Raw genomic sequence first — 103,747 nt, 5'->3', positions numbered from 1 at the left:
ACTGACCCAGTTCAAGGAGTTCGTGGCGAAATTCAGGACTGCCGACCAAAAGGGCGCGGTCAAGCATCTGAAGAGGTGGCGTGGTTACGAGCGGAAGGGCAAGTACACAGCGGGCAGCTCCTGCATCCGGTCTGACGCCGTCGAGAAGAACGGAGCGTGCCCACGACCCGGGTGGCGGGAAGCGGGGGGGGGTGTCTCAAGATCCCGGGTGGCCACCGGTGTGGCCACCGAGGCGACGAAAGAGGCCGATGACCCCGTTACTGCAGGTCATCGGCCTCTCTACAGAGGGTGAGTGACGGGACTCGAACCCGCGGCATCCTGGACCACAACCAGGTGCTCTACCAGCTGAGCTACACCCACCATGACCGGTGTTGTTCGAGTGGTTCCCCCACCGGCCGAGAAAAAGTGTACAGGGTCCGACGGGGTGCTCGCGCCAGCGTTTCTCCGGGGCCCGGTCGGGCCCCGTCGAGACGGCTACGGGGCGGGCACCACGTGCTTGGCCGCGATCGTACGTGCCGTGTCGGAGTCGGGGCCCGGCTGCGGCACGAAGATCGCCTCCCGGTAGTAGCGCAACTCGGCGATGGACTCGCGGATGTCGGCGAGCGCCCGGTGGTTGCCGTTCTTCTCGGGGCTGTTGAAGTAGGCCCGCGGATACCAGCGCCGGGCCAGCTCCTTGATCGAACTGACGTCCACGATCCGGTAGTGGAGATAGTCCTCCAGCGTCGGCATGTCGCGGGCCAGGAAGCCGCGGTCGGTGCCGACGGAGTTGCCGCACAGCGGGGCCTTGCCCGGTTCCTTGACGTACTCGCGGATGTAGGCGAGGACGTGCTCCTCGGCGTCGGCGAGCGTCGTGCCGGCCGCCAGCTCGTCGAGCAGCCCCGAGGTGGTGTGCATCTGACGCACCACCTCCGGCATCGTCTCCAGCGCCGCGTCCGGCGGCCGGATCACGATGTCCACCCCCTCGCCGAGCACGTTCAGCTCGGAGTCGGTGACCAGCGCGGCCACCTCGATGAGCGCGTCGTCGGACAGCGAGAGTCCGGTCATCTCGCAGTCGATCCACACCATGCGATCGTTCATGTGTCCCACCTTATGGCCCACCCGGCCCGGACGGACCGCCCGTGCACCGGGCAGGGCCCCCGGCACCCACGAGGAAGGCCGTCGGCACCCACGGGGAATGCCCGCCGGGCGCATGCGGGAATGCCGCCGGGCGCATGCGGGACGGGCCACCGGGCGCATGCCGGAGGGACCGCCGGGCGCGTGCGGGAGGGACCGTCGGGCGCATGCGGGAATGCCGCCGGGCGCATGTGGGACGGGCCACCGGGTGCATGCGGGAGGGCCTGCCGGGCGCGTGCGGGACGGGCCACCGGGCGCATGCGGGAGGGCCTGCCGGGCGCGTGTGGGACGGGCCACCGGGCGCATGCGGGAGGGCCTGCCGGGCGCGTGTGGGACGGGCCGGGGACGGGTGGTACGGGTGAGGGGCGGTGCGCGGGCGGAGTCCGGGAAGCGGCGAGGACGGGCGGGATCCGGCCGCGTAGGTGTGTGCGACCTCTTGGATCCCGCCCGTCCTCAGCGGCGTGGCGGTGCTATGGCGCGCTGCGCTGCCCGGGCAGGCTCGAGCGGCTCGCCGCGTACAGCTCCGGGACGTACCTGCCCGTGTCCGTGGACAGGGACGCCGCGGGGCCGAACGCGCTGGCGGCCGCCGTGCGGCGGCTCTGCATGGGGACCGAGGCGGTCTCCGGCGCGATGTGCGGGGCCGGTGGGCCACCGGGGCCGTCTCCGTCGCCCGTGCGCTCGCTCTGCGGGCGGCGCGCCCGGTACGCGGCCCGGTAGGCGGCCGGCGACGAGCCGAGCTGACGCCGGAAGTGCCCGCGCAGCGCGACCGGGGAGCGGAAGCCGCAGCGCCCGGCGACCTCGTCGACCGAGTAGTCGGAGGTCTCCAGGAGCCGCTGCGCCTGCAGCACCCGCTGGGTGATCAGCCACTGCAGCGGTGCGCTCCCCGTGAGCGAGCGGAAGCGTCGGTCGAACGTCCGTCGGCTCATGTAGGCGCGCGCGGCAAGCGTCTCCACGTCGAACTGCTCGTGGAGGTGCTCCAGCGCCCAGGCGACGACCTCCGCGAGCGGGTCGGCGCCGATCTCCTCCGGTAAAGACCGATCGAGGTAGCGCTCCTGCCCGCCGCTGCGGCGCGGCGGGACCACCAGACGACGGGCGAGCGCGCCCGCCGCCTCGTTGCCGTGGTCCGTGCGCACGATGTGGAGGCAGAGGTCGATGCCGGCCGCCGTGCCGGCGGACGTCAGGACGTCGCCGTCGTCCACGAACAGCTCGCGTGGATCGACGTGCACCGACGGATAGCGCTTGGCCAGCGTCGGCGCGTACATCCAGTGCGTGGTGGCCGGCCGTCCGTCCAGCAGTCCGGCGGCGGCCAGCACGAAGGCACCGGTGCACAGCCCGACGATGCGGGCACCCTCTTCGTGCGCCCGGCGCAGTGCGTCGAGCGCCTCCTCCGGCGGCGGCGAGGTGATCGACCGCCAGGCCGGCACCACGACGGTGCCCGCCCGTGAGATCGCCTCCAGGCCGTACGGCGCGGTGAGTTCCAGGCCCCCTGTGGTCCGCAGCGGGCCGTCCTCGCCGGCGGCCACCAGTAGTCGGTAGCGCGGCACTCCGGCGTCCTGGCGGTCAATCCCGAACACCGAAAGCGGTATGGAACTCTCGAAGATGGGGCCGCCGCTGAACAGCAGCACCGCGACGATCTCCTTGCGACGTCGCCCGGACAGCTTCCGGGCCGCGGCATCCGGCGCGGCAACGGAGTCGTGGCTCATCCTGCTAAGCCCCCCTCGGTGGTCGCGGCTCCTCGGTTGTGTCGCTCCTGCACGTTTCCCCTCGGTCCTGCACGAGTCCCCCGCCGTAAGACAGTCATGATCGAATCTACTGTGTGCCGTGGTGCCGACGTGACCAGTTCACCATCCGGCACATTGTCGACATGGCAACTTGGCGTGAAGCATTCGATCACGAAGGGTTGCACTCGTGGGCCGTGCAGGGAAGTGCGCCTCGTCCCAGTGGCCAATCCCCGTAGGGTGCGCGTGCCCCTCCGGACCCTTTAAGTGCAGGTCGAACGGGGGGTGGGGGGCCGTTCGGCCCCGGGATGCACGGGGCTGAGAAGTTGGCTGAAAAGATGCGGGCGCGTGCGCGGAAACCGGTCAGCCAACCGGAGTGTTTCCACCGACCTGGCGTCCGCCCCTCCGCGCCCCCGATCCGGTGCCGCCGTGGCGCCCGCGGTCGGAGGTGCGCTCCTCGGCCCGCAACTGTGCCGCACCCCGCTCGGACTGCCGCAGCAGCGCTCCGCACGCCCAGACGACGGCCGTCAGGCCCAGCGTGGCGCTGACCGCGCCGGCGAGCGAGATGCCGTACCGGACGAGGACCACGGGGACCAGGGCGCAGGCGAAGACGGTCCAGCGGGTCAGTGCGCCCGCGGTGACCGGTGCGGGGTGCTTCCGGGGGGCGGGGCGGGGTGCGGGCACGGCGTGCTCCCTACGGCGGTGGCACCGGAATCAACGCGTGCTCGACCGGTAAGTCACTGCCCGGTTCCCGGTGTGAGGTCCCGGGCCGTCGCCGTACGGTCCCGGACCCTCGCCACCGTACGGCCCCGGGCTGCCGTCACCGTACGGTCCCGGACCCTCGCCGCCGTACGGTCCCGGGCTGCCGTCACCGTACGGTCCCGGACCCTCGCCGCCGTACGGTCCCGCGCTCCCCGCCGTACGGGCCGGCCCGTACGCCCGGACCGAGGGTGCCTGATTCCTGGGTGAACCCTGTGCGAACCGCCTGTACGGGGCAGCAACCATTGCGTTACGGGCACCCCCTCGTGCATGCTCCCTGGAACCCGTGCGGCGTGCGCGGGATCTGGGCTAAGGAGGCGTGCCGCCGTACCCTTGGGGGTATGGGGTTGGGAAGATGATTCCCGGACACAGCTCCGCCGCACAGTGTCGTCCCACCCACGAGGATCACAACGCCGAGACACTCATGGCCGGTCACGAATTCTTCGATCCCGCGGACCGCAAGCGCCCCGTCGCCGATCCCACGGCGGCCGAGCCCTTGGCGGCGGAAGAGTCACGCCCGTCCTGCGACCCCGCCTTCAAACACGGTGTGGTGGTCGGCTTCGACGGTTCCACCTCCAGCGAGCGTGCCCTGGCGTACGCGATCGGTATGGCCCACCGTTCCCGCGCGGGCCTGATCATCGTCCATGTCGCCAACCGGCTGCCCACCACGGTGTGGGCGGGCTGCGAGCCCCCGGTCTTCGTCGATGTGCCCGACCACCGCACCGAGGTGCTCGGGCTCGAACTCGCCTGCGCGGAACATCTGGCCGAGGTGCCCTGGATCCTGGTCGAGCGCGGCGGGGACATCTGCCACGAACTGGAGGAAGTGGGCCGGGAGTACGAGGCGGACGCGATCGTCGTAGGCTCCACGCACGGCATCGTGGGCCGCATCTTCGGCTCGGTGGCCGGCCGCCTCGCCAAGCGCGCCCGGCGCCCCGTGATCGTCATCCCCTGAGAGCCCCGCTCGCTCCTCGCCGCTCCATCCCGTACGGTCACGGCCGGCGGGTCCTGTTGTGGCCGTCGGCCGTCCCGCGCCCGCCTGCCCGTCGCAACCCCGGCGTCGTCCTCTCGCAACTCGCCGTTGTTCCAGGTGGGATGCCCCGCGCCGAGCGCCAACTCGCTTTCCCCGAAGCGCGAACCTACTCGCGCGTAGAGGTGTTTGTGCCCTTGTGAAGGGCATATATCGGTCACCGCACATCCCGTACATGCAGTACAGAAGGGAGCCCGCCGTGGACAACGACGTCTCTGCGGGAGGCACCACCTCGATCGTCGGCCGACTCGCCCTGGGCATCACGCTGTTGGCCTTCGGTCTCGGAACCACCAAGGTGATCGACGGCGTGACGACCGCCGACTCCGTGTCACTGGCCCACTATGTCGGCGGCGTGGCCCTGTTCCTCGTCGGCCTGCTCGCCTTCCGCGACCGCGACACCGCCACCGGTACGGCCTTCTCGGCGCTCGGCGCCCTGTGGTTCACCTGGGCCGTCACGGCAGGCAGCCAGATGTCCGACAACGCCGCCGGACTCTTCCTCCTGCTGTTCGCCCTCGTCGCCCTGACGCTGACGCTCGGGGCCGCCGGAGGCGTCCTCGACCAGGGCACCTACGGCCTGCTCTTCGTGTCGATGGTGCTGCTCGCCATCGCCCGCTTCGCGGGCAGCGACGCCCTGGGCAAGGTCGGCGGCTGGTTCGCGGTCGCCGCGGGCGCCGTCGCCTGGTACGCGGCGACGGCGGTGCTGGCCAAATGGCCCACGACCCTCCCGCGACGCGCTGCCGGCCGGGGGGTGACGGCCGCCGGCTGAGGCAGCGCCGGGCCGGGGCAGGGCGGCCCCGGCCCGCCGAAGGAGCGACCCCCTGTGCTGGTGGCACACAGGGGGTCGTTCACACCGGGGCCCGGGAAGGGGAGTTGCTACTCCACCGTCACCGACTTGGCGAGGTTGCGCGGCTTGTCGATGTCCCGGCCCAGCGCCAGCGCCGTGTGGTAGGCGAGGAGCTGCAGCGGAATGCCCATCAGGATCGGGTCCAGCTCGTCCTCGTTCTTCGGGACGACGATCGTCTGGTCGGCCTTCTCCTGCTCCTGGTGGGCGACCGCGAGGATCCGGCCGCTGCGGGCCTTGATCTCCTCCATGGCCGCGCGGTTCTTCTCCAGCAGGTCGTCGTCCGGCACGATCGCGACCGTCGGCAGGGCGGGCTCGATCAGCGCCAGCGGACCGTGCTTCAGCTCGGAGGCGGGGTAGGCCTCGGCGTGGATGTACGAGACCTCCTTCAGCTTCAGCGAGGCCTCGCGCGCCACCGGATAGCCGCGCACGCGCCCGATGAAGAGCATCGAGCGGGCGTCCGCGAACTGCTCCGCCAGCTTCTTGATCTCCTCCTCCTGCTTGAGGATCTCGGAGATCTGCGCGGGCAGCTTCCGCAGGCCCTCGATGATCCGCTTGCCGTCGCGGACGGAGAGGTCGCGGGTGCGGCCCAGGTGCAGCGCGAGCAGCGCGAACGCCACGGTGGTGTTGGTGAAGCACTTGGTGGACACCACGCACACCTCGGGACCGGCGTGCACGTACATGCCGCCGTCCGCCTCGCGCGCGATCGCGGAACCGACGACGTTGACGATGCCGAGCACCCGCGCGCCCTTGCGCTTCAGCTCCTGGACGGCGGCCAGCACGTCGTAGGTCTCACCGGACTGCGAGACCGCCACGTACAGCGTGTCGGGGTCCACGACCGCGTTGCGGTACCGGAATTCCGACGCGGGCTCGGCGTCGGCCGGGATGCGGGCAAGCTCCTCGATCATCTGGGCGCCGATCATGCCCGCGTGGTAGGAGGTGCCGCAGCCGAGGATCTTCACCCGGCGCACGGCACGTGCCTCGCGGGCGTCCAGGTTCAGGCCGCCCAGGTGCACGGTGGAGAACCGGTCGTCGATGCGGCCGCGCAGCACGCGGTCCACGGCGTCGGCCTGCTCGTGGATCTCCTTGTGCATGTAGGTGTCGTGGCCGCCCATGTCGTACGACTCGGCCTCCCACTCCACGGTGGTCGGCTCGGCCGTGGTACGGGTGCCCTCGGTGGTGTACGTGCGGAAGTCGTCGGCCTTCAGCGTCGCCATCTCGCCGTCGTCCAGCGTCACTATCTGGCGCGTGTGGGCGACCAGCGCGGCGACGTCGGAGGCGACGAACATCTCCTTCTCGCCGATGCCGAGGACGACCGGGGAGCCGTTGCGGGCCACCACGATGCGGTCCGTGAAGTCGGCGTGCATCACGGCGATGCCGTAGGTGCCCTCGACGACCCGAAGCGCCTGGCGGACCTTCTCCTCCAGGGTCTCGGCCTGGGAGCGGGCGATGAGGTGGGTGAGGACCTCGGTGTCGGTCTCGGAGAGGAACTCGACGCCGTCGGCCTCCAGCTTCTTCCTGAGGTCCGAGGCGTTGTCGATGATGCCGTTGTGGACGACGGCGACCTTGTTGTCGGCGGACATGTGCGGGTGGGCGTTCACGTCGGAGGGGGCGCCGTGCGTGGCCCAGCGGGTGTGGGCGATACCGGTGGTGCCCTTGAAACGCGCGGGGACCTTGGCCTCCAGATCCCGGACCCGGCCCTTGGCCTTGACCATCTTCAGGCCGGCCGCCTTGGGGGTCGTGACGACGATCCCCGCCGAGTCGTAGCCGCGGTACTCCAGCCGCTGCAGACCCTCCAGCAGCAGCGGGGCCACATCGCGCTTACCGATGTATCCGACGATTCCGCACATATAGTTCCCTAATTCCCTTTTGTCCCCGTAGTGATGGAAGTGGCCTTCGGCGTCTCAGCCGTAGACGATGCGGCGCAGCTGCCGGAGCGTAAGCTCGGGCGGTGCCACCGTGCGGTACTTCAGGTCCGCCTCGATCCGTTCGAAGATCGTCGCGTTCACCAGGCCCTGGGCCTGCAGCTCGCGGTGGCGGCGACGGACGAACTCCTCGGTCGTCTCGTCGAAGTAGGCGAGCACGTCCTGGACCACGCGCAGCGCCTCGCCCCGGCTGAGGGGCGTGGACCGCGCCAGATGATCAACAAGTTCGTCGTGCACCCGGTAGATCCTGAGGTACGAGCGCCGGAATCGCAAGAATCGTGCCCGATTTCGGGCAGATGGCCGTTGAAGTTCTTATGGGGTCCTGTTTGACGGTTGTCCATCCTGTGTCTTGCGCCACGTTGCCTGTGTGGAGGAACTTCGGGCCACATGGACACACCTCGTATGGGAGTTCCGGAGAAGCTCGCGGCCCGCATGAGCATGGCGGAGCAGCACGAGTACCTGCGCGCGAGATTCTCCCGCCGCACGGTGATCAGAGGCGGAGCCGTCACGCTCGGCGCCGTCGCGGGTGGCGCGTTCGTACCGGGCGCCACCGCTCAGGCCGCCGTCCCGACCCAGAGCACGGCCCCCGCGGTCGAGTCGGTCGACGGCGCCCTCGTCGCCCCCTTCGGCCGTCACCTCGCGTACGGCGGCGACCCGCGCACCGAGATGACGGTCTCGTGGCAGGTCCCGGTCGCCGTCAAGAAGCCCTTCATCCGCATCGGCGCCCACCCCTGGGACCTCTCGCGCAAGATCGAGGCCGAGGTCCGCCCCCTCTACACCCCGGCCGGCGTCGGCGCCAGCGGCGACCGCACCCAGTACTACCTGCACGCCCGGCTCACCCATCTGCGCCCCGGCCGGACCTACTACTACGGCGTCGGCCACGAGGGCTTCGACCCGGCCGCCCCGCACCTGCTCGGCACCCTCGGCACGTTCACGACGGCTCCCAGGCACGCAGAGCCGTTCACCTTCACCGCCTTCGGCGACCAGGGCGTCAGCTACCACGGCCTTGCCAACGACAGCCTGATCCTCGCCCAGAACCCGGCCTTCCACCTGCACGCCGGCGACATCGCCTACGGCGACCCGGCCGGCCAGGGAAAGACCTCCGACACCGGCTTCGACTCGCGCGTGTGGGACCAGTTCCTCTACCAGACCGAGTCCGTCGCCAAGCAGGTGCCGTGGATGGTGTCGTACGGCAACCACGACATGGAGGCCTGGTACTCGCCCAACGGCTACGGCGGCGAGGAGGCCCGCTGGCAGCTGCCGGGGAACGGCCCCGACAAGAAGAACCTGCCGGGCGTCTACTCCTTCGTGCACGGCAACACGGCGATCATCTCGCTCGACGCCAACGACGTCTCCTTCGAGATCCCGGCCAACCTCGGCATCTCCGGCGGCACCCAGACGAAGTGGCTGGAGGCTCAGCTCAAGAAGTACCGGGCCGACGACGACATCGACTTCATCGTCGTCTTCTTCCACCACTGCTCGTACTGCACCTCGACCGCGCACGCCTCGGAGGGGGGCGTGCGCCAGGAGTGGGTGCCGCTGTTCGAGAAGTACACCGTCGACCTGGTGATCAACGGCCACAACCACGTCTACGAGCGCACCGACGTCATCAAGGGCAACGCGGTCGCCAAGAAGCTGCCGATCGGCGGCACCGCGTACCCGGAGACCGACGGCGTGGTGTACGTCACGGCGGGCGCGGCCGGCCGCAGCCTCTACGCGTTCAGCGCCGACCAGTCCTACGAGGGCCACGAGAAGGACCTCGAGTCCGTGAACTCGTACGTCTGCCAGAAGGACGGCGCCAAGCAGAACGAGACCGTCGCCTGGTCGCGGGTGCGCTACCTCGACTACTCGTTCCTGCGCGTCGACGTCACGCCCGCGGCCAAGGGCCGAACGGCCACCCTGAAGGTGCGCGGCATCGCCGAGACCGGCGCGCAGGTCGACCACTTCACGGTGGCGCGCCGGGCGAAGTAGGGCCACCCGCGCCCGGAAGGCGGGGCGCAGGGACGGCGGGCGGTCCTCACATGCGTTTGAGGACCGCCTGCTTGGCCAGGGTGAACTCCTCGTCCGTCAGGACGCCCGTCCGGTGCAGCTCGCCCAGCTCGCGCAGCCGGCGCAGCAGGGCGTCGTGGCCGTCCTCGGCGGGCGCCTGCTCCTGGACGGGCGTGCGTTCCAGTTGCCGTGGTACGGCCGCCACGGGCGCCGCCGGGTGCGGCAGCCGGGCCTGCACGGCCGCCGCGACGAGCGCCATCAGCGGATCCTTCTTGAAGCCCCAGAGCTCCACGGAGTTGGGGTCGTACTTCGGCGGCGCCTTGGTCTCCGCACCGCGCACGGTGAAGCGGAGGTAGCCGTTCTCCAGGCCGGCGGCCGGCTGCCACTCCACGGCGGTGATGTCGGCCACGGCCAGCGTCCGGGCGCCCGCGGCGGCCTTCGCGTCCTCCGTCTTCCAGTTCCACTCCAGGCGTACGTGCTCGCCGTCGAAGCTCGCCGTGCCATCCCCGGCGGCCACGGACAGCGGGACGGAAGGGCCGGGCAGCAGATAGCGGTCGACCGGTTCGGACGGAACCTGGTCCAGCACGAGCGCGCTGCGGACCTCGTCCGCCACGTACTCCGCGACGCCGTAGCGGTCGGACTCCACGGTCAGCTGGTACGGGTCGTCGGACTCGCCGAGCCGGCCGCCGGTCGCCTGCAGCAGCGGATCGGCGCCGTCGCGCAGCCGCAGCCTCAGGCGACCGGTCCTCCTGCCCTGCTCGAACGAGATGCCCGCCAACGCGCCAAGCGGCACGGTCAGTTCACCCAGCGTCCGGCGCAGCGGTCCGGTGCCCTTGTCGCGCCCCGGGGTCAGCCGCAACGCGTCGCCGTCGAAGGCCCACGTGCCGTCCTTCTGGATGATTTCCGCCATGAGGGGGATTGTTCCACCCGCGATGCGAGAGAGTGGTCTATACCCCTCGGGTACGGAACGGGCGAGCGTTGTCGTCCGGACCGGACGTGCCCGTGGAACCTCGAAACCCTGTGGAAGGGAGCGCATGTGAGACAGCACCACAGAACGCCCCGCCTCCTCGCTTCGCTGCTGATTATCGCGGCGGCCGGTCTCTCCGTCGGCGTCGAGGCGAAGCCCGCCGCGGCCGCCCCCGCCGCCACCCCCCTGGGCCGGGTCGTCCCGGCGCCCGCCTCGGTCGACGCGGGCGGAGCCCCGTACGAGATCACCCGCGCGACGCGCATCCGCGTGGACGACGCACGCGCCGCCCGCCGGGTCGGCGAATACCTCGCGGACGTCCTGCGGCCCTCCACCGGCTACGGCCTGCCGGTCACCACACAGGGCACCGGGGGCATCCGACTGCGCCTGGGCAGCGGCCCGTTCGGGGCCGAGGGGTACCGTCTCGACAGCGGCGCCGAGGGCGTCACGATCACCGCCGGCAAGCCCGCCGGGCTCTTCCACGGGGTGCAGACGCTGCGCCAGCTGCTGCCCGCGGCCGTCGAGAAGAAGACCGTGCAGCCCGGTCCCTGGGTGGTGGCGGGCGGCACCGTCAAGGACACGCCGCGCTACGCCTACCGCGGCGCGATGCTCGACGTGGCCCGCCACTTCTTCACCGTCGCCCAGGTGAAGCGCTACATCGACGAGTTGGCGCTGTACAAGATCAACACCTTGCATCTGCATCTCAGCGACGACCAGGGCTGGCGCATCGCCATCGACTCCTGGCCGCGCCTCGCGGCCCATGGCGGCTCCACCGAGGTCGGCGGCGGCAAGGGCGGCTTCTACACCAAGGCGCAGTACCAGGAGATCGTCCGCTACGCCGCCTCCCGCTATCTGGAAGTCGTCCCGGAGATCGACATGCCGGGCCACACCAACGCGGCCCTCGCCTCCTACGCCCAACTGAACTGCAACGGCGTCGCACCCCCGCTCTACACCGGAACCGACGTCGGTTTCAGCTCGCTGTGCGTGCCCAAGCAGGTGACGTACGACTTCGTCGACGACGTCATCCGCGAACTGGCCGCGCTCACACCCGGCCGCTACCTCCACATCGGCGGTGACGAGGCCCACTCCACGAGCCACGACGACTACGTTGCCTTCATGGACCGGGTGCAGCCCATCGTCGCCAAGTACGGCAAGACGGTGATCGGCTGGCACCAGCTGACCGGCGCCCACCCGGTGAAGGGCGCGCTGGCCCAGTACTGGGGGCTCGACACCACCAGCGCCGCCGAGAAGGCCCAGGTCGCCCAGGCCGCGCGCAGCGGCACCGGACTGATCCTGTCGCCGGCCGACCGGCTCTACCTCGACATGAAGTACACCAAGTCCACGCCACTGGGTCAGGACTGGGCGGGGCTGGTGGAGGTGCGGCGGTCCTACGACTGGAACCCCGGCGGGTACCTGCCGGGCGCGCCGGGTTCGGCGATCGCCGGGGTCGAGGCACCGCTGTGGTCCGAGACCATCGCCACGGGCGCCGACATCGACTACATGGTCTTCCCGCGGCTGCCCGGCGCCGCCGAGCTGGGCTGGTCGCCGGCCTCCACGCACGACTGGGACGCCTACCGGGAGCGGCTCGCGGCGCAGGGTCCGCGCTGGGACGCGCTGGGCATCGGGTACTACCGGTCGCCTCAGGTGCCCTGGTCGGCCCGATAGCACGAGCGGGAGCGTGCCGGCGGGCACCCCGGTGGACCGTACACCGGGGTGCCCGCCCGTCTCAGTGGGCCGCTACAGCCCCGCGATCGGATTCTTCAGGTTCCCGGCCAGCTGAAGCGCCCCCGACGGGTCCGCCAGATCCACCATCTGCCGGTTGTCGCGCAGCTGGAGCCGGTTCAGGCAGGACAGCGCGAACTCCGGGGCGAACAGGTCGTACTGCCGGAACCTCTCGGCGAGTTCGGGGTTCGCGTCCTGGTACTCGTGGACGATCTCGGCGACCGTCCGCCAGAAGTCCTCCTCCTCCAGGACGCCCTCGGAGGCGAGGTTCGCCGCCACGAAGCGGAAGAAGCAGTCGAAGACGTCCGTGAAGATCGACAGGAGCTTCTTGTCCTCCGGGACCTCGACCCGGATGCGCCGGACCTCCGGTGGCAGCACCGCCTCCGGGTCCATGACGGCGATCTCCTCGGCGATGTCCTTGAAGATCGCGCGCCGCACCGCACCGTCCTTCAGGACGAGGATGACGTTCTCGCCGTGCGGCATGAACACCAGGCTGTAGGCGTAGAAGCTGTGCAGCAACGGGGTGAGGTACGCCCGCAGATAGCGGCGCAGCCACTCCGTCGGCGCGAGCCCCGACCGCTCGATCAGCGCGCCCGCGAAGGACGCGCCGACGTGGTCGACATGGGCGAGCGAGGCCATGGTCGCCAGGGTCTCGCCCTCCTGGAGCGAGGTCACCGGGCTCTCGCGCCACAGGGCGGCGAGCATCTTGCGGTACGGGGAGTAGCGGTCGGTGGCGGCCTCGTACTCCAGGTGGCGGTAGCCGACCGCCGCGCGCTCGCGGATGACCGACAGGCCCGTCGACTTCAGCACCGGATCGTTCTCGACGAGCTGGGCCAGCCAGTCGTTGATCGCCGGGGTCGCCTCCATGTAGGCGGCCGAGAGCCCCCGCATGAACCCCATGTTGAGCACGGACAGGGCCGTCTTCACATAGTGCTTCTCGGGGTGGGACCGGTTGAAGAAGGTCCGGATGGACTGCTGGGCGAGGTACTCGTCGTCGCCCTCGCCCAGGCAGACCAGGTGCCCCCGGGCGACCTCGGCGGCGAAGGTGACCGCGAGCTTGTTCCACCACTGCCAGGGGTGGACGGGTATGAGGAGGTAGTCCGCGGGGTCCAGGCCCCGGTCGGTCAGCCGCGCGTGGAAGCGCTGGACGGTCCCGGCCCCCAGCTCCTGCCGTACGAAGGACTCGTACTCGATTCCGGCCCCCGCCGTGAACGCGGCCCGTGAGCGGTGCGCCGCCAGCCACACCAGCCGGACGGGGCTCGCGGTCTCGGGGGCGTACGACAGGTACTCGTGGACGCCGAAGCCGAGCCGCCCGTTGTTGGCGACGAAACAGGGGTGGCCCTCGGTCATGCCGGTCTCGATGTCCTGGAAGCCGCTCCTGGCGAGCTCGGCGGCGGTGACCTTCGGCTTGGTGAGCTTGTAGCAGGCGCTGGAGAGGGTGGAGGAGATCTCCTCCAGATAGACCGGGAGCACCTCGTCGCTCAGGCCGAGGGACTTCCGCAGCTCGATGAAGAAGTCGAGCGGGTCCAGGGGGAGTTCGGCACCGTCGCGGTGGCGGCTGATCGAGTCGGGGTCGACCTGCCAGTGGTCGAGGGCGCGGATCGTGGCGGTGAACCGGTAGTGGGTGAGCCCGTCGTCGCTGCGGACGACGTAGGTGTCGCTCCCGTCGGCCTCCGGCCGCGGAGTGATCAGCCGCTCATGGGCGAACTCCGCGAGGGCCTTGCGGAGGAGGAGCCGGCCCGCGCGCTGCCAGCGCTCGGGGGACAGATGGGAGACGGCGTCGGCGAGGGTCACGCGGCCACCGCCTTCTCGAACCGCTCGCGGGTGCACAGACTCAACAGGGCTGTCTTCTCCGGCTTGCGGATCTCGCGCTCGGGCACGAACCCCACCGCCTCGTTCAGGGTGTGCACGGCCGTGTTGCGTACGTCGGGCTCCACCACGACCCGTCGTGTGGCCGGGTCCTCGAAGAGGTGCGCCATCACGGCGGTGAGGACGGCCCGGGTGAAGCCGTGCACGGGTGTCTGGGCCGGCGCGACCAGGAAGTGCATGCCGACATCGCCGGGCCGTGCCTCGTACAGACCGACCAGTTCCCGGTGGGCCGGGTCGTACTTCTCCATCAGGAAGGCGGGCACGCCGTCGTGCAGACCGAGCAGGGCGTGGTGGTGCTCGTCGGCGGCGATGTCCCTGTAGGCGCGCTCGACGTCCTCCAACCCGGCGTCCTGCATCATCCAGAAGGCCGCCTTGGGGTGCGTGACCCAGCCGTGCAGGATCCCGGCATCCCGCAGGGGGTCGAGCGGGCGGAAGGTGAAGGTGCCGATGGCACCGGTGGTCGTGCTCATACGGAGAACTCCTGGAAGGCGATGGTCTTCTCGACGGGGTAGTACTCGGTGCCGAGCAGTTCGCGGATGATGTACGAGTTCCGGTACGCGCCCATGCCCAGGTCCGGGCTGGTGATGCTGTGCGTGTGGACGCCGGCGTTCTGCAGGAAGACACCCCGGCCCGTGATGTCGACGGCGTAGTTGCGGGCCACGTCGAAGTTGCCGTGCTCGTCGTAGCGCAGTCGGTCGCGGATGGGCTTCAGGAACTCCGGTTCGACGTACTTGTAGCCGGTGGCGAGGATCAGGCCCTGGGAGCGCAGCTCGTAGTCCCTCTCCTGCTCCTCCTGGCGGAAGCCGAGCCGGTAGGTGCCGTCCTCGTAACGCGCCTCGGTGAGCGCGGAGTTGGTGAGGAGCCGGGTGGGGACCGGGCCGTCGAGGTTCTTCTGGTACAGCAGGTCGAAGATCTCGTCGATCAGATCGCCGTCGATGCCCTTGAACAGGTTCTTCTGCTGCTCGGTGAGGCGGTAGCGGGTCCGCTCGGGCAGTGCGTGGAAGTAGTCGACGTACTCGGGAGAGGTCATCTCCAGCGTGAGCTTGGTGTACTCCAGCGGGAAGAAGCGCGCGGATCGGGTGACCCAGTTGAGCCGGTAGCCGTGGAGGTCGATCTCGCTGAGCAGGTCGTGGTAGATCTCGGCGGCGGACTGGCCGCTGCCGACCAGGGTGATCGACTCCTTGGTCTGGAGCTGGTGCTTGTGGTCCAGATAGCGCGAGTTGTGGATGACATCACCGCCCAGGCCCCGGCAGGCCTCCGGGATGTACGGCGGCGTGCCCGTGCCCAGGACCAGGCGGCGGGCCCGGTAGGTGTCGCCGTCCCGCGTCCGTACGACGTACACCTCGTCGTCGTCCTCGTAGGTCACCTCCGTGACCGGCGTGCCGAAGCGGACGCTGCTCAGTTTGGAGGCGGCCCAGCGGCAGTAGTCGTCGTACTCGACCCGGAGCGGGTAGAAGTTCTCGCGGATGTAGAACGAGTACAGCCGCCCCTGCTCCTTGAGGTAGTTGAGGAAGGAGTACGGGGATGCGGGGTCGGCCAGGGTGACCAGGTCCGACAGGAACGGGGTCTGGAGGTGGGCGCCCTCCAGGAACATCCCCGAGTGCCACTCGAAGGTCGGCTTCGACTCCAGGAAGACGCCGTCGAGTTCGGCGATCGGCTCGGTGAGGCAGGCCAGGCCGAGGTTGAAGGGGCCCAGCCCGATCCCCACGAAGTCGAATGTGGTGCCGGGGGTGTCAGGAAGCGCGGTCAAGGGACTCTCCCAGGTACTGCTCGGCGTGGCCGGCGATCAGGTCGAGTACGGCGGCGATGTCGTCGGCCGTCGTCTCGGGGTTGAGCAGGGTGAACTTCAGGTAGTGGCGGCCGGCCACCTTGGTGCCGGCGACCACCGCGTCGCCGGAGGCGAACAGGGCCTTGCGGGCGTACAGATTGGCGCGGTCGATCTCGGCCGGGTCGGTGACGGCCGCCGGGATGTGGCGGAAGACGAGGGTGGAGAGCTGCGGCTGGACGACCACGTCGAAGCGCGGGTCGGCGGCCAGCAGCTTCCAGCCCTCTTCGGCCAGGTCGCAGACCTCGTCGAAGAGCGCGCCGATGCCGTGGGCGCCCATCACGCGCAGCGTCATCCACAGCTTGAGGGCGTCGAAGCGGCGGGTGGTCTGCAGGGACTTGTCCACCTGGTTGGGGATGCGCTCCTGGACCATGCGGCGGGGGTTGAGGTACTCCGCGTGGTAGGTCGCATGGCGCAGTGTGGTGGCGTCCCGGACCAGCACGGCGGACGAACTCACCGGCTGGAAGAACGACTTGTGGTAGTCGACGGTGACCGAGTCGGCGCGCTCGATGCCGGCGAGCAGACCCCGGCGCTTGCCGGAGACGAGCAGTCCACAGCCGTAGGCCGCGTCCACGTGCATCCAGACGCCGAACCGGTCGCACAGCTCGGCGATCTCGGGCAGCGGGTCGATGGAGCCGAAGTCGGTGGTGCCGGCGGTGGCGACCACGGCCATCGGGACCAGGCCCTCCCGCGCGCAGCGCTCCAGCTCATGGGCGAGGGCGACGGTCCGCATGCGCTTGTCGTGGCCGACGGGGACGGAGACCACCGCCTCCGGGCCCAGCCCGAGCAGTTTCGCCGACTTCCGCACACTGAAGTGGCTGACGTCGGAAGTGAGGACGCGCAGCTCGGCGGGGGAGTCGCTCTTGGCCTCCTCGCGGGCCAGGAGCAGCGCCTGGAGGTTGGACTGGGTGCCGCCGCCGGTGAACACGCCGTCGGCGCCGGGGCCGAGGCCGATGCGCTCGGCGGTCCAGTCGATGAGCCTGCGCTCGATGAGGGTGGCGCCGGCCGACTGGTCCCAGGTGTCCAGGGAGGAGTTGACGGCGGACAGGACGGCCTCGCCGAGGACGGCCGGGATGACCACCGGGCAGTTGAGGTGGGCGAGGTAGCGGGGATGGTGGAAGTAGACCGCGTCGCGCAGGTAGACCTCCTCGAGCTCGTCCAGGGCGGCGGTGGTGTCGTGCAGCGGGCGGTCCAGGTCGATCCGCTCGATGCGGGAGGCGAGGGCATCGACCGTGACACCGGTGAACGGACGCTCGGCGGCGGCGAGTTGGGCGGCCACCCGCTCGACTCCTTCCGTCACGGAGCGGTGGTAGTGCTCCGCGGTCAGGCCATTGAGCAGGTGCGAACGCATGTGGGGGTCCTCCGGTGGGGAGAGTCCGTGCGGGACAGAAGAGGGGCGGAACCGCCCCGCTAACTTAGGTTAGCCTAACCTAAGTTACGCGGGGCTGATCCCGCCCCTTCCATGACCGCCGTCAATCCTGTTCGCGCAGCTGTTCCTCGCTCAGCCCGTGCCGCCAGTAGCCCACGAAGGTGACACGCCGACGGTCGATCCCGCGCTCACCGACGAAGTGCCGGCGCAACTCCTTCACCCGGCCGGACTCACCCGCGACCCAGACGTACGGGGCCCGTGCCGCGGGGAGTTCGGCATCCCGTGGTGCGGCGAGGGTCATGGGGGACCCCTCGCCGCGTACGAGCCAGGTGATCTCGGCGTCCGCCTCGGTCACCAGGTCCTGGATGTCACCCGCGTGTCCCACCTCCAGCCAGACGTGGGCACGTGTGCCCGCGGGCAGCCATTCGAGGATCGCGGAGGCGGCGGGCGCGGCGGTCTCGTCGGCCCAGATCACCACCAGGTCCGTGTCCTCGGGCGGACGGAAGCGGATCGCACGGTTGTCCTCGATCGCCGGGCCGAGCAGGACGACACGGTCACCGGCGGTGGCGCGGGAGGCCCAGCGCGAGGCCGGGCCCGCCGGGGTGGTCGCGCCCGGAGCCACGCCGTGCAGCACGAAGTCGATGTCGATCTCGTCGGGGTCCCGCCGCAGGGCCCGCAGCGTGTACGAGCGCATCACCGCCCGTACGTCGTCGGGGAGTTCGCGCCAGCCGTGCCACCAGTGGTCGCCCAGCTCGATCGGGACGGCGGGCTCGCTCTGGCCCGGGTGCGGCAGGAACAGGGAGAGGCTCTGGTCGCGTCCGTCGGAACGGAACGCGCGCAGGTCCTCGCCCGCGAAGGTGACCCGGACGATTGACGGGCCGAGCCGCCTCGTCCGTACGACCTGAAGGGAGAAGAAGCGGAACGGGGCGGCCACGGCCGTCGTCATAGGGGCTCCTGAATCGTCGTCAGGGGGCTGTGCGGGTGCCGGTGCGGGTGCGGGGCTGGTGGTGCGGTGTGAGCCGGACGGGTCAGCCGACCTTCTTCGCGCTCTCGATGGCCTTGGCGAGGTCTTCGAGCAGCGGGGCGCACTTGTCGTAGGAGAGGATGGGCTCGGGATTGCGGGCGATGACCTGGCCCGCCTTGACCGCCGGGAGCTTCTTCCAGGTCGCCTCGGTGATGTCGGCGGGCTGGATGGCCGAGGTGCGGTTGTCCATCATGATGACGTCGGCCCGGTACTTGTCGACGTTCTCCCAGCTCAGGTTCTCGAACCAGCCGCCGCTCGCCTTCAGTGCGGAGGCGGGGGGCTCGACGAAGTTCACGCCGAGCGCCTTGAAGTACTCCAGGTCTGTGGAGAGGTTCGAGCCGGAGACGTAGAAGACGTCCTGGCTCGCGGACCCCGCCAGCACCTTGATCCCCGGCTTGGCCCTGGTGGCCGCGCGCAACCGGGCGGCGGCGTCCTCGAACCGCTTCTTCGCCTGGGTGATCTTCGCGGAGGAGGTGTCCGCGCCGAGCGACTTCGCGAGCTCCAGCATGCGCTGCAGCGGCTCGGTCATCTGGCGGTCGTAGACGGAGATCCCCACGCTCGGGGCGCCGACGGCGAGGATCTTCTTCCTGGACTCCTCGGGGACGTACCACAGGGTCCCGGCGGCGTCGAAGATGGTGGTGACGAGCAGGTCGGGGGCGAGGGCCGCGTACTTCTCGATGTTGAACTGGCCCCACTGGTTGCCGAGGACCGTCACCTTGTCGACGTCGAGGTCGCCGGCCTGGACGTCGGCCTTGCCGTCCTTGGTCTTCGTCGGCCCGAAGACGCCCTTCACATCGACGCCGTAGTCGTGCAGCGCGGCGGCGACACCCACGAACGCGACGAGGCTCGACGGGGTCCTGTCCGCCTTCGCGCTCTGGCCGCGGTCGTCCTTGAAGGACCAGGGGCCGGACGCGCCCGCGGCCGTCCGCCCGCCCCCCGGACCATCGCTCTTCGCCTTGTCGTCACCGCAGGCCGCGAGCGCGGCACCGAGACCGAGGGCCCCGCCTGCGGCGAGGATGCCGCGGCGGGTGGGGCGGGGGGTACGGGCGTTGGGCATGGGTGTGGTCTGCTTTCGCGTACGGGGTCACGGAGGTCGGACTTAGGTTAGCCTAACCTTAGCTTGCCTACATGTGGGTGGCGGAAGCCCACGAGGCCGGGCCCCCGTTGGTCGTCGCGGCGCGAAAGGTGGCGTCAGTGGGGGATGGAGTCGATCAGCTCGCGTGCGCCTTGGCGCAGGAGGGTGACGGCGACCGAGGTGCCCAGTGTGGCGGGGTCGAGGGGGCCCGCCCATTCGTGGGCGTTGAGGATCGTCTTGCCGTCGGGCGTGAACACGGAGGCCCTCAGGGAGAGATCCCCGTTGAGCGCCGCCTTGGCGCAGCCCGCGATCGGGGAGTTGCAGTGGCCCTGGAGGACATGCAGGAGCATGCGCTCGGCGGTTGCCTCGCGGTGGGTGTCGGTGTCACCGAGGGCGCTGACCGTGTCGATCAGGCCGGTGTCGTCCTCGCGGCACTGCAGGGCGAGGATCCCGGCACCGATCGGCGGCATCATCACCTCGATCGGCAGGACTTCGCTGATCACGTCCCGGCGGTCGATGCGTTCCAGGCCGGAGACGGCCAGCAGCAGAGCGTCGGCCTCGCCCCCGGCGAGCTTCTGCAGGCGCCGGTTGACGTTGCCGCGCATCGGCACACAGGTGAGGTGGGGGTGAGAGGCGGCGAGTTGGGCGACGCGCCGCACCGAGGAGGTTCCGATGCGGGTGCCGTCGGGGAGCTCGTCGAGGGTGAGGCCGCCGGGGTGGACGAGGGCGTCGCGGACGTCGTCGCGCTTGAGGAACGCGGCGAAGACGGTCCCGGCCGGGAGCGGACGGTCGGCCGGAACGTCCTTGACGCAGTGCACGGCCAGGTCCGCCTCTCCGGCCAGGAGAGCGGCGTCGACCTCCTTGGTGAAGGCTCCCTTGCCCTCGACCTGGGAGAGGTCGCCCATCCACTTGTCACCGGTCGTCTTGACGGGCACGACCTCGGTACTGGTCCCGGGGTGACGTGCCGCCAGTTCGGCGCGTACGCGTTCCACCTGGGCCAGGGCCATGGGTGAGTCGCGGGACACGATGCGGATGAGCTCGTGGGCGGGCATGCCGCTCACGATAGCCCCTCACCGCTCTCACGTTCCGTGTCCGACGGGCAACCGGGTGTCGCTAGCCTGATGTTGAGTGGGCTGTGACGACGGCGTCATGGCCGGGAGGGAGGGGCGCCATGTCTCAGCCGAAGCATCTCGATCCCGCTTCCATGGCGGAGTTCTACGGTGCGGAGCTGCGTCGGAGGCGGGAGGACGCGGGGTTGACCCAGAGCCGGCTGGGCGAGCTGGTGTACTGCTCGGGGCCGTACATCGGGCAGATGGAGATCGCCATCCGCCGACCGCAGTTGGACCTCTCCGAGCGGCTCGACACCGTGCTGCGGACGGACGGCTTCTTCCGGCGGCTCTGCGAGGCGATCCTCAAGTCGTCGAAGTATGCGGACTACTTCGCGGCGGCGGCAGAGCTGGAGCGCCGCGCCAAGATGATCTGTCACTTCGCCACGATGGTGGTGCCCGGCCTGCTGCAGACCGAGGACTACACCCGTGCCCTCATCCGGTCCGCGCGGCCACTGGTCGCCCAGGAACTGATCGAGCGGCATGTGGGCGCGCGGCAGGAGAGGGCCTGTGCGTTGCTGAAGGATCCGGCCGATCCCGAGCTGTGGTTCGTCATCCACGAGGCCGCGCTGCGGGTGCCGGTCGGCGGGAACGAGGTGATGCGCGACCAGTTGGAGCACATCGCGGAGGTGTCCCGCAGCCATCAGGCGATCGTTCAGGTCATGCCGTTCTCGGGTGGACTGAATCCGCTCCTGTACGGCTCGATGACGCTGATGACCTTCGCCGAGGAGCCACCCGTGGTGTACACCGAGAGCGCCTATTCGGGACAGTTGATCGAGGACCCGGCCGTGGTCGCGAACAACGCAAGGTCCTACGATCTGGCCAGGGCCGCCGCCATGTCCCCGGAGGCGTCCCTCGCCTTCATCGGCCGACTCGCGGAGGACTACACACCATGAACAGCGCGCGCGATCTTCGTTCCGCCTGCTGGCGTAAGTCGTCGTACAGCAACGCGGACGGCGGCGAGTGCGTCGAGGTCGCCGACGGCTTCCCCGGTGTCGTCCCCGTCCGGGACAGCAAGAACCCCGACGGCCCGGTGATCACGGTGTCCGTCGGGGCATGGCGTGCCTTCGTCGGAGAGGTTGCCGGGTAGTCGACGGCCTGTCGGCTCGGATGCCGTGCCGGCCCGCGCACTCGTCAGTGCGCGGTCAGCGCCACGGCCACTGCCCGGGGGCGTCGTTCGACGATCTGGGCTCAGCCCGCCAGTCCCAGCTCCCTCGCGATCAGCATCCGCTGGACCTCGCTCGTGCCCTCGCCGATCTCCAGGATCTTGGAGTCGCGCCACATACGGGCCACCGGGTACTCGTTCATGAAGCCGTAGCCGCCGTGGATCTGGGTGGCGTCGCGGGCGTTGTCCACAGCGATCGTGGACGAGTAGAGCTTCGCCAGGGCCGCCTCCTTCTTGAAGGGTTCGCCGGAGACCAGGCGGGAGGCCGCGTCGCGCCAGGCCAGGCGGGCCGTGTGCGCCTTCATCTCCATGTCCGCGATCTTGAACTGGATCGCCTGGTACCCGCCGATGCTGCGGCCGAACGCCTGTCGTTCCTTCGCGTACTTCACCGACTCGTCCACACATCCCTGGGCCAGGCCCGTCGCCAGCGCCGAGATCGCGATACGGCCCTCGTCCAGGATGCGCAGGAACTGGGCGTAGCCGCGGCCCTCCTCACCGAGCAGGTTCGCGGCCGGCACGCGTACGTCCACGAAGGACAGTTCACGGGTGTCCGACGCGTTCCAGCCGACCTTCGAGTACGGGGCCGCCACCGTGAAGCCGGGCGTGCCGGACGGGACGATGATCGAGGAGATCCGCGGGCGGCCGTCCTCCGCACGGTCCGTGACCGCCGTGACCGTCACCAGGCCCGTGATGTCCGTGCCCGAGTTGGTGATGAAGCACTTCGTGCCGTTGATCACCCATTCGTTCGTGTTCGGGTCCAGACGGGCGGTCGTGCGGGTCGCGCCCGCGTCCGAGCCGCCGTCCGGTTCGGTGAGGCCGAAGGCGCCCAGGACCTCGCCGGAGCACAGGCGCGGAAGCCATTCCCGCTTCTGGGCCTCCGTGCCGAAGCGGTAGACCGGCATGGCGCCCAGCGAGACGCCCGCCTCCAGGGTGATGGCGATGGAGGAGTCGACCCGGGCGAGTTCCTCCAGCGCGATGCCCAGCGCCAGGTAGTCGCCGCCCATGCCGCCGTACTCCTCCGGGAACGGCAGCCCGAACAGGCCCATCCGGCCCATCTCGCGGACGATCTCGTACGGGAACTCATGGCGCTCGTAGAAGTCGCCGATCTTGGGCGCCACGGCGTCGTGTGCGAACTCCTCGACCGTGCGCCGGAGTTCCTCCAGCTCGGGGGAGAGGTGGTGGTCCATGGGGGTCACTCCTTGTGGGAGAGGGCTCGGACGGTGCGGGAGGGGCTGGGCCGGTCCAGGTGTGCGGCCATCCACACGCTCGTGGCGGTGAGCCGGCCGAGGTCGACTCCGGTGTCGATGCCGAGGCCCTGGAGCATCCACACGAGGTCTTCCGTGGCGAGGTTTCCGGTGGCGGACTTGGCGTACGGGCAGCCCCCGAGGCCGCCCGCGGAGGCGTCGACGGTCGTCACGCCGTGCTGGAGCGCGGCCAGGGTGTTGGCGAGTGCCTGGCCGTAGGTGTCGTGGAAGTGCACGCCGATCGCGCTGGTCGGCACGCCCTCCTCGTTGAGCTCGGACAGCAGGTCCTGGACGTGGCCCGGCGTCGCCACGCCGATCGTGTCGCCGAGGCTCAGCTCGTCGCAGCCCATGTCCAGGAGCGCCTTGCTGACGCGGACGACCTGGTGGATGGGGACCGGGCCCTCCCAGGGGTCGCCGAAGCACATGGACAGATAGCCGCGGACGTGCACCTTCCGGTCCTTCGCGCGCGCGACCACCGGCTCGAACATCGCCAGGGCCTCGTCCACCGTGCGGTTGAGGTTGGCCTTCGCGAAGGACTCGGTGGCGCTGGCGAAGACGGCGACGCGGCGGACGCCCAGCGCGAGGGCGCGGTCCAGTCCGCGCTCGTTCGGCACGAGCGCCGCAAGCGCCACCGGCAGTTCGCCGACGAGCGGGTACAGCTGTTCCGCGTCGGCGAGCTGGGGCACCCACGCGGGGTGGACGAAGCTCGTGGCCTCGATGGTGGTCAGGCCCGCGTCGGCGAGGCGGCGGATGAACTCCGCCTTCACCTCCGTCGGTACCGTGCGCTGTTCGTTCTGAAGGCCGTCGCGCGGGCCGACCTCGTGGATCCTGACCCGTGGGGGCAGGTCCTCGGACGGCACGACCATGGGCAGTCCCTGAACGGTCATTCCTCCGCCTCCGTGTCCTGCTCGTGCGGTGCGATCACGGCCAGCACCTGGTCCATGGCGACCGTCGTCCCGGGGGTGACGTCCAGCTCGGTGACGGTCCCCGCGTGCGGGGCGGACACGACGTGCTCCATCTTCATCGCCTCGACCACCAGCAGGCTCTGCCCGGCGGTCACCTCGTCCCCGACGGCCACCTTCACGACGGTCACCGTGCCCGGCATGGGCGCGGTCAGCGAGTCGGTGCCCGAACGGGCGGCACCGGCGAGCGACGCGGCCACCGGGTCGTGGTCCCGCACCTGCCAGGCGTCGCCGTCGCGGCCCAGCCAGTCGTCGGCGCGGTGGAAGGTGTGGCGCACGCCGTCCAGCACGACGCGGACGCGGTCCTCGGTGACCGTGTGGGTGCCCCGGGGGACGTACTCCACAGGGTCGACCACCCGCAGCGGGAAGGCCACCGGCCTGGGCTCGCTCCCGAGCCGCCAGCCGCTCGGCACGGAGAACGGGTCGGTCCACCCCTCGCCGCGCGGTCGCAGCGCGTCCAGCCGCACGGCCGCCGCGGCCTCGTACACCTCCTCCGGCACCTCCGCCGATACGAGGCCGTCCACCTCACGCTCCACCAGCCCGGTGTCCAGCTCGCCCGCCATGACCGCCGGGTGGGCCAGCAGACGGCGCAGGAATCCGGCGTTGGTCTGTACGCCCAGGGTGACCGTCTCGGCGAGGGCCGCCCGCAGCTTCCGCAGCGCGGTCGCGCGGTCGGGGCCGTGGGCGATGACCTTCGACAGCATCGGGTCGTAGAGGCTGCCGACCTCGGTGCCCTCGGACAGGCCCGAGTCGGTGCGCACTCCGTCCCCCTGCGGTTCGTGCAGTCGCAGCACCGTGCCGCCCGAGGGCAGGAACCCACGGGCCGGGTCCTCGGCGCAGACGCGGGCCTCGATCGCGTGCCCGGTGAGCGTGACGTCCTGCTGTCCGAAGGACAGCCGCTCGCCCGCCGCCACCCGCAGCTGCCACTCCACCAGGTCGAGCCCGGTGATCAGTTCGGTGACCGGATGCTCCACCTGGAGGCGGGTGTTCATCTCCATGAAGTAGTACGACGACGGGTCCTCGCCCGGCACGATGAACTCCACCGTGCCCGCGCCCCGGTACCCGCACGAGCGGGCCGCCTGGACCGCCGCTTCGCCCATCGCCGCCCGCGTGGCCTCGTCGAGGAGCACGCTCGGCGCCTCCTCGATGATCTTCTGGTGGCGGCGCTGGAGGGAGCACTCGCGCTCGCCCAGGTGCACCACGGTGCCGTGGGAGTCCGCCAGGACCTGGATCTCGATGTGCCGGGGGCGGTCGATCCAGCGCTCGACGAGGAGCGTGTCGTCGCCGAAGGAGGCGCGGGCCTCACGGCGGGCGGCGGCGATCTCGTCACCCAGCACCGCCGGGTCCCGGACCAGCCGCATGCCCTTGCCGCCGCCGCCCGCGCTGGGCTTCAGCAGCACCGGCATACCGATCTCGTGGGCCGCGTCGGCCAGTTGCGCGTCCGTCAGTCCGCTCCCGCTCGACCCCGGGACGACCGGGACCCCGGCGGTCCGCACCGTCTCCTTGGCGCGGATCTTGTCGCCCATGAGCGAGATCGCCTCCGCGGGAGGCCCGACGAACACCAGCCCCGCCTCGGCGCAGGCGCGCGCGAACGCGGCGTTCTCCGCGAGGAAGCCGTATCCCGGGTGCACCGCCTGGGCGCCGGTCCGCGCCGCCGCCGCGAGGATCCGCTCCACCGACAGATAGCTCTCGGCGGCCGGCGCAGGTCCGATCCGTACCGCCGTGTCGGCCTCCCGGACATGGCGGGCGTCCGCGTCGGCGTCGGAGAAGACCGCCACCGAGCGCACCCCCAACGACCGCAGCGTACGGATGACGCGTACGGCGATCTCGCCCCGGTTGGCGACAAGGACTGTCTCGAACATTCCCACCCCTCACATCCGGAAGACGCCGAACTGGGGCTCGCCCAGCGGGGCGTTGGCACACGCCGTCAGGGCCAGGCCCAGCACCTGCCGGGTCTCCAGCGGGTCGATCACACCGTCGTCCCACAGGCGCGCCGTCGCGTAGTAGGCGTTCCCCTGGCGCTCGTACTGTGCGCGGATGGGGGCCTTGAAGGCCTCCTCCTCCTCCGCGGGCCAGGACTCCCCGCGCGCCTCCAGCTGGTCGCGCTTGACGGTCGCGAGGACCGACGAGGCCTGCTCGCCGCCCATCACCGAGATCTTGGCGTTCGGCCACATCCACAGGAAGCGCGGTGAATACGCCCGGCCGCACATCGAGTAGTTGCCCGCGCCGAACGAGCCGCCGACGACGACCGTGAGCTTCGGTACGCGGGTGCAGGCGACGGCGGTGACCATCTTGGCGCCGTGCTTGGCGATGCCGCCCGCCTCGTAGTCGCGCCCCACCATGAAGCCGGAGATGTTCTGCAGGAACACCAGCGGAATGCCGCGCTGGTCGCACAGCTCGATGAAGTGGGCGCCCTTCTGGGCGGATTCGGAGAACAGGATGCCGTTGTTGGCGACGATCCCGACCGGGTGGCCGTGGATCCGGGCGAAGCCGGTGACGAGGGTCTGCCCGAACTCCGCCTTGAACTCGGCGAAGCGCGAACCGTCCACCACGCGCGCGATGACCTCGCGTACGTCATAGGGGGTGCGGGAGTCCACCGGCACCGCGCCGTACAGCCCGAAGGGATCGACCTTCGGCTCGACGGACGGGACGACCTCCCAGGGCAGCGGTCCGCGCGCGGGGAGCGTCGATACGATGGTCCGCACGATCCGCAGGGCGTGCGCGTCGTCCTCCGCGAGATGGTCCGTGACGCCCGACACCCGCGCGTGGACCTCTCCGCCGCCGAGTTCCTCGGCGGTCACCACCTCGCCGGTGGCCGCCTTCACCAGGGGCGGGCCGCCCAGGAAGATCGTGCCCTGGTTCCGCACGATCACGGCCTCGTCGCTCATCGCCGGGACGTACGCCCCGCCCGCCGTGCAGGAGCCGAGGACGGCCGCGATCTGCGGGATGCCGGCGCCCGACATCCGCGCCTGGTTGTAGAAGATCCGCCCGAAGTGCTCGCGGTCGGGGAACACCTCGTCCTGCATCGGCAGGAAGGCGCCCCCGGAGTCGACGAGGTAGACACAGGGGAGCCGGTTGTCCAGCGCCACCTCCTGCGCCCGCAGGTGCTTCTTCACGGTCATCGGGTAGTACGTGCCGCCCTTGACCGTGGCGTCGTTGGCGACGATCACGCACTCACGGCCGCTGACCCGCCCGATGCCGGCGATCACCCCGGCGGCCGGCGCCTGCCCGTCGTACATCCCGTCGGCTGCCAGGGGCGCCAGCTCCAGGAAGGGCGACCCCGGATCCAGCAGCGTGTCCACGCGGTCGCGCGGCAGCAGCTTGCCCCGTGCGGTGTGGCGCGCCCGGGCCTTCTCGCCGCCGCCCAGCCGGGCCGCGGCGAGCTTGCCGCGCAGTTCCTCGACCAGGGCGCGGTGCGCCGCCTCGTTGGCCCGCCAGGCCTCCGACGCGGGATCTTCCGCACTCGTCAGCTCCGGTGCCTCCTGCATCCTGCGGTCCCCTCACCGTGTTAATGAGCGTTAACGCATTTCCTTCAGGTTAACGAGCGCTAACCTCCCTGTCTAGAATTGATTTCATGACCACCAGAACCGACGCCCCCACCCGTCGCGAGCAGATCCTCAGGGAGGCCGCGCGGCTCTTCGCCGAGCGCGGCTTCCACGGCGTCGGGGTCGACGAGATAGGAGCCGCGGTCGGCATCAGCGGACCCGGTCTGTACCGGCACTTCGCGGGCAAGGACGCGATGCTCGCCGAGCTGCTCGTCGGGATCAGCGGGCAGCTGCTGACCGGGGCCAGGCGGCGGGTCGCCGAGACCGACGGGGGGCCCTCGGGGCGGGGCCCCGAGGCGGTCCTCGACTCGCTGATCGAGGGGCACATCGACTTCGCGCTGGACGACCGTCCCCTGATCACCCTGCACGACCGGGAGCTGGACCGCCTCCGGGACAGCGACCGCAAGCTCGTGCGACAGCTGCAGCGGCAGTACGTCGAGCTGTGGGTGGAGATCGTCCGTGAGGTCTACCCGGCCCTGACCGAACCGGCCGCGCGCTCGGCGGTGCACTCGGTGTTCGGGCTGCTCAACTCGACACCGCATCTGGGGCGGGCGGGTTCGCTGCCGGGCCGAGGGGCCACGGCGGCGCTGCTGCACCGTATGGCCAAGGGGGCGTTCGCGGCGGCCGGGACGGACTGAGCCGACTGCTCCGCAAGTGTGAGCAGCGTGACGAGCGTTACGGGCCGATCGGTCTGGACGGGTGTCCGTACCCGCCGGTACGGTGCTGTCTGAGCAAGCGCTTAGACATACCGAGGCGGAGGTGGCGGCGGTGCGCCGTACGGTGTTCAACGAGGATCACGAGGCGTTCCGGGAGACCCTGCGCGCCTTCATCGAGGCCGAGGTCGTGCCGGTCTACGACGAGTGGTTCGCCGCCGGCCAGGCGCCGCGCGAGTTCTACTACAAGCTCGCCGAGCTGGGCCTCTTCGGCATCAACGTGCCCGAGGAGTACGGCGGCGCCGGTCTGGAGACGCACAAGTTCGAGGCCATCCAGTACGAGGAGACCGCCCGCGCGGGCGTCACCTTCGGCGGCTCGGGCGTGCACGTGCTGCTCGCCCTGCCGTACATCAAGATGCTCGCCACCGACGAGCAGAAGAAGCGCTTCCTGCCGAAGTTCGTCTCGGCCGAGGAGATGTGGGCCATCGCGATGACCGAGCCGGGCACCGGCTCCGACCTCGCGGGCATGAAGACCACCGCCAAGCTCTCCGAGGACGGCACGCACTACGTCCTCAACGGCGCCAAGACCTTCATCACCGGCGGTGTGCACGCCGACAAGGTCATCGTCTGCGCCCGCACCGCGGCGCCGACGGCCGAGGACCGCCGCCACGGAATCTCCCTGTTCGCGGTGGACACCAAGTCCGAGGGCTACTCCGTCGGCCGCAAGCTGGACAAGCTCGGACTGAAGACCTCCGACACCGCCGAGCTGGCGTTCGTCGACGTGCAGGTCCCGGTCGAGGACCTGCTCGGCGAGGAGAACAAGGGCTTCTACTACCTCGGCGCCAACCTGCCCTCCGAGCGCTGGGGCATCGCCTTCGGCGCGTACGCGCAGGCCAAGGCCGCCGTCCGGTTCGCCAAGCAGTACGTGCAGGAGCGCACCGTCTTCGGCAAGCCGGTCGCCCACTTCCAGAACACCAAGTTCGAGCTGGCCGCCTGCCAGTCCGAGGTGGACGCCGCCGAGGCGGTCGCCGACCGCGCCCTGGAGGCCCTGGACGCCGGCGAGCTGACCCCCGCCGAGGCCGCCTCCGCCAAGCTGTTCTGCACCGAGGTCGCGCACCGCGTCATCGACCGCTGCCTCCAGCTGCACGGCGGCTACGGCTACATGAACGAGTACCCGATCGCCCGCCTGTACGCCGACAACCGCGTCAACCGGATCTACGGCGGCACCAGCGAGATCATGAAGTCGATCATCGCCAAGGACATGGGTCTGTAAGGTCGGCGGAGAGATTGGCCGATACAACTGACCCCATGAGTCAGGCACTTGAGTCCCTGCTCGATCTGCTCGACCTGGAGCGGATCGAGCGGGACATCTTCCGCGGCCAGTCCCGGTCCGCCGTCGTCCCGCGCGTCTTCGGCGGGCAGGTCGCGGCCCAGGCACTGGTCGCCGCGGGGCGCACGGTCCCCGAGGACCGGTTCGCGCACTCGCTGCACGCGTACTTCCTGGTCGCCGGGGATCCCGGGGCGCCCATCGTCTACAACGTCGACCGCATCCGCGACGGCCGCTCCTTCACCACCCGGCGGGTGGTCGCGGTCCAGCACGGACAGCCGATCTTCCACCTCTCCGCGTCCTTCCAGACCTACGAGGAGGGCATGGAGCACCAGGCGCCGATGCCGTCGGCGCCCGACCCGGAGACGCTGCCCACCGGCGAGGAACTGCTGCGGCGCTACGCGGAGTTCTTCCCCGAACCCCGCGTCCTGGAGCGGCTGCTGGAGGCACGCGCGGCCGTGGACCTGAGGTACGTCGACCCGCCGCCGTTCGCCACGGCCGGCACGGTCCGCGAACCGCGCTCGCAGGTCTGGTTCCGTACGAACGGCAAGCTGGCGGACGATCCGCTGCTGCACGTCTGCCTCGCCACGTACGTCTCCGACATGACGCTCCTGGACTCCATCCTGCTGGCCCACGGGCGCGGCGGCTGGACCACCGGTGACGTGGTCGGGGCGTCCCTGGACCACGCGATGTGGTTCCACCGGCCCTTCCGGGCCGACGAGTGGCTGCTGTACGACCAGGAGTCGCCGTCCGCCTCCGGCGGCCGTGGGCTCGGCCAGGCCCGCATCTACACCCAGGACGGCCGGCTGGCGATCTCGGTGATCCAGGAGGGCGTGGTCCGAGTGCCCCGCTGAGGGGCCCCGGGCCGGTTCCGACGGGGCTCAGCGGGCGGTCGTCAGCCCCGCCGCGTTCAGCAGGTACGCCGTCAGCGGGTCGTAGTGGCGTGGGCTCGTGACGTGGTCGTCGAGCGGGACCGTCACCTGGAGCGTGCCCTCGGTCTCGGCGAGGAAGAGGGCCGGGTCGTTGCAGTCGGCGTACCCGACCGAGTCGATGCCGAGCTGGCCCGCGCAGCCCGCCCAGCCGTGGTCGGCGACGACCAGGTCGGGCAGGGGGCGGCCCCCGGCCTCCAGACCCCCCAGGACCGCGCGCATCGGCTCGGGGGAGTGGGTGTGCCAGAGGGTGGCGCCGTGCTCCAGGACGGCCACGTCGGCGAACTGCATGACGTAACCCTCCTCCGTCCGCAGTTCGTCCGGGACGACGACGATCTCGCAGCCGGCGGCGCGCAGCGCGGCGGCGGTGGCGCGGTGGACGTCGAGGAGCCCGCCGGGGTGACCGGTGGCGAACAGGACACGCTGTTCGCCGTCGGCGGCCTTGCGCAGACGCGCCGCGAGGCGCTCAAGGGCGTCGACCGTCAGCTCCGGGTCGATGGTGTCCTGGCCGTAGCGGTACTCGGGGTCGTCGTTGACGCCGCAGCGCTCCGCCATGACCGCGAGGACGTCCTGCTCGTCGCTCCAGCGGTCGCCGAGTTCCAGTCCGAGCCAGTAGTTGCGGTCGCCGTTCGCGAGCTTGCGGTAGTGGGAGAGGTTGTTCTCGCGGGGCGTGGCGACGTCGCCCGCGATACGGGTCCGTACGAGGTGGTCGACGAGCTCGGCGCGGCTGGGGGTCCCGGGTATCGGCATGCCACCCATTCTGCCGGGGCGCTCCGCCGGGAGGGCCGATGTCCCGAACCGTGGGACGTGGGTCACTCGACGGGCCGGAGCCGTCAGCCCTCTCCCGTCTGCCTGAGCGCGAACCACAGCTCCATCCGGACGTCCGGGTCGTCCAGGTCCGCGTTCAGCAAGGTGGCGCAGCGGGCGATGCGTTGGCGGACGGTGTTGCGGTGGACGGAGAGCGCCACGGCCGTACGGTCCCAACTGCCGTGCAGGGACAGCCAGGTGCGCAGGGTCTCGGTGAGCGCGGGGGTGGCGCCGATCGGGGCGAGCAGCGTACGGGCGTGGGCCTCGGCCTCCTGGTGGGTGACCAGGTCGGCGAGGGCGGGACGGCCGCCGTGGCGGACCAGGGCGGTACGGGTGGCGCGGGCGCGGGCCAGCGCGCGGGCCGCCTGGGTGTCGGCGGCGGGCCAGTCGTCCGGGGCGACGGCGGCGCTGACACCCAGGGTCCAGCCCGGTTGCGGGTCGGGCTCGCGGTCGGCCGGGACGAGGACCCGTACGACCCCGTCCGCGAGGTCGACCAGCGCGGATCCGAGCGCGGCGCCGAGCGCGGAGGCGGCCACGGCGTCCTGTGGGTCCCCACCGCCCATGGGCGTCCGGGAGCTTATGGGCGTCCCCGCGTCCGGCCGCGCGTGCACGACGAGCCACCGCTCGGCCCCGAGCAGCGGCGCCACCGCCTCCGGCGCGGCGCCCAGCAGCAGCCGGACCAGCGCCGACGAGCGTGCCGCGCCCGCGCCGCTCTGGTGCTCTCCGGTGAGCAGGGAGAGCAGGACCGCCGCGACCGAGGCGATGGTGTGGTCCCCGGGGTCGCGCTGCGGTGACGCGACGCCGAGGACGAAGCCCTGGCCGGCGCCGAGGGCGTAGGCGGCGAGGTGGCTACCGGCGACCGTGTCGGTGGCGGAGGACGGGGCGGGGCGGCCGGTGGTCGCGGGCGGCGCGGCGGAGCCCCCGGTGGCCGGAGGCCGGCGGTCCTGGCCCGAGCCGGGCCGGTCGGCGGGCGCACGCCGCGCGGCCGGCTGCGGGCGGACCGGCGGGGCGGACCCGGCCGGCGGCACCGGTCCGCCGGGGTGCGGTGGCCGGGCCGCCGCACCGGCCGGGCGCACGACCCGCGCCAGGTCCGCCAGCGCCCCCCGCACCTCTGTCCCCGGCTCCCGCCCCGCCGCCGCGATCTCCGTCCCGTCCGGTCCGTACAGGACCGCCCGGCCCGCCACCCGCTGGGCCAGCTGGCGCAGTACCGCGGGGACCGGGGCCGGTCGGGACGCCGCCGCGGTCAGGCTCTGCTGGGCCTCGGCGACGCGGCGCAGCTCCGCCAGGCGAGCCTGTGCCATCAGCTGCCACACCGCCCGCGCCACGCCAGAGAACGTCGTCTGCGGCGGCACCTCCAGCAGCGGCAGTCCGTGGTGGTCGCACGCCGCCACCAGGGCCCGCGGCACGGTGTCGTGGACCGGCGCGAGGCCGAAACCGAGGGCCGCGCCGCCCGCCGCCACGATCCGGGAGACGTAGTCGTCGAAGTAGGTCTCCGAGCCCGCGGCCTCCGGGATGTGCACGCCCGCCGTCAGCAGCAGCTCGCCGCCCAGCAGATACGGATAGGGGTCCGCCATCTCCGAGGTGTGCGCCCAGTGGATGACGATGCCGGGGTCCGTCGGCCCGGCGATCTGCCGCAGGGCCAGGTCCTCGCGGGCGAGCAGGGCGGACAGCGGTACCGGTGGGGTGGGGGGTACCGCTGGTACGGACGGTGGTGAGGGGTCCGGCATGGTGGACGGTTCCTCCATCCCGCTCGATTCGGATGGATGAAACGTACACTTCAGAGTCGCTTTCCGGCCACCTACTGTCAGTCCAGACCGGCAGCCGCGGGTACGGGCGGATGTCCCCGCGAGCCGCTGCCGTCCACGCCGGTCGAGCGCCACAGCCGACCGCGTCCCCGAGATCCATCTGCACGACACGCCACCGGGAAGTACGCGAAGGAGGGCCCACATGGCCGTCGACTACACAGTGATCGTCGTCTATCTGGCCGGCATGCTGGCCATGGGCTGGTGGGGCATGCGCCGCGCCAGGTCCAAGAGCGAGTTCCTCGTCGCGGGCCGCCGCCTCGGGCCCGCCATGTACTCCGGCACCATGGCCGCGATCGTGCTCGGCGGCGCGTCCACCATCGGCGGCGTCGGCCTCGGCTACCAGTACGGGCTCTCCGGCGCCTGGATGGTGTTCACCATCGGCCTCGGCCTGCTCGCGCTGTCGATCCTCTTCTCCGCGCGCATCGCCCGCCTGAAGGTCTACACCGTCTCCGAGATGCTCGACCTGAGATACGGCGGCCGGGCCGGGTTGATATCCGGCGTGGTCATGTGGGCGTACACCCTCATGCTCGCGGTCACCTCGACCATCGCCTACGCCACCATCTTCGACGTCCTCTTCGACATGAACCGGACCGTCGCGATCATCCTGGGCGGCTCCATCGTCGTCGTGTACTCGACGCTCGGCGGCATGTGGTCCATCACGCTGACCGACATGGTGCAGTTCGTGGTGAAGACCATCGGCGTCCTGCTCCTGCTGCTGCCGATCGCGGTCGTCAAGGCCGGCGGCTTCAGCCAGATGAAGGCCAAGCTGCCGACCTCGTACTTCGACCCGCTGGGCATCGGCGGCCAGACGATCTTCACCTACGTCCTCATCTACACCTTCGGCATGCTGATCGGGCAGGACATCTGGCAGCGCGTCTTCACCGCGCGCAGCGACAGGACCGCCAAGTGGGGCGGCACGGTGGCCGGCACCTACTGTCTGGCCTATGCGCTCGCCGGAGCCGTCATCGGCACCGCCGCCAAGGTCCTGTACCCGAAGCTGGGCAGCCCCGACGACGCGTTCGCGACCATCGTCAAGCAGCAACTGCCCGTCGGCGTGCGCGGCTTGGTGCTGGCGGCCGCCCTCGCAGCCGTGATGTCGACGTCCTCCGGAGCGCTCATCGCGTGCGGGACGGTCGCCAACAACGACATCTGGTCACGGCTGCGTGGCGCCGTACGCCGTGACGAGGGGGAGCACGACGAGGTCAAGGGCAACCGCGCCTTCATCCTGATCATGGGTGTCGCCGTGATCGGCACGGCCATCGCGCTCAACAACGTGGTCGAGGCGCTGACCGTCGCGTACAACCTGCTCGTGGGCGGTCTGCTCGTCCCCATCCTGGGCGGACTGCTGTGGAAGCGCGGCACCGCGCACGGCGCTCTCGCCTCGGTGGCGGTCGGCGGTCTCGCCGTCATCGGTCTGATGGCGGCGTACGGCATCCTCGCGAACGAGCCCGTCTACTACGGCCTGCTGGCCTCGCTGGCCACGTACGTCGTGGTGTCCCTGGTGACCAAGCCGACCGAAGAGGCCGTCCTGGCCGCATGGCGCGAGCGGCTCGCGGGCCGCGGCGCGGCGACCACGGACGAACCCGCGGCGGTGGGCGCCTGACCCCGTTGCTTCGGCCCGGCGCCGCACGGCGCCGGGCCGGGCGGACCCCGCTCGCGGGTCCGTGACACTGGAGAGAACACGCATGACCTGGAGGAGTCCGACGATGAGCAGCACCCAGAACCCCGCAGCAGGCGCGAGCCGGCCCCGCGGCCCCGTCGACTCGTCCCGCATCCCGCGGTACGCGGGCCCGGCGACCTTCGCCCGGCTGCCCCGCCTCGACGAGGTGGGCACCGCGGACGTCGCCGTGGTCGGCGTGCCCTTCGACTCGGGCGTCTCCTACCGCCCGGGCGCCCGCTTCGGCGGCAACGCCATCCGTGAGGCGTCCCGCCTGCTGCGCCCGTACAACCCGGCGCAGGACGCCTCCCCCTTCGCCCTCGCCCAGGTCGCGGACGGCGGCGACATCGCGGTGAACCCCTTCAACATCAACGAGGCCGTGGAGACCATCGAGGCCGCCGCCGACGAGCTGCTCGGCACCGGCGCCCGCCTGATGACCCTGGGCGGCGACCACACCATCGCGCTCCCGCTGCTGCGTTCGGTGGCGAAGAAGCACGGCCCGGTGGCGCTGCTGCACTTCGACGCCCATCTCGACACGTGGGACACCTACTTCGGCGCCGAGTACACCCACGGCACCCCGTTCCGCCGCGCCGTCGAGGAGGGCATCCTCGACACCTCCGCGCTCTCCCACGTCGGCACCCGCGGCCCGCTCTACGGCAAGCAGGACCTCACCGACGACGAGAAGATGGGCTTCGGCATCGTCACCTCGGCGGACGTCTACCGCCGCGGCGCCGACGAGATCGCCGACCAGCTGCGCCAGCGCATCGGCGACCGCCCGCTGTACGTCTCCATCGACATCGACTGCCTCGACCCGGCGCACGCCCCCGGCACCGGCACGCCCGAGGCCGGCGGCATGACCTCCCGCGAGCTGCTGGAGATCCTGCGCGGCCTCGCGTCCTGCAACCTGGTCTCCGCGGACGTCGTCGAGGTGGCTCCCGCCTACGACCACGCCGAGATCACGTCAGTTGCCGCGTCCCACACGGCGTACGAACTGACGACCATCATGTCCCGCCAGATCGCGGCGGCCCGCACCTCCTGATCCACGAGGAGACCGAGACCAAGTGACCCACGACCACGACCTGGTGCTCCGTCCGACGGCGGCGCAGACCGAGGCCGCGCTGAACCCTCCCCCCGGCCGCAACGGCGGAGACCTGGTCGTGGAGACCCTCGCCGGTCTCGGTGCGACGACCGTCTTCGGGCTGCCCGGCCAGCACGCGCTCGGCATGTTCGACGCGCTGCGCCGCTCCGATCTGCGCTACATCGGTCTGCGGGTGGAGAACAACGCGGGCTTCGCGGCGGACGCGTACGGCCGGATCACCGGGCAGGCCGCGCCGCTCCTGCTCTCCACCGGACCCGGCGCGCTGACGTCCCTGGCCGCGCTGCAGGAGGCGGCCGCGGCCTCGGCCCCGGTCCTGGCGATCAGCAGCCAGATCCCGACCGCAGGTCTGGGCGGCGGCCGCCACGGCTACCTCCATGAACTCCCGGACCAGGCGGCCTCGTTCCGGGGCGTGGTCAAGTCGGTCCACACGGTCCGTTCGCAGTCGCAGATCCCGTCCGCGATCGCGGAGGCGTGGCGGTCGGCGCTGACGGTTCCGCACGGGCCGGTGTGGGTGGAGATCCCGCAGGACGTGCTGCTGGCTCGGACGAGCCTGCCGGTGGTGACGGCGGTCGACGCGACGCCGGAGGAGGTGCCCCCGCGGCCCGAACTGACCGCGGTCGCCGCCCACTTGCTCGCGCAGGCGTCCCGCCCCGCGATCATCGCGGGCGGGGGAGTGGTCCGGGCGGACGCCTCGGGCAAGCTCGTCCAGCTGGCCGAGAAGCTGAACGCCCCGGTGGTGACCACCTTCGGCGGCAAGGGCGCCTTCCCCTGGGAGCATCCCCTGTCCCTCCAGTCCTGGCTGGAGGACCGCCACACGACGGACTTCCTGGAGGACGCCGACGTCCTGCTGGTCGTCGGCTCGGGTCTGGGCGAACTGTCCTCGAACTACCACACGTTCAAGCCCCGCGGCCGGGTCGTCCAGATCGAGGCGGACCTCGGCAAGCTGGAGTCCAACCACCCGGCCCTGGGCATCCACGCGGACGCCCGCCTGGCGTTGCAGGCGCTGCTGGAGACGGTGTCCGTGCGGGAGGACGCGACGGCGCCGGAGCGCGTGCGAGCCCTGCTGTCCCGCGTCTCGGACCGTATCGCGTCCCAGGAACTCACCCTGGAACAGGATGTGCTGGCGTCGGTGCGCCGCGCCCTCCCGGCCGACTCCCCGTCCTTCTGGGACATGACGATCCTGGCCTACTGGGCGTGGTCGGCCTTCGATCCGCGGGGGCACAACACCATGCACTCGGCGCAGGGCGCGGGCGGCCTCGGCTACGGCTTCCCCGCCGCGCTGGGCGCGGCCGCCGCGGACCCCACACGCCCGGTGCTGGCGGTCTCGGGCGACGGCGGAGCCCTCTACTCCATCGCCGAGCTGGCGACGGCACGGCAGTACGACCTCAACGTCACCTGGCTGATCGTCGACGACGGCGGCTACGGCATCCTGCGCGAGTACATGACGGACGCGTTCGGCCAGGCGACCGCGACCGAACTGACGCGCCCGGACTACGTGGCCCTCGCCGAGTCGTTCGGCGTCCCCGGGGTGCGCACGACCCCGGAGACGCTGGAGACCGACCTGGCGAAGGCACTGGCCGAACCGGGTCCGTCGGTGGTCGTCCTCCCGGCGGTCCTGCGGATGTTCGCGCCGACGCATCTGGGCTGAGCCTGTGCCGTGCGCGGCGGCCCCCGACCGCAGTGGTCATGCCGCCGCCGCTCCGCCGAAGAGGGGATTGGTGGCAGACGTCACGAGGCGCATGCCGCACGGCGGGCTTGAGTGGCCACTGTGGCGTACCTGGCGCTCTCCTGTGAATTCTTCGAAGGCTCAATAACGGCGTCGTACAACCTTTCGTCGGTACTTGTGCGTCATGAGGGTCGGGCGTGCCCTGGGGCACGTCCTAATCCACCCAAGGGGATGGGGACTTCCATGACTCACCGGATGTCCCGGCGTGCCCGTGTGCTCAGCGCGAGCCTCGGTGCCGGGATGCTCATACCGTTCGCGGCGGCCGCTGCGCCCGCCGCTGCCGCCGGCCCGACGGTCAGTTGTACGTCGGGCACGGCGGGCCTGGCCGCCGCGCTGCAGAAGGACATCACGGCGGCTCTCGCCAGCCGCAAGGGGACGGTCGCGGTCGGCCTCTACGACCGCTCCACCAACACCACGTGCTCGCTGCGCAGCACCAGCGCCTACGACTCGGCCAGCGTCGTCAAGGTCACCGTGCTCTCCACGCTGCTGTGGGACGCCAAGAAGCACAACCGCTATCTGACGAGCCGTGAGGACAGCCTCGCCACGGCCATGATCACCAAGTCGGACAACGACGCCACCAGCACGCTGTGGAAGCAGCTGGGTCTGACGAAGATCAAGGGCTTCCTCGCCGCCGCCGGCATGACGCAGACCGTGCCGGGCGCGAACGGCTACTGGGGCCTCACCCAGATCACCGTGCAGGACGAGCAGAAGCTGCTCAAGCTGATCACCGCCAGGAACACGGTGCTGAGCGACAACTCACGGTCGTACATCCTGAAGCTGATGGGGAACGTCATCTCCTCGCAGCGCTGGGGCACTCCGGCCGGCGCGCCCTCCGGTGTCTCCGTGCACGTCAAGAACGGCTGGCTGCAGCGCTCCACGCACGGCTGGCGGGTGCACAGCGTCGGCACGTTCAACGGCCGCGGTCACGACTACATGATCACCGTGCTCACCCAGGACGACAGCACGATGGACTACGGCGTCACCACCATCCAGGACGTGGCCAAGGCCATCCACAAGGACCTGGTGCCGACGGCCCCGACCACGAGCGCGTACGTTCCCACGAGCAGGCCGCAGGAGGCCTTCCCGGCGGTCCCCGCGAGCTGACACGGCCGGACTTCCCCTGATCCAGGGCGAGTCCATCCTCGTCCACCCGCCTCGCCCTACCGTGACGGCATGCGACTGAGAACTCCTCTCGCCACCGTCACCGCCACCCTCGCGGCGGCCACCTCCCTGGCCGCCGCGGGGCCTTCCCCCTGTTCGACCGTCGCTCGAACAGGGGGAACCACTCTCCGCGCTCTCCGTCGACCGCGACGGCACCCGGCTCGTCACCTCCGAGACCGAGCCGTCCGTACGCCGCGACTCCCGCGACTCCCGCGACTCCCCCGGTCCGTCAGCCGCCGTCCTGCGCGCCGCCCCGGACGCGTGAGCCCGTGCCGATCATCCGGCCACGTCCGCGAGCTGCGGCGGGCGGCGGGCGATGGTCCGCTCCGGCCGCCCGGTCGAGACGGGGACGCCGACCCCGCTCGTGCGGTTCACGGCACTGACCCCGGACGGCCCAGACCGGGAATTGTTGCGGAGGGATGAAATCCGCTCCCGATCGCGTTGGTGCATTGCGGGAGATCAGGACGACAGGAAGGGACCGGCGTGGCGGCGCACGAGGGGGAGCGGGGCGGCTGGGCGCGACGGCTCGCGGGGTACGCATGGCGGTACCCGAAGGATGTCGTCCTCGCGCTCGGGTCCTCCCTGGGCGGCATGGCCGTCATGGCGCTCGTCCCGCTGATCACCAAGGTGATCATCGACGACGTCGTCGGGAACCACACCCGTTCCATGGCGCCCTGGGCCGGCGTCCTCGTCGGCGCGGCCGTCCTCGTCTACGTCCTCACCTACATCCGCCGCTACTACGGCGGCCGGCTCGCCCTCGATGTCCAGCACGACCTGCGTACGGAGATGTACGGGACGATCACCCGGCTCGACGGCCGGCGTCAGGACGAGCTGTCCACCGGACAGGTCGTGGGCCGGGCCACCAGCGACCTCCAGTTGATCCAGGGCCTTCTGTTCATGCTCCCCATGACGATGGGGAACGTCCTGCTGTTCCTGATCTCCCTGGTGATCATGGCGTGGCTGTCGCTGCCGCTGACCCTGGTGGCGCTGGCCGTCGCGCCCGCCCTGTGGTTCATCGCCAAACGCAGCCGCGTCCGGCTGCACCCGGCCACCTGGTACGCGCAGGCGCAGGCCGCCGCCGTGGCGAGCGTGGTCGACGGCGCCGTCAGCGGCGTGCGCGTGGTGAAGGGCTTCGGGCAGGAGGAGCAGGAGACCGGCAAGCTCCGGGAGGTCGGGCGCCGCCTGTTCGCGGGCCGGCTGCGGACCATCCGGCTGAACGCCACCTACACCCCCGCCCTCCAGGCCGTGCCCGCCCTCGGCCAGGTCGCCATGCTCGCGCTCGGCGGCTGGCTCGCGGTGCGCGGGCACATCACGCTCGGCACCTTCGTCGCCTTCTCCTCCTACCTCGCCCAGCTCGTCGGCCCGGTGCGCATGCTCGCCGTGGTCCTCACGGTCGGCCAGCAGGCCCGTGCGGGCGCCGAGCGCGTCCTCGAACTGATCGACACCGAACCGTCCCTGAAGGACGGCACCAGGGAGCTGCCCGCGGACGCGCCCGCGACCGTGGAGTTCGACGACGTCTCCTTCGCGTACCAGGACGGCCGGCCGGTCCTCGACGGCCTCTCCTTCGAGATCCGCCCCGGCGAGACCCTGGCCGTCGTCGGCTCCTCCGGCTCCGGCAAGTCGACGGTCTCCCTGCTGCTGCCCCGCTTCTACGACGTCACGCACGGCGCCGTCCTCGTCGGCGGCCACGACGTGCGCGAGCTCACCCTCCAGTCGCTGCGCGCCGCGATCGGACTGGTCCCCGAGGACTCCTTCCTCTTCTCGGACACCGTCCGCAACAACATCGCCTACGGCCGCCCCGACGCCACCGACGAGCAGATCGTGCGGGCCGCCCGTGCCGCGCAGGCCGACCGCTTCATCGCCGAACTGCCCGACAAGTACGCGACCAAGGTCGGCGAGCACGGCCTGACCCTCTCCGGCGGCCAGCGCCAGCGCATCGCCCTGGCCCGCGCGATCCTCGCCGACCCTCGGCTGCTGGTCCTCGACGACGCGACCTCGGCCGTGGACGCCGGCGTCGAGCACGAGATCCACGAGGCGCTGAAGCAGGTCATGGAGGGCCGCACCACACTGCTGATCGCCCACCGCCGCTCCACCCTCAACCTCGCCGACCGCATCGCCGTCCTCGACGGCGGCCGTCTCGCCGACATCGGCACGCACGAGGAGCTGCAGGCGCGTTCCGCCCTCTACCGCCGGCTGCTGACCGACCCCGACGAACTCGGCGGCGTCTCCCCGGGCCACGCCCCGTCGGCGGCCCCGCAGGAGGACACGACCGTCCGCGACGAACTGGACGCCGAGTTCGACGCCGAACGGGGGGTCACCCCCCACCTGTGGACCGGCGACCGCGAGCCGAAGGACCACGCGCTGACCGGGTCCCCGGCGACCCCCGAACTGCTCGCCCAGGTCGAGAAGCTGCCCACGGCCACCGACACCCCCGGCATCGACGAGGCGCGCGCGGTCCGGCCGGAGGAGTCGTACGGCCTGCGGCGGCTGCTCCATGGCTTCGGCCTCCCGCTGCTGGTCAGTCTCGCCCTCGTCGCGGTCGACGCGGGGATGGGACTGCTGCTGCCGATCCTGATCCGGCACGGCATCGACCAGGGCGTCTCCCGGATGGCCCTCGGCGCGGTCTGGGCCGCGTCCCTGCTCGCGCTGCTCTCCGTCCTCGTCCAGTGGACGGCGCAGATCGGCGAGACCCGGATGACGGGACGGACCGGCGAGCGCGTCCTCTACTCCCTCCGGCTGAAGATCTTCGCCCAGCTCCAGCGGCTCGGACTCGACTACTACGAGCGGGAGCTGACCGGCCGGATCATGACGCGGATGACGACCGACGTCGACGCGTTGTCGACGTTCCTGCAGACCGGCCTGGTGACCGCCTTCGTCTCCGTCGTCACGTTCTTCGGGATCATGGTCGCGCTGCTGGTGATCGACGTACAGCTGGCGCTCGTCGTGTTCGCCACGCTGCCGCCGCTGATCGTGGCGACCGTCTTCTTCCGCCGGGCCAGCGTGAAGGCGTACGAACTCGCCCGCGAGCGGGTGTCGGCGGTCAACGCCGACCTCCAGGAGTCGGTGTCCGGGCTGCGGATCCTGCAGGCGTTCCGGCGCGAGCGCGACGGCGGGCGGCGCTTCGGCGAGGGCAGCGACAGCTACCGCCGGGCCCGCGTCCGCGGCCAGTGGCTGATCTCGGTGTACTTCCCCTTCGTACAGCTGCTGTCATCGGTGGCCGCCGCGGCCGTCCTGGTCGTGGGCGCCCACCGGGTGGGCGCCGGGACGCTGACGACCGGCGCGCTGGTCGCGTATCTGCTGTACATCGACCTGTTCTTCGCGCCGGTGCAGCAGCTGTCGCAGGTCTTCGACGGCTACCAGCAGGCCACGGTGTCGCTGGGCCGCATCCAGGAGCTCCTCCAGGAGCCCACCACGACGAAGGCCGCCGACGAGCCGCTGGAGGTGCTGTCGCTGCGCGGCGACATCGCCTTCGAGGACGTCGACTTCGCGTACGGCGACGACGAAGAGGCCCTCAGCGGCGTCGGGTTGACGATCCCCGCGGGGCAGACCGTCGCCTTCGTCGGTGAGACGGGGGCGGGCAAGTCGACGCTGGTGAAACTCGTCGCGCGGTTCTACGACCCCACGCGCGGACGGGTCCTCGTCGACGGAACCGATCTGCGGTCGCTGGACCTGACCTCCTACCGGCACCGGCTCGGCGTCGTCCCGCAGGAGGCGTACCTGTTCGCGGGGACCGTCCGGGACGCCATCGCCTACGGGCGCCCCGACGCGAGCGACGCCGAGGTCGAGGCAGCGGCCCGGGCGGTCGGCGCCCACGAGATGATCGCCACGCTGGACGGGGGCTATCTGCACCGGGTCGCCGAGCGCGGCCGCAACCTGTCCGCCGGGCAACGGCAGTTGATCGCCCTGGCCCGCGCCGAGCTGATCGACCCGGACATCCTGCTTCTCGACGAGGCGACGGCCGCACTCGACCTGGCCACCGAGGCGCAGGTCAACCAGGCGACGGACCGTCTCGCCGGACGTCGTACGACGCTCGTCGTCGCCCACCGGCTGACGACGGCCGCCCGCGCGGACCGGGTGGTGGTGATGGACCGCGGGCGGGTCGCGGAGGACGGCACGCACCAGGAACTGCTGAGCCGGGGCGGCAGGTACGCCCAGCTGTGGCGGACGTTCGTGGGGGAGCCGGAGCCGGAGGAGCCGGTGGGGACCACGGCCTGACCGGCTCGGTCAGCTCTTCGCCTCGGTGTCGGAGACCTTCCTCCTCGTCAGGTCCCGCTGCACCTCCAGACAGGTACATGAACTACCGCCTTTCGCGCGATGACCCGTTGGCCACCAGAAAGAGCGGTGGAGTTGCCCTGAACATGAAGAATATGCACGCCGGGGTGGGGCGGTGCGACGCAACCGTCCGGTGCATGTCATGCGTCCGTACATCAGTACGCTGATGGTCGCGGGGAGGGACAACAGTGGACAGTGGTGCGATACGCCGAGGCCTGGCGCTCGGTCTCACCGTACTTACGGCATCCGGGTTGATCGCGCTGGCGAGCCCGGGACACGCGCAGGCCGCCGACTTCTGTTCGGGCCGGAAGGTCCGCACGCTCTCGTTCTCCACCGGCTCGGTGGGGATCTACCGGAACGACGGTTACGTGTGCGCGGTCACCGTGGCGACGCGGGTGTCCGGCCGGCAGGCGATGTCGGTGAGCGTGCAGGCGCGGGGCAGCCGTCCCGTGGCCGACGTCGGGCGGTACACGCACCACGCCGGCCCCGTGGTCGTGCACGCCGGGCACCGGTGCGTGTGGGTGCGCGGATCGGTGGGCCCGGGGTCGGTCAGCTCGGGCTGGATCCTCTGCTGAGGCTCCGGTCGCGGTGAGCGCAAGCGCCCTAGTACGACAGCCCGTACCCGATGGGGTACAACTCCCGCGTCGGATCGTCCGCACGCGGCACCGGCACCGGCAGCCTCCCGCGCGGCCTCACGCGCCCGGCGATCACCCGTGCGGCCGCGCGCAGTTCGACGTCCGTCCAGGAGTACGACGCCAAGCAGGCCGTCACATCCGGTAGTTGGGCCACGTCGTAGGGGTTCCGCACGGCGATGGCGATCACCGGCTTCCCGGTGGCGGCGAGCCGGCCGACCAGGGTCCGCTGCGAGTCGGTCGCGCTCACGTTGTACGTCGCCACGACCACCGCATCCGCGTTCCCCGCCGCCGTCACGGCCTCGTCGATCGTCGCCGACGAGGGCGCCGTGCCGGTGGACAGCGTGGTCGCCGTGAAGCCCAGTGCGGTGAGGGCCTTCGCAAGGACCGTGGTGGGCGGTCCGTCGCTGCCGGACGGTGACGCCGGGTCCGCGCCGGCGACCAGCAGCCGGGGGTGCGTACGGCGTGACAGGGGCAGCACGTCCTCCTTGTTGACGAGCAGCGTGGTCGTGCGGTCCGCGAGGCGGTCCGCCGCGCGCAGGTGCTCCGGGATGCCGACGGTCCGGTCGACGCCGGCCGCGGTGACCCAGGGCCGGTCGAGCAGCCCCAGCTTCGCCTTCAGGCGCAGGACACGCAGGAGCGACGCGTCGAGCCGTGGCTCGGTCAGCTCGCCGTCGCGCACGGCCCCGAGGACCGCGTTCCAGGCGATGTCCAGGGACGGCGGGTTGAGCAGCTGGTCGACACCGGCATTCAGCGCGAGCACGGGCACGCGGTCGTCGCCGTACTTCTGGCGTACGCCCTCCATGCCCAGCGAGTCGGTCACCACGACCCCGTCGTGGCCCAGCTCCTCGCGCAGGATGCCGGTGACGATCGGGCGCGAGAGCGTGGCCGGGTCACCGGAGCCGTCGAGCGCGGGGACCATGATGTGCGCGGTCATGATCGCGTCGATCCCGGCGTGGATCGCCGCACGGAAGGGCACCGCGTCGAGCCTCTCCCACAGCTCGCGGCTGTGCGTGATGACGGGGAAGCCGAAGTGGCTGTCGACGGCCGTGTCGCCGTGGCCGGGGAAGTGCTTGGCGGTCGCCGCGACCCCCGAGGCCTGGTACCCCTTCACCTCCGCCGCGGCCAGGCCCGCCACCGCCTCCGGGTCCGCCCCGAAGGACCGTACGCCGATCACCGGGTTGGCCGGGTTGACGTTCACGTCGGCGTCGGGCGAGTAGTCCTGGCGGATGCCGAGGGCGCGCAGTTCGGCCCCGGAGATCCGGCCGAGCTCGCGGGCGTCGGAGCGGGAGGCCCCCGCGCCGATCGCCATCGCGCCGGGGAACAGGGTGGCGGGCCTGCCGACGCGTGCGACGATCCCGTGCTCCTGGTCCGTGGCGATGAGCACGGGCAGGCCGCGGGGCTGGTCCAGGGACGCCTTCTGGATCCCGTTCGAGAGGTCCGCGATCTGGTGCGGGCTGCGGGTGTTGTGCGCCCAGTTGAAGTAGATGATGCCGCCGACGCGGTACTTGGCGATCAGCTCGGCGGCGGTCCGTACGCCGATCTCCTTGAGGTTGGCGTCGATGTCGGCCTGGTCGGGGTCGGTGGCCGAATGGCCGTAGACCCGCATCACGAAGAGCTGGCCGACCTTCTCCTCGAGTGTCATCCGCGAGATCAGGGTGGTGAGCCGCTCGTCGTCGTGTCCGGCGGCGCGGGCGGTGTCCGGGGTGAGGGCGAGGGCCGCGGTCAGGCCCGCGCCGGCGGCGAGGACCGTGCGTCTGGAGGGGGCTCTGGTGCTTCCCGTGCCGGCGTCGTGCACATGCGCTCCTTCCGGAGGAGAACGCTGAAGGAAACTTCCGAAGAGTCACCAATATCCGGGAAGTTTCCGCCGGTCAAGGGGATGCACAGTAACCGGCGAGGGGCCGTCATCGGCGCTGTTGGAGGGGGGCGCGCCGATGACGGCGTGCTGCCGGCCGCGTGCGGCGGAGAGGGTGGTCAGCGATCGCAGCCAGCAGCGAGGGCCGACACCGCAGCGGAGACTCATCCGGCAGTCCGCGCATTGGACGAAGGGGGCTCGGGCCGGGTTCCCGGGAAGCGGCCCGTTTCCGGAAGTTGGTGGGCGAGTGCTCAACGAGGCGCGTGCGCCGCCACCTTGGGCCAGTGGTCCGGCAGGACGCGTACGGTCTCTGAGCGGTAGGGGCGGGCATAGGCGCATTCGTCGCCCGCGGCGGACGCGGTGGCCACAGCGCCCGGGTCCGTAGGCTGGACCTTCGGGGCCGTGATCGGAAACGATCGGCCCATGAGCATGTACGACACTCCGGACACCCCGCGTGCCTGTCTCCTCCTCCACGGCTGGCAGAACCGCCGCCCCAAGGACCACTGGCAGCACTGGCTGGCCGACCGTCTCACCGAGCTGGGCCACCACGTCACCTACCCGCAGCTGCCCGACCCCGACGACCCCGACCGGGAGGTGTGGCTCGCGGAACTGGCCCGTCACCTCGACGCGATGCCGGGCCGCTCGGAGCGGATCGTCGTCGCCCACAGCCTGTCCTCCGTGCTGTGGCTGCACGCCGTCGCGCGCGGGCTGAAGGGCGTGGACGTGGACCGGGTCCTGCTCGTGGCCCCACCGTCCGGCTCCGTCCTCGTACGGCACCCGGAGGTGGCGGAGTTCGCCCCGCCGTCCCTCGACGGCCTCACGCTGCCCACGCCCACCCGCCTCGTCGCGGGCGACGACGATCCGTACTGCCCGGAGGGCGCCCGGACCGTCTTCGGCGATCCCCTCGGCATCCCGACCGAGATCGTCCCCGGCGCCGCCCACCTCGACCTGGACGCAGGTTACGGCTCCTGGCCCGCCGTACTGGAGTGGTGCCGGGACGGCTCGGCGAGGCTCACGGCGCGACCGGCGTAGCCCCGCCGCGCAGATGGCCGGGGTTGGGGCCTGCCTGCCCGACGATCTGCTCGGCGGCCGTGCCCCGGCCCAGGAGCGCGTCCGGGGTGCGGGTCTGCACGATCGTGCTGCGCGAGATCACCGAGGACAGCGGCCCCCTCAAGCCGACTCGTTGACCAGCCGGGCCAGATGCTCCCGTCCCTGCCCCAGCAGCTCCGGCAGCGGCGCCGCCGCCTCGTACCACCGCTTCTCGTACTCCCAGCACAGCCAGCCGTCCCAGCCGTGGCGGGAGAGGACCTCCACGGTCTCGGTCAGCGGGAGGATGCCGGAGCCGAGCGGCAGGGGGGTCTTGTCGTCGGCGGAGGCGATGTCCTTGACCTGGACGTAGCCGAGATACGGGGACAGGGCCGCGTACGTCTGCTGCGGCTGCTCGCCGCCCAGCCAGGTGTGCATGACGTCCCACAGCGCGCCCACGTGACGGTGGCCGACCGCGCCCAGGACACGGAGGGCGTCCGCGCCGGTGCGGTGCGAGTCGTGGGTCTCCAGCAGGATCCGTACGCCGAGGTCCGCCGCGTACTCGGCGGCGGTCCCCAGTCGCCGGGCGGCGACGGCGTCGGCCTCCTGCGGGCTCCGGCCGGTGTCGCCGCCGGGGAAGACGCGGACGAAGGGGGCGCCCAGGTCGCGGGCGAGGCCGAGAAGTTCGCGGATCTCGGCGAGCACGGGCTCGTCGTCACCGGGAGCGGCCACGCGCGTGTACCCCGCGAGCCCCAGGATCTCGATGCCCCCCGCCTTGAACTCGGCGGCCACGTCGGTCCGCTCGGCCCGGTCGATGCCGGGGTGCACCGGCTCCTCCGGGTGTGCGCGCAGTTCGACCCCGTGGTAGCCGTGCGTGGCCGCGAGTCGGACCACGTCCGTTATGGGCAGGCCGGGGACACCGAGGGTGGAGAACGCCAGTTTCATGCTCAGGGACCCTACTCGTCACTGGCGTGTTGTCGCCGTTGGCCGCCACTCCGGCGTGCCGAGCAGGTCCAGCCGCCAGTCCTGGCCGACGAGGTCCTGCCCGAAGGAGCGGTGGGGCTGCTCGGCGACGAGGACGAAACCGTGGCGCTGGTAGACACGGCGGGCGGCGGAGAGGATGTCGTTCGTCCACAGGACCAGTTCGCGGTAGCCCACGCCGCGCGCGAAGTCGACGCACGCCCCGACCAGCCGGTCGCCGACGCCGAGCCCGCGCGCGTCGGGTTCGACGAGCAGCAGCCGCAGCCGGGCGGTGGCCGGGGCCTCGTCCCGCACGCACATCACGCACCCCACCGGCCGCCCGTCGAGTTCGGCGATCCACACCCGCTCCAGATGCGGGTCGTGGTCCTCGGCGAAGTCGGCGACGATCCTCGCCACCAGTCCCTCGTAGTCCGCGTTGAAGCCGTACTCGGCGGCGTACACCGCGGCGTTGCGCTGCACGATCCAGCCCAGGTCGCCCGGGACCGGGTCGCGCAGCACCACGTCCCGCGGGCGCGGGGCCCGGTCGCCCCCGAGGACCGTACGGATCGTGCGCATCGCCTCCGTCAGGCGCGGCCGGTCGGCGGGGGAGACGGTGTCGAGCAGCGCGGCGACGGTCTCCCGCGCCCGCTCCTCCAGCAAACCCGCCGTGTCCCGGCCGCGCGCGGTGAGCGTGATCCGCCGACGGCGGGGGTCCTTGTCGGAGGCCCCCCGCTCGACCAGCCCGTCCTGCTCGAACTTGTTGAGGATGCGGCTCAGGTACCCGGCGTCCAGGGAGAGCTCGGCGCGCAGGTCGGCCGCGTCCATAGCGGGCGCGTGCGCCAGCTCGTAGAGCACGCGGGACTCCGTGAGCGTGTACGCAGCATAGAGATGGCGGCCGTAGTCCAGCGCGCCGATGACGTTCGTGTAGAAGCGGTTGAACGAACGGATGTCCTGAACGGTCATGATCGACCCCGGCTGCCGGCGACGGTTGACTCAGTCAGAGGTACGGGTCGAGCGTATGGCGGCATCGGGCCGCCGTCCATCGGCCGTCGACCAGCTCCAGTGGTCCCAAGGCCGTTGCCGTGTCCGGCACACGCTCATCGGATCACGTGTTCCATGAACCGCCTCGCGGTCTCCGCCAGCACCTCCCGCCCGTCCCGTGCCCACAACTTGTCGTTGAACAGCTCGACCTCGATGGGCGCGGTGTAACCGGCGGCCTCCACGCACGCCTTCCACCGGCGCAGGTCGATCGAGCCGTCCCCCAGCTGGCCGCGGCCGTCGAGGACGCCCTCGGGCAGCGGGGTCGTCCAGTCGGCGAGCTGGAAGGTGTGGATACGGCCCGAGGCGCCCGCTCGGGCGATCTGTTCGGGGGCCGTGTCGTCCCACCAGATGTGGTACGTGTCCACCGTGACGCCCACCTGGTGCGAGGGGAAGCGTTCCGCGAGGTGGAGGGCCTGGGCGAGCGTGGAGACCACGCAGCGGTCGGAGGCGTACATCGGGTGCAGCGCCTCGATCGCCAGGCGGACGCCCCGCTCCTCGGCGTACGGGGCCAGCTCCCCCAGCGCCTCGGCGATGCGCTCCCGCGCACCGTGCAGGTCCTTGGAACCGGTGGGCAGCCCCCCGGAGACCAGGACGAGGGTGTCCGTACCGAGGACCGCCGCCTCGTCGACGGCCCGGCGGTTGTCGTCGAGCGCACGGGCGCGCTCGGCGGGGTCGATCGCCGTGAGGAAGCCGCCGCGGCACAGCGTGGTGACGGTGAGCCCGGCGTCGCGGACCAGCTTCGCCGTCGCCTCGACGCCGTACGACTGGACGGGTTCGCGCCACAGGCCGACGTTGCGGACGCCGAGCTCACCGCAGGCGTCGGCCAGGTCGGGCAGCGACAGCTGCTTCACCGTCATCTGGTTGATGCTGAAGCGCGCGAGGTCGGTACTCACTGGCTCACCCCGTACAGGGACAGCAGGTTCTTCATCCGCTTCTCGGCCAGATCCGGGTCGGGGAACAGGCCGAGGCCGTCGGCGAGTTCGTACGCCGTCGCGAAGTGCGGCAGCGAGCGCGCCGACTGCCTGCCTCCCACCATCGCGAAGTGCTCCTGGTGGCCCGCGAGCCAGGCCAGGAAGACCACCCCCGTCTTGTAGAAGCGCGTCGGTGCCTCGAACAGATGGCGCGACAGCTCCACCGTCGGGTCGAGGAGTTCACGGAAGCCCCTCACATCGCCCGTGTCCAGGACCCGTACCGCCTGTGCCGCCAGCGGGCCCAGCGGGTCGAAGACGCCCAGCAACGCGTGGCTGAAGCCCTGGTCGTCGCCCGCGATCAGCTCGGGGTAGTGGAAGTCGTCGCCCGTGTAGCAGCGCACGTCCTGCGGGAGGCGGCGGCGCAGGTCGATCTCCCGCTGCTCGTCCAGCAGCGAGATCTTCACGCCGTCCACCTTGTCCGGGTGCGCGGCGACGACCTCCAGGAACACCTCCGTGGCCGCGTCCAGGTCGCTCGAACCCCAGTAGCCCTCCAGGGCCGGGTCGAACATCGGGCCGAGCCAGTGCAGGATCACCGGGTCGGAGACCTGGCGCAGGAGACGGCCGTAGAGCTCCAGGTAGTCCTCGGGGCCGGAGGCCGTGGCGGCGAGGGCGCGCGAGGCCATCAGGATCGCCTGGGCGCCCGCCTCCTCGACCACCGCGAGCTGTTCCTCGTAGGCCTTGCGGATCTCCTCAGGGGAGCCCGTGGTCAGCTGGTCGGTGCCCACGCCGCAGGCGATGCGGCCGCCGACCGCCTTCGCCTCCGCCGAGGACCGGCGGATCAGCTCCGCCGCGCCCGCCCAGTCCAGGCCCATCCCGCGCTGGGCGGTGTCCATGGCCTCGGCGACACCCAGTCCGTGCGACCACAGATGGCGGCGGAAGGCGAGCGTGGCGTCCCAGTCGACCGCGGCGGGCGAGTCGGGGGACACGTCCGCGTACGGGTCGGCGACGACGTGCGCCGCCGAGAAGACCGTGCGGGAGCTGAAGGGGGTCCCCACCGCGACGGCGAGGGGATCGCGACGCGGCTCGTAGAGCCTGAGCCGGCCGCCGGAGTCGGGGAGCCGGATGGTCACAGGGAGATCTCCGGTACGTCGATACGGCGGCCCTCGGCCGAGGACCTCAGGCCCAGTTCGGCGAGCTGGACACCGCGGGCGCCGGCCAGCAGGTCCCAGTGGTAGGGCGCGTCGGCATACACGTGCCGCAGGAACAGCTCCCACTGGACCTTGAAGCCGTTGTCGAACTCCGCGTTGTCCGGCACCTCCTGCCACTGGTCGCGGAAGACCTCGGTGGCGGGGACGTCCGGGTTCCAGACGGGCTTGGGGGTCCCCGACCGGTGCTGCGCGCGGCACTTCCGCAGCCCCGCGACCGCCGAGCCCTCGGTGCCGTCCACCTGGAACTCGACGAGCTCGTCGCGGTTGACGCGCACCGCCCAGGAGGAGTTGATCTGGGCGATCGCGCCGCCCTCCAGTTCGAAGATGCCGTAGGCGGCGTCGTCGGCGGTGGCGTCGTAGGGCTTGCCGTTCTCGTCCCAGCGCTGCGGAATGTGGGTGGTGGCGAGGGTCTGCACGGACTTCACCCGGCCGAACAGCTCGTGGAGCACGTACTCCCAGTGCGGGAACATGTCGACGACGATGCCACCGCCGTCCTGGGCGCGGTAGTTCCAGGAGGGCCGCTGCGCGGCCTGCCAGTCACCCTCGAAGACCCAGTAGCCGAACTCGCCGCGGACGGACAGGATCCGGCCGAAGAAGCCGCCGTCGACGAGGCGCTTCAGCTTCAGCAGTCCGGGCAGGAAGATCTTGTCCTGGACGACGCCGTGCCGGATGCCCTTCTCATGGGCGAGGCGGGCCAGTTCCAGGGCGCCCCCCAGGCCCGTCGCCGTGGGCTTCTCGGTGTAGATGTGCTTGCCCGCCGCGATCGCCTTCTTGATCGACTCTTCGCGCGCGGAGGTGACCTGGGCGTCGAAGTAGATGCCCACGGCCGGGTCGGCGAGGACCGTGTCGAGGTCGGTCGACCAGTGGTCGAGCCCGTGCCGCTCGGCGAGCGCCTTCAGCGCGTGCTCGCGGCGGCCCACGAGGACCGGATCGGGCCACAGCACGGTGCCGTCGCCCAGGTCGAGGCCGCCCTGCTCGCGGATGGCCAGGATGGAGCGGACGAGGTGCTGGCGGTAGCCCATGCGTCCCGTCACGCCGTTCATGGCGATACGCACCGTCTTGCGTGTCACTCATTCCCTCCGTACGCGTCCGGCGCCGTGCACGCCCACCGGCGAACGCGACAGCAAGCGCTTTCTGCATCGTGAGACGCTAGCCTCTGTGCGGCGGATCGGACAAGACCGCGTGGGTGACGAGATACCCGCGCCCTACGACGAGGTGCCCGCGCCCGATACGACGAGATACCCGCGCCCGATACGAGACGCATGCACCCGTACACGTCATACGGAACGTACGTGTTCGTATGCGACGTCCCACGGGATGACACGGCAGGTTCGGCGTCGCGTGGTTGGTCGATCCGTCGAACACGGAGAACCGCGCCCCTGTACACGGGAGTCCGGAGAGCTGTAGATGGATCACTACAGATGTGTGCGGACCACACCACAGATCTCCCTGCCCTGAAGACGAATCTGCACAGGAACCCGAGTACGAACCTGAGTGCGACAGGTACGACGAGACGCACGACCGGAGGACGACGACGATGACGGTGACCCTGGCGGACGTGGCGGCGCGCGCGCAGGTGTCGCCCGCCACCGTGTCGCGTGTGCTGAACGGGAACTACCCGGTGGCGGCGTCCACCCGGGAGCGGGTGCTGCGCGCCGTCGACGAGCTGGACTACGTCCTCAACGGCCCCGCGAGCGCGCTCGCGGCGGCCACCTCCGACCTGGTCGGGATCCTGGTGAACGACATCGCCGACCCGTTCTTCGGGATCATGGCGAGCGCGATCCAGTCGGAGATCGGGGGCCCGGGTGGACGGGCGGGCGGCGAACGGCTCGCCGTGGTCTGCAACACCGGCGGCTCACCGGAACGGGAGCTGACGTATCTCACGCTGCTGCAGCGGCAGCGGGCGGCGGCCGTGGTGCTGACGGGTGGCGCGGTGGAGGACAGCGCGCACGCGGAGGCCGTGGGTGCGAAGCTGCGGAAGCTGACGGCCGCGGGGACGCGCGTGGTGCTGTGCGGACGGCCGCCCGCCCCCGAGGCGATCGCGCTGACCTTCGACAACCGCGGGGGCGGACAGCGGCTGACCGAGCACCTGATCGGGCTCGGGCACCGGCGGCTCGGATACATCGCGGGCCCGGAGGAGCGCACGACGACCCGGCACCGGCTGGAGGGGCACCGGGCCGCGCTGGCCGCCGCCGGGATCGAGGACGACCCCCGCCTCACCGTGCACGGCCGCTACGACCGCCGCGCGGGCTATGAGGCGACGCTGGAACTGCTGCGCCGGGAGTCGTCGTTGACGGCGATCGTGGCGGCGAACGACACGGTGGCGCTGGGCGCGTGCGCGGCACTGCGGGACTCCGGCCTGCGGATCCCCGACGATGTGTCGGTGGCCGGCTTCGACGACCTCCCGTTCGCGATCGACGCGGTACCGGCCCTGACGACGGTCCGGCTGCCGCTGTCGGAGGCGGGCGCCCGGGCGGGCCGGATCGCGATGGGCCGCGAGGAACCGCCGCCGGGCGGCATCGCCACGGTGCGGGGGGAACTGATGGTGCGGGGTTCCACGGCGGCACCGCGGGACTGACGCGCTCCCGCGCATCCGGACGGCCGAGGGGCGGGCGCCGTGCCGAAGCGGGGTCCGGCCCGGCCTGTCCCGCGCCGACCACGGGCGTCCGGCGCTCGACCGCGGCCGGATCGGACCCGGAGGGGAACGTCCCGGCCACGGACCGTGCCCCCGGCGGGAGCCCTGTGGCGCCCCACGGAACTCCCGGTGAACGTCCGCGGAACCCTCAACCGGATTACTACTCTCCGGTTTATCGGGCAGCTATCAAGGCTCTGTGAACATCTCCCGCAGAAGACTGATCATCGGCGCTGCGGCTGCGACCGCAATCGCCCCCCTTGTGACCGAGGGTCTGGCCGAGGCCGGTCAGACATACCTCTCCCCGCAGCAGGCCCCCTCCCTTCCGGCGCCCGCGGACTCCGGAATCGACCACATCGTGGTCGTGATGATGGAGAACCGTTCCTTCGATCACTATCTGGGCTGGCTCCCGGGCGCCGACGGCAAGCAGGCCGGGCTGACGTACACCGATCGCGACGGCGTCGCCCACTCCACCCATCACCTGGACACCGCCCAGGGCTGCCGGTACAACGACCCGGACCACAGCTACGAGGGCGGCCGGATCGAGTACAACGACGGCCGCTGCGACGGATGGCTGCGCGCCGGGACGAACGACGAGTTCTCCATCGGCTACTACCTGCCCAAGGACCTCGACTTCTACGGCAAGGCCGCCCCCGCCTGGACGGTCTGCGACCGCTACTTCTCGGCGATCATGGCCGAGACGTATCCCAACCGCTTCTACCAGCACGCCGCGCAGACGGACCGCATCCACAACTCCACGGACGTCTCGACGCTCCCCACCATCTGGGACCGCATCGCCGGCGCGGGCCTGCAGGGCAAGTACTACTTCCACGACGTGCCGTTCACCGCGCTGTGGGGCACCAAGTACCTCGGGACCTCACACCCGTACGCGGACTTCCTCGTCGACTGCGCCGCCGGCACGCTGCCGCAGGTCTCCTTCGTCGACCCCAAGTTCCTCGACGAGGGCAGCGGCACCTCCGCCGACGACCACCCGCACGCCGACATCCGCGCGGGGCAGCACTTCCTCAACGAGGTCTACCACGCCGTCACCACCGGCCCCGCCTGGGGACGGACCCTGCTGGTGATCAACTACGACGAGTGGGGCGGCTTCTTCGACCACGTACCGCCCACCACCGCCCCCGACGCCCGCCCCGAATGGGGCCTGCGCGGATTCCGCACGCCGTGCCTGGTGATCTCCCCGCGTGCGAAGCGGGGCCACGTCGCGCATGGTGTGTACGACCACACCTCGGTCCTGAAGGCCATCGAGTGGCGCTGGCACCTGCCCGCCCTGACTCCCCGGGACGCCGCGGCGAACAACATCGCCGAAGTGCTCGACTTCACCAACCCGCCGAACCTCCGGGCCCCGCAGTGGTCGGTGCCCGACGTCGTCGGACTGCCCTGCCCGCCCGCCGTGCCGGCCGACTACGAGCAGTGGCACGCGGTGCGCGACCTCGCTCGCTCGCACGGATGGAAGCTCCCCTCATGAAGCATCGCCTCTCCCGCGGCAGGCGCCGCCTGATGCTCCTGGCCGCCGCGTTCACCGCCCTCGTGGCCGGCGGCAGCGGCACGCTCCTGGCGATGCAGGCCGAGGCCGCGCCCGCCGCACGCCCCGGCCACGTCTTCGTGATCAACCTGGAGAACAAGGGCTACGAGGAGACCTGGGGCCCCGGCTCCCAGGCGCCGTACCTCAGCCGGACGCTGCGGTCCCAGGGCGTGCTGCTGACGCAGTACTACGGCATCGGCCACAACAGCCTGGACAACTACATCGCGCAGATCTCCGGACAGGGGCCCAACCCGGACACCCAGGCCGACTGCCAGGTCTTCGCCCCCTTCGTGCAGACCGGCACCGTCGCCCCCGGCCAGGCCGTCGGCCGCGGCTGCGTCCACCCCTCCGGCGTGAAGACGCTGGCCGACCAGATGGGCGCCGCGGGCCACAGCTGGAAGGGCTACATGCAGGACATGGGCACCCCGTGCCGCCACCCCGCGGTGGGCGCCGTGGACGACACGCAGAAGGCGAAGACGGGCGACCAGTACGCCACCCGGCACAACCCGTTCATGTACTTCCACTCGATCATCGACCAGCAGAGCAGCTGCGCCCGGCACGACGTCGACCTCTCCGCCCTCGCCACCGACGTGAAGAGCACGACGACGACCCCCGAGCTGAGCTACATCACGCCCAATCTCTGTGACGACGGCCACGACTCCCCGTGTGTGGACGGCCGTCCGGGCGGGCTGGTCTCCGCCGACGCCTGGCTGAAGAAGTGGGTCCCGGTCATCACCTCGTCCCCTGCCTTCAAGAAGGACGGCATGCTGGTGATCACCTTCGACGAGTCGGACGGCCCGCAGAAGGACGCGAGTGCCTGCTGCGGCGAGGGCCCCGCCCCGAACGCCCCGCTGCCCGGCATCACCGGCCTCGGCGGCGGCCGTACGGGCGCGCTCGTGCTGTCCCCCTTCACCAAGGGCGGCACCTGGAGCACCACGCCGTACAACCACTACTCGCTGCTCGCCAGCATCGAGGACCGCTTCGGACTGCCGTACCTGGGTTACGCCGGGCAGAAGGGCCTCAGCCGCTTCGGTACCGACGTGTTCAACGCCGGGAACTGACGGCGCGGCACATACCCGCGGGATCCGTGCAACCCTTTCGGCGCCGCGCGTGTCCTACACGGCGTCAGAACTTCTGGAGGGGATCTGGGGGGATCGCGGGGTTCTGACCCGGAGGGGAGAGCCGAGGGGCCTGGTCGACGGACCGGGCCCCTCGAAGTGCCTCTGCCACCGGGTCAGAAGAAGACCCCACAGCGCAGCAGCACGTTCGCGTACGGGCGGGCCTCACCCGTGCGGACGACCAGACGCGCCCGGGCCGTCATCCGCTTCAGCCTCTCGTGCGGGACCAGTTCCAGATCCGGGAAGCGGGCGTCCAGCAGGGACGACGCCTCGGGGTTCGCGTCGCGGACCTCGTGCGCCGCCGTCGCGCCCTCCACCACCAGCTCGTCCAGCAGACCGTCCAGGACCTCGGCGAAGGACGGCACCCCGGCACGGAAGGCCAGGTCCACCACCCGCGGGCCCACCGGTATCGGCATGCCCACGTCGCACACCAGGACCCCGTCCCGGTGCCCCAACTCGGCGAGGGCGCCCGCGAGATGACGGTTCAGGATTCCCGCCTTCTTCACAGGGCCCCGACCTCCTCGGCCGTCGGGAAGGACTCCTGCGCCCCGGGGCGGGTGACCGCCGCCGCGCCCACCCGCGCCGCGTACGCCGCCGCGTCCGGCAGCGACGAGCCCGTGCCCAGCCGCCAGGCCAGCGCCGCCGTGAACGCGTCGCCCGCACCCGTCGTGTCCACCGCGTCCACCCTCACGGACGCGACCCGGGTCATGGCCTCGCCGGTCGCGACCAGCGCGCCCTCCGCGCCCAGCGTCACCACGACGGAGCGCGGGCCCAGCGCCAGCAGCGCGGCGGCCCGGTCCTCGGGCGAGCCGCCCAGCTCACCCCCCGCGATGACCCGCGCCTCGTGCTCGTTCACGATCAGCGGGTCGCACGCCGCCAGCACCTCGGCGGGCAGCGGCCGCGGCGGCGACGGGTTCAGTACGAAGCGGGTGCCGGACGGCAGGTTCCGTACGACCTCCACGACCGTCTCCAGCGGGATCTCCAACTGCGCCGAGACCACACGGGAGGCGCGCAGAAGGCCGTGCGCGGCCTGTACGTCCTCCGGAGCGAGCCGTCCGTTGGCCCCTGGCGAGACCACGATGCTGTTGTCCCCCGACGGATCGACGGTGATCAGCGCGACCCCGGTGGGCGCCCCGCCGACCAGGACCCCCGAAGTGTCGACGCCCGCCTCGCGTTGCGCGTCCAGCAGCAGCCGGCCGTGCGCATCGTCGCCGACCCGGGCCAGCAGCGCCGTACGGGCGCCGAGGCGGGCGGCGGCGACCGCCTGGTTCGCCCCCTTGCCACCCGGGTGGACGACCAGGTCGGAGCCGAGCACGGTCTCCCCGGCCGCGGGCCGGCGCTCGACCCCGATCACCAGGTCCGCGTTGGCGGAGCCCACGACCAGAAGGTCGTAGTCGTACATGAACTGTCTCCCAACGGATCCCCACGGATCCATGGATCCTTGCAGCGGTGAAGCCGGTGCCACGGCGGTGAAGCCGGTGCCACGGCAGTGGGCCGCGCGGTGCTGCGCGGCCCACCGACGTGGCGCCGGAAGGGCGCGGGGGTCAGCCGCTGAACCCGGCCACGTTCTCCTTCGTGACCACCTTCACCGGAACCTTCACCGTCGCCTCGACCTTCTTGCCCTGGGCGGCCCGCAGCGCGTTCTCCACCGCGATCCGCCCCAACTGCGTCGGCTGCTGCGCGACCGACGCGTACAGCGTGCCCGCCTTGACCGCGGTCAGCCCGTCGGGCGTGCCGTCGAAGCCGACGACCTGGACCGATGTGCCGGCCTTGGAGCCGAGCGCCTTGATCGCGCCGAGCGCCATCTCGTCGTTCTCGGCGAAGACGCCCTGGACGTCCGGGTGGGCCTGGAGCAGGTTCGTCATCACGTCGAGGCCCTTGGTGCGGTCGAAGTCCGCGGGCTGCTTGGCCACCACCTGGATGCCCGGGTAGGCCTTCAGGCCCTCCTCGAAGCCCGCGCCGCGCTCACGGCTGGCGGACGTGCCGGCCAGGCCCTGCAGGATCACGATCCTGCCCTTGCCGCCCAGCTTCTCGGCCAGCGCCTTGGCTCCCAGCCTGCCGCCCTCGATGTTGTCGGAGGCGACCAGCGCGGCCGTCTTCGCCTTGTTGACGCCGCGGTCCACGCCCACGACGGGGATGCCGGCCTTGTTCGCGGCCCGCACCGCGGGGCCCGCCGCGTCCGAGTCCACCGGGTTGACGATGATCGACCCAAGCCCCGAACTGGTGAAGTTCTGCAGCTGGTTGGCCTGCTGCGAGGCGTCGTTCTGCGCGTCCGTGACGGTCAGGTCGACGCCCAGCTTCTTCGCCTCCTGCTGCGCGCCCGACTTGATCTGCACGAAGAACGGGTTGTTGAGGGTCGACAGCGACAGGCCCACCTTCGGCGTCGCGGACGAGGAGCCGCCGTGCAGGAAGGACATCGCGCCCACCACGGCCGCCGCGACCACGGCGGCCAGCACGTACGTCACCGCCTGCTTGCCCTTGCCGCCCGGAGAGGTGCCGGCGGCCACAGGCGTGGCCCCCGCCTTGCGCCGCACGGTGTCCAGCAGCACCGCGAGCGCGATCACGACACCGATGACGACCTGCTGCCAGAACGCCGACACCGAAAGGAGGTTGAGGCCGTTGCGCAGCACCGCCAGGATCAGTGCGCCGATCAGCGTGCCCGACGCCTTGCCCGTGCCGCCCGCGAGGGAGGCGCCGCCGATGACGACCGCGGCGATCGCGTCCAGCTCATAGCCGTTCGCGGCCTGCGGCTGCGCGGAGGACAGCCGCGCGGCGAGCACGATGCCCGCGGCCGCGGCGAACAGACCCGACAGGGCGTAGATCGCGAGCTTCTGCCTCTTCACCCGCAGACCCGACAGCCGCGCCGCCTCCTCGTTGCCGCCGATCGCGTACATCGAGCGGCCGACGTACGTACGGCCCAGCACGAACGCGGTGATCAGGCCCATGACGACCATGACCAGAACCGGCACGGGCAGCCAGCCGCCCAGCGTGTCACCGAGGTGCGAGACGGAGGAGGGCAACGCGATCGGGGAACCCTGCGAGATGACCAGCGACAGACCGCGGCCGACCGACAGCATGGCGAGCGTCGCGATGAACGGCGGCAGCTTCCCGTACGAGATCAGGATGCCGTTGACGAGACCGCAGGTGAGACCCGTGGCGATCGCGAGGAGCACGGCTGTCGCGACCGGGACGCCCGCCGAGGTGGCGCTCCAGGCGAGGACGGTGGCCGACAGCGTGGCGACCGACCCCACCGACAGGTCGATGCCCGCGGAGACGATCACGAAGGTGACGCCGAAGGCGAGGATGGCGGTCACGGCCGCCTGCACGCCGATGTTGAGGAGGTTGTCCGTCGTCAGGAAGTCGCCGGACAGCGCCGACATGCCGACGACGAGGACGATGAGGGCGGTGAGCGCGCCGTTGTCGAGCAGGAGGCGGCGAATCCCCCCGGCGCCACCGGCGCCCGCTGTGCTCTTGAGCGTGTCAGTGGCCACGGGTGGCCTCCGTTTCGTCGACAGACATGGTGGGTGTGCTGACGGCGAGCGCCATGACGGAGTCCTGGGTCGCCTCGTCGGCGGTCAGTTCGCCCGCGATCCGGCCCTGGGCCATCACCAGCACCCGGTCGCTCATGCCGAGCACCTCGGGAAGATCGCTGGAGATCATCAGGACGGCGGCGCCCGCGGCCGTGAGTTCGTTGATCAGCTGGTAGATCTCGACCTTGGCACCGACGTCGATGCCGCGCGTCGGCTCGTCGAGGATCAGCACCTTGGTGTTCGCCAGCAGCCACTTGCCGATGACGACCTTCTGCTGGTTGCCGCCGGAGAGCGTGCGCACGTGCTGGCCGAGCCCGGCCATCCGCACGCCGAGCCGCTCGGCCACCCCGGCCGCGGCGGCCCGCTGCCCCTTGCGGTCGACCAGTCCGCCGCGGGTGGCGGCCCGCAGGGTCACGAGCCCCAGGTTCTCCTCGACGGACGCGTCCAGAACGAGCCCCTGGCCCTTGCGGTCCTCCGGCACGAGCCCGATCCCGGCGTCCATCGCGGCGTTCACGTCGTGCCGGCGCACCTCGGCTCCGGCGACCCGCACGGCTCCCCGGTCGTAGGGATCGGCGCCGAACACGGCGCGCACGACCTCCGTTCGCCCGGCGCCCACGAGCCCCGCGATGCCGACGACCTCACCGGCCCGCACCTCGAACGACACATCGTGGAAGATCCCGTCCCGGGAGAGCCCCTCGACAGTGAGCAGCGCGGCGCCCGTCTCGGGGCGCGTGCGGGGGTACTGCTGCTCGATCGACCGCCCCACCATGAGCCGCACGAGCTCGTCCTCGGGCGTGGAGGCGGGCACCTGCCCGACGCTGCGCCCGTCACGAATGACGGTGACGCGGTCCCCGAGGGCGGCGATCTCCTCCAGATGATGGGTGATGAAGACGATCCCCACGCCGTCCTCGCGCAGCCTGCGCACGATGGCGAACAGCTTCTCGACCTCTTCGGAGGTGAGCACGGCCGTCGGCTCGTCCATGATGAGCACGCGCGCGTCGAGGCTGAGGGCCTTGGCGATCTCCACCATCTGCAGCCGTGCGATGCCCAGTTCACGCACCCGCGCGCGGGGGGACACGTGCACGCCGACGCGTTCGAGGAGTTCGGCGGCGTCCGCCTCCATCCTCTTCCGGTCGATCATGCCGAAGCGGCGCGGCTGGCGGCCCAGGAAGATGTTCTCGGCGACGGTCAGGTCGGGAACCAGGTTGAACTCCTGGTAGATGGTGGCGATCCCGAGGCGCTCGGAGTCCTGCGCACCGTGGATGCGCACCTCCGCGCCGCCGACCACGATCCGCCCCGCGTCGGGGCGGTAGGCGCCGGAGAGCATCTTGATGAGGGTGCTCTTGCCCGCGCCGTTCTCACCGAGCAGCACGTGCACCTCAGCCCGGCGCAGGTCGAAGTCGACGCCATCGAGCGCGACCACGCCGGGGAAGGTCTTGCGTATGCCTTCGATGCGCAGCAACTCGTCCGGGTTGCTCACGGCTTGCTCCTGTTCGTTACGAGGGACGGCTGCCCGGGGGCCGAGGGCTCCTGGGGAGCGGGCTCGCCGCACGAGCGGCGTACGACGAGATGGGCGGGGAGGGTGACGGACTTGGGGGGCCGCCCCTCGATGCGGTCGACCAGCGCGCGTACGGCGGCGCGCCCCAGCTCGGCCGTGGGCTGGGCGATCGCGGTGACCGGCGGATCGGTGTGCACGAACCACGGGATGTCGTCGAACGCGGCGAGCGCGATGTCGTCCGGAACCCGCAACCCGCGCGCGCGGACGGCGTCCAGCGCGCCGAGCGCCATCAGGTTGTCGGCCGCGAACACGACCTCGGGCGGCTCGGCGAGGTCCAGGAACCGCTCGGTGGCCCGGCGCCCGCTCTCGGCCTGGAAGTCGCCCTGGCCTGTGTAGGCGTCCGGGAGGGGAAGCTCGTACTCGCCCATGGCCTGGCGGAAGGCCTCGACGCGCTCTCGGCCGGTCGTGGTCGCCGCGGGTCCCGCGATGATCGCGAGCCGCCGGTGCCCGAGCCCGTGCAGATGGGCGACGAGGTCGCGGATCGCGGCGCGTCCGTCGGCGCGTACGACGGGTACGTCGACGCCCGCGATCCACCGGTCGACGAAGACCATGGGGGTGCCGGCCCGCGCGGCGTCCAGCATGAGCGGGGAGCCGCCGTCGGTCGGGGAGACCAGCAGCCCGTCGATCCGCCGGTCCAGCAGGGTCCGGACATGGTGGTCCTGGAGATCGGGCCGCTCGTCGGCGTTGCCGATGATCACGCTGTAGTCGAGCGCGCGGGCCTCCTCCTCGACGGAGCGGGCCAGGTGGGTGAAGTACGGGTTCAGCACGTCGCTGATGACCAGGCCGAGGGTGCGGGTCTGGTCGGTGCGCAGGGACCTGGCGACGGCGTTAGGGCGGTAGCCCAGCGCCTCGACGGCGGCCCGTACGCGGCTGCGCGCGTCGGCGCTGACCGACGGGTGGTCGTTCAGGACGCGCGACACCGTGGCGACGGATACACCCGCCTCGGCGGCGACGTCCTTGATGCTCGCCATCGCCGGGATCACCTCCTTGTGAGTCCGGTATGTGAGTCGTGGAATCGTTTACACGATCGACACGGAGGATTGGAATCGATTACACGAGGGTGAGACAAGGGGTCTGCCGGGACGAGACCCGATTGTGACCTGGCGTGCCGAAGCGTGCTCGGACGAGCGGAATGCCGTGGCTGGGCTGTGCCGTCAGGTGGTTGCGGGTGTGACGAGCGGCCGTGAACATGGTGGGTGCGGAATCGTTCGGTGAGGTCAACTCGCCACAGGGGGAGGCAACATGAGGTTCGACATGGGGGCGCAGACCCTGTCGACGTTGATGAAGGACTCGCGTGGGTCGAGTAGCGATCTGGGGTCGCTGGTGCATCGGTTGGCGCAGGCGGCGGAGCCGTTGGAGGGGAAGTTCCACGGTGCGGGCCGGGTGGCGTTCGATCAGTTCAAGGCGCGGGCGGACGGGATCGCGAAGGAGCTGAACGGTTCGCTGGCGGCGATCTTGGGCGGTCAGTCGGGGATGGAGTCGGCGTTCGGGTCGGGTGACCAGGAGCAGGGTGAGAACGCGCGGCGTCAGATGGGGGCGGCGAACTTCGACGGGGCGCGGTTCCGCTGAGCGTCGCTGTGTCCGGTGGCGGTGTGGGCCCCACTCCGCCCCGCCTGTCAGTCCCCGGCGGTAGCGTCGGATCATGACCCAGGAGGCGAGTCGGGCGGGGCAGGCAGGGCAGGCGGGTACCGGAGAGCGGCGTCTGGCCGTGCTGGAAGGCGTGCTCGAACGGATCACGTACGCCAACGAGGAGAACGGATACACGGTCGCCCGGGTCGACACCGGCCGCGGCGCCGGAGATCTGCTCACCGTCGTCGGCGCGCTCCTCGGTGCCCAGGTGGGGGAGGCGCTGAGGATGGAGGGGCGCTGGGGCTCCCATCCGCAGTACGGCAAGCAGTTCACCGTGGAGAACTACACGACGGTCCTCCCGGCCACGGTCCAGGGCATCCGCCGCTATCTCGGCTCCGGTCTCGTCAAGGGCATCGGCCCCGTCTTCGCCGACCGCATCACCCAGCACTTCGGCCTGGACACTCTCAAGATCATCGAGGAGGAGCCCAAGCGGCTCATCGAGGTTCCCGGGCTCGGCCCGAAGCGGACCAAGAAGATCGCCGACGCCTGGGAGGAGCAGAAGGCGATCAAGGAGGTCATGCTCTTCCTGCAGACCGTCCAGGTGTCCACCTCCATCGCCGTGCGCATCTACAAGAAGTACGGCGACGCCTCCATCTCCGTCGTCAAGAACCAGCCCTACCGCCTCGCCTCCGACGTCTGGGGCATCGGGTTCCTGACCGCCGACCGCATCGCCCAGTCCGTCGGCATCCCCCACGACAGCCCCGAGCGCGTCAAGGCCGGCCTTCAGTACGCCCTGTCGCAGTCCGCCGACCAGGGCCACTGCTATCTGCCCGAGGAGCGCCTCATCGCGGACGCGGTCAAGCTCCTCCAGGTCGACACCGGGCTCGTCATCGAGTGCCTGGCCGAGCTCGCGGCACCCCCGGATGACGAGTCCGACCCCGGTGTCGTACGGGAGAGGGTCCCAGGACCTGACGGAGGCGAACCCGTCACCGCCGTCTATCTCGTCCCCTTCCACCGCGCCGAACTCTCCCTCTCCGCCCAGCTGCTGCGGCTCCTGCGTACGGACGAGGACCGGATGCCCGCCTTCCGGGACGTGGCGTGGGACAAGGCGCTGAGCTGGCTGAAGAAACGTACGGGAGCCGACCTGGCACCCGAGCAGGAGGAGGCCGTACGACTGGCCCTGACCGAGAAGGTCGCCGTCCTGACCGGAGGCCCCGGCTGCGGCAAGTCCTTCACCGTGCGGTCCATCGTCGAACTCGCCCGCGCCAAGCGGGCCAAGGTGGTACTGGCCGCCCCCACCGGCCGGGCCGCCAAACGCCTGTCCGAGCTGACCGGGGCCGAGGCCTCCACCGTCCACCGGCTGCTGGAGCTCAAGCCCGGCGGCGACGCGGCCTACGACAGGGACCGCCCGCTCGACGCGGACCTGGTCGTCGTCGACGAGGCGTCCATGCTCGACCTGCTGCTCGCCAACAAGCTGGTGAAGGCCGTGCCGCCGGGCGCCCACGTCCTCTTCGTCGGCGACGTCGACCAGTTGCCCAGCGTGGGCGCCGGGGAAGTCCTCAGGGATCTGCTCGCCGACGGGAGCCCGCTGCCCGCCGTCCGCCTCACCCGTGTCTTCCGCCAGGCCCAGCAGTCCGGGGTCGTCACGAACGCGCATCGGATCAACTCCGGGCAGCATCCGCTCACCGACGGCCTGAAGGACTTCTTCCTCTTCGTCGAGGACGACACCGAGGCGGCCGGCCGGCTCACCGTGGACGTGGCGGCGCGGCGGATTCCGGCCAGGTTCGGCCTCGACCCGCGCCGGGACGTGCAGGTGCTCGCGCCCATGCACCGGGGACCCGCCGGCGCGGGTGCCCTCAACGGCCTGCTCCAGCAGGCGATCACCCCCGGCCGCCCCGAGTTGCCGGAGAAGCGGTTCGGCGGCCGCGTCTTCCGCGTCGGCGACAAGGTCACCCAGATCCGCAACAATTACGAGAAGGGTGAGAACGGCGTCTTCAACGGCACCGTGGGCGTGGTGACCTCGCTCGACCCGGTCGACCAGCGCCTGACGGTGCTGACGGACGAGGACGAGGAGGTCCCGTACGAGTTCGACGAACTGGACGAGCTGGCGCACGCGTACGCGGTGACCATCCACCGTTCCCAGGGCAGTGAGTACCCGGCGGTGGTGATCCCGGTCACCACCGGAGCCTGGATGATGCTCCAGCGGAATCTGCTCTACACGGCGGTCACCCGGGCGAAGAAGCTGGTCGTCCTCGTGGGTTCGCGCAAGGCGATCGGGCAGGCGGTGCGCACGGTGTCGGCGGGCCGGCGCTGCACGGCCCTTGACTTCAGGCTGTCGCCCGGCACGCTCGCGGGCTGAGAGCTCCGAACTCTGAGCCGCCCACCACCGCTCGTGAGCGGCCTTCGCGAAAAATGATCGATCAAATGAGTCGCGAAGGTCACAGAGCACTTCCGGAACCAGGGCGAAGGGGGCAGGATGAGCAGGTTGACGGCACTCAGTGCCGCCGATGAGCCCAATGGTCGACCCCGAGTGCACTCTCCTGCGCCAAATGGGGGATGGTAGAGACAGTCAGGGCACCTCGAAGATGAGGCACTACGTCGGTGAGGGAAGACGTGAGCGACAACTCTGTAGTACTGCGGTACGGCGGCAGCGAGTACACCTACCCGGTGGTCGACAGCACCGTCGGCGACAAGGGCTTCGACATCGGGAAGCTCCGCGCCCAGACCGGTCTGGTCACCCTGGACAGCGGCTATGGCAACACCGCTGCCTATAAATCCGCCATCACCTACCTCGACGGCGAGCAGGGCATCCTCCGGTACCGCGGCTACCCGATCGAGCAGCTGGCCGAGCGCTCCACCTTCCTGGAGGTCGCCTACCTGCTGATCAACGGCGAGCTTCCGACCGTCGACGAGCTCTCCGGCTTCAAGAACGACATCACGCAGCACACCTTGCTGCACGAGGACGTCAAGAACTTCTACAAGGGCTTCCCGCGCGACGCCCACCCGATGGCGATGCTGTCCTCGGTGGTCTCCGCGCTGTCCACGTTCTACCAGGACAGCCACAACCCCTTCGACGAGAAGCAGCGCAACCTCTCCACCATCCGCCTGCTCGCCAAGCTTCCGACGATCGCCGCATACGCATACAAGAAGTCGATCGGCCACCCCTTCGTCTACCCGCGCAACGACCTCGGGTACGTCGAGAACTTCCTGCGCATGACGTTCTCCGTGCCCGCGCAGGAGTACGAGCTCGACCCGGTCGTCGTCTCCGCCCTCGACAAGCTGCTGATCCTGCACGCGGACCACGAGCAGAACTGTTCGACCTCCACGGTCCGCCTGGTGGGCTCGTCGCAGGCCAACATGTTCGCCTCGATCTCGGCCGGCATCAACGCGCTGTGGGGCCCGCTGCACGGCGGCGCCAACCAGTCCGTGCTGGAGATGCTCGAAGGCATCCGCGACTCCGGCGGCGACGTCGGCACCTTCATCCGCAAGGTGAAGAACAAGGAGGACGGCGTCCGTCTGATGGGCTTCGGCCACCGGGTCTACAAGAATTTCGACCCGCGCGCCAAGATCATCAAGGCCGCCGCGCACGATGTGCTCTCCGCCCTCGGCAAGGACGACGAGCTTCTGGACATCGCCCTCAAGCTGGAGGAGCACGCGCTGTCCGACAACTACTTCGTCGAGCGCAAGCTCTACCCGAACGTGGACTTCTACACCGGCCTGATCTACCGCGCGATGGGCTTCCCGACCGAGATGTTCACGGTCCTGTTCGCCCTCGGCCGTCTGCCGGGCTGGATCGCCCAGTGGCATGAGATGATCAAGGAGCCGGGTTCCCGCATCGGGCGCCCGCGCCAGATCTACACGGGCGTGGTGGAGCGCGACTTCGTGCCGGTCGAGGAGCGCTGAGCACCGGAGAGAACTGAACACCGGCGAGAGCTGCCGAGTACCGGCGAGAGCCGCCGGGCACCGGCGAGATGTGAGGCGTACGCCGTCGCGGAGCGGCGTACGCCGAGTGCTTCGCTCGGATACTGCGCGCAGACAAGCGGAAGGCGCCCCGGCGCGACGGTCCCCCCACGGGCCGACGGCCAGGGCGCCTTCCCATGTCCCGGTGCGGATTCCCCCCACGGGATCCGGCCGGGCGTCTGCGGGACAGCGCCTGAATCGCTGCGAGCAAAACGAGCAAAAGTCGGTGTGCCACGGCGGTGCGGTTGGCCGGGACGCGTACGAACGGGAGGGCCGCTCAAAGCTCCCCGGTGTACGTGCCCCGGCAACGCAGTTCCTGGGAACGTCCCCCAAGACATCCCCAGATGTCAGTCACGCCCCCCAAGACGCTTCTGACATCGCCAACTTAGACTCACGAACCCTTCCGTTGGTTACGTTCACATCACTGTGATCTACGTCTCTTGCATATGTCCTGAAGATACGCAAGGGACCCGAAATGGCGATCGGGGCCCCAGCGTAAGGAAGATGCGCGAGCCTTGTGAAGAGCTTATGTGAGGCCCGCCTCGGACTCTAGAGGGACTCTTACTCCGTCGTCATGAGAATGCCCTGAGCCGTAGGCTGTTCGTCACCACGAACACCGACGAGAAGGCCATGGCCGCACCCGCGATCATGGGGTTGAGCAGCCCGGCGGCGGCCAGCGGCAGCGCGGCCACGTTGTACCCGAACGCCCACACGAGGTTTCCCTTGATCGTGGCCAGCGTCCGCCGCGACAGCCGGATCGCGTCCGCGGCCACCCGCAGGTCCCCGCGCACCAGCGTCAGATCGCTCGCCTCGATCGCGGCGTCCGTCCCGGTGCCCATGGCCAGACCCAGATCGGCGGTGGCGAGCGCGGCCGCGTCGTTGACGCCGTCGCCGACCATGGCGACGGTCCGCCCCTCGCCCTGGAGGCGCCTGACGACGGCGACCTTGTCCTGAGGCAGCACCTCGGCGATCACGTCATCGGCGTCGATACCGACGGCGCGCGCCACCGCCTCGGCCACCGCGCGGTTGTCCCCGGTCAGGAGTACCGGCCGCAGCCCCAGCGCCCGCAGTTCCCGTACGGCCTCGGCGCTGGTCTCCTTGATCGCGTCGGCGACGGTGACGACACCGAGTGCCACCCCGTCCCGGGCGACCACGACCGCCGTACGTCCGTCGGCCTCGGCCTCGGCCTTCGCCCGCGCCGGCCCGTCCGGGAGCGCGCCCGGGAACCGGCCCACCGTGATCTCGCGCCCTTCCACGCGCCCGCGCACGCCGAGCCCGGGGACGTTCTCGAAGTGCTCCGGCGCCGGAAGGTCGCCGACGCGTTCCTGGGCGCCTGCCGCGACCGCCCGGGCGATCGGGTGCTCGGAGGCGTGCTCCAGGGCTCCCGCGAGCCGCAGGATCTCCTTCTCGTCCCCCTCCTCGACGGCGTACACACCCTCAAGGGTCATCCGGCCGGTGGTGACCGTCCCGGTCTTGTCCAGGACCACCGTGTCGACCCGCCGTGTGGACTCCAGCACCTCCGGCCCCTTGATGAGGATGCCGAGCTGGGCGCCGCGGCCCGTACCGACCATCAGTGCGGTCGGAGTGGCGAGGCCCAGGGCGCACGGGCAGGCGATGATCAGCACCGCGACGGCCGCGGTGAAGGCGGCGACCGTGTCGCCGGTGACTGCGAGCCACACCCCGAACGTGCCGAGGGCGATCAGCAGTACGACGGGCACGAAGATCCCGGAGATGCGGTCGGCGAGGCGCTGCACCTCGGCCTTGCCGTTCTGCGCGTCCTCGACGAGCCGGGCCATCCGGGCGAGCTGGGTGTCCGCGCCGACCCGGGTCGCCTCGACCACCAGGCGGCCCCCGGCGTTCACGGTCGCGCCGGTCACGGCGTCGCCCACGGACACATCGACGGGCACCGACTCCCCGGTCAGCATGGAGGCGTCGACCGCCGAGGCGCCCTCGACGACGGTCCCGTCGGTGGCGATCTTCTCGCCGGGCCGTACGACGAACCGGTCGCCGACGGCCAGTCGCGCCACCGGAACGCGCACTTCACGACCGTCGTGCACGACCGCGACGTCCTTCGCGCCCAGTTCGAGCAGCGCCTTCAGGGCCGCGCCCGCGCGCCGCTTGGAACGTGCCTCCAGGTAGCGGCCGAGCAGGATGAACGCGACCACACCGGCGGCCACTTCGAGATAGATGGCCGAGGATCCGTCCGTACGGGAGACGGTGAGGTCGAAGCCGTGGCGCATACCGGGCATCCCGGCGCGGCCCCAGAACAGCGCCCAGACGGACCAGCCGAAGGCGGCGAGCGTCCCGACCGAGACGAGCGTGTCCATGGTGGCCGCGCCGTGCCGGGCGTTCGTGAACGCAGCCTTGTGGAAGGGCAGTCCGCCCCAGACGACGACGGGCGCGGCGAGCGTCAGTGAGAGCCACTGCCAGTTGTCGAACTGCAGGGCCGGGATCATCGCCAGCAGGACGACGGGCAGGGCGAGCAGCGCGGAGACGGTCAGCCGCCGGCGAAGGGCCGCAGACGCGGGGTCCTCTCCGGGTGCCCCGGACTCTCCGGTCTCCACGACCGGTTCGGGCCGCGGCGGCGGGGGTTCCTCGGCCGTGTAGCCGGTCTTCACCACGGTGGCGATCAGATCGGCGACGTCGATCCCGTCGGCGTACGCGATCTTCGCCTTCTCCGTCGCGAAGTTCACCGTGGCGGTGACGCCGTCCATGCGGTTGAGCTTCTTCTCGACGCGGGCCGCACAGGAGGCACAGGTCATGCCGCCGATCGTCAGTTCGACCTCGGCGCGTGCGGATCCATCTATCGGTGCTGGTGCTGGTGCTGGTGCTGGTGCTGCGGTGTTGGTCATGTCCGGACTCCAGACATCGGACCGGGCCGTGCGGAGCCAGTATCAGCTGGTCGGTACGGCCCGGTGCGGGGAGCGGGTGCTGGCGGGTCAGGCCTTGCCGACGAACTCGAAGCCCGCCTCGTCCACGGCGGCGCGCACGGCCTCTTCGTCGAGGGGGGCCGCGGAGACCACCGTGACCTCACCGGTGGCCGCCACGGCCGTGACCGAGCTGACCCCGGCGATCCCGGAGATCTCGCCGGAGACGGAGCCTTCGCAGTGCCCGCAGCTCATCCCGTTCACCTTGTAGACGGTGGTCACGGAACCCGGGGTGTCGGTCTGCGCGGTCATGTGGTTACTCCTCGGGGAGGCGTGTGGGGCTGGCGTGACCCACAGTATACCCCTAGGGGGTATTCCTCAACGAGGACACGGGTGTGGCCCGGCGCCTGCCGCTCTCGGCTCCTCAGTCGGAGTCGTCGTCCAGCAGGGGCTTGAGGTAGCGGTACATCGCGGTCTTCAGTTCGGCGATGTACGCCTCCCGCTCCGCGCCCTGGTGGGACATGATCAGGTCGAGACCTGCCTTGAAGAGCGCGAGCAGCATGTTGGCGGTGCGGGTGCGGTCGTCGGGCGGGGAGCTCGGCAGATAGCCCGCGACGATCTCCTCGATGCGGGTGAGGGAGGCCTCGTGCAGGGCACTGTGCTCCTGGGCGATCGGCCCGGGAGTGTCGGGGCCGTGCAGCAGGACGCCGAAGGCCGGGTTCTCCAGGTTGAACGCGATCAGCGGGTCGAGTGCCGCGTCCAGCAACTCCTCCAGCGGGAGTCCGATGTTCTCGTCGGCGAGCGCCCGGCCCTGCGACTCCAGCCACTGCTGCAGCAAATGGTCGCCGAGGCCGACGGCGATCGCTTCCTTGTTCGGGAAGAACTGGTAGAGCGTGCCCGGGGAGACGCCGGCCTCACGGGCGATCGCGTTGGTGCTCGCGGCGGTGTAACCGGCGCGGCAGAAGACCGCGGCGGCGGCATCCAGGAGTTGGGCGATACGGCGCTCGCCGCGGGCCTGGCGGCGGCGCGGTCGCTCCTGCGGCCGCTCCTGCGGTCGCTGCTGCGCGGCCGGCCGCTGCTCCTCGGTCGGCTCCCCGGCCGGCCCTGTGACCGGCCCCTCCGTCCGCTGACTCTTGGGCACGCGTGATCCCCAGTTCTCGGAACGCGATTGACAAACGCGAGTGGTCGCTCGCATTCTTGAGAAACGCGAGCGGAGACTCGTGTTTGCCAGTCTATGGCAATGGACGACCCATGCTGCCTGCACGGATGTACGGGATGCGGGGTCACGGTGAAGGGGACACCGCATCATGTCCGAAGTCAACCGCAGAGGTGACCGCGAGAAGGCCGACGGAGGGGGTGCGTCGGGGCCGGGTGGCTGGACTCGGTTCGTGAGCGCCCGGCCCCGGCTGTCGTTGCTCGTCGCGCTGGTGCTCACCGCGCTCGCGGTGGTCGCCGGCAGCGGGGTCGCCGACCGGCTGGGCAGCGGCGGCTGGGAGGACCCGGCCGCGCAGTCCACGTACGCGACCCGCGCGCTGGAGCGGGAGTTCCCCGGCTCACAGCCCAATCTGCTGCTTCTCGTCGACTCGGGGCACCGGACCGTGGACGACCCGGCGGTCACCGCGGAGGCGAAACGCCTGACCGCGCGGCTCACATCCGAGCGCGGAGTCACCGGGGTCGGCTCCTACTGGGCTTCGGGCGCTCCCACGCTGCGCGCCGAGGACGGCCACGAGGCGCTGATAGCCGCGCGCGTCACCGGCGAGGAGAAGACCGCGAGCGACACCCTGGACCGCATCGCGCCCCACTACCGGGGCGCGCACGGCCCGGTGCGGATCACGGTCGGCGGCCCGGTCGCCGTGCGCTCCGAGATGCAGAAGACCATCCGCGAGGACCTGACCCGGGCCGAGCTGATCGCCCTGCCGATCACCCTGGTACTGCTGGTGATGGTCTTCGGCAGCGCGGTCGCGGCCCTGCTGCCGCTGGGCGTCGGCATCGTCGCCATCCTCGGCACCAACGCCGTGCTGCGGGGGCTCACGGAGGTCACGGACGTCTCGGTCTTCGCACTGAACCTGACCACGGCCCTGGGCCTCGGCCTCGCCATCGACTACGCGCTGTTCATCGTGCGCAGATTCCGTGAGGAACTGTCCACGGGGGCCGCCCCGTTGGGCGCGGTGGCGATCACCCTGCGCACGGCGGGCCGCACCGTCCTCTTCTCCGCTCTCACGGTCGCCGTCTCCCTGGCCGCGATGCTCGTCTTCCCGCAGTACTTCCTGCGGTCGTTCGCGTATGCGGGCATCGCGGTGGTGCTGCTGGCCGCGGCGGCCGCGCTGGTCCTGCTGCCGGCGGCCCTGGTGCTCCTCGGCGACCGGGTGAACGCCCTGGACCTGCGGCGGCTCTTCCGGCGCGGGACGCCGGGGGAGCCCGGGCAGGGGGCCGCCTGGGGCAGGATGGCCGCCCTGGTGATGCGGCGTGCTCCGCTCTTCGCCGTGGCCACCACCGTCGGCCTGGTGGTCCTCGGACTGCCCTTCCTCGGCGTGAAGTTCGGCACGGCGGACGACCGCCAGTTGCCCTCGGGCGCCGAGTCCCATGTGGTGCAGCAGCACCTTCGGGACGGGTTCCCGGGCAGCCCCGGCGGCGGCCTGGAGGTGCTGGCCGAGGGGCGGGCGACCAAGGCGCAGTACGCCGCGTACAAGGACCGGATCTCGGCGTTGCCCCAGGTCCGGCTGGTGGACGGACCCCTGGTGAAGGGCGAGAAGGCGTACTTCACGGTGCAGCCGAAGGGCGAGGCCGTGGACGCCGGCGCCCAGCGGCTGGTCGGCGAACTGCGCGCGACGGCCGCCCCGTTCCACACCTCGGTGACGGGCACCGCGGCGGTCCTGGTCGACTCCAAGCATGCGATAGCCGACCGGCTGCCCTGGGCGGCGGCCTTCATCGCCGCGGTCACCCTGCTCCTGGTCTTCCTGCTGACCGGCAGCGTGCTGATACCCGTCCAGGCGGTCCTGCTCAACGCGCTGAGCCTGACGGCGATGTTCGGCGCGGTGGTCTGGGTGTTCCAGGACGGCCATCTGTCGGGCCTGCTCGGCTTCACCAGCCCGGGCTCGATCGAGACGACCCTGCCGGTCCTGATGTTCTGCGTGGCCTTCGGCCTCTCCATGGACTACGGCGTGTTCCTGCTGTCGCGCATCAAGGAGGAGTACGACCAGAGCGGCGACCATCGTGCGGCGGTGCGCTTCGGGCTGCAGCGCACCGGCGGACTGATCACCGCGGCTGCGGTCATCCTGGCGGTGGTGATGGTCGCCATCGGCACCTCCCGGGTGACCAACACCAAGATGCTCGGTCTGGGCATCGCGCTGGCGGTCCTGATGGACGCGATGGTCGTCCGCAGCCTGCTGGTCCCGGCGGTGATGCGGCTGACCGGCCGTGCCACCTGGTGGGCCCCGGGACCGCTGAGGCGCTTCCACGAGCGGTTCGGACTGCGCGAGGAGGAGCCCGTCGCGGCCGTGGAGAAGGATGGGGAGGCGGACCGCGACCGGGACAAGGCGGGAGCGCGCGGCTAAGGCGCTTCTGACGGATCTCGGCGGGACAAGGAGCGGCGTCCGGAGCGTGCTCTTCGCGCGGTACGGCGAGGTGTGCCGGGCGTCGCGACGCCGCGGAGATCCGTCAGAAGGGCCTAGCGTTCCACCGGAGGGATGATCTCCAGGAGCGCTGGGGGTCGGGACACGGGCGGAGGGTGTGGTCGTATGCGTGCGGTGGTGTTCGAGCGGTACGGGGAGCCGGCCGAGGTGCGCGAGGTGGCGGACCCCGAGCCATCCGAGGACGGGGTCGTGGTGCGGGTGGAGGCCACGGGGCTGTGCCGCAGCGACTGGCACGGCTGGATGGGGCACGACCCGGACATCACGCTCCCGCACGTGCCCGGGCACGAACTCGCCGGTGTGGTCGAGGAGGTGGGTGCCCGGGTCACCGGCTGGCGGCCCGGCGACCGGGTCACGGTGCCCTTCGTGTGCGCCTGCGGCAGCTGTCCGTCCTGTGCGGCGGGCGACCAGCAGGTGTGCGAGCGGCAGACACAGCCCGGGTTCACCCACTGGGGCTCCTTCGCGCAGTACGTGGCGCTGGAGCACGCGGATGTGAATCTGGTGGCGGTACCCGAGGAGCTGTCGTTCCGGGCGGCCGCGGCGCTCGGGTGCCGGTTCGCCACGGCGTTCCGCGCGGTCGTCCAGCAGGGCCGGGTGGCCACGGGGGAGTGGGTCGCCGTGCACGGCTGCGGAGGTGTCGGCCTGTCGGCGGTGATGATCGCGGCGGCCTCGGGGGCGAGGGTCGTCGCCGTGGACGTATCAGCTCAGGCGCTCGATCTGGCACGGAAGTTCGGGGCGGCGGAGTGCGTGGACGCGACACGCACCGAGGACACGCCGGAGGCGGTCCGCACCCTGACGGGCGGCGGCGCCCATGTATCCCTCGACGCGCTCGGCTCCCCGGCGACGTGCGCCGCGTCGGTGAACGGCCTGCGCCGCCGTGGCCGCCACGTCCAGGTCGGCCTGCTGCCTTCACCCACCGGTACGACCCCGGTGCCCATGGCCCGGGTCATCGCCCTGGAACTGGAGCTCCTCGGCAGCCACGGCATGGCTGCGCACACCTACCCGACCATGCTGGAGCTGGTCCGCTCCGGCGCCCTGCGCCCCGACCTCCTGGTCACCTCGACGATCCCCCTGGACGCGTCCCCCGCGGCCCTGGCGGCGATGGGCACGGCCCCCGGCCAGGGGGTGACGGTCATCGAACCGTGGAACTGACCCGATCGCGCCGGGGAACGGACCCGATCCCGCGAACGCACATCCGGGGACCGAGGGCGTACGGGTCGCGACAACGGGCGAGTGGCCCGCTCCCGGACCGGGGCGGGCCACTGCGTGAAAGGGGGCGTCAGGTGTCTCCGTGGTCTCCGCGACCACGGTTGCCGGGGCGGGAGGCGACCCAGGCTCGGACCGTGTCGGCGTACCAGTAGGGTCTCCCGCCCTCCACATGATCGGGCGGGGGGAGCAGACCGTGCTTGCGGTAGGACCTCACGGTTCCGGGCTGCACCCGGATGTGCGCGGCGATGTCCTTGTACGACCAGAGGCTACGGTCGGTCATCAGTAGCACCTCCCCGCGCGCGCCGCGGCGGCGGCCCGGGGGAGGCCGTCGGGGGAGCCGGGCGCTGCGCTGGCGATCACAAAGCCTGTGTTCCGTCAACGACAGGGAGCGTGCGAGGTCCGGGTCTGTGAAGAGGGTGTGACAGAAGAACCGTGGACCCGGGACATGTGTGACACAGAGAGGTTCTTTGTGACACAGGCGACGCACACCCGGCAGCGAGGCCGACCCGCTCCGTGTCATGTCACTCCGCGGCGCCGATCGCGGACGCGAACGGCCCAGGGGCGGCACCCACAAGAGTGGGCGCCGCCCCTGGGCCGTGGACTGCGGGGAGATGCGCGTGAGCGACAGCACGGGTGCCGGGCGCGGGGCCCGGCACCCGGCGTGCTACCGGTGGGACGAGACCCGGCCCCGCCGGTACAGGATGAGACCGCCGGCCAGCATCGCGACGCTCACGGCCGAGGCCGCGAGCACGCCCTCACTACCCGTCTCGGCCAGCGCGGGCACCTGGTGCGCGCGCCGGCCGAGCGGGGCGACCGCGGGCGTGTGCGGCGAGGTGCCGCTCTCGGTCGTCCGGATTCCCTGTGCGCTGACGGGCGCGTGCGACACGCTGGAGCTGGCGCTGTTCTGGGTGGTGCCCGAATCGACGTCGCTGCTCGTGTCGCCCGAGCCGGTGTCGCTGCTCGTCTGGTGCGAGCCACCGCCGCGGGGTGTCTGGGCAGGGACCACGGGGACGTTCAGCACGGGGGCCGGCTGCACCGGGGCGGGCTGGACCGGGGCCGGCTGGACCGGCGCCGGCTGCACCGGGGCGGGCTGGACCGGAGCGGGCTGGACCGGGGCCGGCTGCACCGGGGCGGGCTGCGCTCCGGTGCCGGGGGAACAAGCGTTGCCGGACACCGGGTTCAGGATGCCCACCGCGTTGATCGCGTTGCCGCAGAGGTTGACCGGGGCGTGCACGGGGGCCTGGATGGTGTTGCCGGACACGACGCCGGGTGAGTCGGTCGTCGTGCCGGTGGTGGACGAGCCGGAGGTGACCGACTGCCCACCGCTGCCGGAGGAACAGGCGTTGCCGGACACCGGGTTCAGGATGCCCACCGCGTTGATCGCGTTGCCGCAGAGGTTGACCGGGGCGTGCACGGGGGCCTGGATGGTGTTGCCGGACACGACGCCGGGTGAGTCGGTCGTCGTGCCGGTGGTGTGCGAGCCCGAGGTGACCGTCTGCCCACCGGAACTGTGGGAACAGGCATTGCCGAACGCCGGGTTCAACGCGGCCACCACGTCAACCGTGTTGCCGCAGAGGTTGACGGGTACGTTCACGGGGGCCTGGACGGTGTTGCCGGACGCGAGACCGGGTGATCCGGCCGCGGTGCCGTCGGCGTTCGAGTCCGCGTGCACCGGGCTGCCGCACAAGGACAGAATGCCCGTCGCGGCGGCCGCCGCGACCATTCCCCTGCTCAGGGTCTGTCGCAATCTCGTTGTCTTCCTGCTGGTAGAAGTGGGTGAAGGGGGAGGGCCGGCCCTGGATCCGAACAGCGCAGTCCAAGGCCGGCCGTGACCCGGCCGGACGACTGAGAGAGAAGGACGCCAGCCGTCGGTGGCCTTGTCGTCAGGTGGTCGCGCAGCCGTTGCCGGACGTCGGGTTCAGCAGCGAGACGACGTTGACGCCGAGGCCGCACGCGTTGACCGGAATGTGCACGGGCACCTGGATGACGTTCCCGGAGACGACGCCCGGGGAGCCGGTCGAGGTGCCCTCGGCGCCCGTGTCGGCCATGGCCGGGGCGGCCATGCCGAGAGCCATGATGGCGCCGGCGACGACGGCAGCGCTCTTCTTGTGCTTCACGTACTTTCCCTTCTGTGCGGTCGTGCCCCTGTGACGGCCGAAACCGAGCGAGCACAGCTTGAACGGCTCGCCGCACGACCTGCAGTCTGTGAAACGAGAAATAGGCGGCCCAAGCAACTCCCGATCGAGAGGCGCCGCCCAATTCACCCGAATGCCGTGCCCGCATTCACGCGCAAGGTGCGCAGGGGTCAACCGGCGCGGTCATCACCTTTCCCGGCGCGGACACCTGCTTCTGCTCCGCGGGCCGACCCGGCCTCTTCGGATTGGTTTCGGCAATTCACCCGGCCGGTTCCCTCGGTGGTGGGTAATTGTGCTAATCCGCTGGTGGCATCATGACCGGAACCACGCCCCGAATCACACCCCGAACCACGCTCCGAATCCGGTCCCGAATCACACCCCGAAACCGAACCACGCTCCGAATCCGAGCCCGAATCATGCCCCGAATCAGGACCGGAATCATGGCCCGAGTCGTCCCACGGAATTCGGTTGGCAGCCCGTTCTCCTCGGTGAACTCGCCCTCGACGAGGGCGAACCTGCGGATGGACTCGGCGCGGGAGACCGCCTGGTTCGCATGGTCGACGGCCGTCTGGACGTCCGCGCGCTCGGGAAGTGGCCCAGCTCGATCCGGGCCGTCAGACAGGCGCTCCTTGTCCCACGCAGATCCGTCGGAAGCGGCCCTAGGAGACGACGTCCTTGCGCGCGAAACCCCGGAAGGCCAGGGCGAACAGCACGAGCGCGTACGTTGTGGAAACGACCGTCCCCTGGATCATGCCGCCCCACTCCGGGTGCGGTTGGACGGCGTCGGCCCAGGCGAACTGCCAGTGGGCGGGCAGGAAGTCCCGCCAGTGGCCGAGAGCGGTCACCGCGTCCAGCACGTTCCCCACGATGGTGAGGCCGACCGCGCCGCCGACCGCGCCCAGGGGCGCGTCCGTCCTTGTCGACAGCCAGAACGCGAGCCCGGCGGTGACCAGTTGGGACACGAAGATGTACGCCACCACGACCACGAGCCGCTGGGCCGCCGTGCCCGGGGAGAGGGCGCCGCCCGTGGGCAGCTCCAGCGGTCCCCAGCCGTAGGCCGCCGTGCCCACCGCCAGCGCGACGACCGGCAGCAGCACCATGGCCGCCAGGCTCATGCCGAGCCCGACCGCGAGCTTGGACCACAGCAGACGGGCGCGCGGGACGGGAGCGGCGAGCAGATAGCGCAGCGAGGACCAGTTCGCCTCGGAGGCGACCGTGTCACCGCAGAACAGGGCGACCGGGATGACCAGCAGGAACCCGGCGGAGACGAAGAGGTTCACCGCGGCGAAGTTGGCCCCGGACGCGGTGGCCGTGTCCATCAGCGTGACCTGACCGTTGCGCTCGCCGGGTCTGCCGATGACGAAGGCGATGACCAGCACGAACGGCAGCACGGCCAGGATCGCGCCCATGACGAGCGTACGGCGTCGCTTCAACTGCCGGACGAGCTCGACGCGCAGCGGCAGTGTCCGCCGCGCCCGGTACCCGTCGGCCGTCTCCGACCGCTGGGCCAGCGCACTCATGCGGAACCTCCGATCAGGGTGAGGAAGGCGTCCTCAAGACGCTGGTGGGGGCCGAGCGAGGCCACCGGAACTTCGAGCCGGACCAGTTCGACGAGAAGCCGGGCGGCGGCCGCGGAGCCGGAGACGGCCGGCTCGGCGGTGACGCCGACGGAGGCCATCGGGGCCAGGGTGACGCCGGTGGAGGCGATGGGTTCGGTGGTGGGCGCGATCGGCTCGGCGGGTAGCTCCGTGACGGCGACCGGTCCCCCGGCGGCTCCCACCGACACGTCCTCGGTCGCGGCCAGGTCGGCGCCCACGCCCGCGAGCTCCAGGGCACCCTCGGCGCCGTCGGCGCCCCGAGCCCCGGCCGCCGCGACCGGTGTCAGGCGCACCAGCAGTCCGCCCTCCGTTCGTACCGCCGACTCCACCCCGGGCAGTGCGGCCACCTTCTCCACCAGTGGGTCGGCGATCTGCGCCGCCAGGCCCACCAGCAGGGTGTCGCCGGAGCCCACGATCTCGTCCACCGGGCCCGCCTGGACGAGCCGGCCGCGGTCCATGACCACCAGATGCGTACAGGACTGCTCGACCTCCGCCAGCAGATGGCTGGAGACGATGACCGTGCGGCCCGCCGCCGCATAGCGGATCATGACCTCGCGCATCTCGCGGATCTGCGGCGGGTCGAGGCCGTTGGTCGGCTCGTCGAGGATCAGCAGGTCGGGCAGACCGAGCATCGCCTGGGCGATGGCCAGGCGCTGGCGCATGCCCTGGGAGTAGGTGCGCACCGCGCGGGCCAGGGCATCGCCCAGCCCCGCGATCTCCAGTGCCTCGTCCAGATGCGCGTCCTCGGGCGGGCGGCCGGTGGCGCGCCAGTACAGCTCCAGGTTCTCCCGGCCGGACAGGTGGGGCAGGAAGCCCGCGCCTTCCACGAAGGCCCCCACCCGCGACAGGACCGGGGCGCCCGGGCGGATCGCGTGGCCGAAGACGCGGATCTCGCCGCCGTCCGGTGTGATCAGGCCCATCAGCATGCGCAGCGTCGTCGTCTTGCCCGCGCCGTTCGGCCCCAGCAGGCCCAGCACCTGACCCTTCTCCACGCGGAAGGAGAGGTCCTTGACCGCGTACCGGTCCGCCGACTTCGCGTACCGCTTGCTCAAGTCCGTGATCTGCAGCGGGACGTCGGCCAGTGCGGGGTCGGGCGCCGGTGCGGTCGTACGGCGGCGGCCCGTCAGCAGCAGGGCCAGGGCGACCACCGCTCCGGCCGGCGGAAGCCACCAGACCCAGGATGGCAGCGGGGCCGCCGCGGTCGTCACGCCCGGTGCCGTCGGCACCTCCAGGCCGCTCCTGAGGGAGACCGTGTACGTGGCGGGCGCCACCGGGGACGCATAGCCGAGGTCCGTCGAGGCCAGGGCCAGCCGGAGCCGGTGCCCCTTCTGCACCTCGTGGTCGACGGCGGGCAGGGTCAGCGTGACGTCCTTGCCGGCCTTCGCGCCCGTCACCCGCACCGGGGCGACCAGTTGGGAGGGAAGCACCGGCTGGGTGCCGCCCGGGCCGACGTCGTAGACCTTCGCGAAGACCACGGTGTCGTCGCTGGTCGACGTCATGTGCACGGTCACCGTCGGCGAGCCGGTGATCCACAGGTCGTCGCGCACGGGCCGCGAGTCGAAGTGCGCGTACTGCCCGGGGAAGTCGAGGGAGACCCCGATGCCCAGCGACGACAGCTGGGACAGGCCGCCCGCGCCGCCCAGTCCGGGGAGCGCGGAGACCGCGGGTGGGCTCGCGCCCGCCGGGTTCGCGAAGCGCTGCTCGCCGCCGCTGAGCGCGACCGTGTGCCGCCCGCTCTCCAGACCCGGATACGTGTCCCCGCTCGCGCCCCGCAGCTGGGCCCTACCGTTCGCGGAGTCGATGCCTCCGGTGCGGGTGATCCGGAAGGCGGGCCCGGTGTCGACGCCCTTCTCGTCCTTCAGATAGCGGTCGAACCACGCCGTGACGCGCGCCTGGACGCGAGTGGTCTCCATGTCCCCGCCGTCGTGGCCGCCCGCGATCCAGTCGACGTCCACGGGTGCCCTGTTGGCCCGGATCGCCGCGGCCGCCGCGTCCGCCTGGCCGAGCGGGAACAGCGAGTCGGACTGGCCCTGCACGAGGAGCGTGGGCACCTTGATGTCCTTGCCGACGGCGGACGGGGAGCGCGCCTCCAGCAGGGCGCGCGCCTGCGCGTCCGGCGTTCCGGACTCCGCGACCCGGTCGTACATCCGGCACAGCTCGGCGGTGAACCTTGCGCAGCCGCCGCCGGAGTTCATGAAGATGCCGGCCCACAGCTTCTTGAAGACGCCGTTCGGGAAAAGGGCGTCCGCCAGATTCCAGTAGGTGATCGCCGGGGCGATCGCGTCCACCCTGCGGTCGTACCCGGCGGCCAGCAGTGAGATCGCACCGCCGTACGACCCGCCGGCGATGCCCACGCGTGGATCGCCCGGCTTGTCCAGCAGGACCTCCGGGCGCCGGGCCAACCAGTCGATGAGCCGCGAGACGTCGGCGACCTCGCCCTTGGGGTCGTTCAGCCCGATCCTGCCTGTCGACCTGCCGAACCCGCGCGCCGACCAGGTCAGCACCGCGTACCCGTCCCGGGCCAGCTGGTCCGCCTGGGCCCTGACGTCGTCCTTGCTGCCGCCGAAGCCGTGCGCCAGCAGGACGGCCGGGCGGCGGCCGGTGGACGACCCCGAGGTGAAGTACGACGTGTCGATGCGCACGCCGCCGCCCATGTCCATGACTCGGTCGGTGCGGTGCACGGCGGGCGCGTCGTCCGAGGCGACAGCCGTCCACGTACCGACACAGGCCAGCACGAGGACGACCGCGGCCACGGCGGCCACGATCCCCCGGCGCAGCCCCCGGACGGCGGGCAGTCGAAGATCCATGCGTCAACGGTAAGGGCCCCCACCGACAACGGGGGCACCCGCTGGGCTGAACTCGGCCCCATCCCCGGGATGTAGGGACCTGACGCCGCATACCGCAGGAGTGGTACGAAGGCCCATGGAGATTCGCCCTGCCACCACCGTCGCCGAAGTGACCGCCGCCGAGCACCTCTTCGACCATCCCGTCCGTCCCGAGTGGGCCGAGCGCTTCCTGACCGCCGCCGGACACCATCTCTTCCTGGCCTACGAGGACGGTGAGCCGACGCCCGTCGGCTTCGTCAGTGGCGTCGAGACGATCCACCCGGACAAGGGCACGGAGATGTTCCTGTACGAACTGGCGGTCGCCGAGCCGTACCGGCGCGGGGGGATCGGACGCGCCCTCGTGCGGCGGCTCGCCGCGCTCGGCCGGGAACGCGGCTGCTACGGCATGTGGGTGCTGGTCGACACCGGCAACGACATCGCCCTTGCCGCCTATCGCAGTGCGGGCGGCAAGGACGACGGAACGTGCACTGTGGTGACCTGGGACTTCACCTGAGCGCCGACAGACGGTCTCAGGCCTGCGCGTCCTGCGGGATCGACACCAGCCAGCGAGTGTCGCGGCGGGGGCGGAGGTACAGGGCCCAGTAGAGGGTGGCGACCGCCGTGATGCCGCCCGTCCACAGCAGGTAGCGCGTCTCCTGCCGGCTGAGGACGTACGCCAGGACCACGATCAGCAGGACCGGCATCGCGGGCCACAGCGGCATCCGCCAGGCGAGCGTCTTCGCGTGCGAACCGCGCCGGGCGAGCAGGGCGGCGACCGCGACGAGCAGGTACATCCCGGTCACCGAGACGCCCGTGACGCCGTATAGCGTGTCCAGGTTGACGAAGCACAGCAGCGCGCCGGGGACCCCGACGACGAGGGTGGCGACCCAGGGGGAGCCGAACCGGCCGAGCTTGGCGAGGCCCTTGTTGACGGGCTCGGGCCAGGCCTTGTCACGGGCCGAGGCGAACAGCACGCGCGAGTTCTGGATGACCATGACGATGCCCGCGTTGATGATCGCGAGGGCCACGCACAGGCTCACGAAGGTGCCGACGGCCGAGTCGGACCAGGCGGTGACCATGCTGCTGATGTCGCCACCCGTCAGCGCCTTCAGGTCGGAGGCGCCCACGGTGATCGCCACGACCGGGACCAGGATGACGACCGTGGAGATGGCGAGGGTGGCGAGGACCGTGCGGGCGACGTTGCGGCGCGGGTTCTCCAGCTCCTCGGAGAGGTAGACGGCGGTCGAGAAGCCCTGTGTGACGAAGAGGGCGATGGCGAGTCCGGAGACCACCAGCATGGCCGTCACGGTGTCCGTGTGCCCGCCGGATCCGGCCACCTGCATCGAGACCAGGCTGCCGACGCCGCGCTGGCTGTGCATGAAGCCGAGGACGGCCACGACGCCCGCGGCCACGACCTCGAGGACCAGGAAGATGCCGGTGATCCAGGCGTTGGCGCGCAGGTCGAGCAGGCCCGCGAGGGTGGCGAGCAGCATGACCCCGGCGCCGGTCATCGCCGGGTCGAGGTGCACGATCGGCGCGAGGTAGGCGGCCGTGCCCATCGCGATCACCGGCGGGACGATCATGACGACGAGCAGTGAGAGCACGAAGACCAGCCACCCGGCCAGCCGTCCCGCCAGCGTCGACACCATGGCGTACTCGCCGCCCGCGCTGGGGATGAGGGTGCCCAGCTCCGAGTAGCAGAACGCCACGGCGATGCACAGGAGGGAGCCGATGGCGATCGTGAGGGCGGTGGCGGTGCCCAGCGAGCCGAACAGGTCGGGGACGACCACGAAGAGCGTGGAGGCGGGCGTCACGCAGGAGAGGGTGAGCAGGGTGCCGCCGACGACGCCGATGGAGCGCTTGAGGGTCTGGGGGCTGGCAGACGCCTCGGTGACGGCGTTCTCGACAGGACGGAGCGTGTCGGTCATGCGGCGGTTCCGATCGACTCGTGCGGCAGATGGTTGAGGTCGGGAGCGCTATCGCCTCCGGCGGCTCTCGTCGTACGTCACTTCGTCCGCTCCCGGCGCTGATGGAACCCCGACGAAAACCGCCGCGTCAATGGGTGTTCACCTACGGAATCAGTGGCGAAATGGTGATCCGCAACTGATTCAAGCGTCGACTGCTCGGTCGTCCGGCGGCTGTTCGCCGTACGGGAACCGCAGCGGGGGTCTGTAAAAAAATGAGGCCGTCCGTATAACGGACGGCCTCCTCGGCTTTCGGGTGACGCTCAGTGGTTGCGCGGGAACCCGAGGTCGACGCCCGCCGGGGCGTCGGCCGGGTCGGGCCAGCGGGAGGTCACGACCTTGCCGCGGGTGTAGAAGTGCGTGCCGTCGTTGCCGTAGATGTGGTGGTCGCCGAAGAGCGAGTCCTTCCAGCCACCGAAGGAGTGGTAGCCCACGGGGACCGGGATCGGCACGTTCACGCCGACCATGCCGGCCTCGATCTCCAGCTGGAAGCGGCGGGCCGCGCCGCCGTCCCGGGTGAAGATCGCCGTGCCGTTGCCGAACGGCGAGGCGTTGATGAGGGCGACGCCGTCCTCGTACGTCTCGGCGCGCAGCACGCACAGCACCGGGCCGAAGATCTCGTCCTGGTACGCCTTCGCCGTCGTCGGCACCTTGTCGAGGAGCGAGATGCCGATCCAGTGGCCGTCCTCGTAGCCGTCGACCGTGTAGCCGGTGCCGTCGAGGACGACCTCGGCGCCCTCCGCCGCCGCGCCCGTCACGTAGGACGACACCTTGTCGCGGTGCGCCTTGGTGATCAGCGGGCCCATCTCCGAGGCGGGGTCGTTCCCCGGGCCGATCTTGATCTTCTCGGCGCGCTCGCGGATCTTCTCCACCAGCTCGTCGCCGATGGCGCCGACGGCCACGACGGCGGAGATCGCCATGCAGCGCTCGCCCGCCGAGCCGTACGCCGCCGAGACCGCCGCGTCCGCCGCCGCATCCAGGTCGGCGTCCGGCAGCACCAGCATGTGGTTCTTCGCGCCGCCCAGGGCCTGGACGCGCTTGCCGTTCGCGGAGGCCGTGGTGTGGATGTAACGCGCGATCGGGGTCGAGCCGACGAAGGACACCGCCTTGACGTCCGGGTGCTCGAGGAGCCGGTCCACGGCCACCTTGTCGCCGTGGACGACGTTGAAGACACCGTCCGGCAGACCCGCCTCGGCGAGCAGCTCGGCCAGCCGGACGGACGCCGACGGGTCCTTCTCGGACGGCTTCAGCACGAACGTGTTGCCGCACGCGATGGCGATCGGGAACATCCACATCGGGACCATCGCCGGGAAGTTGAACGGCGTGATGCCCGCGACGACGCCGAGCGGCTGGCGGATCGCGGCCACGTCCACGCGGCTCGCCACCTGCGTGGACAGCTCGCCCTTCAGCTGGACGCTGATGCCGCAGGCCAGGTCGACGATCTCCAGGCCGCGCGCGACCTCACCGAGCGCGTCGCTGTGCACCTTGCCGTGCTCGGCGGTGATCAGCTCGGCGATCTCGTCGCGGTGCTCGTCGAGCAGCGCCCGGAACTTGAAGAGGATGGACGTGCGCTGCGCGAGCGAGGACTGGCCCCACGTGCGGTACGCGTCCTTGGCCGCCGCGACGGCGGCGTCCACCTCCGCCACGCTCGCGAAGGGGACCTGCGTGGTGACCGCGCCGGTCGCCGGGTCGGTCACCGGCCCGTACGTGCCCGACGCGCCTTCGACGGTCTTGCCGCCGATCCAGTGGTTGACGATCTTCGTCATGCCCAAGAACTCCTTCACAGATGGCGGCGTCGGGTCGAGACGTGCCGGTCGTACTCCTCGCGCGCCTTGACCGCCGACGATCGGGTCGCGGTCTCGGCCACGGGTACATCCCACCAGGCCTGCGCCGGAGGCGCGCCCGACAGAGTGTCTGCGGTTTCGGTCTCCACGTAGACACATGTGGGAGTGTCCGCGTCGCGCGCCTCGGCGAGGCAGGCGCGCAGGTCGCGCACGGTCTTCGCACGCAGCACGCGCATACCGAGGCTGGCCGCGTTGGCGGCCAGGTCCACGGGCAGCGGCGCCCCGGTGTACGCGCCGTCCTCGGACCGGAAGCGGTAGGCCGTGCCGAACCGCTCGGCCCCCACGGACTCCGACAGGCCCCCGATGGACGCGTAGCCGTGGTTCTGCACGAGCACGAGCTTGATCGCCGTCCCCTCCTGCACGGCCGTGACGATCTCCGTCGGCATCATCAGATAGGTGCCGTCGCCGACCAGCGCCCACACGGGCCGGTCGGGCGCGGCCATCTTCACACCTATGGCGGCCGGGATCTCGTAGCCCATGCACGAGTAGCCGTACTCCAGGTGGTACTGGTCCCGGGAGCGGGTCCGCCACAGCCTGTGCAGATCGCCGGGGAGCGAGCCCGCCGCGTTCACGATGATGTCCGTCTCGTCCACCACGGCGTCCAGGGCGCCGATGAGCTGCGGCTGCGTCGGCCGAACATCCGGATCCCCGGCCTCGAAGCAGGCGTCGACCCGCTGCTCCCAGCGCTCCTTGTCCTGCGTGTACTCGGCGACGTAGGCGGGGTCGACGCCGTGCTCGTGCAGCAGCAGCGCCTCGGTCAGCTCCTCCAGGGCGCCGCGCGCGTCGGCGACCAGTGGCAGCCCGGAGAGCTTGTGGCTGTCCAGCGGGGCGATGTTGAGGTTGAGGAAGCGCACGCCGGCACCGGTGAAGAGGGTGCCGGAGGCCGTGGTGAAGTCGGTGTAGCGGGTGCCGACGCCGATCACCAGGTCGGCGGTGCGGGCCAGTTGGTCCGCGGTCGCCGTGCCGGTGTGGCCGATGCCGCCGACGTCCTGCGGATGGTCCCAGCGCAGCGAGCCCTTGCCGGCCTGGGTGGAGGCGACCGGAATGCCGGTGCTCTCGGCGAGCTCCGCCAGGGCGTCCTCGGCACGGCTGTGGTGCACACCGCCGCCCGCCACGACCAGCGGGCGCCGGGCGGCCCGGATCGCGTGGACGGCCGCGGCGAGTTCCACCGGGTCGGGGCCTGGACGGCGCACCCTCCAGGTCCGCTCGGCGAAGAAGTCCTCCGGCCAGTCGTACGCCTCCGCCTGCACGTCCTGCGGAAGCGCGAGCGTGACCGCGCCCGTGTCGACCGGGTCGCAGAGCACGCGCATCGCCTGGAGGGCGGACGGGATCAGCGCTTCGGGGCGGGTGATCCGGTCGAAGTACCTCGACACCGGGCGCAGACAGTCGTTGACGGACACGTCACCGGCGTGCGGGACCTCCAGTTGCTGGAGCACCGGGTCCGCCGGGCGGGTGGCGAAGACGTCGCCGGGCAGCAGCAGGACGGGGAGGCGGTTGATCGTGGCGAGGGCGGCACCCGTGACCAGGTTGGTGGCGCCGGGCCCGATGGACGTGGTCACGGCGTGCGTCGACAGGCGGTTCGACTGCCGGGCGTAGCCGACCGCCGCGTGCACCATCGACTGCTCGTTGCGGCCCTGGTGGTACGGCATCAGATCGCCGTACTCGACCAGCGCCTGCCCGAGGCCCGCGACGTTGCCGTGGCCGAAGATGCCCCAGGTGGCGCCGATCAGCCGGCGGCGGACGCCGTCGCGCTCGGTGTACTGGGCGGCCAGGAAGCGTACGAGCGCCTGAGCGGCCGTGAGCCTCGTCGTCGAGGTCATCGGTATCCCCCTGTGCTTGCTTCGACGGGGACCTCCGGCGCGGGGCCGTAGCGGGCGGGGAGTCGGCGCTCGCACTTCGCTCCTGCCAGGGCGAAGCGGCCTCCCGCGCCGGAGGCGATCTGGGGCCGGGCGTCGCGGGGGACGTACGCGAAGTCGAAGACCGCCGCTGCGTCGGCGGTGGCGCCCTTGGGGACGTACGGCTCCTTGCTCATGCGGCCCTCACAGAAGTCCTACGGCGGTGTCCACGGCGGCGGCCACGTCCCCGTCCGCCGGGTACAGCAGCGAACGGCCGACCACCAGGCCCTCGAGGGTGGGCAGTTGGAGCGCTGCGCGCCACTTCTCGTACGCGCCCTCCTGATCGTCGCCGACGTCGCCGCCGAGCAGCACCGCCGGCAGGGTGGAGGTCTCCATCACCCGGGCCATGTCGTCCGGGTTCTCCGTGACGGGGACCGTCAGCCAGGTGTACGCGGAACTGCCGCCCAGGCCACTGGCGATGGCGATGGACTTGGTCACGGCCTCGGCGCCGAGGTCGTTGCGCAGCGTGCCGTCCTCGTGGCGGCGGCACAGGAACGGCTCGATGAACACCGGGAGCCGGCGCTCGGCCATCTCGTCGATGACGCGGGCGGTGGACTGCAGGGTGTTGAGTGAGCCCGGATCGTCGTAGTCGATGCGCAGCAGCAGCTTGCCCGCGTCGAAGCCGAGGCGCTCGATGTCCTGCGGACGGTGACCGGTGAACCTGTCGTCCAGCTCGAAGGAGGAGCCCTGGAGGCCGCCGCGGTTCATCGACCCCATGACGACCTTGTGGTCGAGGGCGCCGAGCAGCAGCAGGTCGTCGAGGATGTCGGCGGTGGCGAGCACGCCGTCGACGCCGGGGCGGGACAGCGCGAGGCAGAGCCGCTCCAGCAGGTCGGCGCGGCTCGCCATGGCCATCGTGCGGTCGCCGACCCCGAGGGCGCCGCGGGCGGGGTGGTCGGCGGCGACGATCATCAGTCGGCCGGTGCCGTCGAGGAGGGGACGACGGGCCCGACGGGCGGCGGCCTCGGCGATCGCCTCCGGGTGACGGGCCCGGATGCGGACAAGATCGGCGACACCGCGCGCGGTGGCGCCGCATTCGTCGGCCACGCGCGCGGTGGCGCGGTTGTCGATCACTGCACCGCTCCCGCCGTGATCGCGCCCTCGATCTCGTCGGCCGTAGGCATCGCGGACGAACACTCCAGACGGGAGGCGACGATGGCGCCCGCGGCGTTCGCGTACCGCATGATCCGCTCCAGGTCCCAGCGGCCGAGCAGCCCGTGGCACAGGGAGCCGCCGAAGGCGTCGCCCGCCCCGAGCCCGTTGAGGACCTTCACCGGAAGCGGCGGGACCTCCGCCGACTCCCCGTTGCCGCTGACCGCGAGGACGCCCTTGGGCCCCTGTTTGCCGACCGCGAGTTCGACGCCGGCGTCCAGCAGTGCGCGGGCCGCGGTCTGCGGGTCGCGCTCACCCGTGGCGATCTCCACCTCGTCCATGTTGCCGACGGCCACGGTGGTGTGGCGCAGGGCCTCGGCGTAGAACCGGCGGGCGGAGGGTCGCCAGTCGAGGTCGAAGACCGTCGTACCGGCCGTGGCGCGATGGGCGAGCGCGGCGAGCGTGGCGGTGCGGCTGGGCTCCTCGCTCAGGCCCGTGCCCGTCACCCAGAGGACACGGGCGGCACGGATCGCGTCCAGGTCCAGCTCGTGCGCGTCGATCTCCAGGTCCGGCGCCTTGGGCTGCCGGTAGAAGTAGAGCGGGAAGTCGTCCGGCGGGAAGACCTCGCAGAAGGTGACCGGCGTGGGCAGCCCCGCGACAGGTGTGACCCAGCGGTCGTCCACGCCGAAGCCGTGCAGTGCCTCGTGGAGATACGTGCCGAGGGGATCGTCGCCCGTGCGCGTGATCACCGCCGTACGGCGACCGAGGCGGGCCGCCGCCACCGCCACGTTCGTCGCCGAACCGCCCAGGAACTTCCCGAAGGACGTCACCTGCGGCAGCGGCACGCCCGTCTGCAGCGGGTAGAGGTCCACGCCGATCCGGCCCATGGTGATCAGGTCGAACGGGTCACCGGGGGCGGCGGGCACGGACTCCTCGAACTCCTCCATCGAGTTCCCTTCACATCGGCTGTCCCCAGGTCTAGCCGCGCCGAGGCAGCCCTGTCAACGTTTTGTCCGGACATACGGACGACCGCTTGACATGGCTTCGGGGTGGCCGGAGGCTGACGCCCATGACGTCGTCGTCACCTCGGCCCTCGCTCTCCCGCATCCGGATCGGCTCGGCCCCCGACTCCTGGGGTGTCTGGTTCCCGGAGGACCCCCGGCAGGTGCCCTGGCGGCGCTTCCTCGACGAGGTCGCCCAGTCCGGTTACGAGTGGATCGAGCTGGGCCCGTACGGCTATCTGCCCACCGATCCCGCGATCCTCGCCGAGGAGACGGGGCGACGCGGCCTGAAGGTGTCGGCCGGCACGGTCTTCACCGGCCTGCATCGCGGCCCTGACGTGTGGGACTCCACCTGGGCACACGTCTCGGACATCGCCGCCCTGACGCAGGCCATGGGCGCCTCGCACCTCGTGGTCATCCCGGCGTTCTGGCGGGACGACAGGACGGGCGAGGTGCTGGAGCCGAGCAGGCTGACCGCGCAGCAGTGGCGACACCTGACCACGCAGACCGAGCGGCTGGGGCGCGAGGTGCGCGAACGCCACGGGCTGCGGATCGTCGTCCATCCGCACGCCGACACGCACATCGACAGCGAGGAGAACGTCACGCGCTTCCTCGACGCGACGGACCCCTCGGCGGTGTCGCTGTGCCTGGACACCGGGCACTACGCGTACTGCGGCGGCGACAGCGTCAAGCTGGTCGAGACGTACGGGGAACGGATCGGCTACCTCCACCTCAAGCAGGTCGACCCCGGGATCCTGGCCGAGGTGCGGGCGGACGGGATTCCCTTCGGCCCCGCGGTGGCGAAGGGCGTGATGTGCGAACCGCCCTCCGGCATCCCGGCGCTGGAGCCGGTGCTGGCGGCCGCGCAGAAGCTCGGCATCGATCTGTTCGCGATCGTGGAACAGGACATGTACCCCTGTGAACCGGACAAGCCGCTGCCCATCGCGCAGCGTACCCGGGCGTTCCTGAGGTCCTGCGGGGCGTGACGATTCCCAGGGGGCGCCCGGGGGCCCGGGGCCGGGGCGCGGCGGCCACCCGAACCCGGCCACCGCCGGGGCTTCCGGCCCCTTCCGGTGGCGTGCACCATGGATGGTCGGTGTGGGCCGGGGGAGGGCGGATGGCGAGTGGGATCGTGTCGCGCGCCGGACACGGGCCGGGCGGCAGCTGGGAGACCGTCACCGCGCGCCCCCACCCCCGCCTGCGCCCGGGCGTGATCAGCTACCGCGGGATCCGGCTCGCACTCGACGGTCCGCGCAGCCGTCTGGAGACGCCCATCGGCGCGGCGACGCTCCTGCTGGGCTTCGACGGTGCCATCCGTATCACCCGTGCCGCCCGGCCTGCGACGACCCTCGTCTCGGTGTACTCCGGTCTCACCACGACCCCGGCCGTCGGCGAACACGGCGGCCGTGTCGCCGGTATAGAGGTCCTGCTCACTCCGTGGGCCGCGTTCACGCTCTTCGGCACGCCCCAGTACGAGCTCGTCAACCGGCCCGTGGATCCCGACGAGTTGCCGCATCCGCTCGGCCATGGCGGCCCGCCGGCCGCGTCGCACCGGGCGGGCGTCGGTGAACTGGCCGCCGCACTGGCCGCGTTGCCGAGCTGGGCGAAACGATTCGGTCTGCTGGACGACGTGCTCGCGCGCTGGTCCGGGGCGGGACCGCCGAGTTCGGCCCGGGTGGTGCGCGCCTGGTCGGTGCTGCGGCGGACCGGGGGCGCCGTACCGGTGCCGCGGCTCGCGGAAGAGGTCGGCTGGAGCGTACGGCAGTTGGAGAACCGATTCCGTGAACAGATAGGGCTCGGCCCGAAGGCCGCGGCACGCGTGCTGCGGCTGCAGCGCGCGCGGCGGCTGCTCGCGTCCGGCCGTCCGGCCGCCGAGACCGCGGCCGTCTGCGGCTTCTGCGATCAGGCGCATCTGAGCGGGGAGTTCCGGGCCATGACCGGGTGCTCGCCACGGGAGTTCGCGGCGGCACGAGGGGCGATCGCGGCGGCGCGACCGGGACTGCCCGGGGCGGACCGGATGGCGGGTGAGGTGACGAGCCTGGTGCTCTCCCCGAACCGGAGTGCGCATTTCTACAAGACCGGCAGGATCGCCTGACGGCAGGCTGAATGCGCCGGCGGTCGCTGCGGGGGGGGCGCGGACCGGCGGGCCGGGCCCGGCGCAGCGGGTCCGGCCCGTCCTGTGCGCCCGCGCCGACACCTTCAGCCACTACCTGCACGATCGGTGAAATCAGTCAAGTGTGTCGAAGTCGTGAAACCGGCAATTCCGGAGATCACCCCATCGGAGGCGCAACCAGGACGTGTAGCACGGAGTTTACTCAACGTCGGGCATTCCGCCCGGCCGTTGAGACGATCCCCAAGGAGCACCTCTCCATGTCGCGTATCGCGAAGGGCCTGGCCCTGACCACCGTTGCCGCTGCGGCCGTGGCGGGTACCGCCGGTATCGCCGCCGCCGACAGTGGCGCAACCGCCACTGCCAACACCTCCCCGGGCGTCGTGTCGGGCAACTCCGTGCAGGCCCCTGTCCACGTTCCGGCCGCTGTGTGCGGGAACACGGTCGGCGTCGTCGGCGTGCTGAGCTCGGCGTTCAGCAACTCCTGCGCCAACAGCTGACGTCCGAGCGGACCCTTCAGCCGGCCGTTCTCCTCCTGGGAGACGGCCGGTTGGCGTGTCGGCAGCTTCAGCCGAGGCGGCGTACCGGATGAGGGCCGGGCCGCCATGAGTGGAGCCGTGGCGGCCGCCCGGTCGGCCGTGGCGGTCATTTCTTCGCGTCGGCGTAGAACACGATGTTGTAGTGGGCGTCGGCGTTCTTCGCGTCCGCCCCGGCCCGTTCGCCGCCCTCGCTCCTGCCCGGCTTGGGCGACGCCTTGACGAGGCTGCCCCCCGACGCGATGAGGCGGAGTTCCGCGTGCTGCGAGCTCAGCTTCAGGTCGTGTTCGGCGACCTTCTCCTTGCTCACCTGTTCCAGCTTCCGCACGACGAACGTGACCGTGTGCCCGTCGGCCCGCTGCACCGTGATGGGGTCCCCGACCTTCAGCAGCATCACGTTCCGAAGCAGCCCGGGCCCTTTGGGAGTGTTGTAGTGCGCGAGGAGCACGGACACCCCCTTCTCGCCCGGCGGGACACTGCCGGTGTACCAACCGGGCTTGTCCGCCTTGTCCATGGGCGGAGCCTGGAGTTGACGCCGGTCGTCCAGGCCGAGTTCGAGGAGGGGGCCCGCGTCCACGCCGGCGGAGGGCACCTTGAGCTTCACGGGCCGTGAGGCGCGCATGGTGTCGGCGAGCTTGACGGCCGACGACGCCGAAGCGCCGTGCGCGGGGCGGTGGCCGTCCGCCACACGGCCGGGCCCCATGACACCGCAGGCCACCGTCCCGCCGCCCGCGCCGACCAGGAGAGCCGCTGTCCAAGCGAGGCGACGGAGAGTGGGACGAGCTGAAGAGATGACAGGCACGAATGTTCCCCTGAATTCTTCCGGCAGGCAGACAACAGCGGAGAGTAGGCGAGCCGTTCAGGGGCTGTTACGGAATGACACGCCTGCCGGGAACATCAGAACTGGACGAGTGAATCAGGCGCCCTGTCTCGTACCCCAGACGTACACACTGTCACCCAGGCGGAGAATGGACCACAGCGCCTTGGCGTCGTCGTACCGGAGATTCACGCAGCCGTGCGAGCCCGGGTCCTCGAAGATCGGGCGGTAGCTGGCGTGGAGCGCCTGGCCACCGTCGAAGAACTGGCTGTAGGGTATCGGACCGTCGTACAGATGCGACCAGAACTTCTGCACCCGCTTGTAGATGGGGTGCGAGCCGTTGCGCGTCCGATGACCGGGCATCCCGGTACGCGCGGGGACCGGGCCGAAGGTGATCTTCCCCGCCTTCTGCAACCACAGCAACTGGCGTGCCTGGTCGATGCAGACCACGAGCTGTGAGCGTTTGGGACAGCCGGTGAGAGACGCCTTGTGCGTGGTGGCCCACTCCACGATCGCGGCACGGTAACTCACAAGCCCGGCATAGCCGTCCGCCGGATCGATCTCGTACTTCTGCTGCATTCTCTGGATTGCCGCGCAGTCCGACTCGGACTGCTTTCCGTCCTGAGGCAGACCCAGATACTTCTCCACCTGAAGTTGATACGGCCCCGGGTCGAGCCGACAGGTCACGGCATTGCCGTCGTCAAAAGCGCGGACCTCGCTCGTGCTCGCGGCCGAGGCGGCCGGCACTGCGCCCAGCACGGCGCCCAGCACCAGGGGGAATGCCATACCCGCTATGACACAGAGTTGCCTCCATCCGAAACGGGCTCGTTGACTATTCGTCATCAGCAGTTCCTCCTCGACGACTGCATATGGCGCTAGTGGATCTGTCGTCACATCACCTCTGTCGACACGTCACCTGCCGACCCGTTCACGTTCCTCTTCTGCGTCAAACAGGCCCACCATCGCCGTCACCTCAATATCGCCCCGCATTTCCCTCAACGGTCGAAGAGGCGAGAGAGCGACAGTGCCCCGGGCCCTCCGGAGAGCCCGGGGCACTGTCATCGGGTCAGGATCGCTTGACGAGGCGAAGCCTGTCCGCCACCGTGACGCGGTGCTTCTTGACCCGGTTCCGGTTCCGGTCGTGGTCCCGGTCCTTGTCCTTGTCCCGGGCGTCGATCCTCGCGCTGGACGAGCACTCGTCGTCGCGGCTGTTCGCCGTGCAGTTGCTGGCGGGATCGTCCGAGACGATCCTGTTCACCAGCCTCAGGTCCCCGAAGGGCCGGCTGTCGAGCTTGACGGAGTACGTGATGGTCGCCGTCTCACCGCGCTTCAGCGCACCCGTCCACCGCAGCGTGGGCTCGGCGTAGCTGACCGTCCCGATGCTGGCCACGGCGTCGTCGTTGTACTTGCCGTCGTCCAGCAGACCGGAGAGGTCGTCGGTGAAGCTCGCCGGGTTGGCGGTGGTGTAGTCCGTGTCACCGGTGTTGCGCACCGTGACGGTGTACCTGACGGTGTCACCGGGCCTGATGATGCGCGGCGCCCGCAGCGACTTGGAGATCCTCAGGCCGGGCCTGGGGGCCTGGTTGCTGCCCGTGTTGTTGCTGGAGTTCGGGTCGATGTCGAGGCCCTTCACCACGGCGGTGTTCCGGATGCCGGTGAAGCCCCGGTCCGCGATGCCGGTCACGGTGATCGTGGTGCTGGCACCGTTCGCGAGCGGGCCGCCCGTGCAGGTCAGTACGCCGCCCGCGATGGTGCAGCCCGGCGTCGTGGTCGTCGGGCTGAGCAGACGTGCCGGCAACTGGTCGGTGACGGTCCAGCCGGTCGAGTCGTCCGGGCCGTTGTTCTTCACCGTGATGGTGTAGGTGACCGGGTCACCCGCGTCCGCCGACGACGGGCCCGACTTCGTCAGCTGCAGGTCGGCTCGCCTCTGGGAGACCGCGATGGTCGAGGTGCTCGAGTTGTTGCCCGGGTTCGGGTCGGCCTCCTTGCCCCGCAGCACCACGGTGTTCTGGATGCTGCCGAGGCCCTGGCCCACGGTGCCGGTCAGGGTGATCGTGGTGCTGGCACCGTTCGCGAGCGGGCCGCCGGTGCAGGTCAGCACGCCGCCGACGATGGTGCAGCCCGGCGTCGTGGTCTTCGGGTTGAGCAGGCCGGGCGGAAGCGTGTCGGTGACGGTCCAGCCGGTGGAGGCGTCCGGGCCGTTGTTCGTCACCGTGATGGTGTAGGTGACCTGGTCGCCCACTCTGGCCGACGTCGGGCCCGCCTTCGAGACCTGCAGGTCCGCAGAAGGCACGGAGATCGGGACGGTCGCGGTGGCCTTGTTGTTGCCCGGGGTCGGGTCGGGGTCGTTGCCCTGCACCACCACGGTGTTCTGGATGTTGGTGAAGCCCTGGCCCGCGGTGCCGGTCAGGGTGATCGTGGTGCTCGCGCCGCTCGCCAGCGAGGCGCCGGTGCAGATCAGCGCACCGCCGCCGATGCCACAACCGGGCGTGTTGGTCGTGGCGTTGAGCAGGCCGGGCGGAAGCGCGTCGGTGACGGTCCAGCCGGTGGAGGCGTCCGGGCCGTTGTTCGTCACCGTGATGGTGTAGGTGACCTGGTCGCCCTCCTTGGCCGACGTCGGGCCCGCCTTCGACACCGCCAGGTCCACCTGCCGCTGCGTGACCGCGACGTTCGAGGTGGTGGTGTTGTTGGCCAGGTTCGGGTCGGGGTCGTTGCCGACGACACCCGCGGTGTTCTGGATGTTGACGAAGCCCTGGCCCGCGATGCCGGTCAGGGTGATCGTGGTGCTCGCGCCGCTCGCCAGCGAGGTACCGGTGCAGGTCAGCACTCCGCCGCCGATGCCACAACCGGCCGTGCTGGTGGTCGCGTTGAGCAGGCCGGGCGGAATCGGGTCGGTGAGGGTCCACCCGGAGGAGGCGTCGGGGCCGTTGTTCTTCACCGTGATGGTGTAGGTGACCGGGTCACCCGGCTTCGCCGACGTCGGGCCCGACTTCGTCACCTGCAGGTCGACGCTCGCGCGGAGGGCCGTCGCGGTGGCGGTGTCGTTGCCCGGGGCCAGGTCGGGGTCGTTGCCCCGTACCGTCGCGGTGTTCGTCAGACCGCCGGAGACGTTCGGCCCGACCGTGCCCGTCACCGTGATGGTGCGGCTCGCACCGGCCGCCAGTGCGCCCGCCGTGCACGAGAGGCTCGTGCCGCTGACCGTGCAGCCGGCCGTGGTGGTCGAGATGTTCGTCAAGCCGAGCGGAAGCGTGTCGTTGACCGTGTAGCCGCTCGAGTCGTTCGGCCCGTTGTTGGTCACCGTCACGTTGTAGGTGATCTGGTCACCCGGCTTGTAGCTGGCGGGCGACACGCTCTTGGTGATCGCCAGGTCCGCCGGGGCGGCGGCACACGACGTGGCGTCGATGTTCGAGCTGTTCGGCGCGGTCTGTGTCGAGAGCACAGTGAACGTCGGGTTCGCGGAGCCCGGGTTGGTCACCCCGATCCGATAGACCACGGCGGCGCCGGCGCCCCCGTTGACGATGAACCCGAGGTCCCCGTTGCCGTACAGGAAGGCACCGCCCGCCGGGCCGCTCGCGCCGACACTCGGGAAGACCGTCACGGCCCCGGTCGTCGGGTTGATGCGCTCGATGCTGCCGTTCCCACCGATGCCCCAGAAATAGCCGTTCGCGAACACGATGTCCGCGGAGCCGATGGCCTGGCTGAGCGGGATGGCGGTGGCGGTCTGGGCGGTCACATCGATGCGGTACAGCGTGCTCTGGCCCAATGCCGCGACGTAGAGGTTGCCGCCGGTGTCGAACGCGCCGACGTTGTAGAAGCCGTTGCCGGGAAGAGCAGGGAGGCCCGCCACAGCACCGAGATCGAGGGCCACACCGGCACCGCTGATGGCCAGCAGGTGGCCGTTGGTCGAGTCGATCCCGTACATGATGTGGGTGGTCGGGTCGGTGCCGATGGCGTTGTAGCCGTTGGCGTAGGCCCCGCCCACCGGGGAGAAGGCGACACTGCCTGCTCCCGGCGCACCCACGTACAGCTGGGTGCCACCAGTGGCACCGCTGCCCACCGACTCGTAGATCTGGCCGGTGCACGGCAGGGGGACCGGCTGCGCCTTCGCCTTCGCCCCGGCCTTCGTCTTCGTCGGCGCGAAGGAGTGCACCCCCTTCTTCCCCTGCGTGACGGAGCTGTGGGGAGCGGCGACCGCGGAAGCCATGCCCGAAGTCAGCGCGGTCATGATGCTCACTGCGGTGAGCGCCGACAGCGCGCCGACGCGTCGACCGCGCGGTCGCATGCCGTTACCTTGACTCACGAGTTTGACCCTTCATGCCGTAGGCGCGACACAGCCGACGCCGGTGCGCCCGCTGCGAAATGCGACCTGTCGGAATATTGCAGCTGAAGAAGAGCACACATGGCTGTTTTATCGATCGCTTATGGCGCAGTGATGAGACTGTTTTAGCTCCAATGGAGCATTTTTATGAGCGACACGCCGGGGCAAATTCCGTCGTTTTGTCGACACGTAAATACTCTGCGAATCGCGAATGCCCTCATCTGCTCCTCAAGTGCAGGTCGGGGCGGGTTCAAGCGGGGTGGGGCGGCGTGCTGGAACGAGGAAAAACGATCCGGATCAGGGTAATTCCCGTGCTGCACTCATGCCCGAGTCGAATTCATTGAGGCGTCGTTCACCAATTCGCAAGAGAGAGTGGACGTGTGTGACGTCGACAGGAGCTTCGCTCGGCGCTGTCAGTGAAATCCACCACTGCGGGTTTGTCGCCGTCGGCGTCTGGTGGCGGTCGCTCGGCGCGTCGATCGCACCCCGGCGGGGGATGGCACCCGGGGGCGTGGGGAGTGCCGGGTGTGCCCGCGGTGCCAGGTGTGGCGCAACGTCGACGGCCCCAGGACCTCGCGGGTCCGGGCCGTCTCGATGGCGCCCCCGGCAGGACTCGAACCTGCGGCCAAGCGCTTAGAAGGCGCCTGCTCTATCCACTGAGCTACGGGGGCCGGTGTGGTGGCCTGTCGTGGTGCCCGGGTGTGGGCTGATCCGTGACCTTGCCGGGGACAAGGATAGGGCTCCCGGGTCCTTGTCCCTGGTGCTTCGCCTCCGTGGCTCGATGTGGAGGTTCAGTGAAGCGGTCCGATAATCGCAGGCAGGTGCGAATCGTGCATCGCTTTTGGCGCCCCGCGCCCCGGGTGTTGTGCACTCGTTATGCCTGCGTCCCAGTCATCCCTTCCGTCCCCTGTGTCGTGTCGGCGCGCAGACATCCTCATATGCTTCATAAAGCATCCAAAATTGGGCATTCTTCGCATGTGGTGACCTTGGACGTACGGCCTCAGCTGCTCGACACCCTCTCCGCCCTGCGCGATCGTGTCTCCGCCGCACGCTTCCCGCTGCCCCTGGCGGGGGCTCCACGCGCGCGTGCCAACCGCGACGAGCTCCTGGCTCAGCTCGACGACTATCTGGTGCCCCGGCTGAGAGAGCCTGAAGCACCGTTGCTGGCGGTCGTCGGCGGTTCCACCGGCGCCGGCAAGTCCACCCTCGTCAACTCCCTTGTGGGACGCAAGGTGAGCGAGGCGGGCGTGCTGCGGCCCACCACCCGTACGCCCGTCCTCGTCTGCCATCCCGAGGACCACCACTGGTTCAGCGGCATGCGCGTCCTGCCCGACCTCACGCGTGTGTGGGTGCCGCACCAGGACCCCGGCGAAGATCTGCACGGTCTCGTCGGGCGCGAGGAACGGGTGCTGCGCATCGAGACCGCCGACACGCTCCCGCACGGGCTCGCCCTTCTCGACGCGCCCGACATCGACTCCCTGGTCGCCGGCAACCGGATCCTGGCCGCCGAGCTGATCAGCGCCGCCGACATCTGGATCCTGGTCACCACCGCCGCCCGGTACGCCGACGCCGTGCCATGGCATCTGCTGCGGACCGCCAAGGAGCACCGGGCGACCCTCATCACCGTGCTCGACCGGGTACCGCACCAGGTCGTCTCCGAGGTGTCGCGGCAGTACGGCGCGCTGCTCACGAAGGCCGGGCTCGGCGACGTGCCCCGCTTCACCGTGCCCGAGCTGCCCGAGTCCGCCTGCGGAGGCGGACTCCTGCCCGCGACGGCCGTCGCGCCCCTGCGCAGCTGGCTCACGCACCAGGTGCAGGACCCGGCCGCCCGGGAGGCCGCCATGGCCCGTACGGCCAACGGCGTCCTCGACTCGCTGAAGTCCCGCATGCCGGAGTTGGCCGGCGCGGCCGCCGCCCAGTACGCCGCCGCCCTGCGGCTCACGGCGGCCGTCGACACGGCCTACGACAGCGAGTACGCGCGCGTGCGAAGAGGGTTGCAGGCCGGTGCCGTCCTCTCCGGCGACGCCCTGAAGCGATGGCGCAGCTATCCCCTGGACTGCGGTGCGGGAGAACTGCTGGAGGCCCTCGTCGACAACCTCGGCGCCCTGCTGCTGTGCGCCGTCACGGCCGCCGACGAGCGCATCGACGAGGCCTGGCGGCGCGAACCCGCCGGCGCCGCGCCGGGACTCGCCGACCGCGAACCGGCCCTGGAGAGCGCCGAGCACCGCATCGGGATGACCGTGCGACGCTGGCGGCGAGTCCTGGAGGAGTACTCCGAGGAAGAGGTGCGCGAGCTCGACCGGAGCACCGCCCCGGACGCCGAGGCGGTGGCCGCTCTCGTCGCCGCGGCCCTCCTGGGCGGACCCCGGGCACAGGCGGCCGGCGAAGAGCTCGCCGAACGGATCGGCGCGCACGGGGCGCTGCGGCTGCGCGACCGCGCCGCGCGGCTGCTGTCCGCATACCTCGACCGGGCCCTGCGTACGGAACGCGAGCGCCGTCTGGCCCCCCTCGACGCCCTCGACGTCCACGCCGAGCCACAGGCCGAACTCATCGCCGCGCTGTCCGTACTGCAGAAGGAGAGGTGACCGCGGTGGCTGCCGTCACTGGGCACAGGGAGCACGCAGAGCACACCGAGGACGAGCCGTCGAACGGAGCCGCCGCCGGGGCCGAGGAGCGGCGCGAGGTGGAAGGGCGGCCGTGGGGGGAGGGGCGGCCCGAGGGTGAGCAGCGGCGGCACGAGGGCGTCGGGAGGCGGCAGTTCGAGGGTGAGAGGCGCGGGACAGCCCTGCGCTCGGCGGGTGATGACGGTGAGCACGCACGCGTGCAGCGCGAATCCGGGCCGCCCGCGGAGCGGGGCGCGGCGACCGGGGAGCGGGACCAGGACGTGGAGGCCACCGCTCAGTACGGTTGCCGCGCGGCCCGCGCGAACGACGACGGCACGTATGCGCCCGTGGATGACGGTGCTGCGGGCACGCGCGCGGAAGACCGTGCCGGGTACGCGCGCGTGGATGACGGTGCCGCGTACGCGCGGGTGGGGGACGGCGACGGCGTGAGGGGCGGCGCCGGTCACGCGTCGGCGGAGAGCGACGTCCCCCACGCGCGCGTGGGGGAGGACGTTCGGCACGCGTGTGTGCAGGGCGACGATCCTGCCGGTCGCGTCGAGTCCGGGGCGGTCTGGGACGACGGACTGATCGCCAGGCGCATGCCCGGTACGGCCGTGGACCACGAGGCGCCCGCGTTGGCGGAGTCCCACTGCCCGGCCGTACGGCAGCCCGCGCCGCTCGCCTACGACGGTTCCCTGCGGGCGCGGCTGGACGCGCTGCGCGAGCTGGTGGGTCTGTCGCGGACCCGGCTGGACAGCAGCACGCTCGCCGAGGCGGGCCGCGTCCTGGACGAGGCGGCCGCGCGCCGCAGGCTCTCCGGGGAGCACACGGTGGTGGCCATCGCGGGTGCCACCGGCAGCGGGAAGTCGACGCTCTTCAACGCGCTCGCCGGAGTGCCCATCTCGGAGACCGGGGTACGGCGGCCGACCACCGCCGCACCGGTCGTGTGCAGCTGGAGCGACGGCGCCGCCCCGCTCATCGACCGGCTCGGCATCCCGGCACGGCTGCGCCGGCGTCCCCTGCCGAGCCCGGACGGGGAGTCGCAGCTGTCCGGGCTCGTCCTGGTCGACCTGCCCGACCACGACTCCGCGGCCGTGCAGCACCGGGCACAGGTCGACCGCATCCTGGCGCTCGTGGACGCGGTCATCTGGGTCGTGGATCCCGAGAAGTACGCCGACGCCGTCCTGCATGAGCGCTATCTGCGGCCCCTGGCCGGGCACGCCGAAGTCATGTTCGTCGTCCTCAACCAGGTGGACCGGCTGCCCGGGGAGGCCGCCGAGCAGGTGCTCGACGATCTGCGGCGACTGCTCGACGGGGACGGAATCGCCCTGGGCGAGTACGGCGAACCGGGCGCGACCGTGCTCGCGCTGTCCGCGCTCACCGGAGACGGAGTAGGTGAACTGCGAGAGTCCCTGGGGCAGTTCGTGGCCGAGCGCGGGGCGGCGGCGCGCCGCATCTGTGCCGACGTGGACGTCGCCGCGGCCCGGTTGCGGCCCGTCTACGCGACCGAGCGGCGTACCGGGCTCAGCGAGGAGGCACGGGAGGAGTTCACCGGACGACTCGCGGACGCGGTGGGCGCGACCGCCGCGGGGGAGGCCGCCGAGCGGGCATGGCTGCGCAACGCCAACCGGTCGTGCGGCACGCCCTGGCTGCGGCTGTGGCGCTGGTGCCGGGACCGGCACGCGCCCTCCTCGGGGCGGCTGCCGGTGCATGCGCCCGCGGACGAGGAGGCCACCGCGCGGCAGCGCGTCGAGCAAGCCGTACGGACGGTGGCGGACCGGGCCGTGACCGGGCTGCCCGCGCCCTGGGCCCAGGCGGTGCGTGAGGCCGCGGTGCGGGGCGCGCAGGGGCTGCCGGAGGCGCTGGACGAGCTGGCGGGGCGGGCTGCCGCGCCGCAGGGGCGGCCACCGCGGCCGGGCTGGTGGCCCGCCGCCGTGCTGGCCCAGGCGTCGATGACGCTCCTCCAAGTCCTCGGCGCTCTGTGGTTGGTGGGGCAGGTCCTCGGGTTCATGTCGTGGAACCTCGGGGTGCCGCTGCTGCTGATGCTGGTCGGGGTCCTCGGCGGTCCGGCCATCGAGTGGAGTTGCCGGATGGCCGCGCGCGGACCTGCCCGGCGCTACGGGCTCGATGCGGAACGGCGACTGCGGGAGGCGGCGGCCGGGTGCGGGCGGGCCCGGGTCCTGGATCCGGTGGCGGCGGAGCTGCTGCGGTACCGGGAGGCGCGGGAGCAGTACGTGAAGGTCATGGGGGCCGCGGCGGGGGCCCGGGTGCGATGAGCCGCGGCCCGGGACGGGGCCGTCCAGGGGCGGAGGCACTCGTTCGGGTGGCGGACTTGTCCACAACCGGGCGGTAGCACACCGCGCTCAGCGGGCTCGGCCCGACGGAGGCAGTCTGATCTCGCGGCGACCGCGGTGCATGCGGCCGCCGACCGGCGGCGGCACGCGACAGGGCGTGACCGCCGCGGCAGACGCAGCCGTACGGGACGGGCCTGTACGCGTTCCGTCCCCGCGCGAGAGCCGGGGCGAGGGAGGGGTTTCGCATGAACGAGACGACTGTGTGCGTGGTCGGCAACGTCGCCACCCAGCCGGTGTACCGGGAATCGCCGACGGGTCCGACGGCACGCTTCCGGCTTGCGGTGACGGCGCGGTATCTGGACCGCGAGAAGAACACGTGGACGGATGGACACACGAACTTCTTCACGGTGTGGGCCAGGCGCTCCCTGGCCACGAACGTCGCCGCGTCCGTGGCGGTGGGCGATCCGCTCGTCGTCCAGGGGCGGCTGAAGGTGCGGACCGAGCAGCGGGACGGGCAGGGCTGGCTGTCGGCGGACCTCGACGCGGCGGCGATTGGCCACGACCTGTCGCGCGGCACGTCCGCCTTCCGACGGTCCTCACGGCCCGAGGCGCCCAGCGGAGCACCACCGCAGCCGGAGCCCAACTGGGGCACAGATCCGATGAGTCGGGCCGACGAGGCGGAGCAGACCGATACGGCCACAGCCCAACCGCACGGGGAGCCAGCGGGAGTGACGTGACGTCAGCCCGTTCGCCCGGTCGTGGCTGAACTGTCGCTTATCGCCGAGTGTGGTGGTCCACGCCCGAACGGTCCGCATGTATTTGCCGATAAGCGCAGCTCACAGGCTGTGTAAGCGATAACGATTCCGAGTCGGATCGGTTATCGGATGACATCACCGGGGAGAGGGGTGCGCCGCTTCCTTAGGATGCCGGGCGTAGCTCCAGAGGCTTCTGATTCTGCTGGTGGGACCGCACCCCCACGTCAACGGGTCCTGCTCGAAGGGGAATTCTGTGTTTTCTGCGTTCTCTGCGTCGTCCGCGCACAGGCGAGGGGCCGCCCGCCTCGCCGCCGCGACGCTGGTGTCCGGACTCGTCGCGGCGAGCCTGCTGGCCACCGCGGGTGTGGCGGTCGCCGACGGGACACCGCAGAGCGAGGGGGGAGCGACCGCGACCATGGGCGACCTCAAGACGTACGGGGCCGCCGTCATCCACGCCGGCGGCAAGGACGAGCAGGTGCCCGCGGGCTTGTTCGAGATGTCCGTCGACAACGGCGGCACCCTGCAGACGTACTGCGTCGATGTCCACAACCCGACGCAGAAGGACGCCAAGTACCACGAGACGTCCTGGAGCGGCACCTCTCTGAACGGCGGCAAGAGCGCCGGCAAGATCCGCTGGATCCTGCGCAACTCCTACCCGCAGGTCAACGACCTGGCCGCGCTGGCGGCCCGGGCCGGCGCCGCGGGCCTCACCGAGCAGGACGCGGCGGCCGGCACGCAGGTGGCGATCTGGCGATACTCGGACGGCGCCGACGTGGACGCCGTCAACCCCCAGGCGGAGAAGCTCGCGGACTACCTGGAGAAGCACGCCCAGAACCTTCCGGAACCCGCCGCGTCCCTGACCCTCGACCCGCCCGCCGTCTCGGGCCACCCCGGCGAGCGGCTCGGCCCGGTCACCGTGCACACCGACGCGGACAGCGTGTCGGTGACGCCACCGACGGACGCGGCGACGAGCGGAGTCAAGGTCGTCGACAAGGACGGCAGGAAGCTCACATCCGCGGTCGACGGCAGCCGGATCTACTTCGAGGTGCCGAAGAAGGCGCAGGACGGTTCGGCCGAGCTGACGGTGCGGGCGTCGACCACCGTGCCGGTGGGCCGGGCCTTCGTCTCCGAGACCCGCAGCCAGACCCAGATACTCGCCGGCTCCAGCGAGTCCACCGTCTCGGCGACGGCGACGGCCAACTGGGCCGCAACGGGCGCGATACCCGCGCTGTCCGCCGAGAAGGACTGCGCCAAGGGTGGCGTGGACATCACAGCCGTGAACAAGGGCAACGCACCGTTCACGTTCGCGCTGATGGGCGCCGAGCACACCATCCCGGCCGGGGCGTCGCAGACGGTGACGATCCCGTTGCAGGAGGACCAGGCGTACGACTTCACGATCAAGGGGCCGGGCGGCTACGCGAGGTGGTTCAAGGGCGTCCTCGACTGCAGGACCGAGAGCCGTTCGGCCGGCCTGTCGCCCCAGACGCTCGGTGAGCCCAGCCCGGCCACGGTCGGCGGCACGGCGGCCGCGGACACCAACCTCGCGCAGACGGGCGCCTCGAACGCGACCCCGATCATCGCGGGCACGGCCATCGGCCTGGTCCTGATCGGTGGTGCGGCCCTCGTCCTGGTCCGCAAGAAGCAGATGCCGACCGAGGACTGAACAGCGAACGCCGCCCGTCGTCACGATCGGGCGTCATCCGGTGACAGATAGGAGTAGAAGATGCCGTCGGGGTCGTATCGCGCCCTGAGGCTCTGCAGGCGCTGCCAGTGGTCCGGGGCGAAGGACCGACGGACGCGGGACGGATCGGCGGTGAGGTCGGCCTCGGCGATGTAGTGCCCGGTACCGAGCGGCTCGACCGACTGCATGGCTTCACGCAGCCAGCCGATGTTGGCGGCGTCCTGGCGGGGGTCGTCCCAGACGGCGTAGGGGACCACGTAGCTCTCTCCGAGCGCCGAGAAGGCCATGTCATGGGCATCTGGCGCCGGCCGGCCCGCGGGCAGGACCGGTGCGAGGATCAGCGACCTGCTCGA

At 71.1% G+C, this 103,747-nt stretch carries 81 protein-coding genes, 2 tRNA genes and 1 pseudogene (1 of these 84 only partly in view); 33 read left to right on the top strand and 51 right to left on the bottom strand.

Translation table 11 applies throughout. The annotated features are described in order from the left end of the window. Positions 1-292, top strand: a 292-nt coding sequence (locus tag ASC56_RS41670) for a hypothetical protein (RefSeq protein ID WP_234376852.1), incomplete at its 5' end; no start/stop codon positions are given. Here ASC56_RS41670 and ASC56_RS06095 read toward each other — a convergent pair. From ASC56_RS06095 to ASC56_RS06080, 4 genes are all read right to left on the bottom strand, one after another. Beyond that, positions 288-360: transfer RNA gene (locus ASC56_RS06095), tRNA-His, on the bottom strand. The genes ASC56_RS41670 and ASC56_RS06095 overlap by 5 nt on opposite strands. A gap of 114 nt (positions 361-474) precedes the next feature. Then, the gene (orn, locus tag ASC56_RS06090; RefSeq protein WP_055490139.1) at positions 475-1,077 is read right to left on the bottom strand and encodes an oligoribonuclease; all 603 of its coding nucleotides are present in this window, start codon (positions 1,075-1,077) and stop codon (positions 475-477) included. Between the two features lie 506 nt (positions 1,078-1,583). After that, a complete protein-coding gene (locus ASC56_RS06085; RefSeq protein WP_055490138.1) occupies positions 1,584-2,816 on the bottom strand; it encodes a helix-turn-helix domain-containing protein in 1,233 nt (410 codons plus the stop codon). A 378-nt stretch (positions 2,817-3,194) separates the two neighbouring features. Further along, the gene (locus ASC56_RS06080) at positions 3,195-3,515 is read right to left on the bottom strand and encodes a hypothetical protein (RefSeq protein WP_055490137.1); all 321 of its coding nucleotides are present in this window, start codon (positions 3,513-3,515) and stop codon (positions 3,195-3,197) included. 499 nt (positions 3,516-4,014) lie between these two features. On the opposite strand from ASC56_RS06080, the gene ASC56_RS06075 reads away from it, so the two are divergent. Next, on the top strand, positions 4,015-4,542 hold the full coding sequence (locus tag ASC56_RS06075; RefSeq protein ID WP_055490136.1) for a universal stress protein: 528 nt from the start codon (positions 4,015-4,017) through the stop codon (positions 4,540-4,542). A gap of 274 nt (positions 4,543-4,816) precedes the next feature. Next, entirely contained in the window at positions 4,817-5,383 is a 567-nt protein-coding gene (locus ASC56_RS06070) for a GPR1/FUN34/YaaH family transporter (protein WP_055490135.1), read from the top strand. Between the two features lie 107 nt (positions 5,384-5,490). On the opposite strand, the gene glmS is transcribed toward ASC56_RS06070, so the two are convergent. Next, positions 5,491-7,308, bottom strand: coding sequence for a glutamine--fructose-6-phosphate transaminase (isomerizing) (gene glmS / locus ASC56_RS06065; protein WP_055490134.1), 1,818 nt, complete (start codon positions 7,306-7,308; stop codon positions 5,491-5,493). Positions 7,309-7,362: 54 nt separating this feature from the next. After that, positions 7,363-7,620 (bottom strand): hypothetical protein, encoded by a 258-nt coding sequence (locus ASC56_RS06060; protein ID WP_055490133.1) that lies wholly within the window; start codon positions 7,618-7,620, stop codon positions 7,363-7,365. A gap of 165 nt (positions 7,621-7,785) precedes the next feature. Between ASC56_RS06060 and ASC56_RS06055 the strand changes: the two genes are divergently transcribed. Then, complete coding sequence (locus ASC56_RS06055; protein ID WP_055490132.1) at positions 7,786-9,354, top strand: metallophosphoesterase family protein; 1,569 nt, start codon at positions 7,786-7,788, stop codon at positions 9,352-9,354. A gap of 46 nt (positions 9,355-9,400) precedes the next feature. On the opposite strand, the gene ASC56_RS06050 is transcribed toward ASC56_RS06055, so the two are convergent. Continuing rightward, positions 9,401-10,282, bottom strand: coding sequence for a DUF4429 domain-containing protein (locus ASC56_RS06050; protein WP_055490131.1), 882 nt, complete (start codon positions 10,280-10,282; stop codon positions 9,401-9,403). A 126-nt stretch (positions 10,283-10,408) separates the two neighbouring features. Between ASC56_RS06050 and ASC56_RS06045 the strand changes: the two genes are divergently transcribed. Next, positions 10,409-12,001 (top strand): beta-N-acetylhexosaminidase, encoded by a 1,593-nt coding sequence (locus ASC56_RS06045; RefSeq protein WP_055490130.1) that lies wholly within the window; start codon positions 10,409-10,411, stop codon positions 11,999-12,001. Positions 12,002-12,073: 72 nt separating this feature from the next. Here ASC56_RS06045 and ASC56_RS06040 read toward each other — a convergent pair whose 3' ends face one another. From ASC56_RS06040 to hemC, 7 genes are all read right to left on the bottom strand, one after another. Continuing rightward, complete coding sequence (locus ASC56_RS06040) at positions 12,074-13,852, bottom strand: IucA/IucC family siderophore biosynthesis protein (RefSeq protein WP_055490129.1); 1,779 nt, start codon at positions 13,850-13,852, stop codon at positions 12,074-12,076. Further along, positions 13,849-14,397, bottom strand: a complete 549-nt coding sequence (locus ASC56_RS06035) for a GNAT family N-acetyltransferase (RefSeq protein WP_055490128.1) — start codon at positions 14,395-14,397, stop codon at positions 13,849-13,851. The genes ASC56_RS06040 and ASC56_RS06035 overlap by 4 nt, the downstream gene beginning before the upstream one ends. Next, a complete protein-coding gene (locus tag ASC56_RS06030; RefSeq protein WP_055490127.1) occupies positions 14,394-15,677 on the bottom strand; it encodes a lysine N(6)-hydroxylase/L-ornithine N(5)-oxygenase family protein in 1,284 nt (427 codons plus the stop codon). The genes ASC56_RS06035 and ASC56_RS06030 overlap by 4 nt, the downstream gene beginning before the upstream one ends. Beyond that, the gene (desA, locus tag ASC56_RS06025) at positions 15,661-17,103 is read right to left on the bottom strand and encodes a lysine decarboxylase DesA (protein ID WP_055490126.1); all 1,443 of its coding nucleotides are present in this window, start codon (positions 17,101-17,103) and stop codon (positions 15,661-15,663) included. The genes ASC56_RS06030 and desA overlap by 17 nt, the downstream gene beginning before the upstream one ends. Positions 17,104-17,224: 121 nt before the next feature. Further along, positions 17,225-18,067, bottom strand: a complete 843-nt coding sequence (locus tag ASC56_RS06020; RefSeq protein ID WP_055490125.1) for a siderophore-interacting protein — start codon at positions 18,065-18,067, stop codon at positions 17,225-17,227. Positions 18,068-18,149: 82 nt separating this feature from the next. Continuing rightward, positions 18,150-19,202 (bottom strand): ABC transporter substrate-binding protein, encoded by a 1,053-nt coding sequence (locus ASC56_RS06015; protein WP_055490124.1) that lies wholly within the window; start codon positions 19,200-19,202, stop codon positions 18,150-18,152. 134 nt (positions 19,203-19,336) lie between these two features. Further along, positions 19,337-20,272, bottom strand: a complete 936-nt coding sequence (hemC, locus tag ASC56_RS06010) for a hydroxymethylbilane synthase (RefSeq protein ID WP_055490123.1) — start codon at positions 20,270-20,272, stop codon at positions 19,337-19,339. Positions 20,273-20,391: 119 nt separating this feature from the next. Between hemC and ASC56_RS06005 the strand changes: the two genes are divergently transcribed. Both ASC56_RS06005 and ASC56_RS06000 read left to right on the top strand, forming a co-directional pair. Further along, positions 20,392-21,222: a helix-turn-helix transcriptional regulator gene (locus ASC56_RS06005; RefSeq protein WP_079102307.1), complete on the top strand. Its 831-nt coding sequence runs from the start codon at positions 20,392-20,394 to the stop codon at positions 21,220-21,222. Beyond that, the gene (locus ASC56_RS06000) at positions 21,219-21,416 is read left to right on the top strand and encodes a DUF397 domain-containing protein (RefSeq protein WP_055490122.1); all 198 of its coding nucleotides are present in this window, start codon (positions 21,219-21,221) and stop codon (positions 21,414-21,416) included. The genes ASC56_RS06005 and ASC56_RS06000 overlap by 4 nt, the downstream gene beginning before the upstream one ends. A gap of 101 nt (positions 21,417-21,517) precedes the next feature. On the opposite strand, the gene ASC56_RS05995 is transcribed toward ASC56_RS06000, so the two are convergent. The 4 genes from ASC56_RS05995 to ASC56_RS05980 are packed head-to-tail and all read right to left on the bottom strand — an operon-like array spanning position 21,518 to position 27,185. Further along, positions 21,518-22,678 carry an acyl-CoA dehydrogenase family protein gene (locus tag ASC56_RS05995; protein ID WP_055490121.1) on the bottom strand — a complete coding sequence of 387 codons (1,161 nt, stop codon included), beginning with the start codon at positions 22,676-22,678 and terminating at the stop codon, positions 21,518-21,520. Between the two features lie 5 nt (positions 22,679-22,683). Next, a complete protein-coding gene (locus tag ASC56_RS05990) occupies positions 22,684-23,622 on the bottom strand; it encodes a hydroxymethylglutaryl-CoA lyase (RefSeq protein WP_055490120.1) in 939 nt (312 codons plus the stop codon). Further along, positions 23,619-25,559 (bottom strand): acetyl-CoA carboxylase biotin carboxylase subunit, encoded by a 1,941-nt coding sequence (locus ASC56_RS05985; RefSeq protein ID WP_055490119.1) that lies wholly within the window; start codon positions 25,557-25,559, stop codon positions 23,619-23,621. Before ASC56_RS05985 ends, ASC56_RS05990 begins: the two co-directional genes overlap by 4 nt. Before the next feature lie 9 nt (positions 25,560-25,568). Next, positions 25,569-27,185 (bottom strand): carboxyl transferase domain-containing protein, encoded by a 1,617-nt coding sequence (locus tag ASC56_RS05980; protein ID WP_055490118.1) that lies wholly within the window; start codon positions 27,183-27,185, stop codon positions 25,569-25,571. Positions 27,186-27,271: 86 nt separating this feature from the next. Here ASC56_RS05980 and ASC56_RS05975 point away from each other — a divergent pair, with 86 nt between their 5' ends. The 3 genes from ASC56_RS05975 to tesB all read left to right on the top strand — a co-directional run bounded on the left by ASC56_RS05975 (position 27,272) and on the right by tesB (position 30,076). After that, positions 27,272-27,880, top strand: coding sequence for a TetR/AcrR family transcriptional regulator (locus ASC56_RS05975; RefSeq protein WP_055490117.1), 609 nt, complete (start codon positions 27,272-27,274; stop codon positions 27,878-27,880). Between the two features lie 130 nt (positions 27,881-28,010). Further along, entirely contained in the window at positions 28,011-29,168 is a 1,158-nt protein-coding gene (locus ASC56_RS05970; RefSeq protein ID WP_055490197.1) for an acyl-CoA dehydrogenase family protein, read from the top strand. 35 nt (positions 29,169-29,203) lie between these two features. Continuing rightward, complete coding sequence (gene tesB / locus ASC56_RS05965) at positions 29,204-30,076, top strand: acyl-CoA thioesterase II (protein ID WP_055490116.1); 873 nt, start codon at positions 29,204-29,206, stop codon at positions 30,074-30,076. Between the two features lie 27 nt (positions 30,077-30,103). On the opposite strand, the gene ASC56_RS05960 is transcribed toward tesB, so the two are convergent. Together ASC56_RS05960 and ASC56_RS05955 are read right to left on the bottom strand one after the other, a co-directional pair. After that, complete coding sequence (locus ASC56_RS05960; RefSeq protein WP_055490196.1) at positions 30,104-30,901, bottom strand: phosphatase; 798 nt, start codon at positions 30,899-30,901, stop codon at positions 30,104-30,106. Positions 30,902-30,984: 83 nt separating this feature from the next. Beyond that, entirely contained in the window at positions 30,985-32,685 is a 1,701-nt protein-coding gene (locus ASC56_RS05955) for a PucR family transcriptional regulator (RefSeq protein ID WP_107309191.1), read from the bottom strand. Positions 32,686-32,905: 220 nt separating this feature from the next. On the opposite strand from ASC56_RS05955, the gene ASC56_RS05950 reads away from it, so the two are divergent. From ASC56_RS05950 to ASC56_RS05925, 6 genes are all read left to right on the top strand, one after another. Continuing rightward, the gene (locus ASC56_RS05950; protein WP_055490114.1) at positions 32,906-34,366 is read left to right on the top strand and encodes a sodium:solute symporter; all 1,461 of its coding nucleotides are present in this window, start codon (positions 32,906-32,908) and stop codon (positions 34,364-34,366) included. A 103-nt stretch (positions 34,367-34,469) separates the two neighbouring features. Further along, a complete protein-coding gene (speB, locus tag ASC56_RS05945) occupies positions 34,470-35,459 on the top strand; it encodes an agmatinase (RefSeq protein ID WP_055490113.1) in 990 nt (329 codons plus the stop codon). 22 nt (positions 35,460-35,481) lie between these two features. After that, positions 35,482-37,167: a thiamine pyrophosphate-binding protein gene (locus ASC56_RS05940; RefSeq protein WP_055490112.1), complete on the top strand. Its 1,686-nt coding sequence runs from the start codon at positions 35,482-35,484 to the stop codon at positions 37,165-37,167. A gap of 261 nt (positions 37,168-37,428) precedes the next feature. Continuing rightward, complete coding sequence (locus ASC56_RS05935) at positions 37,429-38,349, top strand: serine hydrolase (RefSeq protein WP_055490111.1); 921 nt, start codon at positions 37,429-37,431, stop codon at positions 38,347-38,349. Between the two features lie 540 nt (positions 38,350-38,889). Beyond that, entirely contained in the window at positions 38,890-42,621 is a 3,732-nt protein-coding gene (locus tag ASC56_RS05930; protein WP_055490110.1) for an ABC transporter ATP-binding protein, read from the top strand. Positions 42,622-42,866: 245 nt separating this feature from the next. Further along, positions 42,867-43,253 (top strand): hypothetical protein, encoded by a 387-nt coding sequence (locus tag ASC56_RS05925; protein ID WP_055490109.1) that lies wholly within the window; start codon positions 42,867-42,869, stop codon positions 43,251-43,253. Between the two features lie 28 nt (positions 43,254-43,281). On the opposite strand, the gene ASC56_RS05920 is transcribed toward ASC56_RS05925, so the two are convergent. Beyond that, positions 43,282-45,108 (bottom strand): glycoside hydrolase family 3 protein, encoded by a 1,827-nt coding sequence (locus ASC56_RS05920; protein ID WP_055490108.1) that lies wholly within the window; start codon positions 45,106-45,108, stop codon positions 43,282-43,284. A 486-nt stretch (positions 45,109-45,594) separates the two neighbouring features. On the opposite strand from ASC56_RS05920, the gene ASC56_RS05915 reads away from it, so the two are divergent. Then, positions 45,595-46,197: an alpha/beta hydrolase gene (locus ASC56_RS05915; protein WP_055490195.1), complete on the top strand. Its 603-nt coding sequence runs from the start codon at positions 45,595-45,597 to the stop codon at positions 46,195-46,197. Here ASC56_RS05915 and ASC56_RS39435 read toward each other — a convergent pair. The 6 genes from ASC56_RS39435 to ASC56_RS05890 form a co-directional block, all read right to left on the bottom strand. Continuing rightward, positions 46,178-46,339, bottom strand: coding sequence for a hypothetical protein (locus ASC56_RS39435; RefSeq protein WP_371330035.1), 162 nt, complete (start codon positions 46,337-46,339; stop codon positions 46,178-46,180). The genes ASC56_RS05915 and ASC56_RS39435 overlap by 20 nt on opposite strands. Then, positions 46,336-47,136 carry a sugar phosphate isomerase/epimerase gene (locus ASC56_RS05910; RefSeq protein ID WP_199835929.1) on the bottom strand — a complete coding sequence of 267 codons (801 nt, stop codon included), beginning with the start codon at positions 47,134-47,136 and terminating at the stop codon, positions 46,336-46,338. Before ASC56_RS05910 ends, ASC56_RS39435 begins: the two co-directional genes overlap by 4 nt. 18 nt (positions 47,137-47,154) lie before the next feature. Then, positions 47,155-48,114 carry a bifunctional helix-turn-helix transcriptional regulator/GNAT family N-acetyltransferase gene (locus ASC56_RS05905; RefSeq protein ID WP_055490106.1) on the bottom strand — a complete coding sequence of 320 codons (960 nt, stop codon included), beginning with the start codon at positions 48,112-48,114 and terminating at the stop codon, positions 47,155-47,157. A 134-nt stretch (positions 48,115-48,248) separates the two neighbouring features. Next, positions 48,249-49,049, bottom strand: coding sequence for a sugar phosphate isomerase/epimerase (locus ASC56_RS05900; protein ID WP_055490194.1), 801 nt, complete (start codon positions 49,047-49,049; stop codon positions 48,249-48,251). Positions 49,050-49,081: 32 nt separating this feature from the next. Beyond that, the gene (locus tag ASC56_RS05895; protein WP_055490105.1) at positions 49,082-50,233 is read right to left on the bottom strand and encodes a dihydrodipicolinate synthase family protein; all 1,152 of its coding nucleotides are present in this window, start codon (positions 50,231-50,233) and stop codon (positions 49,082-49,084) included. After that, positions 50,230-51,381, bottom strand: a complete 1,152-nt coding sequence (locus tag ASC56_RS05890; protein WP_055490104.1) for a Gfo/Idh/MocA family protein — start codon at positions 51,379-51,381, stop codon at positions 50,230-50,232. The genes ASC56_RS05895 and ASC56_RS05890 overlap by 4 nt, the downstream gene beginning before the upstream one ends. Before the next feature lie 467 nt (positions 51,382-51,848). Here ASC56_RS05890 and ASC56_RS05885 point away from each other — a divergent pair, with 467 nt between their 5' ends. The 3 genes from ASC56_RS05885 to ASC56_RS05875 all read left to right on the top strand — a co-directional run bounded on the left by ASC56_RS05885 (position 51,849) and on the right by ASC56_RS05875 (position 55,547). Continuing rightward, positions 51,849-52,889, top strand: coding sequence for a LacI family DNA-binding transcriptional regulator (locus tag ASC56_RS05885; RefSeq protein ID WP_055490103.1), 1,041 nt, complete (start codon positions 51,849-51,851; stop codon positions 52,887-52,889). A 316-nt stretch (positions 52,890-53,205) separates the two neighbouring features. Beyond that, positions 53,206-54,429 (top strand): alkaline phosphatase family protein, encoded by a 1,224-nt coding sequence (locus ASC56_RS05880; RefSeq protein ID WP_199835928.1) that lies wholly within the window; start codon positions 53,206-53,208, stop codon positions 54,427-54,429. Then, a complete protein-coding gene (locus ASC56_RS05875) occupies positions 54,426-55,547 on the top strand; it encodes an alkaline phosphatase family protein (protein ID WP_055490101.1) in 1,122 nt (373 codons plus the stop codon). The genes ASC56_RS05880 and ASC56_RS05875 overlap by 4 nt, the downstream gene beginning before the upstream one ends. A 173-nt stretch (positions 55,548-55,720) precedes the next feature. Here ASC56_RS05875 and rbsD read toward each other — a convergent pair whose 3' ends face one another. The 5 genes from rbsD to ASC56_RS05850 all read right to left on the bottom strand — a co-directional run bounded on the left by rbsD (position 55,721) and on the right by ASC56_RS05850 (position 61,663). Then, complete coding sequence (rbsD, locus tag ASC56_RS05870; protein ID WP_055490100.1) at positions 55,721-56,110, bottom strand: D-ribose pyranase; 390 nt, start codon at positions 56,108-56,110, stop codon at positions 55,721-55,723. Further along, complete coding sequence (locus tag ASC56_RS05865) at positions 56,107-57,006, bottom strand: ribokinase (protein WP_055490099.1); 900 nt, start codon at positions 57,004-57,006, stop codon at positions 56,107-56,109. Before ASC56_RS05865 ends, rbsD begins: the two co-directional genes overlap by 4 nt. Before the next feature lie 142 nt (positions 57,007-57,148). Further along, complete coding sequence (locus ASC56_RS05860; protein WP_055490098.1) at positions 57,149-59,095, bottom strand: substrate-binding domain-containing protein; 1,947 nt, start codon at positions 59,093-59,095, stop codon at positions 57,149-57,151. Continuing rightward, entirely contained in the window at positions 59,085-60,614 is a 1,530-nt protein-coding gene (locus ASC56_RS05855; RefSeq protein WP_055490097.1) for a sugar ABC transporter ATP-binding protein, read from the bottom strand. The genes ASC56_RS05860 and ASC56_RS05855 overlap by 11 nt, the downstream gene beginning before the upstream one ends. Continuing rightward, positions 60,611-61,663, bottom strand: a complete 1,053-nt coding sequence (locus ASC56_RS05850) for a LacI family DNA-binding transcriptional regulator (RefSeq protein ID WP_055490096.1) — start codon at positions 61,661-61,663, stop codon at positions 60,611-60,613. The genes ASC56_RS05855 and ASC56_RS05850 overlap by 4 nt, the downstream gene beginning before the upstream one ends. Positions 61,664-61,934: 271 nt before the next feature. On the opposite strand from ASC56_RS05850, the gene ASC56_RS05845 reads away from it, so the two are divergent. The 3 genes from ASC56_RS05845 (at position 61,935) to ASC56_RS05835 (ending at position 66,164) form a co-directional block, all read left to right on the top strand. Then, a complete protein-coding gene (locus ASC56_RS05845) occupies positions 61,935-62,261 on the top strand; it encodes a hypothetical protein (protein ID WP_055490095.1) in 327 nt (108 codons plus the stop codon). A 73-nt stretch (positions 62,262-62,334) separates the two neighbouring features. Next, entirely contained in the window at positions 62,335-64,620 is a 2,286-nt protein-coding gene (locus tag ASC56_RS05840; RefSeq protein ID WP_055490094.1) for an ATP-dependent RecD-like DNA helicase, read from the top strand. Between the two features lie 254 nt (positions 64,621-64,874). Continuing rightward, entirely contained in the window at positions 64,875-66,164 is a 1,290-nt protein-coding gene (locus ASC56_RS05835; RefSeq protein WP_055490093.1) for a citrate synthase, read from the top strand. A 629-nt stretch (positions 66,165-66,793) separates the two neighbouring features. Here ASC56_RS05835 and ASC56_RS05830 read toward each other — a convergent pair. The 3 genes from ASC56_RS05830 to ASC56_RS05820 all read right to left on the bottom strand — a co-directional run bounded on the left by ASC56_RS05830 (position 66,794) and on the right by ASC56_RS05820 (position 70,229). Further along, positions 66,794-69,073: a cation-translocating P-type ATPase gene (locus ASC56_RS05830; RefSeq protein WP_055490092.1), complete on the bottom strand. Its 2,280-nt coding sequence runs from the start codon at positions 69,071-69,073 to the stop codon at positions 66,794-66,796. A gap of 87 nt (positions 69,074-69,160) precedes the next feature. Continuing rightward, positions 69,161-69,400: a heavy-metal-associated domain-containing protein gene (locus ASC56_RS05825; RefSeq protein WP_055490091.1), complete on the bottom strand. Its 240-nt coding sequence runs from the start codon at positions 69,398-69,400 to the stop codon at positions 69,161-69,163. A 112-nt stretch (positions 69,401-69,512) separates the two neighbouring features. After that, positions 69,513-70,229, bottom strand: a complete 717-nt coding sequence (locus ASC56_RS05820; RefSeq protein ID WP_234376851.1) for a TetR family transcriptional regulator — start codon at positions 70,227-70,229, stop codon at positions 69,513-69,515. 166 nt (positions 70,230-70,395) lie between these two features. Between ASC56_RS05820 and ASC56_RS05815 the strand changes: the two genes are divergently transcribed. Beyond that, positions 70,396-72,642 carry an MMPL family transporter gene (locus ASC56_RS05815; protein WP_079102306.1) on the top strand — a complete coding sequence of 749 codons (2,247 nt, stop codon included), beginning with the start codon at positions 70,396-70,398 and terminating at the stop codon, positions 72,640-72,642. A gap of 183 nt (positions 72,643-72,825) precedes the next feature. Continuing rightward, complete coding sequence (locus ASC56_RS05810) at positions 72,826-73,869, top strand: zinc-dependent alcohol dehydrogenase family protein (protein WP_055490089.1); 1,044 nt, start codon at positions 72,826-72,828, stop codon at positions 73,867-73,869. A gap of 127 nt (positions 73,870-73,996) precedes the next feature. Here the strand turns inward: ASC56_RS05810 and ASC56_RS05805 are convergent, their stop codons facing one another. The 5 genes from ASC56_RS05805 to ASC56_RS05785 all read right to left on the bottom strand — a co-directional run bounded on the left by ASC56_RS05805 (position 73,997) and on the right by ASC56_RS05785 (position 80,466). Then, complete coding sequence (locus tag ASC56_RS05805; RefSeq protein ID WP_055490088.1) at positions 73,997-74,206, bottom strand: AlpA family transcriptional regulator; 210 nt, start codon at positions 74,204-74,206, stop codon at positions 73,997-73,999. 384 nt (positions 74,207-74,590) lie between these two features. Beyond that, positions 74,591-75,673 (bottom strand): chaplin, encoded by a 1,083-nt coding sequence (locus ASC56_RS42960; RefSeq protein WP_159039598.1) that lies wholly within the window; start codon positions 75,671-75,673, stop codon positions 74,591-74,593. 136 nt (positions 75,674-75,809) lie between these two features. Beyond that, positions 75,810-76,001, bottom strand: coding sequence for a chaplin (locus ASC56_RS05795; protein WP_055490193.1), 192 nt, complete (start codon positions 75,999-76,001; stop codon positions 75,810-75,812). A 719-nt stretch (positions 76,002-76,720) separates the two neighbouring features. Continuing rightward, a complete protein-coding gene (locus ASC56_RS05790) occupies positions 76,721-77,581 on the bottom strand; it encodes an ABC transporter permease (protein WP_055490086.1) in 861 nt (286 codons plus the stop codon). Next, entirely contained in the window at positions 77,578-80,466 is a 2,889-nt protein-coding gene (locus tag ASC56_RS05785) for an alpha/beta fold hydrolase (protein WP_055490085.1), read from the bottom strand. The genes ASC56_RS05790 and ASC56_RS05785 overlap by 4 nt, the downstream gene beginning before the upstream one ends. 115 nt (positions 80,467-80,581) lie before the next feature. Here ASC56_RS05785 and ASC56_RS05780 point away from each other — a divergent pair, with 115 nt between their 5' ends. After that, complete coding sequence (locus ASC56_RS05780) at positions 80,582-80,998, top strand: GNAT family N-acetyltransferase (RefSeq protein ID WP_055490084.1); 417 nt, start codon at positions 80,582-80,584, stop codon at positions 80,996-80,998. A gap of 16 nt (positions 80,999-81,014) precedes the next feature. Here the strand turns inward: ASC56_RS05780 and ASC56_RS05775 are convergent, their stop codons facing one another. From ASC56_RS05775 to iolC, 6 genes and pseudogenes are all read right to left on the bottom strand, one after another. Further along, a complete protein-coding gene (locus ASC56_RS05775) occupies positions 81,015-82,412 on the bottom strand; it encodes an APC family permease (RefSeq protein WP_055490083.1) in 1,398 nt (465 codons plus the stop codon). Between the two features lie 299 nt (positions 82,413-82,711). Continuing rightward, positions 82,712-84,214, bottom strand: coding sequence for a CoA-acylating methylmalonate-semialdehyde dehydrogenase (gene mmsA / locus ASC56_RS05770; RefSeq protein WP_055490082.1), 1,503 nt, complete (start codon positions 84,212-84,214; stop codon positions 82,712-82,714). Positions 84,215-84,228: 14 nt separating this feature from the next. Next, positions 84,229-86,112, bottom strand: coding sequence for a 3D-(3,5/4)-trihydroxycyclohexane-1,2-dione acylhydrolase (decyclizing) (gene iolD / locus ASC56_RS05765; RefSeq protein ID WP_055490081.1), 1,884 nt, complete (start codon positions 86,110-86,112; stop codon positions 84,229-84,231). A gap of 5 nt (positions 86,113-86,117) precedes the next feature. Next, positions 86,118-86,279, bottom strand: a pseudogene (locus ASC56_RS05760) (5-deoxy-glucuronate isomerase); the annotation flags it as partial. 52 nt (positions 86,280-86,331) lie between these two features. Then, entirely contained in the window at positions 86,332-87,234 is a 903-nt protein-coding gene (locus ASC56_RS05755; RefSeq protein WP_055490192.1) for a hypothetical protein, read from the bottom strand. 23 nt (positions 87,235-87,257) lie between these two features. Continuing rightward, positions 87,258-88,226 (bottom strand): 5-dehydro-2-deoxygluconokinase, encoded by a 969-nt coding sequence (gene iolC / locus ASC56_RS05750; protein ID WP_055490079.1) that lies wholly within the window; start codon positions 88,224-88,226, stop codon positions 87,258-87,260. Between the two features lie 122 nt (positions 88,227-88,348). Here iolC and ASC56_RS05745 point away from each other — a divergent pair, with 122 nt between their 5' ends. The 3 genes from ASC56_RS05745 to ASC56_RS05735 all read left to right on the top strand — a co-directional run bounded on the left by ASC56_RS05745 (position 88,349) and on the right by ASC56_RS05735 (position 90,890). Next, positions 88,349-89,266 (top strand): sugar phosphate isomerase/epimerase, encoded by a 918-nt coding sequence (locus ASC56_RS05745; RefSeq protein ID WP_055490078.1) that lies wholly within the window; start codon positions 88,349-88,351, stop codon positions 89,264-89,266. A gap of 131 nt (positions 89,267-89,397) precedes the next feature. Then, entirely contained in the window at positions 89,398-90,375 is a 978-nt protein-coding gene (locus tag ASC56_RS05740) for a helix-turn-helix domain-containing protein (RefSeq protein WP_079102305.1), read from the top strand. A 275-nt stretch (positions 90,376-90,650) separates the two neighbouring features. Next, on the top strand, positions 90,651-90,890 hold the full coding sequence (locus ASC56_RS05735) for a chaplin (RefSeq protein WP_055490077.1): 240 nt from the start codon (positions 90,651-90,653) through the stop codon (positions 90,888-90,890). Positions 90,891-91,035: 145 nt separating this feature from the next. Here the strand turns inward: ASC56_RS05735 and ASC56_RS05730 are convergent, their stop codons facing one another. From ASC56_RS05730 to ASC56_RS05715, 4 genes are all read right to left on the bottom strand, one after another. After that, on the bottom strand, positions 91,036-91,629 hold the full coding sequence (locus ASC56_RS05730; RefSeq protein WP_055490076.1) for a sortase domain-bontaining protein: 594 nt from the start codon (positions 91,627-91,629) through the stop codon (positions 91,036-91,038). A gap of 213 nt (positions 91,630-91,842) precedes the next feature. Next, positions 91,843-92,529 (bottom strand): L,D-transpeptidase, encoded by a 687-nt coding sequence (locus tag ASC56_RS05725; protein WP_063784928.1) that lies wholly within the window; start codon positions 92,527-92,529, stop codon positions 91,843-91,845. A gap of 280 nt (positions 92,530-92,809) precedes the next feature. Next, positions 92,810-96,025: a DUF11 domain-containing protein gene (locus tag ASC56_RS05720; RefSeq protein ID WP_055490075.1), complete on the bottom strand. Its 3,216-nt coding sequence runs from the start codon at positions 96,023-96,025 to the stop codon at positions 92,810-92,812. Positions 96,026-96,656: 631 nt separating this feature from the next. Continuing rightward, positions 96,657-96,732, bottom strand: a tRNA-Arg gene (locus tag ASC56_RS05715). Between the two features lie 306 nt (positions 96,733-97,038). Between ASC56_RS05715 and ASC56_RS05710 the strand changes: the two genes are divergently transcribed. From ASC56_RS05710 to ASC56_RS05695, 4 genes are all read left to right on the top strand, one after another. Continuing rightward, positions 97,039-98,646, top strand: coding sequence for a dynamin family protein (locus ASC56_RS05710; RefSeq protein WP_079102304.1), 1,608 nt, complete (start codon positions 97,039-97,041; stop codon positions 98,644-98,646). Further along, positions 98,643-100,940: a GTPase gene (locus ASC56_RS05705; protein ID WP_055490073.1), complete on the top strand. Its 2,298-nt coding sequence runs from the start codon at positions 98,643-98,645 to the stop codon at positions 100,938-100,940. The genes ASC56_RS05710 and ASC56_RS05705 overlap by 4 nt, the downstream gene beginning before the upstream one ends. A gap of 263 nt (positions 100,941-101,203) precedes the next feature. Beyond that, complete coding sequence (locus ASC56_RS05700; protein ID WP_055490072.1) at positions 101,204-101,695, top strand: single-stranded DNA-binding protein; 492 nt, start codon at positions 101,204-101,206, stop codon at positions 101,693-101,695. Between the two features lie 271 nt (positions 101,696-101,966). Continuing rightward, positions 101,967-103,376 carry a Cys-Gln thioester bond-forming surface protein gene (locus ASC56_RS05695; protein ID WP_055490071.1) on the top strand — a complete coding sequence of 470 codons (1,410 nt, stop codon included), beginning with the start codon at positions 101,967-101,969 and terminating at the stop codon, positions 103,374-103,376. A 20-nt stretch (positions 103,377-103,396) separates the two neighbouring features. On the opposite strand, the gene ASC56_RS05690 is transcribed toward ASC56_RS05695, so the two are convergent. Next, positions 103,397-103,747 carry the 3' end of an FAD-binding oxidoreductase gene (locus tag ASC56_RS05690; protein ID WP_055490070.1) on the bottom strand. It continues 1,035 nt past the right edge of the window, so the window shows 351 of its 1,386 coding nt (coding positions 1,036-1,386); its start codon lies off the right edge, out of view; the stop codon is at positions 103,397-103,399.

It is taken from the genome of Streptomyces sp. TP-A0356, assembly GCF_001417775.1.
In the GTDB taxonomy this organism is placed as follows: domain Bacteria; phylum Actinomycetota; class Actinomycetes; order Streptomycetales; family Streptomycetaceae; genus Streptomyces.
Note: the sequence above shows the minus strand (reverse complement) of the source record. Positions and strands in the feature narration are given on the sequence as shown.

Excerpts from the sequence above, each read along its gene's own strand:
- orn (WP_055490139.1), bottom strand. The coding sequence starts at position 1,077 with ATGAACGATCGCATGGTGTGGATCGACTGCGAGATGACCGGACTCTCG.
- ASC56_RS06085 (WP_055490138.1), bottom strand. The coding sequence starts at position 2,816 with ATGAGCCACGACTCCGTTGCCGCGCCGGATGCCGCGGCCCGGAAGCTG.
- ASC56_RS06075 (WP_055490136.1), top strand. The coding sequence starts at position 4,015 with ATGGCCGGTCACGAATTCTTCGATCCCGCGGACCGCAAGCGCCCCGTC.
- glmS (WP_055490134.1), bottom strand. The coding sequence starts at position 7,308 with ATGTGCGGAATCGTCGGATACATCGGTAAGCGCGATGTGGCCCCGCTG.
- ASC56_RS06055 (WP_055490132.1), top strand. The coding sequence starts at position 7,786 with ATGGGAGTTCCGGAGAAGCTCGCGGCCCGCATGAGCATGGCGGAGCAG.
- ASC56_RS06050 (WP_055490131.1), bottom strand. The coding sequence starts at position 10,282 with ATGGCGGAAATCATCCAGAAGGACGGCACGTGGGCCTTCGACGGCGAC.
- ASC56_RS06035 (WP_055490128.1), bottom strand. The coding sequence starts at position 14,397 with ATGAGCACGACCACCGGTGCCATCGGCACCTTCACCTTCCGCCCGCTC.
- desA (WP_055490126.1), bottom strand. The coding sequence starts at position 17,103 with ATGCGTTCGCACCTGCTCAATGGCCTGACCGCGGAGCACTACCACCGC.
- ASC56_RS06020 (WP_055490125.1), bottom strand. The coding sequence starts at position 18,067 with ATGACGACGGCCGTGGCCGCCCCGTTCCGCTTCTTCTCCCTTCAGGTC.
- ASC56_RS06015 (WP_055490124.1), bottom strand. The coding sequence starts at position 19,202 with ATGCCCAACGCCCGTACCCCCCGCCCCACCCGCCGCGGCATCCTCGCC.
- hemC (WP_055490123.1), bottom strand. The coding sequence starts at position 20,272 with ATGCCCGCCCACGAGCTCATCCGCATCGTGTCCCGCGACTCACCCATG.
- ASC56_RS06005 (WP_079102307.1), top strand. The coding sequence starts at position 20,392 with ATGTCTCAGCCGAAGCATCTCGATCCCGCTTCCATGGCGGAGTTCTAC.
- ASC56_RS06000 (WP_055490122.1), top strand. The coding sequence starts at position 21,219 with ATGAACAGCGCGCGCGATCTTCGTTCCGCCTGCTGGCGTAAGTCGTCG.
- ASC56_RS05995 (WP_055490121.1), bottom strand. The coding sequence starts at position 22,678 with ATGGACCACCACCTCTCCCCCGAGCTGGAGGAACTCCGGCGCACGGTC.
- ASC56_RS05990 (WP_055490120.1), bottom strand. The coding sequence starts at position 23,622 with ATGACCGTTCAGGGACTGCCCATGGTCGTGCCGTCCGAGGACCTGCCC.
- ASC56_RS05985 (WP_055490119.1), bottom strand. The coding sequence starts at position 25,559 with ATGTTCGAGACAGTCCTTGTCGCCAACCGGGGCGAGATCGCCGTACGC.
- ASC56_RS05980 (WP_055490118.1), bottom strand. The coding sequence starts at position 27,185 with ATGCAGGAGGCACCGGAGCTGACGAGTGCGGAAGATCCCGCGTCGGAG.
- ASC56_RS05975 (WP_055490117.1), top strand. The coding sequence starts at position 27,272 with ATGACCACCAGAACCGACGCCCCCACCCGTCGCGAGCAGATCCTCAGG.
- tesB (WP_055490116.1), top strand. The coding sequence starts at position 29,204 with ATGAGTCAGGCACTTGAGTCCCTGCTCGATCTGCTCGACCTGGAGCGG.
- ASC56_RS05960 (WP_055490196.1), bottom strand. The coding sequence starts at position 30,901 with ATGCCGATACCCGGGACCCCCAGCCGCGCCGAGCTCGTCGACCACCTC.
- ASC56_RS05955 (WP_107309191.1), bottom strand. The coding sequence starts at position 32,685 with ATGCCGGACCCCTCACCACCGTCCGTACCAGCGGTACCCCCCACCCCA.
- ASC56_RS05950 (WP_055490114.1), top strand. The coding sequence starts at position 32,906 with ATGGCCGTCGACTACACAGTGATCGTCGTCTATCTGGCCGGCATGCTG.
- speB (WP_055490113.1), top strand. The coding sequence starts at position 34,470 with ATGAGCAGCACCCAGAACCCCGCAGCAGGCGCGAGCCGGCCCCGCGGC.
- ASC56_RS05935 (WP_055490111.1), top strand. The coding sequence starts at position 37,429 with ATGACTCACCGGATGTCCCGGCGTGCCCGTGTGCTCAGCGCGAGCCTC.
- ASC56_RS05915 (WP_055490195.1), top strand. The coding sequence starts at position 45,595 with ATGTACGACACTCCGGACACCCCGCGTGCCTGTCTCCTCCTCCACGGC.
- ASC56_RS05910 (WP_199835929.1), bottom strand. The coding sequence starts at position 47,136 with ATGAAACTGGCGTTCTCCACCCTCGGTGTCCCCGGCCTGCCCATAACG.
- ASC56_RS05905 (WP_055490106.1), bottom strand. The coding sequence starts at position 48,114 with ATGACCGTTCAGGACATCCGTTCGTTCAACCGCTTCTACACGAACGTC.
- ASC56_RS05900 (WP_055490194.1), bottom strand. The coding sequence starts at position 49,049 with ATGACGGTGAAGCAGCTGTCGCTGCCCGACCTGGCCGACGCCTGCGGT.
- ASC56_RS05885 (WP_055490103.1), top strand. The coding sequence starts at position 51,849 with ATGACGGTGACCCTGGCGGACGTGGCGGCGCGCGCGCAGGTGTCGCCC.
- ASC56_RS05875 (WP_055490101.1), top strand. The coding sequence starts at position 54,426 with ATGAAGCATCGCCTCTCCCGCGGCAGGCGCCGCCTGATGCTCCTGGCC.
- ASC56_RS05865 (WP_055490099.1), bottom strand. The coding sequence starts at position 57,006 with ATGTACGACTACGACCTTCTGGTCGTGGGCTCCGCCAACGCGGACCTG.
- ASC56_RS05850 (WP_055490096.1), bottom strand. The coding sequence starts at position 61,663 with ATGGCGAGCATCAAGGACGTCGCCGCCGAGGCGGGTGTATCCGTCGCC.
- ASC56_RS05845 (WP_055490095.1), top strand. The coding sequence starts at position 61,935 with ATGAGGTTCGACATGGGGGCGCAGACCCTGTCGACGTTGATGAAGGAC.
- ASC56_RS05840 (WP_055490094.1), top strand. The coding sequence starts at position 62,335 with ATGACCCAGGAGGCGAGTCGGGCGGGGCAGGCAGGGCAGGCGGGTACC.
- ASC56_RS05830 (WP_055490092.1), bottom strand. The coding sequence starts at position 69,073 with ATGACCAACACCGCAGCACCAGCACCAGCACCAGCACCAGCACCGATA.
- ASC56_RS05825 (WP_055490091.1), bottom strand. The coding sequence starts at position 69,400 with ATGACCGCGCAGACCGACACCCCGGGTTCCGTGACCACCGTCTACAAG.
- ASC56_RS05815 (WP_079102306.1), top strand. The coding sequence starts at position 70,396 with ATGTCCGAAGTCAACCGCAGAGGTGACCGCGAGAAGGCCGACGGAGGG.
- ASC56_RS05810 (WP_055490089.1), top strand. The coding sequence starts at position 72,826 with ATGCGTGCGGTGGTGTTCGAGCGGTACGGGGAGCCGGCCGAGGTGCGC.
- ASC56_RS05805 (WP_055490088.1), bottom strand. The coding sequence starts at position 74,206 with ATGACCGACCGTAGCCTCTGGTCGTACAAGGACATCGCCGCGCACATC.
- ASC56_RS05795 (WP_055490193.1), bottom strand. The coding sequence starts at position 76,001 with ATGGCTCTCGGCATGGCCGCCCCGGCCATGGCCGACACGGGCGCCGAG.
- ASC56_RS05790 (WP_055490086.1), bottom strand. The coding sequence starts at position 77,581 with ATGAGTGCGCTGGCCCAGCGGTCGGAGACGGCCGACGGGTACCGGGCG.
- ASC56_RS05785 (WP_055490085.1), bottom strand. The coding sequence starts at position 80,466 with ATGGATCTTCGACTGCCCGCCGTCCGGGGGCTGCGCCGGGGGATCGTG.
- ASC56_RS05780 (WP_055490084.1), top strand. The coding sequence starts at position 80,582 with ATGGAGATTCGCCCTGCCACCACCGTCGCCGAAGTGACCGCCGCCGAG.
- ASC56_RS05775 (WP_055490083.1), bottom strand. The coding sequence starts at position 82,412 with ATGACCGACACGCTCCGTCCTGTCGAGAACGCCGTCACCGAGGCGTCT.
- mmsA (WP_055490082.1), bottom strand. The coding sequence starts at position 84,214 with ATGACGAAGATCGTCAACCACTGGATCGGCGGCAAGACCGTCGAAGGC.
- iolD (WP_055490081.1), bottom strand. The coding sequence starts at position 86,112 with ATGACCTCGACGACGAGGCTCACGGCCGCTCAGGCGCTCGTACGCTTC.
- iolC (WP_055490079.1), bottom strand. The coding sequence starts at position 88,226 with ATGGAGGAGTTCGAGGAGTCCGTGCCCGCCGCCCCCGGTGACCCGTTC.
- ASC56_RS05745 (WP_055490078.1), top strand. The coding sequence starts at position 88,349 with ATGACGTCGTCGTCACCTCGGCCCTCGCTCTCCCGCATCCGGATCGGC.
- ASC56_RS05740 (WP_079102305.1), top strand. The coding sequence starts at position 89,398 with ATGGCGAGTGGGATCGTGTCGCGCGCCGGACACGGGCCGGGCGGCAGC.
- ASC56_RS05735 (WP_055490077.1), top strand. The coding sequence starts at position 90,651 with ATGTCGCGTATCGCGAAGGGCCTGGCCCTGACCACCGTTGCCGCTGCG.
- ASC56_RS05730 (WP_055490076.1), bottom strand. The coding sequence starts at position 91,629 with ATGGGGCCCGGCCGTGTGGCGGACGGCCACCGCCCCGCGCACGGCGCT.
- ASC56_RS05725 (WP_063784928.1), bottom strand. The coding sequence starts at position 92,529 with ATGGCATTCCCCCTGGTGCTGGGCGCCGTGCTGGGCGCAGTGCCGGCC.
- ASC56_RS05720 (WP_055490075.1), bottom strand. The coding sequence starts at position 96,025 with ATGCGACCGCGCGGTCGACGCGTCGGCGCGCTGTCGGCGCTCACCGCA.
- ASC56_RS05700 (WP_055490072.1), top strand. The coding sequence starts at position 101,204 with ATGAACGAGACGACTGTGTGCGTGGTCGGCAACGTCGCCACCCAGCCG.